Annotated in this window: 105 protein-coding genes (2 of these 105 cut by a window edge); 57 read left to right on the forward strand and 48 right to left on the reverse strand. The window is 59.4% G+C overall.

The genetic code is table 11. The features are described from left to right. From ureC to acs, 8 genes are all read left to right on the forward strand, one after another. A protein-coding gene (gene ureC / locus J0X15_RS17990) for an urease subunit alpha (RefSeq protein ID WP_206943805.1) crosses the window boundary here: on the forward strand, positions 1 to 985 show its 3' portion. Its footprint begins 761 nt before the window's first position; only the last 985 of its 1746 coding nucleotides appear in the window; its start codon lies off the left edge, out of view; it ends in the stop codon at positions 983 to 985. Between the two features lie 92 nt (positions 986 to 1077). Then, the gene (locus tag J0X15_RS17995) at positions 1078 to 1683 is read left to right on the forward strand and encodes a glutathione S-transferase family protein (protein ID WP_206943807.1); all 606 of its coding nucleotides are present in this window, start codon (positions 1078 to 1080) and stop codon (positions 1681 to 1683) included. Further along, positions 1680 to 2189, forward strand: coding sequence for an urease accessory protein UreE (locus tag J0X15_RS18000; protein WP_206943809.1), 510 nt, complete (start codon positions 1680 to 1682; stop codon positions 2187 to 2189). The genes J0X15_RS17995 and J0X15_RS18000 overlap by 4 nt, the downstream gene beginning before the upstream one ends. An 83-nt stretch (positions 2190 to 2272) precedes the next feature. Continuing rightward, positions 2273 to 2992, forward strand: coding sequence for an urease accessory protein UreF (locus tag J0X15_RS18005; protein WP_206943811.1), 720 nt, complete (start codon positions 2273 to 2275; stop codon positions 2990 to 2992). Next, positions 2989 to 3600: an urease accessory protein UreG gene (ureG, locus tag J0X15_RS18010; RefSeq protein WP_206943813.1), complete on the forward strand. Its 612-nt coding sequence runs from the start codon at positions 2989 to 2991 to the stop codon at positions 3598 to 3600. Before J0X15_RS18005 ends, ureG begins: the two co-directional genes overlap by 4 nt. A 75-nt stretch (positions 3601 to 3675) precedes the next feature. Beyond that, positions 3676 to 4074 (forward strand): DUF1761 domain-containing protein, encoded by a 399-nt coding sequence (locus tag J0X15_RS18015; RefSeq protein WP_206943815.1) that lies wholly within the window; start codon positions 3676 to 3678, stop codon positions 4072 to 4074. Between the two features lie 77 nt (positions 4075 to 4151). Continuing rightward, positions 4152 to 4520, forward strand: coding sequence for a SpoIIAA family protein (locus J0X15_RS18020; RefSeq protein ID WP_206943817.1), 369 nt, complete (start codon positions 4152 to 4154; stop codon positions 4518 to 4520). A 123-nt stretch (positions 4521 to 4643) separates the two neighbouring features. Continuing rightward, entirely contained in the window at positions 4644 to 6584 is a 1941-nt protein-coding gene (gene acs, locus J0X15_RS18025) for an acetate--CoA ligase (RefSeq protein WP_206943819.1), read from the forward strand. Between the two features lie 72 nt (positions 6585 to 6656). On the opposite strand, the gene J0X15_RS18030 is transcribed toward acs, so the two are convergent. From J0X15_RS18030 to trmD, 5 genes are all read right to left on the reverse strand, one after another. Further along, positions 6657 to 8030 carry a TadE/TadG family type IV pilus assembly protein gene (locus J0X15_RS18030; protein WP_206943821.1) on the reverse strand — a complete coding sequence of 458 codons (1374 nt, stop codon included), beginning with the start codon at positions 8028 to 8030 and terminating at the stop codon, positions 6657 to 6659. Positions 8031 to 8185: 155 nt separating this feature from the next. Continuing rightward, positions 8186 to 8743 (reverse strand): HNH endonuclease, encoded by a 558-nt coding sequence (locus tag J0X15_RS18035; RefSeq protein WP_331461953.1) that lies wholly within the window; start codon positions 8741 to 8743, stop codon positions 8186 to 8188. 359 nt (positions 8744 to 9102) lie between these two features. Beyond that, entirely contained in the window at positions 9103 to 10521 is a 1419-nt protein-coding gene (gene leuC / locus J0X15_RS18040) for a 3-isopropylmalate dehydratase large subunit (RefSeq protein ID WP_206943825.1), read from the reverse strand. Positions 10522 to 10837: 316 nt separating this feature from the next. Beyond that, entirely contained in the window at positions 10838 to 11311 is a 474-nt protein-coding gene (gene rplS, locus J0X15_RS18045; protein ID WP_209015446.1) for a 50S ribosomal protein L19, read from the reverse strand. Positions 11312 to 11557: 246 nt separating this feature from the next. Continuing rightward, a complete protein-coding gene (trmD, locus tag J0X15_RS18050; RefSeq protein WP_206943827.1) occupies positions 11558 to 12253 on the reverse strand; it encodes a tRNA (guanosine(37)-N1)-methyltransferase TrmD in 696 nt (231 codons plus the stop codon). A 150-nt stretch (positions 12254 to 12403) separates the two neighbouring features. On the opposite strand from trmD, the gene J0X15_RS18055 reads away from it, so the two are divergent. Next, on the forward strand, positions 12404 to 12910 hold the full coding sequence (locus J0X15_RS18055) for a VanZ family protein (protein WP_206943829.1): 507 nt from the start codon (positions 12404 to 12406) through the stop codon (positions 12908 to 12910). On the opposite strand, the gene rimM is transcribed toward J0X15_RS18055, so the two are convergent. Genes rimM through ffh form a run of 4 tightly spaced genes read right to left on the reverse strand, consistent with a single transcriptional unit; the run spans position 12853 to position 15790 of the window. Next, positions 12853 to 13419, reverse strand: coding sequence for a ribosome maturation factor RimM (rimM, locus tag J0X15_RS18060; RefSeq protein WP_206943832.1), 567 nt, complete (start codon positions 13417 to 13419; stop codon positions 12853 to 12855). The two genes, J0X15_RS18055 and rimM, sit on opposite strands and share 58 nt — an antisense overlap. A 56-nt stretch (positions 13420 to 13475) precedes the next feature. Further along, entirely contained in the window at positions 13476 to 13874 is a 399-nt protein-coding gene (gene rpsP, locus J0X15_RS18065) for a 30S ribosomal protein S16 (RefSeq protein WP_206943843.1), read from the reverse strand. A gap of 21 nt (positions 13875 to 13895) precedes the next feature. Then, positions 13896 to 14225 (reverse strand): chorismate mutase, encoded by a 330-nt coding sequence (locus tag J0X15_RS18070; protein WP_206943845.1) that lies wholly within the window; start codon positions 14223 to 14225, stop codon positions 13896 to 13898. Next, positions 14222 to 15790 (reverse strand): signal recognition particle protein, encoded by a 1569-nt coding sequence (ffh, locus tag J0X15_RS18075; RefSeq protein ID WP_206943847.1) that lies wholly within the window; start codon positions 15788 to 15790, stop codon positions 14222 to 14224. The genes J0X15_RS18070 and ffh overlap by 4 nt, the downstream gene beginning before the upstream one ends. A 449-nt stretch (positions 15791 to 16239) precedes the next feature. Between ffh and J0X15_RS18080 the strand changes: the two genes are divergently transcribed. Further along, positions 16240 to 17682, forward strand: coding sequence for a TrkH family potassium uptake protein (locus tag J0X15_RS18080; RefSeq protein WP_206943850.1), 1443 nt, complete (start codon positions 16240 to 16242; stop codon positions 17680 to 17682). Positions 17683 to 18725: 1043 nt separating this feature from the next. On the opposite strand, the gene J0X15_RS18085 is transcribed toward J0X15_RS18080, so the two are convergent. Then, entirely contained in the window at positions 18726 to 19403 is a 678-nt protein-coding gene (locus J0X15_RS18085) for a YggS family pyridoxal phosphate-dependent enzyme (RefSeq protein ID WP_206943852.1), read from the reverse strand. A gap of 219 nt (positions 19404 to 19622) precedes the next feature. Here J0X15_RS18085 and leuS point away from each other — a divergent pair, with 219 nt between their 5' ends. From leuS to holA, 3 genes are read left to right on the forward strand one after another with little or no spacing between them, the layout of a single operon-like run. Beyond that, positions 19623 to 22232: a leucine--tRNA ligase gene (leuS, locus tag J0X15_RS18090; protein WP_206943860.1), complete on the forward strand. Its 2610-nt coding sequence runs from the start codon at positions 19623 to 19625 to the stop codon at positions 22230 to 22232. Continuing rightward, positions 22219 to 22821, forward strand: a complete 603-nt coding sequence (locus J0X15_RS18095) for a hypothetical protein (RefSeq protein WP_206943863.1) — start codon at positions 22219 to 22221, stop codon at positions 22819 to 22821. Before leuS ends, J0X15_RS18095 begins: the two co-directional genes overlap by 14 nt. 57 nt (positions 22822 to 22878) lie before the next feature. After that, on the forward strand, positions 22879 to 23922 hold the full coding sequence (holA, locus tag J0X15_RS18100; protein ID WP_206943864.1) for a DNA polymerase III subunit delta: 1044 nt from the start codon (positions 22879 to 22881) through the stop codon (positions 23920 to 23922). 208 nt (positions 23923 to 24130) lie between these two features. On the opposite strand, the gene J0X15_RS18105 is transcribed toward holA, so the two are convergent. The 5 genes from J0X15_RS18105 to mnmE form a co-directional block, all read right to left on the reverse strand. Next, positions 24131 to 25030: a ParB/RepB/Spo0J family partition protein gene (locus J0X15_RS18105; RefSeq protein WP_206943866.1), complete on the reverse strand. Its 900-nt coding sequence runs from the start codon at positions 25028 to 25030 to the stop codon at positions 24131 to 24133. A gap of 110 nt (positions 25031 to 25140) precedes the next feature. Beyond that, a complete protein-coding gene (locus J0X15_RS18110) occupies positions 25141 to 25965 on the reverse strand; it encodes a ParA family protein (RefSeq protein ID WP_206943868.1) in 825 nt (274 codons plus the stop codon). Positions 25966 to 25981: 16 nt separating this feature from the next. Then, positions 25982 to 26638: a 16S rRNA (guanine(527)-N(7))-methyltransferase RsmG gene (gene rsmG, locus J0X15_RS18115; RefSeq protein ID WP_206943870.1), complete on the reverse strand. Its 657-nt coding sequence runs from the start codon at positions 26636 to 26638 to the stop codon at positions 25982 to 25984. Then, entirely contained in the window at positions 26638 to 28518 is a 1881-nt protein-coding gene (gene mnmG, locus J0X15_RS18120; protein ID WP_209015447.1) for a tRNA uridine-5-carboxymethylaminomethyl(34) synthesis enzyme MnmG, read from the reverse strand. The genes rsmG and mnmG overlap by 1 nt, the downstream gene beginning before the upstream one ends. Before the next feature lie 347 nt (positions 28519 to 28865). Beyond that, a complete protein-coding gene (gene mnmE / locus J0X15_RS18125) occupies positions 28866 to 30215 on the reverse strand; it encodes a tRNA uridine-5-carboxymethylaminomethyl(34) synthesis GTPase MnmE (protein ID WP_206943874.1) in 1350 nt (449 codons plus the stop codon). A gap of 131 nt (positions 30216 to 30346) precedes the next feature. Here mnmE and J0X15_RS18130 point away from each other — a divergent pair, with 131 nt between their 5' ends. Further along, a complete protein-coding gene (locus tag J0X15_RS18130) occupies positions 30347 to 32356 on the forward strand; it encodes a thioredoxin domain-containing protein (RefSeq protein WP_206943876.1) in 2010 nt (669 codons plus the stop codon). A 35-nt stretch (positions 32357 to 32391) separates the two neighbouring features. Here J0X15_RS18130 and J0X15_RS18135 read toward each other — a convergent pair whose 3' ends face one another. The 4 genes from J0X15_RS18135 to hemE all read right to left on the reverse strand — a co-directional run bounded on the left by J0X15_RS18135 (position 32392) and on the right by hemE (position 36105). After that, entirely contained in the window at positions 32392 to 32958 is a 567-nt protein-coding gene (locus J0X15_RS18135; RefSeq protein WP_206943878.1) for a GNAT family N-acetyltransferase, read from the reverse strand. Between the two features lie 132 nt (positions 32959 to 33090). After that, entirely contained in the window at positions 33091 to 34356 is a 1266-nt protein-coding gene (gene rho / locus J0X15_RS18140; protein WP_206943880.1) for a transcription termination factor Rho, read from the reverse strand. A gap of 288 nt (positions 34357 to 34644) precedes the next feature. Then, positions 34645 to 35073, reverse strand: coding sequence for a protoporphyrinogen oxidase HemJ (gene hemJ, locus J0X15_RS18145; RefSeq protein ID WP_206943882.1), 429 nt, complete (start codon positions 35071 to 35073; stop codon positions 34645 to 34647). A gap of 3 nt (positions 35074 to 35076) precedes the next feature. After that, positions 35077 to 36105: a uroporphyrinogen decarboxylase gene (hemE, locus tag J0X15_RS18150; protein ID WP_206943884.1), complete on the reverse strand. Its 1029-nt coding sequence runs from the start codon at positions 36103 to 36105 to the stop codon at positions 35077 to 35079. Positions 36106 to 36534: 429 nt separating this feature from the next. On the opposite strand from hemE, the gene J0X15_RS18155 reads away from it, so the two are divergent. From J0X15_RS18155 to dnaQ, 5 genes are all read left to right on the forward strand, one after another. Further along, positions 36535 to 37407, forward strand: coding sequence for a pyruvate, water dikinase regulatory protein (locus J0X15_RS18155; protein ID WP_206943886.1), 873 nt, complete (start codon positions 36535 to 36537; stop codon positions 37405 to 37407). Positions 37408 to 37423: 16 nt separating this feature from the next. Continuing rightward, positions 37424 to 38017, forward strand: a complete 594-nt coding sequence (locus J0X15_RS18160) for a Maf-like protein (protein ID WP_206943888.1) — start codon at positions 37424 to 37426, stop codon at positions 38015 to 38017. Continuing rightward, positions 38014 to 38859, forward strand: coding sequence for a shikimate dehydrogenase (locus J0X15_RS18165; protein ID WP_206943890.1), 846 nt, complete (start codon positions 38014 to 38016; stop codon positions 38857 to 38859). Before J0X15_RS18160 ends, J0X15_RS18165 begins: the two co-directional genes overlap by 4 nt. Beyond that, entirely contained in the window at positions 38856 to 39443 is a 588-nt protein-coding gene (gene coaE / locus J0X15_RS18170; RefSeq protein ID WP_206943892.1) for a dephospho-CoA kinase, read from the forward strand. The genes J0X15_RS18165 and coaE overlap by 4 nt, the downstream gene beginning before the upstream one ends. A gap of 126 nt (positions 39444 to 39569) precedes the next feature. Next, a complete protein-coding gene (gene dnaQ, locus J0X15_RS18175; protein WP_206943894.1) occupies positions 39570 to 40286 on the forward strand; it encodes a DNA polymerase III subunit epsilon in 717 nt (238 codons plus the stop codon). Here the strand turns inward: dnaQ and J0X15_RS18180 are convergent. Together J0X15_RS18180 and J0X15_RS18185 are read right to left on the reverse strand one after the other, a co-directional pair. Further along, positions 40283 to 41155, reverse strand: a complete 873-nt coding sequence (locus J0X15_RS18180) for an aminoglycoside phosphotransferase family protein (protein ID WP_206943896.1) — start codon at positions 41153 to 41155, stop codon at positions 40283 to 40285. The genes dnaQ and J0X15_RS18180 overlap by 4 nt on opposite strands. Then, a complete protein-coding gene (locus J0X15_RS18185; protein WP_206943899.1) occupies positions 41152 to 42138 on the reverse strand; it encodes a 2-hydroxyacid dehydrogenase in 987 nt (328 codons plus the stop codon). The genes J0X15_RS18180 and J0X15_RS18185 overlap by 4 nt, the downstream gene beginning before the upstream one ends. A 324-nt stretch (positions 42139 to 42462) precedes the next feature. Between J0X15_RS18185 and J0X15_RS18190 the strand changes: the two genes are divergently transcribed. Further along, on the forward strand, positions 42463 to 42924 hold the full coding sequence (locus J0X15_RS18190) for an SH3 domain-containing protein (RefSeq protein WP_231710489.1): 462 nt from the start codon (positions 42463 to 42465) through the stop codon (positions 42922 to 42924). A gap of 96 nt (positions 42925 to 43020) precedes the next feature. On the opposite strand, the gene fabI is transcribed toward J0X15_RS18190, so the two are convergent. The 3 genes from fabI to fabA all read right to left on the reverse strand — a co-directional run bounded on the left by fabI (position 43021) and on the right by fabA (position 45742). Then, positions 43021 to 43836, reverse strand: a complete 816-nt coding sequence (fabI, locus tag J0X15_RS18195) for an enoyl-ACP reductase FabI (protein WP_206943901.1) — start codon at positions 43834 to 43836, stop codon at positions 43021 to 43023. A gap of 15 nt (positions 43837 to 43851) precedes the next feature. Then, the gene (gene fabB / locus J0X15_RS18200) at positions 43852 to 45075 is read right to left on the reverse strand and encodes a beta-ketoacyl-ACP synthase I (RefSeq protein WP_206943903.1); all 1224 of its coding nucleotides are present in this window, start codon (positions 45073 to 45075) and stop codon (positions 43852 to 43854) included. A gap of 160 nt (positions 45076 to 45235) precedes the next feature. Next, on the reverse strand, positions 45236 to 45742 hold the full coding sequence (gene fabA, locus J0X15_RS18205) for a 3-hydroxyacyl-[acyl-carrier-protein] dehydratase FabA (protein WP_206943905.1): 507 nt from the start codon (positions 45740 to 45742) through the stop codon (positions 45236 to 45238). A gap of 439 nt (positions 45743 to 46181) precedes the next feature. Between fabA and irrA the strand changes: the two genes are divergently transcribed. Next, on the forward strand, positions 46182 to 46631 hold the full coding sequence (irrA, locus tag J0X15_RS18210; RefSeq protein ID WP_269439439.1) for an iron response transcriptional regulator IrrA: 450 nt from the start codon (positions 46182 to 46184) through the stop codon (positions 46629 to 46631). A gap of 227 nt (positions 46632 to 46858) precedes the next feature. Here the strand turns inward: irrA and nth are convergent, their stop codons facing one another. After that, complete coding sequence (gene nth, locus J0X15_RS18215; RefSeq protein WP_206943907.1) at positions 46859 to 47731, reverse strand: endonuclease III; 873 nt, start codon at positions 47729 to 47731, stop codon at positions 46859 to 46861. Positions 47732 to 47753: 22 nt separating this feature from the next. Between nth and J0X15_RS18220 the strand changes: the two genes are divergently transcribed. Beyond that, on the forward strand, positions 47754 to 48296 hold the full coding sequence (locus J0X15_RS18220; protein WP_206943909.1) for a DUF2244 domain-containing protein: 543 nt from the start codon (positions 47754 to 47756) through the stop codon (positions 48294 to 48296). Here the strand turns inward: J0X15_RS18220 and J0X15_RS18225 are convergent. Beyond that, complete coding sequence (locus J0X15_RS18225) at positions 48293 to 49477, reverse strand: MFS transporter (protein WP_206943911.1); 1185 nt, start codon at positions 49475 to 49477, stop codon at positions 48293 to 48295. The genes J0X15_RS18220 and J0X15_RS18225 overlap by 4 nt on opposite strands. Before the next feature lie 166 nt (positions 49478 to 49643). Beyond that, the gene (mutS, locus tag J0X15_RS18230; protein ID WP_206943913.1) at positions 49644 to 52361 is read right to left on the reverse strand and encodes a DNA mismatch repair protein MutS; all 2718 of its coding nucleotides are present in this window, start codon (positions 52359 to 52361) and stop codon (positions 49644 to 49646) included. Between the two features lie 129 nt (positions 52362 to 52490). Between mutS and J0X15_RS18235 the strand changes: the two genes are divergently transcribed. The 8 genes from J0X15_RS18235 to J0X15_RS18270 all read left to right on the forward strand — a co-directional run bounded on the left by J0X15_RS18235 (position 52491) and on the right by J0X15_RS18270 (position 62548). Beyond that, complete coding sequence (locus J0X15_RS18235) at positions 52491 to 54773, forward strand: NADP-dependent malic enzyme (RefSeq protein WP_206943915.1); 2283 nt, start codon at positions 52491 to 52493, stop codon at positions 54771 to 54773. Between the two features lie 350 nt (positions 54774 to 55123). Further along, complete coding sequence (locus tag J0X15_RS18240) at positions 55124 to 55786, forward strand: phosphoribosylanthranilate isomerase (RefSeq protein WP_206943917.1); 663 nt, start codon at positions 55124 to 55126, stop codon at positions 55784 to 55786. A 26-nt stretch (positions 55787 to 55812) separates the two neighbouring features. Continuing rightward, positions 55813 to 57006, forward strand: coding sequence for a tryptophan synthase subunit beta (gene trpB, locus J0X15_RS18245; RefSeq protein WP_209015463.1), 1194 nt, complete (start codon positions 55813 to 55815; stop codon positions 57004 to 57006). Positions 57007 to 57384: 378 nt separating this feature from the next. Then, on the forward strand, positions 57385 to 57609 hold the full coding sequence (locus J0X15_RS18250) for a hypothetical protein (RefSeq protein ID WP_206943920.1): 225 nt from the start codon (positions 57385 to 57387) through the stop codon (positions 57607 to 57609). A gap of 159 nt (positions 57610 to 57768) precedes the next feature. Next, on the forward strand, positions 57769 to 58602 hold the full coding sequence (gene trpA, locus J0X15_RS18255; RefSeq protein ID WP_206943928.1) for a tryptophan synthase subunit alpha: 834 nt from the start codon (positions 57769 to 57771) through the stop codon (positions 58600 to 58602). A gap of 148 nt (positions 58603 to 58750) precedes the next feature. Continuing rightward, complete coding sequence (gene accD, locus J0X15_RS18260; protein WP_206943930.1) at positions 58751 to 59677, forward strand: acetyl-CoA carboxylase, carboxyltransferase subunit beta; 927 nt, start codon at positions 58751 to 58753, stop codon at positions 59675 to 59677. A gap of 173 nt (positions 59678 to 59850) precedes the next feature. Next, positions 59851 to 61167 (forward strand): bifunctional folylpolyglutamate synthase/dihydrofolate synthase, encoded by a 1317-nt coding sequence (locus tag J0X15_RS18265; protein ID WP_209015449.1) that lies wholly within the window; start codon positions 59851 to 59853, stop codon positions 61165 to 61167. 58 nt (positions 61168 to 61225) lie between these two features. Further along, positions 61226 to 62548: a hypothetical protein gene (locus J0X15_RS18270; protein ID WP_206943932.1), complete on the forward strand. Its 1323-nt coding sequence runs from the start codon at positions 61226 to 61228 to the stop codon at positions 62546 to 62548. Here the strand turns inward: J0X15_RS18270 and J0X15_RS18275 are convergent. Both J0X15_RS18275 and J0X15_RS18280 read right to left on the reverse strand, forming a co-directional pair. Next, positions 62538 to 63443, reverse strand: a complete 906-nt coding sequence (locus J0X15_RS18275; protein WP_206943934.1) for a methylated-DNA--[protein]-cysteine S-methyltransferase — start codon at positions 63441 to 63443, stop codon at positions 62538 to 62540. The two genes, J0X15_RS18270 and J0X15_RS18275, sit on opposite strands and share 11 nt — an antisense overlap. A 96-nt stretch (positions 63444 to 63539) precedes the next feature. Beyond that, positions 63540 to 63992, reverse strand: a complete 453-nt coding sequence (locus J0X15_RS18280; protein WP_206943936.1) for an Lrp/AsnC family transcriptional regulator — start codon at positions 63990 to 63992, stop codon at positions 63540 to 63542. Between the two features lie 158 nt (positions 63993 to 64150). On the opposite strand from J0X15_RS18280, the gene rocF reads away from it, so the two are divergent. The 3 genes from rocF (at position 64151) to dgt (ending at position 68008) form a co-directional block, all read left to right on the forward strand. Next, on the forward strand, positions 64151 to 65068 hold the full coding sequence (gene rocF, locus J0X15_RS18285; protein WP_331461954.1) for an arginase: 918 nt from the start codon (positions 64151 to 64153) through the stop codon (positions 65066 to 65068). 3 nt (positions 65069 to 65071) lie between these two features. Beyond that, the gene (locus J0X15_RS18290; protein WP_206943939.1) at positions 65072 to 66166 is read left to right on the forward strand and encodes an ornithine cyclodeaminase; all 1095 of its coding nucleotides are present in this window, start codon (positions 65072 to 65074) and stop codon (positions 66164 to 66166) included. A gap of 510 nt (positions 66167 to 66676) precedes the next feature. After that, a complete protein-coding gene (gene dgt, locus J0X15_RS18295) occupies positions 66677 to 68008 on the forward strand; it encodes a dGTP triphosphohydrolase (RefSeq protein WP_206943941.1) in 1332 nt (443 codons plus the stop codon). Positions 68009 to 68707: 699 nt separating this feature from the next. Here dgt and pyrF read toward each other — a convergent pair. Next, complete coding sequence (gene pyrF, locus J0X15_RS18300) at positions 68708 to 69445, reverse strand: orotidine-5'-phosphate decarboxylase (RefSeq protein ID WP_206943944.1); 738 nt, start codon at positions 69443 to 69445, stop codon at positions 68708 to 68710. Positions 69446 to 69705: 260 nt separating this feature from the next. On the opposite strand from pyrF, the gene hisB reads away from it, so the two are divergent. The 7 genes from hisB to coaA all read left to right on the forward strand — a co-directional run bounded on the left by hisB (position 69706) and on the right by coaA (position 74553). Next, entirely contained in the window at positions 69706 to 70299 is a 594-nt protein-coding gene (gene hisB / locus J0X15_RS18305; protein WP_206943946.1) for an imidazoleglycerol-phosphate dehydratase HisB, read from the forward strand. Between the two features lie 11 nt (positions 70300 to 70310). Next, positions 70311 to 70817: a DUF2628 domain-containing protein gene (locus tag J0X15_RS18310; RefSeq protein ID WP_206943948.1), complete on the forward strand. Its 507-nt coding sequence runs from the start codon at positions 70311 to 70313 to the stop codon at positions 70815 to 70817. After that, positions 70814 to 71467: an imidazole glycerol phosphate synthase subunit HisH gene (hisH, locus tag J0X15_RS18315; RefSeq protein WP_206943950.1), complete on the forward strand. Its 654-nt coding sequence runs from the start codon at positions 70814 to 70816 to the stop codon at positions 71465 to 71467. The genes J0X15_RS18310 and hisH overlap by 4 nt, the downstream gene beginning before the upstream one ends. Positions 71468 to 71489: 22 nt before the next feature. Next, on the forward strand, positions 71490 to 72230 hold the full coding sequence (gene hisA, locus J0X15_RS18320) for a 1-(5-phosphoribosyl)-5-[(5-phosphoribosylamino)methylideneamino]imidazole-4-carboxamide isomerase (protein ID WP_206943952.1): 741 nt from the start codon (positions 71490 to 71492) through the stop codon (positions 72228 to 72230). Between the two features lie 124 nt (positions 72231 to 72354). Next, entirely contained in the window at positions 72355 to 73137 is a 783-nt protein-coding gene (gene hisF, locus J0X15_RS18325) for an imidazole glycerol phosphate synthase subunit HisF (RefSeq protein ID WP_206943954.1), read from the forward strand. A gap of 56 nt (positions 73138 to 73193) precedes the next feature. Next, positions 73194 to 73517 (forward strand): phosphoribosyl-ATP diphosphatase, encoded by a 324-nt coding sequence (locus J0X15_RS18330; protein ID WP_206943956.1) that lies wholly within the window; start codon positions 73194 to 73196, stop codon positions 73515 to 73517. A gap of 70 nt (positions 73518 to 73587) precedes the next feature. After that, complete coding sequence (coaA, locus tag J0X15_RS18335) at positions 73588 to 74553, forward strand: type I pantothenate kinase (protein WP_206943958.1); 966 nt, start codon at positions 73588 to 73590, stop codon at positions 74551 to 74553. Between the two features lie 172 nt (positions 74554 to 74725). Here the strand turns inward: coaA and J0X15_RS18340 are convergent, their stop codons facing one another. From J0X15_RS18340 to J0X15_RS18365, 6 genes are all read right to left on the reverse strand, one after another. Further along, complete coding sequence (locus J0X15_RS18340; protein WP_206943960.1) at positions 74726 to 75817, reverse strand: beta family protein; 1092 nt, start codon at positions 75815 to 75817, stop codon at positions 74726 to 74728. A 10-nt stretch (positions 75818 to 75827) separates the two neighbouring features. Continuing rightward, positions 75828 to 76394: an ImmA/IrrE family metallo-endopeptidase gene (locus tag J0X15_RS18345; protein ID WP_231710490.1), complete on the reverse strand. Its 567-nt coding sequence runs from the start codon at positions 76392 to 76394 to the stop codon at positions 75828 to 75830. Positions 76395 to 76397: 3 nt separating this feature from the next. Then, entirely contained in the window at positions 76398 to 76928 is a 531-nt protein-coding gene (locus J0X15_RS18350) for a hypothetical protein (protein ID WP_206943962.1), read from the reverse strand. Between the two features lie 108 nt (positions 76929 to 77036). Then, positions 77037 to 79016 carry a VHL beta domain-containing protein gene (locus J0X15_RS18355; protein ID WP_206943963.1) on the reverse strand — a complete coding sequence of 660 codons (1980 nt, stop codon included), beginning with the start codon at positions 79014 to 79016 and terminating at the stop codon, positions 77037 to 77039. A 117-nt stretch (positions 79017 to 79133) separates the two neighbouring features. Further along, positions 79134 to 79691 carry an ActR/PrrA/RegA family redox response regulator transcription factor gene (locus J0X15_RS18360; RefSeq protein WP_206943967.1) on the reverse strand — a complete coding sequence of 186 codons (558 nt, stop codon included), beginning with the start codon at positions 79689 to 79691 and terminating at the stop codon, positions 79134 to 79136. An 81-nt stretch (positions 79692 to 79772) separates the two neighbouring features. Then, the gene (locus tag J0X15_RS18365; protein WP_206943976.1) at positions 79773 to 81113 is read right to left on the reverse strand and encodes an ActS/PrrB/RegB family redox-sensitive histidine kinase; all 1341 of its coding nucleotides are present in this window, start codon (positions 81111 to 81113) and stop codon (positions 79773 to 79775) included. Positions 81114 to 81313: 200 nt separating this feature from the next. On the opposite strand from J0X15_RS18365, the gene secB reads away from it, so the two are divergent. Then, positions 81314 to 81802, forward strand: coding sequence for a protein-export chaperone SecB (gene secB, locus J0X15_RS18370; RefSeq protein ID WP_206943978.1), 489 nt, complete (start codon positions 81314 to 81316; stop codon positions 81800 to 81802). Between the two features lie 103 nt (positions 81803 to 81905). Here the strand turns inward: secB and J0X15_RS18375 are convergent, their stop codons facing one another. Genes J0X15_RS18375 through hrcA form a run of 3 tightly spaced genes read right to left on the reverse strand, consistent with a single transcriptional unit; the run spans position 81906 to position 84083 of the window. Next, positions 81906 to 82715, reverse strand: a complete 810-nt coding sequence (locus tag J0X15_RS18375) for a HesA/MoeB/ThiF family protein (RefSeq protein ID WP_206943980.1) — start codon at positions 82713 to 82715, stop codon at positions 81906 to 81908. A 30-nt stretch (positions 82716 to 82745) separates the two neighbouring features. After that, positions 82746 to 83027, reverse strand: coding sequence for a CPCC family cysteine-rich protein (locus tag J0X15_RS18380; protein WP_206943982.1), 282 nt, complete (start codon positions 83025 to 83027; stop codon positions 82746 to 82748). 6 nt (positions 83028 to 83033) lie between these two features. Continuing rightward, complete coding sequence (gene hrcA / locus J0X15_RS18385; protein ID WP_206943984.1) at positions 83034 to 84083, reverse strand: heat-inducible transcriptional repressor HrcA; 1050 nt, start codon at positions 84081 to 84083, stop codon at positions 83034 to 83036. A 264-nt stretch (positions 84084 to 84347) separates the two neighbouring features. Between hrcA and rph the strand changes: the two genes are divergently transcribed. The 6 genes from rph to J0X15_RS18415 all read left to right on the forward strand — a co-directional run bounded on the left by rph (position 84348) and on the right by J0X15_RS18415 (position 90370). Next, a complete protein-coding gene (gene rph, locus J0X15_RS18390; protein WP_206943986.1) occupies positions 84348 to 85061 on the forward strand; it encodes a ribonuclease PH in 714 nt (237 codons plus the stop codon). 44 nt (positions 85062 to 85105) lie between these two features. Continuing rightward, a complete protein-coding gene (gene rdgB, locus J0X15_RS18395; RefSeq protein ID WP_206943995.1) occupies positions 85106 to 85744 on the forward strand; it encodes an RdgB/HAM1 family non-canonical purine NTP pyrophosphatase in 639 nt (212 codons plus the stop codon). Beyond that, the gene (hemW, locus tag J0X15_RS18400) at positions 85744 to 86919 is read left to right on the forward strand and encodes a radical SAM family heme chaperone HemW (protein ID WP_206943997.1); all 1176 of its coding nucleotides are present in this window, start codon (positions 85744 to 85746) and stop codon (positions 86917 to 86919) included. The genes rdgB and hemW overlap by 1 nt, the downstream gene beginning before the upstream one ends. Positions 86920 to 87296: 377 nt before the next feature. Further along, positions 87297 to 88901, forward strand: a complete 1605-nt coding sequence (gene phaZ / locus J0X15_RS18405) for a polyhydroxyalkanoate depolymerase (RefSeq protein ID WP_231710499.1) — start codon at positions 87297 to 87299, stop codon at positions 88899 to 88901. A gap of 119 nt (positions 88902 to 89020) precedes the next feature. Continuing rightward, positions 89021 to 89434, forward strand: coding sequence for a DUF2852 domain-containing protein (locus J0X15_RS18410; RefSeq protein ID WP_206944001.1), 414 nt, complete (start codon positions 89021 to 89023; stop codon positions 89432 to 89434). Between the two features lie 162 nt (positions 89435 to 89596). After that, positions 89597 to 90370, forward strand: coding sequence for a M48 family metallopeptidase (locus tag J0X15_RS18415; protein ID WP_206944010.1), 774 nt, complete (start codon positions 89597 to 89599; stop codon positions 90368 to 90370). A gap of 36 nt (positions 90371 to 90406) precedes the next feature. Here the strand turns inward: J0X15_RS18415 and J0X15_RS18420 are convergent, their stop codons facing one another. After that, positions 90407 to 92587: a transglycosylase domain-containing protein gene (locus J0X15_RS18420; protein WP_206944012.1), complete on the reverse strand. Its 2181-nt coding sequence runs from the start codon at positions 92585 to 92587 to the stop codon at positions 90407 to 90409. A 162-nt stretch (positions 92588 to 92749) separates the two neighbouring features. Between J0X15_RS18420 and J0X15_RS18425 the strand changes: the two genes are divergently transcribed. Then, positions 92750 to 93058 carry a DUF1330 domain-containing protein gene (locus J0X15_RS18425; RefSeq protein WP_206944014.1) on the forward strand — a complete coding sequence of 103 codons (309 nt, stop codon included), beginning with the start codon at positions 92750 to 92752 and terminating at the stop codon, positions 93056 to 93058. A 98-nt stretch (positions 93059 to 93156) separates the two neighbouring features. On the opposite strand, the gene J0X15_RS18430 is transcribed toward J0X15_RS18425, so the two are convergent. The 3 genes from J0X15_RS18430 to J0X15_RS18440 form a co-directional block, all read right to left on the reverse strand. Beyond that, positions 93157 to 94089: a GNAT family N-acetyltransferase gene (locus J0X15_RS18430; RefSeq protein ID WP_206944016.1), complete on the reverse strand. Its 933-nt coding sequence runs from the start codon at positions 94087 to 94089 to the stop codon at positions 93157 to 93159. A 338-nt stretch (positions 94090 to 94427) separates the two neighbouring features. After that, positions 94428 to 97043, reverse strand: a complete 2616-nt coding sequence (locus J0X15_RS18435) for a response regulator (RefSeq protein ID WP_209015452.1) — start codon at positions 97041 to 97043, stop codon at positions 94428 to 94430. 234 nt (positions 97044 to 97277) lie between these two features. Then, positions 97278 to 98804: a YifB family Mg chelatase-like AAA ATPase gene (locus J0X15_RS18440; protein ID WP_206944025.1), complete on the reverse strand. Its 1527-nt coding sequence runs from the start codon at positions 98802 to 98804 to the stop codon at positions 97278 to 97280. 201 nt (positions 98805 to 99005) lie between these two features. Between J0X15_RS18440 and J0X15_RS18445 the strand changes: the two genes are divergently transcribed. Together J0X15_RS18445 and J0X15_RS18450 are read left to right on the forward strand one after the other, a co-directional pair. Beyond that, positions 99006 to 99245 (forward strand): BrnA antitoxin family protein, encoded by a 240-nt coding sequence (locus J0X15_RS18445; RefSeq protein ID WP_206944027.1) that lies wholly within the window; start codon positions 99006 to 99008, stop codon positions 99243 to 99245. A gap of 133 nt (positions 99246 to 99378) precedes the next feature. Then, positions 99379 to 99861 carry a DUF305 domain-containing protein gene (locus J0X15_RS18450; protein ID WP_209015453.1) on the forward strand — a complete coding sequence of 161 codons (483 nt, stop codon included), beginning with the start codon at positions 99379 to 99381 and terminating at the stop codon, positions 99859 to 99861. Positions 99862 to 99950: 89 nt separating this feature from the next. Here J0X15_RS18450 and polA read toward each other — a convergent pair whose 3' ends face one another. The 5 genes from polA to J0X15_RS18475 all read right to left on the reverse strand — a co-directional run bounded on the left by polA (position 99951) and on the right by J0X15_RS18475 (position 105472). After that, positions 99951 to 102950: a DNA polymerase I gene (gene polA / locus J0X15_RS18455; protein ID WP_206944029.1), complete on the reverse strand. Its 3000-nt coding sequence runs from the start codon at positions 102948 to 102950 to the stop codon at positions 99951 to 99953. Positions 102951 to 103030: 80 nt separating this feature from the next. Continuing rightward, entirely contained in the window at positions 103031 to 103345 is a 315-nt protein-coding gene (locus tag J0X15_RS18460; protein ID WP_206944031.1) for a HigA family addiction module antitoxin, read from the reverse strand. Positions 103346 to 103363: 18 nt separating this feature from the next. After that, positions 103364 to 103645 (reverse strand): type II toxin-antitoxin system RelE/ParE family toxin, encoded by a 282-nt coding sequence (locus J0X15_RS18465; protein ID WP_206944041.1) that lies wholly within the window; start codon positions 103643 to 103645, stop codon positions 103364 to 103366. A gap of 64 nt (positions 103646 to 103709) precedes the next feature. Further along, positions 103710 to 104789 carry an acyltransferase family protein gene (locus J0X15_RS18470; protein ID WP_206944043.1) on the reverse strand — a complete coding sequence of 360 codons (1080 nt, stop codon included), beginning with the start codon at positions 104787 to 104789 and terminating at the stop codon, positions 103710 to 103712. Between the two features lie 137 nt (positions 104790 to 104926). Further along, the gene (locus tag J0X15_RS18475; protein WP_206944046.1) at positions 104927 to 105472 is read right to left on the reverse strand and encodes an FxsA family protein; all 546 of its coding nucleotides are present in this window, start codon (positions 105470 to 105472) and stop codon (positions 104927 to 104929) included. Positions 105473 to 105725: 253 nt separating this feature from the next. Between J0X15_RS18475 and J0X15_RS18480 the strand changes: the two genes are divergently transcribed. The 7 genes from J0X15_RS18480 to trpS all read left to right on the forward strand — a co-directional run. Next, a complete protein-coding gene (locus tag J0X15_RS18480; RefSeq protein WP_206944049.1) occupies positions 105726 to 106454 on the forward strand; it encodes a Tim44/TimA family putative adaptor protein in 729 nt (242 codons plus the stop codon). Between the two features lie 152 nt (positions 106455 to 106606). Then, complete coding sequence (mltA, locus tag J0X15_RS18485) at positions 106607 to 107695, forward strand: murein transglycosylase A (RefSeq protein ID WP_206944051.1); 1089 nt, start codon at positions 106607 to 106609, stop codon at positions 107693 to 107695. Beyond that, complete coding sequence (locus tag J0X15_RS18490) at positions 107692 to 108315, forward strand: Smr/MutS family protein (RefSeq protein ID WP_206944053.1); 624 nt, start codon at positions 107692 to 107694, stop codon at positions 108313 to 108315. Before mltA ends, J0X15_RS18490 begins: the two co-directional genes overlap by 4 nt. A gap of 8 nt (positions 108316 to 108323) precedes the next feature. After that, the gene (locus J0X15_RS18495) at positions 108324 to 108695 is read left to right on the forward strand and encodes a helix-turn-helix domain-containing protein (RefSeq protein WP_206944055.1); all 372 of its coding nucleotides are present in this window, start codon (positions 108324 to 108326) and stop codon (positions 108693 to 108695) included. A 129-nt stretch (positions 108696 to 108824) separates the two neighbouring features. Next, positions 108825 to 111650, forward strand: coding sequence for a [protein-PII] uridylyltransferase (locus tag J0X15_RS18500; RefSeq protein WP_206944063.1), 2826 nt, complete (start codon positions 108825 to 108827; stop codon positions 111648 to 111650). A gap of 47 nt (positions 111651 to 111697) precedes the next feature. Then, positions 111698 to 113260, forward strand: coding sequence for a murein biosynthesis integral membrane protein MurJ (murJ, locus tag J0X15_RS18505; RefSeq protein WP_206944065.1), 1563 nt, complete (start codon positions 111698 to 111700; stop codon positions 113258 to 113260). A gap of 116 nt (positions 113261 to 113376) precedes the next feature. Then, on the forward strand, positions 113377 to 114121 hold the 5' portion of the coding sequence (gene trpS / locus J0X15_RS18510) for a tryptophan--tRNA ligase (protein WP_206944067.1). It continues 335 nt past the right edge of the window; the window shows 745 of its 1080 coding nt (coding positions 1-745); its start codon is at positions 113377 to 113379; the stop codon falls past the right edge of the window.

Raw genomic sequence — 114121 nt, forward strand, 5'->3', positions numbered from 1 at the left:
TCAGGTGATGATCCACACCGACACGCTGAACGAAAGCGGCTTCGTCGAAAACACCACCGCCGCCTTCAAGAACCGCACGATCCACGCCTTCCACACCGAAGGCGCCGGTGGCGGCCATGCCCCGGATATCATCAAGGTCTGCGGCGAGATGAATGTCATCCCGTCCTCGACCAACCCGACGCGGCCCTACACGGTGAACACCCTGGAAGAGCATCTCGACATGCTCATGGTCTGTCACCATCTGGATGCCTCTATCCCCGAGGATGTCGCTTTCGCCGAAAGCCGTATCCGCAAAGAAACCATCGCGGCGGAAGACATTCTGCACGACATGGGCGCCTTCTCGATCATCGCCTCCGATAGCCAGGCCATGGGGCGCGTCGGCGAAGTGATCATCCGCACCCTGCAGACCGCCCACAAGATGAAAGTGCAGCGCGGACGCCTCGACGGCGAAGCCGGCGAGAACGACAACCTGCGCGTGAAGCGCTACATGTCGAAGATCACCATCAACCCGGCGATTGCCCATGGTCTGGATGAGCACATCGGCTCCGTCGAAGTCGGCAAGCTGGCGGATCTGGTGCTGTGGTCTCCGGCCTTCTTCGGCGTCAAGCCGGACATGGTGCTGAAGCTCGGAACCATTGCAGCCGCCCCGATGGGCGACCCGAATGCCTCGATCCCGACGCCGCAGCCGGTGCATTATCGCCCGATGTTCGGATCCTTCGGCAAGGCGATGACCCAGAGCCGCGTTACCTTCGTTTCCCAGGCCGCCTACGACATCGGCGTCAAGGACAATGCCGGGCTCGACAGTCTGGTCCTGCCGGTGAAAAACACCCGTGGTGGCATCTCCAAGAAATCGATGATTCTCAACGATGCGACGCCGGAAATCGACGTTCATCCAGAGACTTACGAAGTTCGTGCCAACGGCGAACTGCTCACATGTGAGCCAGCTAAGGTTTTGCCGATGGCCCAGCGCTATTTCCTCTTCTGAGGCAGCAATCTACCATCGCGACATCCAACAGCCTTCCGGCCTTGCCGGGAGACCAACAAAGGGCCACGCAAGATGGTCCGGAGAGGGAGAGAATGTACAAGATCGTCGGAAGTCCGCGCACACGGGTGATGCGCATCATCTGGTTGCTGGAAGAACTCGGACTGCCCTATGAGCTGGAACCTGCCGCACCGCGATCGGAACGCATTCTGTCGCTCAACCCCAACGGCAAGGTGCCGGTGCTGCTCGACGGCGATGCAGTGCTGACCGATTCCGTCGCCATCTGCACCTATCTGGCCGACAAGCACGGCCAGTTCACCTTTCCGGCCGGCACGATCGAGCGCGCCAAGCAGGACAGTTTTACTCAGTTCGGCGTCGATGAACTGGAAGGCGCGCTCTGGACCTCGGCCAAGAACACCTTTGCCAATCCGGAAGGCCACCGGGTCAAGGAGGTCAAAACCGTTTGCGCCTGGGAATTTGCGCAAGGGTTGAAGGTGCTGGAAACCCGCCTTGGCGATGGCCCCTATGTAATGGGCGAGGCGTTCACCATCGCCGACATCATCATCGGGCATTGCTCGGGCTGGGCCGTGGTGACGAAGTTCGACCTGCCGTCCGAAGGCCCCCTCTACGAATATTTCAAGCGCCTGCGAGAGCGTCCGGCTTTTCAGGCGATGATGGAAAAGGTGAAGACAGCCGCATGATCCGCGTTGCGCAAATCCTCAAGACCGGCAGCTGGACAGACACACCCGCCGACACCATCACCCTGGACCGGGAAGACCGGCACCGCCGCCGCGCGGTGATGACAGGGGAAGCTGGCCTGTCGTTTCTGCTGGATGAGCCAGTCGCCGTGCATCTGCGCCACGGCGATGGGCTGCAGCTGGAAGACGGACGGGTGATCGAAGTGCGCGGCGCGGCGGAAGAGCTGGTTGAAATCAGCGCCGACAACCACGCCCATCTGGTCAAGATCGCCTGGCATCTCGGCAACCGGCATCTGCCGACCCAGCTGATGGGCGAAAGCCTGCGCATCCGCCGCGACCATGTGATCGAGGACATGGTGAAACTGCTGGGCGGCACGATGACCGAACTGCAGGCGCCTTTCGATCCGGAGGGCGGCGCCTATGGTCACGGTCAGACCCAGGGGCATGATCATGGCCATTCGCACGCACACGGGCATGATCATTCACACGGGCATTCCCATGATCATTGAGCTGGACAGGCCGATGTTTGAGGTCTTTCCCCCCTCGCTAGCCTTCCCCCCTCCGAGACGACGCCAACGCCTGGAGATCCGCCATGTCTGACAGGATCGACATGGCCACCCTTTACCGGCTGCTGGCCTTTCTCTCGCCGGCGTTTCCCATTGGCGCCTTCACCTACAGCCACGGGCTGGAACAGGTCATTGATGATGGCGGCGTGGAAAATGCGGCGGAGATGCAAGCCTGGCTGAGCGATGTTCTGCAGGTCGGGGCGGCCCGCAGCGACGGTATTCTGCTGGTGCACACACTTCGGGCGGCGCGCGACGGTGACAAGTCAGCGGCCCGGGAGCAGATTGAACTCGGACTGGCGCTGCAGCCCTCGAAAGAGCGCTATCTGGAAACCAGCGCGCAGGGGACTGCCTTCATACAAGCGATCAAGGCAGCCTGGGCCTCGGACAATTCAACACCGGCCGCCCGGATCTTCGCGGAGCTGACTGCTGGCGCAGAAGAACTGGAAACCTGGCCTTATCCAGCTGCCGTCGGGCTGGTCGCCGCCACGTGGGAAGTGCCGGAAGAAGCCATTCTGACCGGCTTTCTCCATGCCTTTGCCGCCAACATGGTCTCTGCCGCCGTCCGCGCCGTCCCGCTTGGCCAAAGCGATGGCCAGCGCATTCTGGCCAGCGTCCAGCCGCTTATCGCCGCAACCGTTCAAGACGTGCTTGCCTCGGATCTCGACGATCTCGGCACGGCAACCCTTCTGACAGACATCGCCTCCATGGCACACGAAACGAAATACTCAAGGTTGTTCCGCTCATGACATCTCCCAACGGTCCTCTTCGCGTCGGCATCGGTGGCCCTGTGGGCGCCGGCAAGACCACGCTGACGGAAAAACTCTGCAAGGCGATGCGTGATCGTTACTCGCTCGCCGTCATCACCAACGACATCTACACCGCTGAAGATGCCGAAGCGCTGATGCGCGCCCAGGCGCTGACCAGCGACCGCATTCGTGGCGTTGAAACCGGCGGATGCCCGCACACGGCCATTCGCGAGGATGCTTCGATCAACCTTGCCGCCGTCGCCGACCTCAACAAATGCTTTCCCGATCTGGAGCTGATCCTGATTGAAAGCGGCGGCGACAACCTGGCGGCGACATTCTCGCCCGAGCTGGCGGATCTGACCGTCTATGTCATCGACGTCGCCGCTGGCGAGGAAATCCCGCGAAAAGGCGGCCCCGGCATCACCCGGTCCGACATCCTGATCATCAACAAGACCGACCTGGCGCCCTATGTCGGAGCGGATCTTTCCGTCATGGAGCGCGACGCTACCCGGATGCGCAAGGGAAAGCCGTTTGTTTTCGCCAACATGCGCAAGGGCGAGGGCGTCGACACCGTTATCGATTTCATCGTCGAGAAGGGCGGGCTCTAAGGCAAGCCAAGGCGCTTTACGCTCCTCCGCCGGTCCTTTAACGTCCGTTCCTAAATTGGTGGGAGGCGACACATCATGATGTTTGACGGGATCAATCTGATCGCGGTTCTGGCAGCGGCCGTTGCCTCGTTTATTTTCGGATCCGTCTGGTACGGGGCCCTCGGCAAGCACTGGCAGAAGGCTGCTGGACTGTCGGAAACGCAGGCACGTCCGAAGCCTGCGGTCATGGCCATCACATTTGTCTGCCAGCTGCTGATGGCCTTCGTCTTTGCCGGGGTGATCCTGCATGTCGGTGGACCGAGCTTGAAAAGCGGGTTGATTTCCGCAGCCCTGATCTGGACCGGCTTCGTCCTCACCACCCAGATCGTCAATCATCGCTTTTCGGGCAAACCCTGGAGCCTCACGGCAATCGACTGCGGCCATTGGCTCGGCGTCTTGCTGGTCCAGGGTGTGGTCATCGGCAAGATCGGCTAGACCGCTGCAGCCTCTGTTTGTTGCGCTTCCCTAGGGAAACTCCCACATCAGGGGGGTCGAAACCAACGGAGGCTCACATGTTCACCATTGAAAAGCCGGCTCCAAACAGACTTGACCTGTCCCTCAGCGGCAAGCTGGAAGCTGCCGAGATGGATAAGGCGCTAGACGAGATAGAAGCGCTGTCCGCGGACATCGAAGACGGTGTGATGTTCTATGACGTGATTGATTTTCACATGCCGGCGCTTGCTGCCCTGAAAGTCGAATTTTCTCGAATGCCGAAGCTGTTCCGGATGGTTGGCAAGTTCCGCCGCTGCGCCGTCCTGTCCGACGAGGCCTGGCTCCGGTCCCTGTCGGAACTGGAATCGAAGTTTATTCCCGGCCTTGAGATAAAAGCGTTTCAACGCAACCAGCGATCTGAGGCCGAGGCTTGGCTGACCGCAGAATAAGGCCTACGAAAGTTCGAGCGCTGCCGTATGGACTGCAAACATTTGGTTCAGCATAATAATCGCAGAGGAGGAGGCACCGCCAGCACATGACGGTGTCCATAAAATTCGTTGGGAGGTCATTTAATGTCCGAAGCTGTTTTTCCCGTGCCTGCGGAGGTCGCGGCGCGTGCGCTCGTGGACGATGCAAAGTATCAGGAGATGTACGCCAAGTCCGTCAACGACCCGGAAGGCTTCTGGGGCGAACACGGAAAGCGCATCGACTGGATCAAGCCTTTCACCAAGGTGAAGAACACGTCGTATGACTATGACAACGTCTCGATCAAGTGGTTCGAAGACGGCACGTTGAATGTTTCCGCCAATTGTGTCGATCGGCATCTCGCCGAGCGCGGCGACCAGATCGCCATCATCTGGGAAGGTGATGATCCCTCCGAGCACAAGAACATCACCTACAAGGAACTGCATGGAGAAGTCTGCCGGTTCGCCAACGTCCTGAAGGAGCAGGGCGTCAAGAAAGGCGACCGCGTCACCATCTACATGCCGATGATCCCGGAAGCAGCCTACGCCATGCTGGCCTGCGCCCGCGTCGGCGCGGTGCACTCCATTGTATTCGGCGGCTTTTCGCCCGACAGCCTGGCGCAGCGTATCGAAGGCTGTTCCAGCCGCTGCGTAATCACCGCCGACGAAGGTCTGCGCGGTGGCCGCAAGGTTCCGCTGAAAGCTAATGTCGACAAGGCTTGCGAAAAAGCGCCGGTCGACAGCGTCATCATGGTCAAGCGCACCGGCGGCGATGTTGATTTCGTCGAAGGCCGCGACGTCTGGTATCATGAGGCAGCTGCCAAGGTCGCCGACACCTGCGAGCCGGAGGAAATGAACGCGGAAGATCCGCTGTTCATTCTCTACACCTCCGGCTCCACCGGACAGCCCAAGGGGGTTCTGCACACGTCCGGCGGCTATCTGACCTATGCCTCGATGACCCATCAGTACGTCTTCGACTACCACGACGGCGACGTCTACTGGTGCACGGCAGATGTGGGCTGGGTCACCGGCCACAGCTACATCGTCTATGGCCCGCTGGCCAATGGCGCCACGACGCTGATGTTTGAAGGCGTTCCGACCTACCCGAGCCCGAGCCGGTTCTGGGAAGTCTGCGACAAGCACAAGGTCAACATCTTCTACACCGCGCCGACAGCCATCCGCGCCCTGATGGGCGGCGGTGATGAGCATGTCACCAAGACCGACCGCTCGTCCCTGCGTCTGCTGGGCTCCGTTGGCGAGCCGATCAATCCGGAAGCCTGGAATTGGTACTACAACGTCGTCGGCGAGAAGCGCTGTCCCATCGTCGACACCTGGTGGCAGACGGAAACCGGCGGCATTCTGATTTCGCCGCTGCCTGGTGCAACTGATCTCAAGCCTGGCTCCGCCACCCGGCCGTTCTTCGGTGTGCAGCCGGCGATTGTCGATGCGGAAGGCAAGGTTCTGGAGGGGGCGACCGAGGGCAATCTGGTCATCACCGACAGCTGGCCGGGTCAGATGCGCACGGTCTACGGCGATCACGACCGCTTCGTGCAGACCTATTTTGCCACCTACAAGGGCTACTACTTTACCGGTGACGGCTGCCGCCGCGATGCAGATGGCTACTATTGGATCACAGGGCGGGTCGATGACGTGATCAACGTCTCCGGGCACCGCATGGGCACCGCTGAGGTCGAAAGCGCTCTGGTGGCCCATCCGAAGGTCTCTGAAGCGGCTGTCGTCGGCTATCCGCACGACATCAAGGGCCAGGGCATCTACGCCTATGTCACCCTGATGGAGGGCGAGGAGCCGACAGAAGAGCTGAAGAAGGAACTGGTGAAGCACGTCCGGGCCGAAATCGGACCGATTGCATCGCCCGACCTGATCCAGTTCGCACCGGGCCTGCCGAAGACCCGCTCCGGCAAGATCATGCGCCGCATCCTGCGCAAGATCGCCGAAGACAGTTTTGACAGCCTGGGCGACACCTCGACCCTTGCCGATCCGGCCGTTGTCGACGACCTGATCGACAACCGGCAGAACAAGGCGGGCTAAGGTTCTCCAGCGTCAGAAACACAAAAAGGCGACCCGATGGTCGCCTTTTTTAATGCACAGCTTCATGGCCGGTTATTTGGCCAGATAGATCGCCTGGATCTTCTTGGCGATGTTGCCAAAGGCATTGATCAGCTGGGAGGAGGATGTTGCCTGATAGTAGGTGGTCGACTCGTTGGTCGCACAGGCCTTCATGTTGCGGGCGCCCGGCGAATTGTTATCGCTGCCAAAATAGATTCCATAGATGGTAATTCCGGCATCCTTCATGCCTTCGCATATCCCGCGCGCCCGAACGGAAGCCTCATTGTTGAAATCATTTTCGTTCGCTGAGATCTCGCACCAGCCCGAGCACACATTCGTCCGGCAATCATCGTACCAGCCCTTGCTCCAGGACCACCGCCGGCTGCAGGACTCTGTCGTATAGTCGTAGTCGTAGAAGCGGTTGTTATCCCCATCCGTCATGATGATGGCGAACTTCAAGACGTCTTCATTTGTATAGGACTCGCCGACACTTTCTGCAGGCCAGAGATTGGAGAAATTCGGCGACAGCGAGTACCAGCCCCAGGCAGTGCCTGTCTGACCGGCCGTGTAGCCAATTGATCTCAGATCCTCGATGGCCGGGATCAGAATGTCGCGGTCAGCCGTCAGCGGCTCCATCACGGAACTCGAAGAACATCCTGTACTTGCACCGCTGAAATACGAGCCCGGACTGCCGGTATCCGCATCATAAGGCGCATCGGTATAGATCTCGTCGCCGACACGCTCCGACACGCAATTGCGCCAGCTCGATTGGCCATTTGTCACCGCGTCGGCGTATTCGCCCAGATTGACGCCCTGGCTGTAGGGCACCAGCGAGATCCGCACCTTGCTGTCATTCGGGCTGGTGCCTTCCGGAATCAAGGTGTTCACAACGCCAGCAGACGCTGTACGAAGCGTGCCCATATCTCCACCCATTGACCCGGTCACATCGACAACCAGCGCCAGTTCCACATCGAACCGCGAGTAGTTGACTTCCGTTTCCACCGCCATCGGAATGCTTTCAGGCCCGATACCGCCGATGTGAATGAAATACGAGGGCACGTCGATCTGGGAGCGTACCGTCACGACGCCGGCATCCGGATCCACGTTGAAGGTGAGATGCTCAAGCGCATCTTCCTTGTAGCTCAGGGAAGAGATATTGGCTTCGAAGGCTGCCTCCAGCGCCACCTTGATCTGCGCGTCGCTCATGAAGCTCGACGACAGCTGGCTGGCGATGTTCAAGGCCGCGACATCAAGGGCGTTCGAAAGGATCTCTCGCTCGCTGATCGCGCGACCATAATCGATCCCCGACCCGACCATGACCACAAGCGGGATCATCGCCAGCGCCAGAATGGGCATGATGGCGGCCTTGGTGTCCTTGGCCAAGGTAGACAGGCATTTTGCAAAACGGCGGAATGTGGCCGAGATCATCGTCGGAGCTCCAGAATGCATCTGGTGCTACATAACCCGCGTTTAGTTGACCAAGCGGTAAACTAGGGCAATTCTGACGATGTGTTTTCAAAGGTGATGAATCAATTGCTAATACCGGTGCGCAACCCAACGGCATCAACCAACATCACACCAGATCACGGTTCCAGTTCCGTATCCCAGTAGAGAAAATCCAGCCAGCTGTCGTGCAGATAGTTCGGCGGGAAACCCCGGCCATTGTTGTGCAGATCCTGGATCGTCGGCTGATACGGCATGTGGAATGGCCACATCTTCAGCTGCGCGCAGGACTTGTTGGCTTTTTTCAGATTACAGGGGGAGCAGGCGGTGATCACGTTTTCCCAGGTGGTAAGGCCGCCTTTGGAGCGCGGGATCAGATGATCGAAGGTCAGTTCATCGCGAGAACCGCAATATTGGCATTGGAAACGATCGCGAAGGAAGACGTTGAAGCGGGTAAAGGCAGGGTAGCGGCTGGGTTTTACAAAGGTTTTCAGACACACGACACTTGGCAGGCGAAATTCGAAGCTCGGACTTCGCGCATACGCATCATATTCGGCAACAATGTTCACCCGGTCGAGGAACACCGCCTTGATCGTGTCCTGCCAGGACCAGAGAGACAGCGGATAATAGCTCAAGGGCCTGTAATCCGCATTCAGCACCAGCGCCGGATGGGCGCCCGCCGAGACCGCAATCGTCACCTTTCGCTCCTCATGCCTGTTCGCTCTACGCACCCGGCCGCAAACCAAACCACCGGGAAGAACGTGCCGCTGCTTCAGCATTCAAACAGCAGGATCAGTCTTCATGAGACGAGAGTATTGTAGAGTGGAGGTGACACTCTTGTGAAGCCTGTTAAATTGCCTTGTCAGCAAATGGAAAACTCAAAATTTTCTTGCCGTTAACAAAGGTTAACAAGTTGATTTTCAAACCATTTCGTCTGCCGTATGCGCTGCCTGCCTGTGCATATCCGGAAAAATAAAAACGGGCGCCCGAAAGGCGCCCGCTCTGAAGCTTCAAAAACTGCCGAATCAGGCGAAATATCGCCCTCAACCAAGACCCGTCAGGCGTCGGTTTTCTGCCATTCACGGATGTCGACAAAATGGCCTGCAATCGCGGCCGCAGCCGCCATGGTCGGCGAAACAAGATGTGTCCGGCCCTTGAAACCCTGACGACCTTCGAAGTTGCGGTTCGACGTCGACGCACAGCGCTCACCCGGCTTCAACTTGTCCGGGTTCATCGCCAGGCACATGGAACAGCCCGGCTCGCGCCACTCGAAACCGGCATCCTTGAAGATCTTGTCCAGACCCTCGGCTTCCGCCTGCTCCTTCACCAGACCGGAGCCCGGCACAACCATGGCACTGACCCGCTCAGCCACCTTGCCGTTGCCGATGACGGCAGCAGCCGCGCGCAGATCCTCGATGCGTCCATTGGTGCACGACCCGATGAAAACCCGATCGATTTCAATGTCGGTGATCTTGGTGCCAGGGGTCAGACCCATGTATTCCAGCGCACGCCACTTCGACTTGCGCGTGTTTTCTTCCGCAATATCGTCCGGGTTCGGAACAACGCCCTGAACCGAAATCACATCTTCCGGGGAGGAGCCCCAGGAAACGATCGGCGGCAGATTGGCAGCGTCCAGCGTCACGACCTTGTCGAACTTGGCACCTTCGTCGGTGGTCAGGCTCTTCCAGTAGGCAACAGCCTTATCCCAGGACTCGCCCTTGGGCGCCTTGGGGCGTCCGTTGATGTATTCGAAGGTCTTCTCGTCCGGTGCGATCAGACCGGCACGTGCACCTGCCTCGATGGACATGTTGCAGATCGTCATCCGACCTTCCATCGACAGCGCGCGAATGGCTTCGCCGGCATATTCGATGACATAACCGGTGCCGCCGGCAGTGCCGATTTCACCGATGATCGCGAGAATGATGTCCTTGGCGGAGACGCCGTCGGGCAGCTGGCCATCGACCTGGACCAGCATGTTCTTGCCCTTTTTCTGGATCAGCGTCTGGGTGGCCAGAACATGTTCCACTTCGGACGTGCCGATACCATGGGCCAGCGCGCCAAACGCACCGTGGGTAGAGGTATGGCTGTCGCCACAAACAATCGTCATGCCCGGCAGGGTGAAGCCCTGTTCCGGCCCGACGATGTGCACGACGCCCTGGCGCTTGTCATAGGCGTCGTAATATTCGATGCCGAAATCCTCGGTGTTCTTTGCCAGCGCCGCGATCTGGATCACACTGTCGGGATCCGGGTTCGGCAGGCTGCGGTCGGTGGTCGGAACATTGTGGTCGACCACGGCAAGCGTGCGGCTCGGCTGGCGGACCTTGCGGCCAGTCATGCGCAGACCTTCAAAGGCCTGCGGGCTCGTCACTTCATGCACCAGATGGCGATCGATATAGAGCAGGCCGGTGCCATCCTCCTGCATGTCGACCAGATGGTCGTCCCAGATCTTGTCGTAAAGCGTCCGTGCCTTGGTCATGTTTCTCTCCTGAAACCGGGCAGTCTCGTTTGATGCGCGCCGCCAGCAGGGAGGCAATTGCCTCTCCTGCTTTTCGAGCTGCCCAATAGCTCAGCTCGCAGAATGGCTCTGCCAGCTTTCCCTTTGCCAATTTAATGCCTCATCCAGCCAATCCGGGTCAAGGATCTCAAGTTGAGCATTTATCAACTGCGCTTGAGACAAGCCACACTCAGCCTTGTTTCCGCACCCGAACAGATGAGTAAATCAGAACTCAAACGAAAAAAGGCGAGCCCAACCGGACCCGCCTTTTTCAAATTCTCTGCGAAAGCGGCAAATCTTATTGCGCAGCGCTTTCAGCGGCAGCTGCCTTTGCAGCGTCCTTTTCAGCCTGCTTTGCAGCGCGTTCAGCAGCTGCAATGGCACGGGCTTCGTCGTTGAGGCGCTTCGCACGAGTGTTCGTGGCTTCAACGATACGAGCGGACTTACCGCGACGGTCGCGCAGGTAGTACAGCTTCGCACGACGAACCTTACCGCGACGGATCACTTCGACGCCTTCCAGCATCGGGGAGAAGATCGGGAATACACGTTCCACGCCTTCGCCGTAAGAGATCTTGCGAACGGTGAAGCTTTCGTTGATACCGCCGCCGGCACGGGCGATGCAGACGCCTTCGTAAGCCTGGGTACGGGTACGGGTGCCTTCAGTCACGCGTACGTTTACGCGGACAGTGTCACCAGGAGAAAACGGTGGCAGCTTGCGCTTTGCCTCGATTTTCTCCATTTCTTCCTTGTTCAGCTGCTCAATAATGTTCATGGCGATTTTCCCTTTTTCAATTAGCGAAGCGATCAGAGCGTCCCTCTATCCCGAAGACAGTTGAGGCTGTCATCGAAGACGCAGGACGGATGAACCCGCTTCGGGCCATGGCTACATACGAAAAGCTGCGGATTTCAGCGGAACAAGGCCGACCTCTTTCGGGTCGGACGGAGCTCCATCCAACAACTTTCGCGCGTTGATACAGGAAGACCAGGCACTTGTCATGCGGTTTTTGCACGACCGGGCCTATTCAGCCGTAAAGTCATGCCACAGGTCCGGGCGCCGTTCTTTCGTCAGCTTTTCCGCTTCGCTCTGGCGCCATTCCGAAATCTTCTTGTGATTGCCCGAGGTCAGAACCTCCGGAATGCCCACACCTTCGAAGTCTGCCGGACGGGTGTAATGCGGATGCTCCAGCAAGCCGGTCTCGAAGCTTTCGGTATCCGCACTTTCCATATTGCCCATGACGCCGGGAATGAGCCGAATGATCGCATCGAGCAGGGTGATCGCACCAATTTCGCCGCCGGACAGGATGTAGTCACCAATGGAAATCTCTTCCAGAGCCCGGCCATCAATGACCCGCTGGTCAACACCTTCAAACCGACCGCAAACAATAATCGCACCCGGACCTTCGGCAAGCTCATGTGCGCGGGCCTGGGTGAGGGGCTTTCCACGCGGGCTCATCAGGATACGCGGGCGCGGATCTTCCGCCGATGCAGCGTCATCAATCGCGCTGGCGAGAATGTCCGCACGCAGCACCATGCCCGCGCCACCACCCGCCGGCGTATCATCAACCGAGCGGTGTTTGTCCGTGGCGTAATCGCGAATTTGCCGGGTTTCCAGCTGCCACAGACCCTTGTCCAGGGCACGCCCGGAAAGACTGTGTCCCAATGGTCCGGGAAACATGTCGGGATAGAGCGTCAGGATACTTGCCTTAAATGCCATTGTTCAAATTCCGTAACCCGCGACTGTGGCGTAACACCTTGTTAACCCTGATATTTTTAACCCCGAAATCCTTGGGATGGAAACACCCTTGGTAGCACCGCGTTAATCCTCCAGGTTCACCCTGAAGGGATCCGATTGGAGGATCCAGACGTGCCTAGCATACGTGTCCCAGTGCCATCTTTTATTCAGCGATATGTCGACCGGAGTTATCTGGACGTTTCGCTGATCCGACTGCTGCCGTTGACGGCCTTGATGACATTCGGGGTTCTGGCCGGTCTGGTCTTCAACACCGGCGTGGGCCATCCCTATGACAAGATCATCCACATCGGATTCTACGCACTTTTGACACTCTCGATCCATACCCTGTTTGGCTGTCGCCTGCGCTTGTCCGCAGCCGTGGCGTTTTCCATGGGTGTTGGTGGAGAGATCGTTCAGGCTTTCGTTCCGCACCATGAAGCCTCCATGGCGGACGCTTTTGCCAACGGGATCGGCGTCGCACTGGTCGTGGCCGCCATTGCCTTGCTGCGATCGGAAGAAAAACAGGCGCTCAAGGAAGCGCCTGTCGAAATCGATTATTACAGCACGATGGGCCTGGAGCCTTACCGGTCCCGGACGTCCTCGCCAGAGGCACCTTCTTCCCGCACTTCAGAGAAGTAGTTCTCCGGAAGGTCGGCCAGGATACGGTCCTCGGAGAGATTGACCTCCGGGACGAACTCCTTGGTGAAGGGAATGTAGAAGGTCTTGCCGCGGGCAGGCCGCACTTCCAGAAGGTCGCCGGCGCCGAAGTCATGGACCGCAGCGACCTTGCCCAACTGTTTTCCCGACATATCGAAAACACCCACACCGGCCAGATCCGAATAATAGAATTCGTCTTCTTCCGGCTGGGGCAGCTGGTCCCGGGTAATGAACAGCTCAAGGCCATTCAGTTCCTCAGCCTGGTTGCGCGTCGTGATCCCCTTGAACTGGGTGACCACAACGGTTTTCTGCACCCGCGCGCGAACCACCTCGAAAGACCGCTTGCCCGACCGGTCAGTCAGCACACCGTAATCCGTAAAGGAGAGGGGGTCGTCGCCAAACGGCTTGACCCGCACTTCCCCCCGAATGCCGTGGGCCGCGCCGATGCAGACCATGAGAACCTTGTTCTCTGCTTGCGTGTCCTCAGACATGCTTCGCTCCTGCATCGTTCACGTGCAACCCCACGTCATTCATCGTGTGCAACTGCTTATTCAGCAGCTGCTTCTTCGCTCGTTTCAGCGGCTGCGGCTTCTGCAGCGGCCTTGGCATCTTCTTCAGCCTGACGCTTCATTTCCAGCTTTTCCTTGGCTTTCGCGCCAAGTTCAGCCTTCTTCGGGTTGTTGCGTGCTTCACGCTTCAGCAGGCCGGCTGCGTCGAGGAAACGAGCAACACGGTCGGTCGGCTGTGCGCCGGTGCCGAGCCAGTACTGAACGCGCTCGGTGTTCAGAACAACGCGCTCTTCGGAGTCTTTCGGCAGCATCGGATTGTAGGAACCGATCTTTTCGATGAAACGGCCATCGCGCGGTGCGCGGATGTCAGCAACAACGATGCGGTAGTAAGGGCGCTTCTTGGAACCACCACGTGCGAGACGAATTTTAGTAGCCATTGTTTAGTACTCCAGGTTTGTTCAATTGCCGGCTTCAGCGGCGATGGCTTCATGGTGCCGGATAACTTCCCGAACGATGAAATTCAGGAACTTCTCGGCAAAATCAGGATCGAGCTGTGCGTCGCTGGCAAGCTGCCGCAGCCGCTCGATCTGAATCTTTTCACGCGTCGGATCTGCCGCAGGCAGATCGTTGGTCGCTTTGAGAACACCCACTTTCTGGGTGCACTTGAACCGTTCGGCGAGCATATGCACCAAAGCGGCATCAATGTTGTCGATAGACGAACGCAGTGCCTTCAGCTCTTCAACAGCTGAGGTCTGTCCAAGCTGGACTTCCGCTTCGCTCACACTCATTTCTTTTTCCCCCGTCCCATGCCCGGAAGACCGCCCAGACCGCCGGGCAGCTTCGGACCACCAAGACCCGGAAGACCCGGCATGCCGCCCATGCCGCCTGGCAATCCGCCAAGCCCGCCGGGAAGACCCTTAGGCAGCTCACCGCCGCCCGGCATCTGGCCGGACTTGGCCATCTCCTCAAGCTGCTTCGGATCAACATTCGGCATTCCGCCGCCCATCCCAAGGCCGCCCATCATCTTGCCGAGCATGCCTTTTTTCTTGCCCATCATCTTCATCATGTCCGCCATCTGGCGGTGCATTTTCAGAAGCTTGTTGACGTCGGAAACATCAACGCCGGACCCGGCGGCCACACGCTTTTTACGGCTGGCCTTCAACAGTTCCGGCTTGGCGCGTTCCTGCTTTGTCATTGACGAAATGATGGCGACCTGACGCTTGAAGACATTGTCGTCGAGATTGGCAGCATCGAGCTGCTTCTTCATCTTGCCGACACCCGGAAGCATGCCCATCATGCTGGACATGCCGCCCATCTTTTCCATTTGGCGAAGCTGCTCGGCCAGATCGTTCAGGTCGAAGTGACCCTTCTGCATCTTCTTGGCCATTTCAGCGGCTTTTTCCGCATCAATGGCTTCCGAAGCCTTTTCCACCAGAGAAACGATGTCGCCCATTCCGAGAATACGGTCGGCAATACGCTTCGGGTAGAAGTCTTCCAGCGCGTCGGATTTTTCACCCGTACCGATCAGCTTGACCGGCTTGCCGGTCACCGCCTGCATCGACAGCGCCGCACCGCCGCGTCCGTCACCGTCCATACGGGTCAGGGCGATGCCGGTGATGCCGACCCGCTCATCGAAGCTCTTGGCCAGATTGACCGCGTCCTGACCGGTCAGCGCATCGGCAACCAGCAGAATTTCATGCGGATTGGCGGCAGCCTTCACTTCGGACATTTCCACCATCAACGGCTCGTCGATGTGGATACGACCGGCGGTGTCGAGCATGACCACGTCGTAGCCACCGAGACGAGCGGCCGTCATGGCGCGCTTGGCAATCTCGACCGGGCCCTGACCTTCAACGATCGGCAGGGTATCAACGTCGTTCTGCTCACCCAGAACCTTCAGCTGCTCCTGGGCAGCCGGGCGGCGCGTATCGAGCGACGCCATCAGAACCTTGCGCTTGTCGCGCTGGGTCAGGCGGCGGGCAATCTTGCCGGTTGTGGTCGTCTTACCCGAGCCCTGCAGACCGACCATCATGATCGCCACGGGCGCAGGCGCATTCAGGTCAATACCGCCACCGAGGCCGCCAGCATCGCCGCCCAGCATCTCGACCAGTTGATCATGAACGATCTTGACGACCATCTGACCGGGCGTAACCGACTTGACCACTTCGGCGCCAACGGCCCGATTGCGTACCTTGTCCGTAAACGAGCGAACAACCGGCAGGGCAACGTCGGCCTCGATCAATGCGCGACGAATTTCGCGCAGAGCTTCGTTGACGTCGTTTTCCGACAAGGCACCACGGCCGGTGAGCTTGTCGAATATTCCGCTCAGTCGATCTGACAGGCTTTCGAACATATAAAGGTCCTTACGGTCTCAAACGGTGGGAGCTTCCTCCCGCCATATGGGGTGTTCCTTGATCAAAACCATAGCCTTGTGCTGCAGCAGAGCTGCGCGCAAAGCAGTTTGACACCCGAGGGCGCATCGCGCTGTCGGGTGTTGACCTCCGGGATCTCTTTAGACCTGTACGGGTCCCGGTCGGTTGCTCTGATTTTCAGTCACTCATATGGAGTTAGGCGCTCTAATGCCGCATATCGGGTCAAGAGTCAAGAAACTCCGGGTTTTTCTGCAGGCCGGGTTCACCCGATGTTATCGCAATCCGGAGCAAGGTATGTGTTGCGGCTTGCAAGCTGCAGCGGCCAGGACTAAGCAAAGCAAAGTTCCGGGGCGTCTGACCCCGGCAGGTTTCCTATGGCCCGACCGGAAAAACCCGTCGGCATATCCGTTCGCGGAGCAGGACAACACCCATGGATTACCGCGCAGTCGCGCTTCCGATCGGTAGATTGCTGATCCTTATATCGGCCTTCATGATCCTTCCGGCGTCCGCCGATCTGCTGGCGAACAATCCCGACTGGAAAGCCTTTCTGATATCCGCCGTCATCATCGGCTGTTTCGGCTCGCTTGCCACCGCTGCCTGGAACGGCTCCGGACTGGCCCTGCGGCGGCGGGAAACCTTCCTGTTCGTCAATATGGCATGGATTGCCTTTTGCACCGCCGGTGCCATCCCGCTTTATACAAGCGGGCTGAACCTGTCATTCACCGACGCCTTCTTTGAAAGCGTGTCCGGCCTGACCACCACCGGTTCAACCATTCTGACCCACCTCGACACCATGCCTCCCGGCATCCTGCTGTGGCGCTCACTGCTGCAATGGATCGGCGGCATCGGCATTGTCGTCGTCGGCATCTGGCTGCTTCCGGGCCTGCGCGTCGGCGGAAGCCAGCTGTTTGCCATTGAATCCTCCGAGAACACGGCCAAGCCCTATGGTCGCATCGAGCCTTTCATGCGGCGGCTGCTGACCCTCTATGCCACGCTGACGGTCACTTGCATTCTGCTCTACATCGCCTGCGGTATGAACCTGTTCCAGGCCATCAATCACGCGATGACGACGGTCTCCACCGGCGGCTATTCCACCTCCGACAGTTCGTTTGGCCAGTTTTCCGGAAATGCCGTCTATTGGGTGTCGATCGTTTTCATGCTCGGCTCTTCCGTCCCGTTCCTGTTCCTGATTCGCATGATCGAGGGCAGGGAGGGCAATGACACTTACCAGGTGTTCTGGCTGCTCGGCATCGTTGCCGCCGCCAGCCTCGTCATCTTTCTGTCCCAGCGCTGGGTCCAGCATGACAATCCGATGCATCTGTTGACGATGGCGGTCTTTCACGTTGTCTCGGTCATCACCACGACCGGCTATGCGGCAACCGATTATCTGCTCTGGGGGCCGTTCGTCATCTGCATCTTCTTTCTGCTGACATTCATCGGCGGATGCAGTGGGTCAACCTCTGGCGGCTTCAAGATCTTCCGCATCGTTCTGCTGCTGGGCTTTATTCTGGCACTGCTGCGCCGCATGGTTTTTCCGCACCGTGTTCTGACGCCACGCTATGCCAACAAACCCATCTCTCCCTCGGTAGTGGAGGGGGTTCTGGTCTTCGGCATTCTTTATGCCGGTACCTTCGCCGTGTTCGCTGTGATCTATGGCTTTTTCGGCCTGAACCTGGAAACGGCGCTGAGCGCATCGATTACCGCACTTGCCAACGTCGGACCGGGCGTCGGCGACATCATCGGCCCGTCAGGAACTTTCAAGCCCTTGCCCGATCCGGTCAAATGGCTGCTCTCCATGCAAATGATCCTCGGCCGCCTTGAAATCATCGCCGGCCTGATCCTCTTCAGCCCGGATTTCTGGCTCGACGAGTAGGCCGCCCACCGCCACCGTCTTCCCATGGCTTGACACCTCGGCACACGCCGGTTTTCCCGAGAAGCATAAAAACGGTGTGGATTGCAGGATCAAGTCCTGCAATGACGCTGAGAGTGTGGGCAAAGGCCTCTCATCCGTCATGGTAGGGCCTGTCCCTGCCATCCAGTCGGCTGAAGTTTGAGCACGAGAAGTCTGGATCCCCGGCACAAGGCCGAGGATGACCGGGGAGGAGAGACCAGCCCCAAAAGAGAGAGCCTGGAACCCAGCACCCAATCCGCCCCACCTCCGTCATCCCATGGCTTGACCATGGGATCCATGCCGATACGCTGCGACAGACTAGGGCTTCCCCGAGCAGAGAAACAACGGCGTGGATTGCAGGATCAAGTCCTGCAATGACGCTGAGAGTGTGGGCAAAGGCCTCTCATCCGTCATGGTCGGGCCTGTCCCTGCCATCCAGTCGGCTGAAGTTTGAGCACGAGAAGTCTGGATCCTCGGCACAAGGCCGAGGATGACCGCGGGAGAGAGGGAGCCCCAAAAGAGAGCGCCTGGAACCCAGCACCCAATCCGCCCCACCTCCGTCATCCCATGGCTTGACCATGGGATCCATGCCGTGACGCTGCGACAGACTACGGCTTCCCCGAGCAGAGAAACAACGGCGTGGATTGCAGGATCAGGTCCTGCAATAACGTAGTGAGTGGGGCAGAGGCCTCTCATCCGTCATGGTCGGGCCTGTCCCGACCATCCAGTCGGCTGAAGTTTGAGCACGGGAAGTCTGGATCCCCGGCACAAGGCCGAGGATGACCCGGGGAGGAGAGACCAGCCCCAAAAGAGAGCGCCTGGAACCCAGCACCCAATCCGCCCCACCTCCGTCATCCCATGGCTTGACCATGGGATCCATGCCGTGACACCTCGACAGACGACGGCTTCCCCGAGAAGCAGGCAACGGCATGGAGTGCAGGATCAGGTCCTGCAATCACGCAGGTGGGTTAGGCGGCGGAAAAATAGAAACTCCCCTGCCCTATCAGCCGAAAACCAGCAAAAAGTCAGGCGGGATAGTCGCGTGTGCCGAAGATGGCGGAGCCGACGCGAACGTGGGTGGCTCCGAGACCAACAGCAGTGTCATAGTCCGACGACATTCCCATCGACAGCTTGCTCAAACCGTGCCGATCCGCCAGCTTTTCCAGCAATGCGAAATGCGGCCCCGGCGCTTCGTCCACCGGCGGAATACACATCAGACCGACCACATTCAGACCGATCTCATCCCGGCAGTATTTGAGGAAGCTTTCAAGCTCACGTGGGCCGATGCCGGCCTTTTGCGGCTCCTCGCCCGTGTTGACCTGAATGAAGCATGGCAGCGGCCGACCCTGCTTGTCCATTTCCGCCTTCAACGCCTTGGCGATCTTCTCCCGGTCGATGGTGTGGATCACATCGAAGGTCGCGACAGCTTCCTTGGCCTTGTTGGATTGCAGCGGACCAATCAGATGCAGCTCGATACCGTCAAACTCGCTGCGCAGATCCGGCCATTTGCTCATGGCTTCCTGCACCCGGTTTTCACCAAACACCCGCTGGCCCGCTTCCAGAACCGGCCGAATATCATCCACCTCGAAGGTTTTGGATACCGCGATCAGGGTCACGCACCCCGCATCGCGCTGCGCGTCCTGCTCTGCCGCAGCTATGTCGGAGCGAACAGAGGTGAGCCGTGTAACCGCCGTTTCCGCCATGAGTATGTGTTCCTTCACCTGAGAATGTGCTGAGCCTGATTGTTGGTCCCTGAGTGGGCCAGCCGGAGAAAAAACGCAAGTGTCCTGCCCAACACAGGTAAAATGCCCTCATTTTGCTGCCATCTCTGTTGACCCGGGCCCCACTTTTGGTGACAGTCCGCCCACACCCTCAGACCTTCAGCGTTTGTTTGAAAAACGCATTTCAAGACGGCATAACGAATGGCAACGGAACGGTATAACGCGCGGGAAGTCGAAGCGCGCTGGCAGAAGACCTGGACCGACAAGGACGTGTTCCTCACGTCCAATGAAGACCCTCGCGACAAATACTACGTCCTGGAGATGTTCCCCTATCCGAGCGGGCGCATCCACATGGGTCACGTGCGCAACTACACGATGGGCGACGTCGTCGCCCGCTACAAGCGCGCCGCCGGTTTCAATGTGCTTCACCCGATGGGCTGGGACGCCTTCGGCATGCCGGCTGAAAATGCCGCCATGCAGAACAATGTTCATCCCAAGGACTGGACCTACGAGAACATCGCCAGCATGCGCGAACAGCTGAAGATCATGGGCCTTTCCCTTGATTGGAGCCGCGAGTTCGCCACCTGCGATGTGGAATATTACGCTCAGCAGCAGGCCCTGTTTCTGAAGTTCCTCGAAGCGGGTCTGGTCTACCGCAAGAACGCCAAGGTCAACTGGGATCCGGTCGATATGACCGTGCTCGCCAACGAACAGGTGATCGACGGGCGCGGCTGGCGCTCTGGCGCCCTGGTCGAGCAGCGCGAGCTGACCCAGTGGTTCTTCAAGATCTCCGATTACTCCGAAGAGCTACTGGAGGCCATCGACGGTCTGGACCGCTGGCCCGACAAGGTTCGCCTGATGCAGAAGAACTGGATCGGCAAGTCGGAAGGTCTGCGCGTCCACTTCGAGTTCACCACCCCTGCCCCGACCGGCGATGCAACGCTGGAGATCTTTACCACCCGCCCGGATACCCTGTTCGGGGCGTCCTTCATGGGACTGTCCGCCGATCACCCGATCGCGCTGAAGGTGGCGGAGACCAACCCTGAGCTGATGACCTTCATCGAGGAATGCCGCCGCATCGGCACCTCGGCCGAAGCCATTGAAACTGCCGAAAAGCGCGGCTTCGACACAGGTCTGAAGGTCAAGCATCCGCTGGATGACAGCATCGAGCTGCCGGTTTATGTCGCCAACTTCATTCTGATGGACTACGGCACCGGCGCCATCTTTGGCTGCCCGGCCCATGACCAGCGCGATCTCGACTTCGCCCGCAAATACGAGCTGCCGGTCACGGCTGTCGTGCTGCCAAAGGATGCCGACCCGGTAAGCTTCACTGTTGCCGATGAGGCCTTCACCGACGACGGCACCATCTTCAATTCCGGCTTCCTTGACGGTCTGAGTATTTCCGACGCCAAGAATGAAGTGGCGAAAAAGCTGGAAGACGCCCGGATCAATGGCAAGCCGCAGGGCGAGCGCCAGATCAACTACCGTCTGCGCGACTGGGGCATTTCCCGTCAGCGCTACTGGGGTTGTCCGATCCCGGTCATCCATTGCGATGACTGTGGCGTGGTTCCCGAAAAGCCGGAGAACCTGCCGGTCAAGCTGCCGGACGACATCAACTTCGACAAGCCAGGCAACCCGCTTGATCGCCATCCGACCTGGCGCAATGCCACCTGCCCCAAGTGCGGCAAGGATGCGCTGCGCGAAACCGATACGATGGACACCTTCGTCGACAGCTCGTGGTATTTTGCCCGCTTCACCTCACCGCGCTGTGAAAATCCGACCGAGCCGCAGGCTGCCAACGACTGGCTGCCGGTGGATCAGTATATTGGCGGTATCGAGCACGCGATCCTGCATCTGCTGTATTCACGGTTCTTCACCCGCGCGATGCAGAAAGTCGGCGCACTCGATGTGAAAGAGCCGTTCAAGGGCCTGTTCACCCAGGGCATGGTGACCCACGAGACCTACAAGTCCGAAGACGGCAAGTGGCTGAGCCCGGCGGAAATCGTCATTTCCGAGACCGACAGCGGCCGCACCGCAGTTCACGCCGAAACCGGCGCACCGGTTTCCATCGGCTCCATCGAGAAGATGTCCAAGTCGAAGAAAAACACGGTCGACCCGACAGACATCATCGAAACCTATGGCGCCGACACGGCCCGCTGGTTCGTGCTGTCCGACAGCCCGCCCGAGCGGGACGTGATCTGGACCGAAGAAGGCGTTCAGGGTGCCTGGCGGTTCGTCCAGCGCGTCTGGCGTCTGGTGCAGGAAATCGCCGACCAGACTGAAGCCAAGCCAGCGCCTGCCGAGATCTCCGATGCGGCAACGGAGCTGCGTCGCGCCACCCACAAGACCATGGCAGCCGTCACCAAGGATCTCGAAACCCTCGGCTTCAACCGCGCTGTTGCCCGGCTTTATGAGTACGTCAACCAGATCGGCAAGGCGGTTCATGATGGCCTGAGCGACGACGACATGGTGTTTGCCGTGCGCGAGGCAGCCGATTATCTGGTTCAGATGATCGCCCCGATGATGCCGCATCTGGCCGAGGAATCCTGGGTTCGACTGGGTCACACCGATCTGATTTCCGAAGCCAACTGGCCTTCTGTCGAGGAAAGCCTGCTGGTGGATGACAGCGTCATTCTGCCGATCCAGATCAACGGCAAGCGCCGGGGTGAAATCAAAGTCGCACGAGACGCTTCCAAAGAGGACGTCGAAGCAGCTACGCTGGCCCAGGATTTCGTTCAGCGCGCGCTGGAAGGCAAGCCGCCGCGCAAGGTCATCGTCGTGCCGCAGAGGATTGTGAATGTCGTTGCCTGAGGCTGCCCGGAGCGTCCGGACCAAAATTCGTAGCACGTCCCTGAGCGCGGCCCTGCGCCCTGCTCTCGGTCTTGCCACCTGTCTCCTTCTCGGAGCAGGCCTGGCGGCGTGTCAGGTTCGCCCACTCTATGGCACCGTGTCGCAGACCAGCGCCGCCACAGGGCTGGTCCAGGATCAGCTGGCAGCCATCGAGATCGACACCATCTCCGCTTCCTATGACGTCGACAAGGACGCACAGCGCGAGCTCTACAACGAGCTGAGCTTCCTGTTCGAGCGCGGCGCCGGCTCCCCGGAAAAACTTTACCGGCTAAAGATCCTTATGGATCTGAATGTTGCAGAGGTTGGCGTGGAGCAGCTGGCGGATGTGCCGGCAGCCTATACGCTGACGGTCAACACCACTTTCGTGCTGGAGAACAAACAGTCGGAAACGACGATGATGACGGGCAAATCCTTTGCCACCGCATCTTATGACTTCTCCAATCAGCGCTTCGCCAATATTCGCGCCAAGCGCGACGCCCGCCAGCGCGCCGCCCGTGTTATCGCCAATGACATTCAGGCGCGAATTGCCGGCTACTTCGCCACCAACTGACCGACCCCATAGCGCCCCGGATACGTCCGGAGCGCTGCCTTCCAAGGGACACCGACAATGACCGCCCTGAAGGCCGGCGAAATCGATCGCTTCCTCAATCAACCGCCGAAAGGCGGCGTCTGCGTTCTGATCTACGGCCCCGACACCGGGCTGGTGAATGAGCGTGCCAGCCTTCTGGTGGCCAAGGCTTCCGAGGGGGATGACGATCCGTTCAACCAGATCAAGATCGACGCCAGCGACATCGTTTCTGATCCGACTCGATTGATGGATGAAGCACTGACCATTCCGCTTTTCGGCGGTCAGCGCATTATTTGGGTCAAGGACGCCGGCGGCAAGAACCTCGCACCCGCCGTCACGCCCCTGCTCAAGCTGAATGATCTCACCGCCCTGATCGTCATCGAGGCCGGTGACCTGAAGAAGGGCGTCGGCCTACGCAAGTTGTTTGAAGCCGACCGTCAGGCCGTCGCCATCCCGTGTTATGCGGACACGGAACGCGATGTCGACCAACTGATAGATCAGGAAACCCGCGCCTCAAACCTGACCATCAGCCGCGAGGCGCGTGCGTCCCTGCATTCACTTCTCGGCGCCGACCGGATGGCCAGCCGCGGCGAGCTGAAAAAGCTCTGTCTCTATGCCCTGCAGAAAGAGCGGATCGAGACCGAGGATGTCGAAGCCATCATCGGCGACGCGTCTGCTTTCGAAACCTCAGAACTGATCGATGCGACCGCGCTCGGCAATCTGCCCGAGCTCGACCACGGCCTGGAGCGTCTCGATGCTGCCGGCAGCAATGCCTCCGTGATTGCCGGACAGGCCCTCACCCACTTCCACATGCTTCACCGCATGCGCGGCCTGACCGACAAGGGAACGTCAGCCAAGGATGTGGTGGACGGCGCCCGCCCACCGATCTTCTTCAAGCGCCGTGCCGCAATCGTGCGACAGCTTTCCCTCTGGCCGCGAGAGGACCTGGAAAAGGCCGCAGAACGGCTTGCGGAGGCGCAGAAGGTGTCTCGACTGAACGACGGGCTGGGAACTGCAGTGCTCTCCGAAACGCTGCTCACACTGGCCCGTGTGGCCCGCCTGCGCGCACAGCGTCGCCGTTAGGCAAACTCAACTGTTGGTCATGTGAAACGGACTGGTCTGCTGGACGAAAGTGCCAAACTTGTTCCCAATCCGTAACAAGCCATAACTCATTGTTATAAATAACGTAATAAAAAATCCGAGCGCATTGCGGCGCCCGGCTTTCACAGAAATTCATTCCGTTATGGAATCAATCAAGATTTTCTCAAGGGTAATGACCCCCGCTGGGTCCTCAGCCAACCTGCACCCCGAGCTTGCGGCACAATTCGTCCAGCTGCTCCAGGGAGGTGTATTTGATCTTCAGGTCGCCGCTTTCCTTACCCGGCTTATGACCGACGCTAACCTTCAGCCCAAGCGTATCCCCGAGGCGCTTTTCCAGAGCCTTTGTATCGGCATCCTTCTCCGGCTTGGTCTTGCCGGCAGCGTTCTTCGGCGACAGTGCATCGGGATCCTGTGCCAGCTTTTCTGCCTCGCGAACCGTCAGCCCACGCTCGACAATGATTTCGGCCAGAGCCGCAGGATCTTCTGCCGTGATCAGTGCCCGAGCGTGGCCAGCCGTCAGCAGACCTTCCGCCAGATAATCTTTCACCGAGTTCGGCAGCTTGAGCAGCCGCAGCGTGTTGGCCACATGACTGCGGCTCTTGCCGATCACCTTCGCCAGCTCACCCTGGCTGTATTTGAACTCTTCCGTCAGCTGATCGTAGCCCATGGCTTCTTCGATCGGGTTGAGGTCCGCCCGCTGAACGTTCTCGATAATGGCAAGCTCAAGCGCTTCCTGATCGGTCACATCCCGAATGACGATAGGCGCTTCATGCAGGCCAGCCCGCTGCGCCGCCCGCCAGCGACGCTCACCGGCGATGATTTCGAACCGGTCTTTCTGACCGGCAACGGTGCGCACCAGAATAGGCTGGATGATGCCCTTGGCTTTCAGGGACTCGCTGAGATCACCAAGATCCTTTTCCGTAAAGGTCTTGCGCGGATTTCGCGGGTTCGGCGTCAGATGCTCGATCGGCACCCTGCGAACGTCCCGTTGAATTTTTTCGGCCGCAGCAGGCTCCTGCATGGCCGAATCGCCAATCAGCGCGGCAAGACCACGCCCGAGTCGTTTGTTTTTGCTGCTATCATCCGCCATGGCGAACCTTTTTTGTTCTTGTGATCGAGCTGGGCGCGCACATGAGGGGCGCCGCAGAAACAGGAATGAGAACCCTGTGGGTCAGACCGGGTCCGAATCGTCTTGCAAGTTTACGCTGCCACCTTGCGCAAATCCCGCTCCCGCTGAATGATTTCAGAGGCAAGACGCAGATAGGCCTGGCTGCCGGCGCACTTGAGATCGTAAAGCAGTGCCGGTTTGCCGTAGGACGGTGCTTCGGAAATACGCACGTTGCGCGGAATAACCGTCTCATAGACCGCATCCCCCATGGTTTCGCGCACATCCGCAACGACCTGAGCCGAAAGGTTGTTCCGGCTGTCATACATGGTCAAGACGATGCCGTGGATGGTCAGTTCCGGGTTCAATGCATTGCGCACCTGCTCCACAGTGCTGAGAAGCTGGCTGAGACCTTCCAGGGCGAAAAACTCGCACTGCAGCGGCACAAGGATCGAGTGAGATGCGGAAAGAGCATTAATTGTCAGAAGGTTAAGCGATGGCGGACAGTCCACAAGAACATAGGTAAAGCCCAGCTCCCGATACAGCGACGACTGGGTCAATCCCTCGACAGCACTGCGCAGACGAAAAGCCCTATCAGCACTGGAGGCAATCTCCAGTTCAAGTCCAAGCAAGTCCATGGTCGACGGGGCAACCCAGAGACGCGGAACCGCCGTCTCCATAATCGCTTCATCCAGGCCGCAATCTCCAGACAAGACTTCGTAGGTCGACAGGCCGCGGTCACGCCGCTCGATACCAAGGCCGGTAGAGGCGTTGCCCTGCGGATCCAGGTCGATAACGAGAACCTTCTCGCCGATAGCAGCAAGAGCCGTTCCCAGGTTGATGGCGGTCGTGGTCTTGCCCACCCCGCCCTTCTGATTTGCAAGCGCCAGCACGCGGGGATTATCTGGAAGCATGCTCATGGAACCGCACCCCTACTTAAATCTGCCGGGAAGAAATATTTGAAAGAAGAAGCAACCGGCTCGTTGAATCTATTAGGCTGTTTCTTTCTACCAGATCGAACGTCCAACGTTGAGACGCTTCGTTAACTTCTCGTTGAAAATCTTGGCCTTTGTGGAAAACGCAAGTGGCGCCTGTGCGCCAGAACGGTTCGCTCAGGTTCAAGAGCAGATCCAGGTTGGCCAGCGCCCGTGCTGAAACAGCCTCGACTGGACCATGTTCCCATGATTTCGCAACCGACTCGATACGCCCGGGATGCACGGTTCCCTTGGCTCCAGTCTCCCGCAAAGCCGTTCGCAGGAAGGCCACCTTGCGCTGATTGCTTTCAATGAAGTGGACATGCGAATCTGGATCATCGGCTTGAAGGATAGCCGTAACGATCCCCGGAAACCCTGCGCCGCTTCCTATATCGACCCAGGTCTTCGCGTCAGGCACCGCCCACTTGGTGCCGAGGCTGTCGATCACGTGCCGTTCCCAGATATCCGGGATCGTCGAAGGAGCGATGAGATTTTGCGCCGGCTGCCACTTCAGAACCAGGTCAACGTATATTTGCAAACGCTCAATTGTTTCACGTGAAACGTCCCCATAGTTATGCACATCGTGCGAACTACCTGTGACTTGCTGTGCAAAACTCATCAGGCTGCTCCTCTCTGGGCCTGCTGCCGTTTGACGTGAGACAGCACCAACATCAACGCAGCCGGGGTAATCCCTTCAACCCGCGAAGCCTGCCCCAGGGTGGCAGGGCGAACCTTGTCAAGCTTCTGCTTGAGTTCATTCGACAGGCCCGAAAGCGCCGAAAAATCAAACCCGGCCGGAATCGCCAAAGCCTCATCCCGCCGCAGCGCTTCAATGTCCTGAGACTGTCGCTGAAGATAAACCGCATATAGCGCATCAATAGCGACCTGCTCAGCAACCTTCGGATCAACCGCACCCAGCTCACCCGGCCAGACAGTCTGAAGCTTTTCAAAGGTCATATCCGGATACGACAGCAGCTCGAAGGCTGACCGGCGGATGCCGTCCTGGTTCATCGTCAGGCCTTTTCTCTGAGCCTCCGCAGGTGTCAGGACCAACGACTTCAGCAAAACTGTCATTGCCTCAAGATCGGCAAGCTTCGTTTCGAAGGCGACTCGACGTGTCTCGCTGACGCAGCCCAGAGCAATGCCAAGGGGGGTCAGCCGCTGATCGGCGTTGTCAGCCCGCAGTGACAGACGATATTCCGCCCGCGAGGTGAACATCCGATAGGGTTCGGTAATTCCTCGGGTGATCAAATCATCAATCATCACGCCGATGTAACCCTGGCTCCGGTCCACCGTGAAGGGCTCCCGCCCCTGTGCCTTCAGCGCTGCATTCAACCCCGCCAGCAAGCCCTGAGCACCTGCTTCTTCATAGCCTGTCGTGCCGTTGATCTGTCCTGCGAGAAACAGTCCGCCCATCTTGCGGGCTTCCAATGTGGAAGAGAGTTCACGCGGATCGACATGATCATATTCAATCGCATAAGCCGGCTGGAATACCTCCACCTTCTCCAGACCCGGAATGGTCCGCAAGAAGGCAATCTGCACATCCTCCGGCAACGAGGTCGAAATGCCGTTCGGATAGATCGTGTGATCATCCAGACCTTCCGGCTCCAGAAAGATCTGATGCCCGTCGCGGTCGCCAAAGCGGACGATCTTGTCCTCAATCGACGGACAGTAGCGCGGCCCGGTTCCCTTGATCTCGCCGGAATACATCGCGGAGAGATGAATGTTGTCGCGGATGATCTGATGGGTTTCCGGCGTGGTGCGGGTGATGTGACACGGCACCTGCGGCACATCCACCTTGTCCGTCAACGTTGAAAACGGCACCGGAACGTCATCACCCGGCTGTACGGTTAGACTGTCCCAATCAATGGTCCGGCCGTCGAGGCGTGCCGGGGTGCCTGTCTTCAGACGGCCAAGCTCAAACCCGATGGTTTCCAAGGACAATGAAAGCCCCATGGCAGGAGCCTCACCGGAACGACCTGCCGGGATCTGCTTGTCGCCAATGTGGATCAGCCCGCGCAAGAAGGTGCCGGACGTCAGTACGACCGATCCCGTCGTGACCACCCGGCCATCCTTCAGCCCGACGCCGGTGATTTGCCCATCGGCAAACTCGAAACTGTCGGCCTCCGCTTCAATCACCGTCAGGTTTTCCTGAGCGCGGATTTCGGCCTGCATGGCTTCCCGGTACAGCTTGCGGTCGGCCTGAGCGCGAGGGCCCCGCACCGCCGGCCCCTTGCGCAGATTGAGCATGCGGAACTGGATCCCCGCCCTGTCGGTCACCCGACCCATCAGGCCATCAAGCGCATCGATTTCACGCACCAGATGCCCCTTGCCCAAACCGCCGATGGCCGGGTTGCACGACATCACCCCAATGGTCTCGAAGCGGTGGGTCACCAGAGCCGTGCGCGCACCAAGCCGCGCAGACGCCGCTGCCGCTTCACAGCCAGCATGTCCACCGCCGATCACCACCACATCATAAGTCAGAGACGTTCCCGTCATTCGTTGTACCGCCATCTCGAACCGGACACATAACCCCAACGCTGCCACCTTGCAGTTCAGGCTGTCCGGTTACTGAAAAGGAATTGGGGAGCCCTCGGGCTCAACCCTACAAACATCATCTGCGAGGCAGCCGCCAAAACAACACGCAAACAACTGCCTCAGTCGCCTCTCTTATAAATTCCACAAGCCCAAGGGTCAAAGAGTTTCCCCGTGCAACCCTGCAGATCTGCCATGCCGTGACAGCGGGCGAGACACGAGACCTTCACGCAAATGGCCCGTTCCATGATTCACGTGAAACACCAGCGACCGCCCCACCGGCCCCTGCAGGATGATTCACGTGAAACAGCTCACTTGCCGATGCAGAAATCCCGGAAGATCACATCAAGCAGATCTTCCACATCGATCCGCCCGGTGATCCGACCCAACGCGTCTGCGGCCTGCCTCAACTCCTCCGCCCGCAACTCTCCCGGAAGATGGGACAGCGTCACCGCCCGCCCCAGAGCATCCGAACAATCCTTGAGGAAATGCCGGTGCCGCTGTCGGGTTGCGAGCGGGGCTTCTCCGAGTGAAATCATTTCACTTGCGAATCCGGTCAACGCCTCCAACAAGGGTTGAACGCCGCCGTCCTCTTCACAAGATGTGCGGATTTCCTTGATCGTTCCGGAAGAGTCTTGTTTCGGAAGAGTCTCAAGATCTGCCTTGGTCCAGACTGTCCATACCGAAACGTCTTCCCGCATGACCGGTCCGAAAACGTCTCCGGCTTGCTCCGGGGAAGGTCCGCCCGGCTCCCGTGCCCAGAGGATAAGATCGGCAGCACGGCCACGATCCTGCGCCCGTCTGATACCTTCCCGTTCCACCCGGCCAGCCTCTTCGCGCAAGCCTGCGGTATCAACCAGAGTGACCGGATAGCCCCCGAGATCCAGATGCACTTCCAACACGTCACGGGTCGTCCCGGCTTCCTCTGTGACGATCGCCACCTCACGTCCGGCAAGCGAATTCAGCAGGCTCGACTTGCCGGCATTCGGCGGTCCCATCAGAACCACTTGAAGGCCGGAGCGCAGACGCTCCCCGCTACGGGACTTTTCCAGGTGGTCTTGAATATCGCAGGCAAGCTCACCCGCCTGCTGCCAGACCTGATCCGCAACACTGCCCGGCACATCCTCTTCATCGGCGAAATCGAACTCCGCCTCGACCATCGCCCGCATGTGAATCAGCCGTTTGCGCCAGCCTTCATAGAGCTTGCCGAGCGCCCCGCCCATCTGCCGCACAGCCTGCTTGCGCTGCGCTTCCGTCTCCGCTGCGATCACGTCAGCCAGGCCTTCGACCTCGGTCAGATCCATCCGGCCCCGGTCAAAGGCCCGACGGGTGAACTCGCCCGGCTCTGCCGGCCGGTGGCCCTCAAGCCCGGACAGGACTTCCAGCAGCCGGGCGACGACCGCACGACCACCATGACATTGCAGTTCGGCGACGTCCTCACCGGTGAAGCTCGCCGGCCCGGCAAAGAACAACACCAGCGCCTCGTCGATGACATCGCCACTCGCCGGGTCCTTCAGCTTGCGCAAACTGCTTTGCCGCGGCGCTGGCACTATGCCGATGAGAGCAGTGAGAGCCTCTCGCACATGGGGTCCTGACAGCCGGATCACGGCAACGCCGGAAGGAACCGCCCCACTCGACAAGGCAAAAATCGTATCAACCATAGAACCGGGCCACCGCTTCGGGAGTTTAAGACCTATATACTCAATCAGGCATCGGATGCCGTACCGCCGGGTATACCAGAAAACCCATCTCGTCCACGCCCTGCCCGGGCCAAAAGACAAAGACCGTGCCCATGACCGCAAACCGCCTCGCCGAAACGACCAGCCCCTATCTGCTTCAGCATAAGGATAATCCAGTCCACTGGTATCCCTGGGGGCCCGAAGCCTTGCAGGCAGCGCAGGAGCAGAACAAGCCTATCCTGCTGTCCGTCGGCTATGCGGCCTGCCACTGGTGTCACGTCATGGCACACGAAAGCTTTGAAGACCCGGACACCGCAGAGGTGATGAACCGGCTGTTCATCAACATCAAGGTGGACCGCGAGGAGCGCCCCGACATCGACCAGATCTACATGCGCGCCCTGCATGCTCTGGGCGAACAGGGGGGCTGGCCACTGACCATGTTCCTGACCGCCAAGGGTGAACCTTTCTGGGGCGGGACCTATTTTCCAAAAACCGCTCAATGGGGCAGACCCTCCTTCGTCCAGGTTCTGGAGTCCGTCTCGAACACCTACAAATCGGATCGCGACCGAATCGAGACCAACCGGTCCGGCTTGATGCAGGCGATCACACCGAAACCCTCTGAAAAGGCCGAGATGGATGTCGGCCTGATCCTGGCAGCCGGTGAAAAGATGCTCAGCCTGTTCGACCCTCAGCACGGTGGCATTCGCGGCGCGCCCAAGTTCCCCCAGGCATCGGTCATGGACTTGATCTGGCGTGTCGCCCTGCGCAGTGACAACGCAGCAGCACATCAGGCCTTCCTCCACACGCTGAAGCAAATCTCCAACGGCGGCATCTATGACCACCTGCGTGGCGGCATTGCCCGCTACTCGGTTGATCATCTCTGGCTGGCACCGCACTTTGAAAAGATGCTCTATGACAATGGTCAGTATCTCACTCAATTGGCCATCGCCTATCGCACCACGGGAGATGAGCTGTTTCGGCGCCGAATCGAGGAAACGGCCGACTGGCTGATCGAAGAGATGCAGTTGGAAGGCGGCGCCTTTGCCTCAAGCCTCGATGCAGACAGCGAAGGCGTCGAAGGCCGCTTCTATGTCTGGTCAGCCGAAGAAGTGACAGAAGTTCTCGGCAAGGAGGATGGCCTCACCTTCTCCCACGCCTATGACGTTCATCCGTCTGGAAACTGGGAAGGCGTGACCATCCTCAACCGGTTGAAGGTCGGGCTGCTTCCGACAGAAGAAGAGGACTATCTCGCCAGCCTGCGCGCAAAGCTTCTGGAACGCCGTGGAGCGCGCATCAGACCCGAGCAGGATGACAAGGTCCTCGCCGACTGGAACGCTCTGGCGATCATCGGCTTGGCCCGCGCGGGGGCTTCTGTTTCACGTGAATCATATATCGACGCGGCTGTGCGCGCTTATGACTTCATCATGCAGACCATGTGTCGCGACGACCACCTGGCCCACTCCTGGCGCGCCGGAGAGATGGTCTTCCCCGGCTTTGCATCCGACCATGCCGCCATGATGGAAGCTGCCCTCACGCTGGCAGAAATCCGGCCCGCCCAGGCATCACGCTATCTGAAGGATGCGGCCCGGCTTGGACAGGCACTCAAAGCATCCTATCACCGGGAACAAGGTGCCTACTTCATGACGGCGCAAAATGCCGAAGCTCTGATCCAGCGCCCATTCTCCATTGCTGACGAAGCAGTGCCCAATGCCAATGCCCAGGCCGCCAGCGCCTTCAGCCGACTCTATGCGATGACCGGTGATCCGGCGTACCGAGAACTGGCGGATGACATTTTCATCACCATCGCCGCAGAGGTTCCGAAAAACGTTTTTGCAACCGCCTCCCTTCTGGCGGCCTTCGACACAAGAATGCACGGGAAACTCATCGTAATCATTCGACCGAATGATACGGAGCCGAATCCTTTCAGCGTCGTTCTGGACGCTCACAATGATCCGGCCAATGCGGTTCTGATTGTCAGCCAGTCACACGACTTTCCTGCTGATCATCCAGCCCATGGAAAGACAGCCCTTGATGGAAAACCCACAGCCTACGTCTGTCGCGAGGGAACCTGCTCGGCCCCGGTGCAATCCTCAGAAGATCTTGCGGCCTTGTTGTCGAATTAACCCGAGAGGCACCACCACCTCTGGCCCGACGGTCTTCAAAGCACCGTCGGGCATTCCGCGCGGCGAAGCCGGTAAAGCACATGCGCTGACAAGGGATGTGTGTGATCAAGACCTGGCATCCGGAAATCATCGACCGCATCACAGGACATTCCACAGCGCTCCATCACCCGTCGCGAGGGCAGATTGAGTCTCGCTGTGAATGAGACAATCTCTTCAAGCGCCAGTGTTTCGAAGCCGAATCCAATCCAGGCCCGGGCTGCCTCAGTGGCGTAGCCATGTCCCCAAGCAGAATGCTTAAGCCGCCAGCCGACTTCCATGCAGGGCATAAATGGCAACGCAGGATTATAGGCAGGATTCGACAAGCCTACGAACCCGAGAAACTCACCAGTCTCCTTCAGCGCCACAGGCTGAAAGCAAACGCCGTCGCGTTTGGCCTTGTCCTCGGCACGTGCCACCAAAGCATCGCTTTCGGCCGTACTCAGGGTCATTGGAAAATACCGCATGACCTGCGGATCAGCATTCATCTCGGCGAATGGGACGAGATCGCTGGCCTGCCAGGGACGCAAGACAAGCCGCGCAGTTTCCAGGGTAATGCTGTTCATGGCTCGTCGTCCAATACGCTTCCGATTCAATCAGGTGGATTCACGTGAAACATCTCTTAATCAAAAGTAAAGGCGCGGTGATTTCCACAATCGCCGCGCCTTCATCATTCCTGTCGTGAGCCAACCCTGTAATCAGGTATTCATGCTCTCGAAGAATTCGTCGTTGGACTTTGTCTGCTTGAGCTTGTCGAGCAGGAACTCCACCGCATCCACGGTTCCCATGGGATTGAGGATACGGCGCAGCACGAAGGTCTTCTTGAGACGCTCCGGCGGAACCAGAAGCTCTTCCTTACGCGTACCGGATCGCTGAATGTCGATGGCCGGATACACGCGCTTGTCGGAGATCTTCCGGTCAAGGATGATTTCGGAGTTACCCGTTCCCTTGAACTCTTCGAAGATGACTTCGTCCATACGGCTACCGGTATCGATCAACGCGGTCGCGATGATGGTGAGCGAGCCACCCTCTTCGATGTTACGTGCCGCACCGAAGAAACGCTTCGGACGTTGCAGGGCGTTGGCATCCACACCACCGGTCAGCACCTTGCCCGAAGACGGTACGACAGTGTTGTAGGCGCGACCCAATCGCGTGATGGAATCCAGCAGGATAACCACATCGCGTCCATGCTCGGTCAGGCGCTTGGCCTTTTCGATGACCATCTCGGCAACCTGCACGTGGCGGGAAGCAGGTTCATCGAAGGTCGATGACACAACTTCACCATTCACGGTGCGCTGCATGTCCGTCACTTCTTCCGGGCGCTCATCGATCAGAAGAACGATCAGATAACATTCCGGATGATTTTTCGTGATGGACTTGGCGATGTTTTGAAGGAACATCGTCTTACCGGTCCGCGGCGGCGCAGTGATCAAGGCACGTTGGCCCTTGCCAAGCGGCGCGACCAGATCGATCAAACGGGAAGAGAGGTCCTTTTTGGTCGGGTCCTCAAGTTCCATGTTGAAGCGCTCATCGGGGTAAAGCGGCGTCAGGTTATCAAAGTGAACCTTGTGACGGGCTTTGTCCGGGTCTTCAAAATTGATGGTGTTGACCTTCAGAAGGGCAAAGTACCGTTCGCCTTCCTTGGGGCTGCGGATCTGACCTTCAACCGTATCGCCAGTTCGCAGCGAAAACCGCCGGATCTGGGATGGCGATACATAGATATCGTCCGGACCGGGAAGGTAGTTGGCATCCGGCGAGCGCAAAAAGCCGAAGCCGTCCTGGAGAACTTCAACAACGCCCTCACCGATGATATCGACATCCTGAGTAGCAAGGCTCTTCAGAATTGCGAACATAAGCTCCTGCTTGCGCATGGTGCTTGCGTTTTCGACTTCTAACTCGTCAGCAAATTGCAGGAGTTCGGTCGGGGTCTTTTCTTTGAGATCTTTAAGTTTCATTTCCCGCATCGATAGGGGTCTGATTGAAGATAAGTGTGATGATTGTTCTGGAAAGAACTTCTGAAGCTCGCAATGGTTCGCAAGTCAGAAGCGAATAGAGAAGGGTATGCTGAGATACTGCCGGGTTGGTCTGTGTCAGGACAGTTTCTGTCAGACGCCGTTGCCGGGCTTAAATGCGAAACAGAATGTGTCTCCGGCAGTCAGTGAAAGCGAACATAAGAGATTTAAATTTCATTTGCAACACGACTTTCGGCACACTGGGCAGTTTTCATGCCAGCGCGCCGAAGGTCTTCTATCTTAAAACGGTTTGCCTATGACCAAAATGACGATGAGGATCATCAGTACGGTCGGGACTTCATTAAGAATTCGATAGAATTTCGCAGACTTCTTGTTCTCATCTCGAGCGAAGCGCTTCACACATCCGCTCAGATATCCATGCAAACCGGACATCAGCAGAACCAAAGTCAGTTTTGCGTGAAACCAACCCTGGCTGAATGCTCCGATTTCAACAGCAACCCACAATCCAAAGACCCACGTTGCAATCATGGCCGGATTGATGATCGCCTTCAAAAGACGACGTTCCATCACCTTGAAGGTTTCAGATTTCTCTGAACCTGGTACTGCCTCGGCATGATAGACGAACAGCCGCGGCAGATAGAGCATGCCAGCCATCCAGGCGATCACTGCAATCACATGCAGCGATTTCACCCACTCGTAAACACCCATAAATTATCCCCCTCTTACCCGTTCAATCATCCGGGCAACGTTGTCGGGGTCCGCGTCCGGCGTCACCCCATGCCCGAGATTGAAGATTAGAGGCCCTTTGTCAAAGGTCTTGAGGATGTGGTCAACGCCTTCGTCCAGAGCTCGGCCGCCGGCAACCAGCCGCATCGGATCCAGATTGCCCTGAATGGGAACCTGTTTCTGAATATCCAGAGCAACCTCATCCGGCGCTGTCCAGTCCAGTCCGACGGCGTTGACACCCGTTTCCGCGATATAGCGTTTCAGGCGGCCACTTGAAGCTTTCGGAAAACCGATGATCTTGGCGTTAGGCCGCGCGGCCCGCACCCCTTCAACGATTGCCTTTGTCGGTTTGATCGACCAACGCTCAAATCCCGCATCATCGAGAACCCCTGCCCAGGTGTCGAAGATCTGCAGTGCATCGGCGCCCGCATCCAGCTGCCGGATAAGATATTTGATCGAAGCCTGAACCAGTTCGTCAATGAAGCGTTGAACAAGTTCAGGATCGCGATAAGCCCCCACACGGGCGGCAATCTGATCCTGGGTCGTATGACCGGCCACCGAATAGCATGCCACGGTCCAGGGAGCCCCACAGAAGCCCAGCAACGTTGTTTCATCAGGCAAGCTAGCTCGAAGACGCGAAACAGTCTCCATCACCGGTTTAAGATGATCCTCGGCACGATCCTGTTCCAGACGATCAAGAAGATCGTGAGAAAGAGGTTTCAACACCGGTCCACGACCTGTTTCAAACCAGACCGGATACCCGATGGCGTCCGGTACGACGAAGATGTCCGAGAACAGAATGCTCGCATCAAAGCCATACCGGCGGATCGGCTGGAGAGTAACCTCCGTTGCCAGGTCCGGATCGTAGCAAAACGACAGGAAGTCCTTCGATTTGGCTCTGACTTCCCGATATTCGGGAAGGTAACGTCCAGCTTGGCGCATCATCCAGACGGGGGGGGGCCAGAGCTTTTCTCCTGCCAGAACACGCATCACGGAACGGTCTTCGGATTTCATGAGGCGAGGCCCCTTTCTTAACATTCCAAATCAAATAAGATTCTTAATTTGAATCTGTTTCTTTTATTTGGGAGTGGATTGCAGGGATCAATGACCGTCCACAATCGATCACACAACAGCTCTTTCCGGGATAAAATGTCGCGTACTTATGGACAAGTTATCCTCCACAGGAGTCGATAAGTCGATAAGGCTAATAGATAGAGCAGCTTATCGGTTTGTTAAGGTCTCGTTAACAAATTGGGCAATAGTGGATCACCTGTGGGAATGATTGAGCCAATCTGTTAATCCACATGGGACCGTTATCGTTTCGGCGGGACTCGTTTAACAACCCTGTGCTGTTCATAAAAAAGGGTTAACGCGGACAACTTTTGGGTCCTGACGGAAAATGGCCGTTTCATCCCCAGTCCGCACAGGATTGGGGATAGTTAAGTGAATAAGACCCGCAGCTACTTCCATTTGCATCTGGTATCTGACTCGACCGGTGAAACCCTCATGACCGTGGCCCGTGCGGCGACGGTTCAATATGAGAATGTGCAGGAGATCGAGCACGTCTATCCCCTTGTCAGAACACACAAGCAGCTGGACCGTGTCCTGTCGGATATCGAGGCGGCGCCGGGGATTGTGCTCTACACGCTCGTTGATCGTGAAATCTGCGAACGGCTTGAGCGGACCTGCCGCGAGCTCGGCGTTCCCTATGTAAATATTCTCGATCCGGTCTTTGCGGTGTTCCAGAGCTATCTGAATGTCACGAAAACCCACCGGGTTGGCGGTCAGCATGAGCTTGATGCGGAATATTTCCAGCGGATCGAAGCGCTGAACTACACAATGATGCATGACGATGGTCAGATCGGTGAAGATCTGACCTCGGCTGATATCGTTCTGGTCGGTGTGTCACGTACCTCCAAGACCCCGACCTGCATCTACCTGGCGAACCGTGGAATTAAGGCGGCTAATGTGCCGCTTATTCCGGACCTGCCCATTCCCCGCCAATTGAACAATCTGAAGGGCCCGCTGGTCGTTGGATTGATCGCCTCGGCGGAACGGATCCAGCAGATCCGCCAGAACCGCGTGCTGTCGCTCAATTCGGAGACCTACAACGACACCTATGTGAACCGGCAGGAAATCGCCCGCGAAATCACCATGTCCCGGAGGCTTTGCGCGGATCGCGGCTGGCCGCTGATCGATGTGACGCGGCGTTCCATCGAGGAAACCGCGGCAGAGATCATGGCATTGTACAGAGATCATAAGGTGTTGAGCGGTTCGGATGGACTTGATGACTCCGACACCGAAACAACCGAGTAAACGTAAGGGAGAACTCATGACTTTGGTTTTGGCCAGTGGCAGTCGGATCCGTGGTGATCTGATGCGCAACGCCGGGTTGGACTTTGAAGTCTGCCCTTCCGATGTTGATGAGCGCGCTGTCGAAGCACCGCTTCTGAAAAGTGGCGCGACGCCTGAAGATCTGGCTCTGATCCTCGCAGAAGCCAAGGCAAATGATGTCAGCGAACGCCGCGCCGGCGATCTGGTGATCGGTGCCGATCAGGTCCTGGCGTTCAATGAACAGCGCTTCACCAAACCGGACGATATGGAGGCGGCTCGACGCCAACTTCTAAGCTTGTCCGGCAAAACCCATGAGTTGATTTCATCCGTGGTTATTTCGCGCGACGGTGCCGCAATCTGGCGGCATTCCTCAATTGCCCGGCTCACCATGCGGGATCTGTCTCCTGCCTTCATCGGCCACTATCTGGCGAATGCGGGCGACGATATTCTGTGCAGCGTTGGCGGGTATCAGCTCGAAAGCCTTGGCGTTCAACTCTTCAAGCGCATCGATGGCGACTATTTTACAATTCTCGGACTGCCCATGCTGCCACTGCTTGACCAGCTCCGTGCGCTTCAGGTGATTGAATCATGAGTGAAATCCGTCGTGCAGCGATCACCGGCTGGCCCGTCGTCCATTCCCGTTCGCCGTTGGTTCACGGCTATTGGTTGAAAAAACACGGGCTTGAAGGGGAATATGGCCGACAGGCTGTCGAACCGGAAGGTGCCTTGGACTTCTACAAAGACTTCGCCAACTCCGGTCTGATTGGTGGGAATGTTACCATTCCGCACAAGGAAACCGCCGCCCAAGCCTGTGATCATCTGGATGAAGCAGCCCAGGCCATGGGAGCAGTCAACACGCTGTGGGTCGATGAAAAGGGTGCCCTGAACGGGGCCAACACCGATTGGATCGGCTTTCTGAGCAACCTCGACCAATATGCTCCAGGCTGGGATAAAGCCGTGGAAACTGCCCTTGTTCTGGGGGCCGGAGGAGCAGCGCGCGCCGTCATCTACTCGCTTTTGAAGCGGGGTATTAAAACCGTGCATATCTTTAACCGGACCATCTCTAATGCGCAAAAACTTGCCGATGAATTCGGTACTGGAACGATTGCCCATTCTCTGGATGAGCTTGGGGAGAAGCTGGGGACAGCCGATCTGCTGGTCAACACCACATCGCTGGGTATGACGGGGAAGCCACCGTTGGAAATCGATCTGGAAAATCTGCCGAAGTCGGCAATCGTCACGGATGCGATTTATGTGCCGTTGAAAACCGAGCTGCTGAAGCAGGCAGAGGCGCGAGGCAACCGGATCGTCGACGGGCTTGGTATGTTGCTGCATCAGGCCGTGCCCGGCTTTGAGCGCTGGTTCGGTGTTCGTCCACAAGTCGACGAGGCGCTGCGCCAGGTCATTCTCGATGATCTGGAGGCCAATGGATGATCCGTATCGGTCTGACCGGATCCATCGGAATGGGAAAATCCACCACGGCTGACATGTTCGCCCGGCGCGGCGTTCCCGTGCATGACGCTGACCGCACGGTTCATCAGCTTTATGCCGGTCCGGCCGTTCCAATGATCGAGGCAGCCTTTCCCGGCAGTACCCGCGATGGCAGTGTCGATCGGGGGCTGCTGGGGGAAATGGTTGTTGGCAACAAGCCTGCCCTCGCCCGGCTGGAAGAAATCGTGCATCCGCTTGTGCGCGACGCGGAAGAGGCCTTCCTGGCTGAGGCCGAGCGGCACGGGCGCCGTGCTGTGCTTCTGGACATCCCGCTGCTGTTTGAAACCGGTGGCCGCAATCGTGTGGATCTCTGCGTTGTCGTGACAGCCTCTGCGGACATTCAGAAGAAGCGGGTTCTGGCTCGGTCAGGCATGAGCCTCGAGCGGTTCGAGGCGCTCCGCGCCAAACAGATGCCGGATGCGGAAAAGCGTCTTCGTGCTCACTTTCTTATCGACACGGGCCTGGGTCTTGAACTGGCTGAGCGCCAGGTGGAAGCCTGTCTGCGGGCAATTGCCCCGATGTCATGATGATGACCGGGCCAAACAAGGGCTCAGCTCACGCTTCAGGCAAAGGCACAGGGGAAAGACACTTCATGCCTCTTGTTCTGACTTTCGATCCCTGCACAGTGGGGCAAGAGCCAAGGATGACGACCCATGAGAGAAATTTCCTTCGATACGGAAACCACCGGACTTAATCCGCGCACCGGTGACCGGCTGGTTGAGATCGGCGGCGTCGAGCTGATCAATCACGTTCCGACGGGCAATTTTTATCACGTCTATATCAATCCGGAACGCGACATGCCGGAAGGCGCGTTCAAGGTTCACGGGCTGTCAGCGGAATTTCTCTCCGACAAGCCGAAATTTGCGGAAGTTGCCAAGGAATTCGTCGATTTTGTCGGTGACGGGACCCTGGTCATTCACAACGCTGCCTTTGATATGGGCTTCATCAACATGGAATTGGGAAAGATCGGCATGCCACCGATCCCGAATTCTCAGGTTGTTGATACGCTGGAACTGGCCCGTCGCAAGTTTCCCTCCGGTCCGAACTCGCTCGATGCGCTTTGTTCCCGCTTCGGGATCGACAATTCTCGCCGCGTGAAGCACGGGGCGTTGCTCGATGCGGAAATTCTGGCGGAAGTCTATCTTGAGCTGAAGGGCGGCAAACAGCGGGCCTTGATCCTGTCTCCGGATGAGGAGGAAGACAATTCCTCAACCGATCTGAGCGACGAACCGGGTAAGCTGGGTCCGTTCAATGCCCGTCAGCGGCCATCTCCCTTGCAGAGACCCGATATTGTTGCCGAATACGCGGCGCATCAGGCTTTCATTGCAAAAATGTCCGACGATGCGCTTTGGAAGAAATACCGCAGCTAGCCCTCCAGCAGCCAGCGCACCGTTCTGCGGTGCCGGGCACCATAGGAGCTGTCGAAGCTCCAGGCCATGGTCTGGGCGATTGTCCACGACACGGCCCTCTCCTCACAGACATTCAGCAATTGGCACAGGCGCCGCACGCGTCCAAAAAGATCCTGCCGTGTTTCGCCAAATTCGAAACTGCGGATCAAAGGTGCCAGGCCAAACGCTCTTTCGCCGGCTAAAGGTTTGGGATCAATTGCCAGCCATGGCTGCCGGATGCTGGAGAGAATATTATGCCCGTGCAAATCCTGATGCAGTAAAATGCTTTCTTCAGAAGAGGTTAGAAGACTGTCCAGCTTTTGAAGCGCAGCTCTGATCAGAAGCGCTTCATCTTCCGTTGCTGTGGCTTCTGCAACCTTCAGCGCTGTGCGCCAGCCCTGTGCCTCGTATTGCAGCGATGTGAAAGGCGCTGTGGCCGGCTTCCAGAGACTGTTCAGCAGTTCCGCTGCCACGACCATCGGATCGGCCAGCTCCGCGTCCGCAAGGAACTTGCCGGGCTCACAGCGCTCCAGCAGCAGGGCGTGGCGCTCAGCGTCATGATCCAGCAGTTGGATGGCACCATCGCCATTCCACAGGGCCAGCGCATCGGCCTCATGCCTGCACTCAGGGTGGGGAAATTGCAGTTTGAGAACGGCTGGCAGCCCATGCTGTCGAACCGGAACCACATGGGACACGCTCCCGCCGCCGAAGGTCGCGCCATCGATCTCAAGAGACCATCGCGCCAGCATCACCTGCAAAAGACCTGGCAAATGCCGGAGCCATTCCGCCCCACCAGGTTGATGTTTCAGGTGGGACAGATCGGCAGCGGGGATCAGGGCCGTCGAGGTCACAGCATGGAGGGCAGGACGCGATCCGGCGGACGGTGGCCGTCCATGAAGGTCTTGATATTGATGATGACCTTCTCGCCCATTTCGATGCGTCCCTCGATGGTGGCCGAGCCCATGTGCGGCAGAAGCACGACATTTTCCAGCTGGGCCAGCTTCGGATTGACCGCCGGTTCATGCTCGAACACATCCAGACCTGCACCGGCCAGCTCATTGTTTTCCAGCAGACGGATCAGGGCGTTCTCGTCAATCACTTCGCCACGCGCGGTGTTGACGATATAGGCGTCCTTCTTGAGCAGCTTCAGACGCCGCGCAGACAGAAGATGGAAAGTGCCGGGTGTGTGCGGACAATGCACGGACACCACATCCATGCGGGCCAGCATCTGGTCGAGACTTTCCCAGTAGGTGGCCTCCAAGGCCTCTTCCACGTCGGTCGGTACGCGGCGGCGGTTGTGATAATGGATCGACATGCCGAACGCTTTGGCGCGGCGCGCCACGGCCTGTCCGATGCGGCCCATGCCGATGATACCGAGGCGCTTGCCCCAGATCCGGTGGCCAAGCATCCAGGTCGGCGACCAGCCGGACCACTCGTTGTTTGCAAGGGCCTGAATGCCGGCAGACAGGCGCCGGGGCACAGCCAGCATCAGCGCCATGGTCATGTCGGCGGTGTCTTCCGTCAGCACACCGGGCGTATTGGTGACGTTGATGCCCCGGTTGTTGGCAGTGAGCACATCAATGTTGTCGACGCCATTGCCGAAGTTGGCGATCAGCTTGAGATTGGGACCAGCCTGGGACAGCACGGCGCCGTCGATCCGGTCCGTCACGGTCGGAACCACCACGTCAGCGGTACGCATGGCTTCAACCAGTTCCGCCTGGGTGTAGGGGCGGTCACTCTCGTTGAGACGCGTTTCGAACAATTCCCGCATGCGGGTTTCAACCACTTCGGGCAGTTTGCGTGTCACAACAACGACCGGCTTCTTTTTTCCCATCTTCTAAGCCCTTGCCTTTATTGATCTGTCATTAACCACACTGGTTGCACCATACCGAACATGCGAAGATCTCGCGGGTCCCGTATTTTTCCTTAACCAGATGGCGGGGAAGACACAAGGGCTGCCATACGCCTCCGGCTTTGACAGCCTAGCACCAATGCTGGCCTTTCCGTCTGGTTTTCGCTAGAGGTTTTTGCAGGATCTCGCCCATGAAAAACAATTGGACAAGCGAATAATATGGCTTTCATCACGACTCGTCTAAAACCCGGCCTCTGCCTATTGGTTTTTGCCTTTATGCTCGGTGCAGGTTTTGTTGGCGAGACCATGCAGGCCCACGCACAGAGCGCCACCACCGGCGCCAGCGGTTTGCCGATCCCTCGATTTGTGTCGCTGAAATCCGATCGTGTGAACGTCAGAAAAGGGCCCTCGCGCGACCATGATGTCGTCTGGACCTATATTCACGCCGGTCTTCCTGTTGAAATCATTCAGGAATTTGAAAACTGGCGGCACATCCGTGATTGGCAGGGTCAAAAGGGCTGGGTGTTTCATTCCCTGCTCTCCAGCCGCAGAACGGCACTCGTCACCCCTTGGGACGAGAGCTTGAAGACACCGGTTCGGGCCAAGGCAAACTCCAGCGCGCCAATCGTTGCTGAGTTGGAAACGAATGTTCTGGCCAGCATCAACGCATGCGAAGATGGCTGGTGCCGGGTCCATGGCGACGCATTTGACGGCTGGGTTGATCAGACAAGGCTGTTCGGGGTTTATCCGGACGAAACGCTCGACTGATCCGGCTCTCTAGGCTTTTCGTCTAAGACCGAGTTTGGCATTAAAAAAGGCGGCCTCATGGGCCGCCTTTTTCATGACTTCAGGTCCGTCAGCAGATTATTCGACGGCCGCTTCTTCCTGAACCTTCAATTCGTCCAGGCGCGGCATGGACATGATGTTGTAGCCGCTGTCAACGAAATGCACTTCACCGGTGACGCCACCTGACAGGTTGGACAGGAGATACAGGCCTGTTCCACCGATTTCCTCAAGAGACACGGTGCGGCACAGTGGCGCGTTGCGCTTCTGGTAGTTGTACATCAGGCGGGCATCGGACACGCCGGAGCCTGCAAGCGTGCGAACCGGGCCGGCCGAGATGGCGTTGACGCGGATATTCTGGCTGCCGTAGTCGACGGCCAGATAGCGCACGGACGATTCAAGCGCTGCCTTGGCGACACCCATGACATTGTAGTTCGGCATGACCTTGGTCGAGCCGCCATAGGTGAGCGTGATGATCGATCCGCCGTCCGGCATGATCGCAGCAGCGCGCTTGGTGATTTCCGTGAAGGAAAAGCACGAAATAACCATGGTGCGGGTGAAGTTGTCCCGCGATGTGTCGGCATATTTTCCGCGCAGTTCGGTCTTGTCGGAGAACCCGATGGCATGCACCAGAAAGTCGATGCTGCCCCATTCTTTCTTCAAGGTGTCAAACACCGCATCGACGCTGTCGATGTCTTCTACATCGCACGGCAGAAGCAGGTTTGAACCGACGCTCTCGGCAAGCGGCTTGGTTCGACGTCCGAAGGCTTCACCCTGATAGGTGAAGGCCAGTTCGGCGCCGTGATCGGCCAGGGTCTTCGCGATGCCCCAGGCAATGGAGTGGTTGTTGGCCACACCCATGATAAGGCCGCGTTTTCCTTTCATGATACCGGTCATGACAGTTTGGTCTCCTTAGCCGTGGAATTTGGACAGAGCCAGGGAGGCATTGGTGCCGCCGAAGCCGAAGCTGTTGGAAAGAACCGTGTCGAGGCCGGCGTTGTCGCGGCGCTCGGTGACGATCTCTTCCGGCTTCAGAGCCGGATCCAGCTCGGTGATGTTGGCGGATGCCGTGATGAAATCATTCTGCAGCATCAGCAGGCAATAGATGGCTTCCTGCACACCCGTGGCGCCCAGGCTGTGACCGGTCAGCGACTTGGTCGAAGAGATTGGCGGCTGGTTTTCACCAAACACCCGACGCGCTGCTTCAACTTCACCGATGTCGCCGACTGGCGTCGATGTGCCATGGGCGTTGATGTAGTCGACCTTGCGGTCCCCCAGTGTGGAGATCGCCAGACGCATGCAGCGCTCGCCGCCCTCACCGGACGGAGCAACCATGTCATAGCCGTCGGAATTGGCAGCATAGCCAGTGACTTCGGCGTAGATCTTGGCGCCGCGAGCCTTCGCATGCTCCAGCTCTTCCAGCACCACGACGCCGCCACCGCCGGCGATGACGAACCCGTCTCGGGTCGCGTCATAGGCGCGGGCCGCTGTCTGCGGTGTGTCGTTGTACTTGGAGGACATGGCGCCCATGGCATCGAACAGACAGGACAGGGTCCAGTCGAGTTCCTCGCCGCCACCGGCAAACATCACGTCCTGCTTGCCGAACTGGATCTGCTCGGTTGCAGCGCCAATGCAATGCGCCGACGTCGAGCAGGCCGAAGTTATGGAATAGTTGATGCCCTTGATCTTGAAGGGCGTCGCCAGACAAGCCGAATTGGTCGAGCTCATGCCACGCGTGACCATGAACGGTCCCATACGCTTCGGAGCACCCTTTTCGATAACGATCTTGTGGGCCTGGAACAGGTTCTTGGTAGACGGACCACCAGAGCCCATGATCAGGCCCGTGCGTTCATTGGAGATGTCTTTGTCTTCCAGACCGCTGTCTTCGATTGCCTGCTGCATGGCGACATAGTTGTAAGCCGCGCCATCGCCCATGAAGCGAAGCTGACGCTTGTCGACCAGCTCGGTCAGGTCAACATTCGGCATGCCATGAATCTGACTGCGGAAGCCGTGCTCGGCATATTCCGGCGCAAAGCTGATGCCGGACTTGCCTTCGCGCAGGCTCGTCAGGACTTCTTGTCCGTTCGCGCCAATGGAAGACACGATCCCAAAACCGGTGATAACAACCCGCCGCATAGCGGTCTCCTATTCTGATCGAAGCCGCTCGTAAAACCAATCAACCCGAAGGTTTGCGGCTCCCATAAACCTGCCCCGCGCCTTTTGTTAAAAAAGCGCGGGACGCGTACTCTCTTCAGACTAACTATTCCGGAGAGGCAAAGGCCCTCCGCGCCAGCATTTAAGTGTTGGCAAGGCCGACGCGCAGGTCGGTTGCCTTGTAGATCTGTTCGCCATCGGCCTTCAGCCAGCCGTTGGCAATACCAAGAACCAGACGGCCCTTCATGATGCGCTTGAAGTCGATACCATATTCGACCTTCTTCACGTCAGGCGTGACCATGCCCTTGAACTTCACTTCGCCGGTGGAGAGCGCCATGCCCTTGCCAGGCAGGCCAAGCCAGCCGAGGTAGAAGCCGGTCAGCTGCCACATCGCGTCCAGACCCAGACAGCCCGGCATGACCGGATTGCCCTGAAAGTGACACGGGAAGAACCAGAGGTCGGGATTGATATCGAACTCAGCGCGGGCATAGCCCTTGTCGAACTCGCCGCCGGTTTCCGAAATATCGGTGATCCGGTCGAACATGAGCATCGGCGGCAATGGCAGCTGGGCATTGCCCTGTCCAAAAAGCTCGCCGCGTGCGCAGGCAAGAAGGTCGTCGTATTCGTAGCTGGAGGCCCGTTCGGTCATGTACGATCCGTTGTCTTGAATTCCGTTGTCCGAGCGAGATGCCGGACCGGGAACATTGGTCTTCTTTCACGTTTGGGCTTTCCTAACATAGGCAAACCGCCTCTGGAAGGTCACGATAGGGTAATGTTGGGTGTTTCAGAACGCCTTTTGAAGGGATGCCGAGAAAAATTCCCGCATCTGCCGACTATCCTCCAACCCCGAAGTTCACGAAAAACTTGCATCTTAGGCACAAGAAATGGCAGATATAGATAGAAATGCAGCCGCGACCCCATGGGGAGTGCGGGAAATGCTATGTTAATGGACGCTCGATAGTCTTGCAGAAAGTGCTGCAAAGACCATCATGAACGAGCGGCCTGCCGGCTTGAGGAAGCGCTGAAGGGCGCTCATCAGGAGACCGGCGCGACCTTTGGGCCGCCACGAGTTGGGCACGAGTTTGGGAATGACCGAGAATATGCCGATGCATGAACACGATCATACGCATGAGACACCGCGCGATGTAACGGACCTGTTGCGCGACGCCGGTTTGCGCCCGACCCGTCAGCGCGTCTCTCTTGCCGAGATCCTCTATTCACAGGGCGATCGGCATATTTCTGCCGAGCTGTTGCACGAAGAAGCTGTCGACGCAAAAGTTCCGGTATCGCTGGCCACGGTCTACAACACCTTGCACCAGTTCACGGAAGCAGGCCTGCTGCGTGAAGTCGCGATTGACGGCAACAAGACCTACTTCGACACCAATGTCTCCGATCACCATCACTTCTTCATCGAGGGAGAAAACGAGGTGGTTGATATTCCCGGCGAAAAAGTCGGCATTGGCCTTGTTCCGGAAGCCCCGGAAGGCATGGAAATCGTTCGCGTTGACGTCATCGTCCGCGTTCGTCCCAAAAGCTGACCTTTTAGCCGCGGCGTCGCGTCATTCCACTAACGCGTGCCCTGCGGCTGACGTCTATTCCAAAAATTCAATCTGATTTTCGGTTCCGGGGAAGAGCATTCTCCGGCTCCAGCTGAAGCCGAGCTTGTCGAGAAGCTGCAAAGATCTGCCTGTCGCTTATGAAACGCAGGTCGTCCGGCTGGTTCATAAGCGAAAGCGTAGACGCCCGGCCTTCGGCGGAAGCTGCATCAGAGGTCGGCTCGGGTTTTGCCTTCAGCCACCCAACCGGCGACGCGCTCGGCGATTTCCGGTATGGCATCAAGCTCTTCGCGCTCAAGGCTGCGGCATAGATCGTAGATGACACAGCGTTTGCATTCCGGCTTGCGCGCCTTGCAGATGTAGCGGCCATGCAGGATCAGCCAGTGATGGGCATGCAGGCTGTATTCCGTCGGGATCGCCCGTTCCATGGCCTTTTCCACCTCCAACGGTGTCTTGCCGGGGGCAATGCCGATGCGATTACCGAGCCGAAACAAATGGGTGTCGACGGCAATGGTCGGTTGGCCGAAGAAGATATTCAGCACCACGTTGGCTGTCTTGCGGCCGACGCCGGGTAGCTTTTCAAGCTCCTCACGCACCGGGGGCACCTCTCCGCCATGGTCGCGGATGAGCATTTCCGACATGAGGATGACGTTCTTCGCCTTGGTCTTATAGAGCCCGATGGTGCGCACATGTTCGCGCACGGCATCCTCGCCCAGTGCCACCATCTTTTGCGGTGTATCGGCCAGCAGAAACAGCTTTTTCGTTGCCCGATTGACACCAACGTCTGTTGCTTGGGCCGAGAGCAGAACCGCGACCAGCAGCGTGTAGGCATTGGTGTAGTCCAGCTCGCCTTCCGGCACCGGATTATCGGCATGGAAGCGCTGGAAGATCTGATGGCTTTCGAGCCGCGAATAGCGTGACCGCTTCAAAACCTTGCCGGGATTGTCGACCGAGGGCGCCTTGCGCTTCGGTTTCGCCGGCTTCTTGGCAGCAGATTTCCGAGCGGGTTTTGCCGCCGGTTTCGTTGCGGTGGATGCAGCGGGCGAAACTTCAGTCGGCGAGGTGGGCTTTTCGTCTGTCATGAGTCCTCTATAATCAAACCTCATGCAGGACGACAATCCGAAAGCCGATCAAACGGCGAAAGTTTCAGTGCCAACAGCCGATCAGCCGGAGAAGCCCTTCTTCTCTGCGGTGCTGACGCCCTATCGCTCGCTGGGGCCCCATGGGTTTCTGACCCTGATGATTTGCCTCGGAGTGATCAGTTTTATCGCCGGACTGGTGTTTCTTTCCATCGGTGCCTGGCCGGTCTTCGGCTTTTTCGGGCTCGACGTGTTGCTGGTCTGGGCGGCATTCAAGCTCAACTATGCATCCGCCCATGCCTATGAGGAGATCGAGATTTCTGCCTCCGAGATCGTCATCCGCAAGGTCGGTCCGGGAAAGCGCAACACCGAACTGCGGTTCAATCCGGTCTGGGTGCGCCTGTCTGTCACCCGACTGAAGGATGAAGGTGTCACGAAGATCGCCCTGATCTCCCGAGGCGATACCGTGGAAGTCGGCAATTTTCTCAATCCGGATGATCGCACCAGTTTTGCCGGTGCTCTCGGCAATGCGCTGCATTCTGCCAAGTCGGGCGGTTTTCACGTTTAGACCTTTGCGACCTCACTCGGACGCAGACGCATCGTGGCGAGCAGCAGAAGCAGCGCTGTTGCCGAAGCTCCGGCTGCGCAATACAGCACTGTCTGGAAGCTGCTGGCACTGGCGATGAAGCCCATGGAAATGCCGCCGATCATGCCACCAAAGAAAAGCGTGTTCATGTAGGTGGCAGTGGCTCGACCGGGGCGATCTGCGGCAAAGCTCTGAACGAAGGTGATCGAGAGGCCGGCGAATAGCCCATAGTAGATGCCTTCCAGCACCGAAATAGCTAGGGCGTGCCAGACAGCGGTCACCTGGGAGAACAGCAGCATGGCCGCAATCCCCAGCACAGCGGCAAGCAGCAGCAGTGGTCGGGTCCCGAAGCGTAGCGCCATCTGGGATGAGGCAAAGATAACAAACACCTCGACAAGACATTTGACCGACAGGGACAGTCCCGGCGTGAATCCGGGCAGGTTTGTTTCCTGTATGAAAAACAAGGGCATGGAGGAAACGAACAGCGAATTCGTGACGACGAACCCGAGGCAGCTCAGGGCTGCCAGCAATAGCTTCCAGTTGATTGGATCTTCATGCCGAGATCTACGCGCACGCACCGGCCCGTGGAAGTCGGGCGGGATTAGCCGGTGCCAGAGGATCATATAGACCAGGCCGATGCCGAACGAGCAGAGGAAGGTCGTGGTGAAGCCGAATTGCGCCACCAGCGCATAGGCCATGGCGGGCCCGATCATCCAGCCCAGCGACACGGCAATCCGCAACCGTGAATTCATCACGGCGACATTCAGCCCCTCGGTGGTCGCATAAAGCCGTCCGAAGGTGAAAATGATGCCGCTGCCCATGTTGGCAAGGCTCATCAGCGGCGCAATACACAGCAGCAACAGCCACAGCCGGTCGATCTGGGTCAGTAGGAGGGTGGCCAACAGATAGGACGACAGGGACAGCAGCAACAGGTTGCGCACACGCGCCCCGTGATCAAGCTTCTCTCCCGCCCAGCGATTCGTCAGCAACGACAGCGGCGCCACGGTCGCGACGTAGAAACCGGCCTGCCAGGGCGGCACGCCGAGACCCTCAACGATAAAGAAGCTCATCAGCGGAATAAGCGAAGATGTACAGAGGCTGTTGATCAGCACGAGCGCGAATATCGCCGTGCCCTGTCGTGGCAAGCCATAAAAGAAAGTCATTTTTGTCCCGAAAGGCAGAACGCAAAACAGGCAGGGTCTATGAAGGTAGGTTCGAAATCTTTCTGCAGTATGACATCACATGGCGGAGGACTTTGGCGGCCTGCCGGCCTTTCTCAGATCTGCCAACGGGAGCCGGTCAACAGGGCGTTGCCAACCCCGGCAGTCGTCATATCCGACGAATGGACTTCAGCCGATAGAGCGCTTCAAGTGCTTCCTTGGGCGTCATGTCGTCGGGGTCGATGCCGCTCAGGGCCTCGTGCAGCGGATCCGGTTCGGCCGAGGCATGTGCGGAGACAACGGGAGCAGGGGCCAGGGCGGCAAACAGCGGCAACTCGTCGATCAGAGTTTCGGCCTTGTTGCCCCGGTCCTGTTCTTCCAGTTGGCTCAGAACGGTTTTCGCCCGCTCTACGACGCTTTGCGGCAGGCCGGCCAGTTTCGCCACCTGAATGCCGTAGGACCGGTCGGCGGCGCCCGGCACGATCTCATGCAGGAAGACGACGTCGCCATTCCACTCTTTGACCTGAACCGTCGCATTCGACAGCCGGTCGAGTTTCTGGGCCAGCGCTGTCAGCTCGTGATAATGGGTGGCAAACAGCGAGCGGCATTTGTTGACTTCATGCAGATGTTCGATGGTCGCCCAGGCAATCGAAAGCCCGTCGAAAGTCGCTGTTCCACGGCCGATTTCATCGAGGATCACCAGCGATCGGTCGCCGGCCTGATTGAGAATGGCGGCGGTCTCCACCATTTCCACCATGAAGGTCGAGCGGCCGCGCGCCAGATCATCCGCCGCCCCGACGCGGGAGAACAACCGGTCGACGACGCCGATATGAGCGGCGGCGGCCGGCACGAACCCGCCCATCTGGGCGAGCACGGCAATCAGTGCATTCTGCCGCAGGAAGGTCGACTTACCGGCCATGTTCGGACCGGTGATCAGCCAGATGTTGCCCTGCGGTTCTTCTTCGTCCGGCCCCAGATTGGCGTTGTTGGCAACAAAGCTGTCCCCGCCGGTCTTGCGCAAGGCAGCTTCCACCACCGGGTGACGACCTGCCGTGATCTCGAAGGCATGACTGGTGTCGACCAATGGGCGCACATAGCTTTCTTCCTGCGCCAGCTTTGCCAGAGCGGCGGAGACGTCGAGGACGGCAAGCCCATGCGCTGCGGCCTTGATGCGATCACCGACATTGATGATGGCGGCACACAGGCGCTCGAAGACCTCCATCTCGATGGCCATCGAGCGCTCGCCGGCACTGGCGATCTTCGATTCCAGCTCTGCCAGCTCAGTCGTGGTGAAGCGCATCGCACCGGCCATCGACTGGCGATGGATGAAGCGGCCTGGATCGCCTTGCAGTTTCTCCGACTGGGCGGTCGGCGTTTCGATAAACCAGCCGAGCACGTTGTTGTGCTTGATCTTCAGCGCGCGGATGCCGAGTTCTTCTGCATAGTCAGCCTGCAAACGGGCGATGACCTTGCGGCTTTCATCGCGCAGTGCCCGCAGCTCATCCAGGTTCTCGTCGTACCCGGCCGCCACGAAATTTCCGTCGCGCTTCAGCAGCGGCGGCTCTTCCTTGACGGCGCGACGCAGCTCTTCCGCCAGGTCGTGCGGCGCCTGTTGCAGATGTGCGCTGGCGCTCGCGATCTCGGCAGGCACCTCGCCGCTGACATGGCTCAGACGGGCGAGGAAATCCTGGGCTGCCAGCAGTGCTTCGGCGATTGAAAGAATATCGCGGGGGCCGCCCCGTTGCAGGGCCAGTCGCGACAGGGCGCGCGCCATGTCGGGAGCACCCTTCAGGGTCTGGCGCAGCCCCTCGCGCAAGATCTCGTTGTCGAGGAAGAAGTCGACGGCATCGTGCCGCCGGGATATTTCAACCGGATCCACCAGCGGTCCGGCTAGGCGACTGGCAAGCAGACGCGAGCCGGCACCGGTGACCGTGCGATCGATGATCGACAGCAGGCTGCCCTGCTTTTCGCCGCCGAGGGTGCGGGTAAGTTCGAGATTGGCGCGGGTCGCCGGGTCGATGAGCATCCGCCCTGCCCCGCTCTCCCGGCTGGGTGGATCCAGCGGTGGCCGCTCGCCAAGCTGGGTCTTTTCCACATAGGCCAGAATGCCGGCAGCCGCCGAAAGTTCAGCGCGCGAAAAGCTGCCGAAGCCGTCGAGGGTTTTCACCTTGAAATAATGTGCCAGCCGATCCGAGGCCGTCGTGCTGTCGAAAAAGGCGCGAGGAACCGGCGAAAGCGCTGCCCCGGAGTGTTCCGCGTGCGCGCGCAAATCGGTTTCCTGCAGCAGCATGTCGGGCAGGATCAGTTCGCATGGGTCGATCTGGGCAAGGTCGGCAGCCAGGCGCTGATCATCGGTTTCCGAAACATGGAAGGCCCCCGTCGACATGTCGATCCAGGCGAGCCCGAAAATGCTGTCGCCGGCAAGCGAGCCGCCTTTCAGCCGCGTCAGGGCGCAGAGGTAGTTGTTGGACGAGGAATCCAGCAGCCGCTCTTCGGTCAGGGTGCCTGGCGTGACCAGGCGGACGACATCCCGGCGGACAACGGATTTCCCACCGCGTTTCTTGGCTTCTGCCGGATCTTCCAACTGCTCGCAAACCGCAACCCGATGGCCGGTGGCGATCAGTTTTTGCAAATAGTCGTCGGCTGCATGCACCGGCACACCGCACATCGGAATGTCTTCGCCCAGGTGTTTGCCGCGTTTTGTCAGAGTGATTCCGAGTGCCCGCGCGGCGATTTCCGCATCCTCGAAGAAGAGCTCATAGAAATCTCCCATCCGGTAAAACAGCAGGCTGTCCGGATTGGCGGTCTTGATCTCGATGAACTGGGTCATCATCGGTGTGACTTTGGCGTCCACCGGCTGAGTTTTGGGTGTGTGTGGGTCCGACATGAGGCGAAACTAGCAAACCCGTTTCCTGCTTTCACAATTGCTATGCCATTCCAGGCCTTGAGTGGGCAATTTTCAGGGGATAAGGTCTCAGCCCCCGTGAGGGAAAGCAGGTAGAGGAAACGCGCTAAAATGTCCGCCAAGTCAAAGTCGCCGAAGACGACCATAAGCTTCACCGATCAGGAAGCCCTGAACTTCCACCAGGAAGGCCGCCCGGGTAAGCTTGAGATCACTCCGACGAAACCCATGGCGACCCAGCGCGATCTTTCGCTGGCCTATTCGCCGGGCGTGGCGGTGCCGGTTCTTGCCATTGCCGAAGACCCGAGCAAGGCGTTCGATTACACCACCCGTGGCAATATGGTCGCTGTCATTTCCAATGGCACCGCCATTCTCGGCCTTGGCAACCTTGGCGCACTGGCCTCCAAACCGGTGATGGAAGGCAAGGCGGTCCTGTTCAAGCGTTTCGCCGACGTCGATTCGATCGATCTGGAAGTGGATACCCAGGACGTCGAGGAATTCATCAGCGCTGTGCGCTACCTCGGCCCATCCTTTGGCGGCATCAACCTGGAAGACATCAAGGCTCCCGACTGCTTCATCATCGAGCAGCGCCTGCGCGAGCTGATGGACATTCCGGTCTTCCATGACGATCAGCACGGAACCGCCATCATCGCCGCCGCTGGTATCATCAACGCCCTGCACATGACAGGTCGCGACATGGCGACCGCCAAAGTCGTTTGCAACGGCGCCGGCGCGGCAGGCATCGCCTGCATCGAGCTGGTCAAGGCAATGGGTATTCCACACAACAACGTCACCCTGTGTGACACCAAGGGCGTCATCTACAAGGGCCGCACCGAGGGCATGAACCAGTGGAAATCCGCCCACGCCATCGAGACCGACGACCGCTCGCTTTATGACGCACTGAAGGGCGCTGACGTTTTCCTTGGCGTTTCCGTCAAGGGCGCGCTGACCCACGACATGCTGCGGGCAATGGCGCCGAACCCTATCATTTTCGCCATGGCCAATCCGGATCCGGAAATCACTCCGGAAGAAGCCGCCGAAGTGCGGGACGATGCCATCGTCGCCACCGGTCGTTCCGATTATCCCAATCAGGTCAACAACGTCCTCGGCTTCCCTTACATCTTCCGTGGCGCCCTGGATGTGCAGGCAACAACCATCAACGACGAGATGAAGGTCGCTTGCGCCAAGGCTCTGGCGGAACTGGCTCGGGAGGAAGTGCCGGATGAGGTCGCCGCCGCCTATCGCGGCAATCGGCCGAAGTTCGGGCCGGAATACATCATTCCGGTGCCCTTCGATCCGCGCCTGATGTCGACCATTCCGCCGGCCGTCGCCCAGGCGGCGATGGACAGCGGCGTGGCGCGCAAGCCTATCGTCGACATGGACGCCTACAAGCAACAACTGTCGGCCCGCCGTGATCCGGTCGCCGGCACTCTGCAGCGCATCTTCTCCAAGGTGCGCCAGATGCCGAAGCGCGTTGTCTTTGCCGAGGGCGAGGAGGAGCCAGTCATCCGCGCTGCCGCCAGCTTCGTCAGCCAGGGTCTGGGTGAGGCGATCCTGATCGGCCGCGAAGACGAGATCCAGAAAGTCGCACAGCATGCAGGCGTCGATATCAGCCGCGCCGGGATAACCATCCAGAACGCGCGCCTGTCCAACCGCAACAGCGATTATGCCCAGTATCTCTACGGCCGCCTGCAGCGCAAAGGCTACCTGCTGCGGGACTGCCAGCGCATGGTCAACAACGACCGCAACTACTGGGGTGCGATCATGGTTGCCCGCGGCGATGCGGATGCGATGGTTACAGGCGTGACGCGAAACTATTCTGTTGCGCTCGACACGGTACGCTCCTGCATCGACACCAAGCCAGGCCACCGGGTTATCGGCGTCTCGCTGGCGCTTGCCCGTGGCCGGACCGTTCTGATTGCCGATACGGCGGTCATCGACATGCCGACATCGGAAGAACTGGCGGATATCGCCGAGGAAGCAGCCCATGTCGCCCGCAAGCTCGGTTACGAGCCGCGCGTCGCCATGCTGGCCTATTCGACCTTCGGCCATCCGAAGGGCGAGCGCTCGGAGAAAGTTCAGGAAGCCGTGCGCATTCTGGACCGTCGCCGCGTCGATTTCGAATACGACGGTGAAATGGCAGCCGACGTGGCGCTCAATATGGACAAGATGGGCGCCTATCCGTTCTGCCGTCTGTCCGGTCCGGCCAATGTGCTGGTCATGCCGGCGTTCCACTCCGCCTCCATCTCGACAAAGATGCTGCAGGAACTGGGTGGCTCCACCGTCATCGGCCCGCTTCTGGTCGGCCTCGACAAGCCGGTGCAGATCGTTCCACTGGGCGCCAAGGACAGCGACATCGTCAACATGGCCGCCATCGCTGCTTACAATGTGACGTAAGGCCGGGTTGTTCTTTTCAAACTGTGTGGCTCACCGATCCCGGCTCGCACTTCGTTTGGCCGGGATGACGAGAAATAGACCTCTTTCGTCATCCCGGACGAAGCATAGCGAAGATGCGGGATCGGTGAGCCGCGACACTTGCAGTTCAGAAAATCCGGCGGCATCTCGGGTTGCCGATTTGAAATAGATATCAGAACGGGAAGATCCCCACCCCACGAGGGGGAGGGGTTGATCACTTTCACCTCACACTCCCCGGAGACTTTGGCCAAAGCCGAATTTGGCAAAGTGGGATGGATTGACTAAGTAGCGTGGATAGCCAAGGTTACTCGGCCTCAGAATTGAAAGACGTCATGACCGATCTTCTCATCAAAATTTGCGGGATCTCGACGGAAGAGACCATGCAGGCCACCCTCGATCTCGGGGTGGATATGGTCGGGCTGGTGTTTTTTCCGAAAAGCCCGCGCCATGTGTCTCTGACGCAGGCCTGCAAGCTGGCCGACATGGCGCGTGGCAAGGCGAAGGTTGTGGCGTTGACGGTCAACATGGATCTCGACAGCCTGTCGCGGATCAATGAGCTGGTGGCCCCGGACATTTTCCAGTTTCACGGCAATGAGACTCCGGAAGCCTGCGCGGCTGCCAAAGTCATGTACAACAAGCAGGTGATGAAGGCCGTGGCGATTTCAGACAGGTCCGATCTGGAAGAAGCGCTCTACTATTCCATCGTCGCCGACAGACTTCTGTTCGATGCCAAACCGCCGAAAGGGTCCGACCTTCCCGGTGGCAATGGCGTCACCTTTGATTGGGATCTTCTCAAAGACCTTGACCTTGCAAAGCCCTTCATGCTTTCCGGGGGGCTGGATGCGTCGAATGTGGCGCAGGCCATCACCCGATCCGGCGCGACAGCGGTGGATGTCTCCTCCGGCGTGGAGCGGGAAAAGGGCGTAAAGGACATCGAGAAGATCCGCGCGTTCGTGGCGGCCGCCCGAAGCGTTTCACCAGTGGCAGGGGAGTAATTCAGTTGACCACCTTGGCAAACTCCATGCGGTCCGGTCCCGATGACCGTGGCCATTTCGGGATTTTCGGCGGGCGCTATGTCGCCGAAACCCTCATGCCGCTGATCCTCGATCTGGAACAGGCATATAAAGACGCGAAAGCTGATCCGGCCTTTGCTGCAGAGATCACGTCACTGAACAAGCATTATACCGGACGGCCCTCGCCGCTGTATTTTGCCGAGCGGCTGACGGAGCATCTGGGCGGCGCCAAGATCTACTTCAAGCGCGACGAGCTGAACCACACCGGCTCGCACAAGATCAACAACTGCTTGGGTCAGATCCTCCTGGCCATGCGTATGGGCAAGACCCGCATCATCGCCGAGACTGGCGCTGGGCAGCACGGCGTGGCAACCGCCACCGTTTGTGCCCGTTTCGGCCTGCCTTGCGTTGTCTACATGGGCGCCACCGATGTGGAGCGTCAGAAGCCGAACGTCTTCCGCATGAAGCTGCTGGGCGCTGAAATCGCTCCGGTGACCGCCGGTGCCGGCACCTTGAAAGATGCCATGAACGAGGCATTGCGCGATTGGGTAACCAACGTCGACGACACCTATTATCTGATCGGCACCGCGGCTGGACCGCATCCGTATCCTGAGATTGTTCGCGATCTTCAGTCGGTGATCGGGCAGGAGACACGCGAACAGATGATGGAGGCCGAAGGCCGCCTTCCTGACGTTCTGGTGGCCGCTGTCGGCGGCGGTTCTAACGCCATCGGCCTGTTCCACCCGTTCCTGGACGATGAAGGCGTGCAGATCATCGGCGTGGAAGCCGGGGGCCATGGCCTCGAAGGCCAGGAGCATTGCGCCTCGATCACCGCCGGAAAGCCGGGGGTTCTGCATGGCAACCGGACCTATCTGTTGCAGGATGACGACGGCCAGATTTTCGAAGGTCATTCGATCTCCGCCGGTCTTGACTATCCGGGCATTGGCCCTGAGCATTCCTGGCTGAAGGACACAGGCCGGGTAGACTATGTTCCGATCATGGACACGGAGGCGCTCGAGGCTTTTCAGCTGCTGACCAGGATCGAGGGCATCATTCCGGCACTTGAGCCGGCCCATGCACTGGCCCATGTGGTCAAGTTGGCGCCGACCCTGGACAAGGACAAGATCATCGTCATGAACCTCTGTGGGCGTGGGGACAAGGATGTCTTTGCCGTGGGCGAGATGCTCGGCTTTGATCTCTGATTGATCGCCTCTGCCGGTCCCTGAGAGGCACATGGCTCAAACACAACAAGGCGCTGCCCATCGGGCGGCGCTTTTTTCATTTCTGCGTTTATCGCGGTATTTGTATCGATTTAAACTCGATTGTTTCACGTAAAACAGGTCGAAAATCACCTTTGGCTGTCAGATAAGCCGATCCGACATGGCAGCCCTGCGCTCACTGCATTGCAGTGCACTGTTATAAATTTCAATAAGTTAGAGCTATTCCGTTTCTGCATTGCTGCTGCGCAACATCAACTGTTGCGGCATGAACGAGCAGGGCTATTATTTGGTCAGAAGTTAATCACGGCGCCGCCCCGAGGGGCCTGCTGCCGATCCCTGAAGACCGAAAGGAACAGTCTCATGGCTCTTACATATGCCGCTTCCCCGCTCGATGGCCTCTCTCACGCCTGGGCCTCTTTCTCCAAGAGCTGCGCAGTATTTTTTGAAGAAGTTGGTCGTGCCCGTGCAGCCCGCGCCCTCTACGCCGAATTCTCCACCATGAGCGATGATGAACTCGATGCCCATGGCCTGAAGCGTTGCGACGTTTCCCAGACCGTTTATGCCAAGGTCTACGACCTGCGCTAAGCCGACCTTTCAATCCGCTCCAAAACCTGTGCGTCGGCCACAAGGTCAAAAATGGCGCACCGGGCGGATTGACAGGGGGAGGCCCTGCCCCCTACATCCTTCAGACGTGCAAAATGCCAGTTCCCACGGCATTTTATGGATGATCAGGGTAGGTGTTGGATGACCGAAACGCGTATCGACCGCCGCTTCAAGGCATGTGCGGAACAAGGCCGGCCGGCGCTGGTGACTTTTATCACCGCAGGCGACCCGGACCTGGAAACCTCCGCCAAGATCCTGCAGGCCATGCCGGCAGCAGGGGCCGACTTGATCGAGCTCGGTATGCCGTTCTCCGATCCGATGGCGGAAGGTGTGCCGATCCAGCTCGCGACCCAGCGGGCTCTGGCTGCGGGCCAGACCATGGACAAGACCCTGAACATGGTTCGGGAGTTCCGCAAGCATGATGACGACACGCCGATCATTCTCATGGGCTATTACAATCCCATCTACGTCCGCGATCCATTGGTTTTCGTCAAGGAAGCCAAGGAAGCCGGCGTTGATGGTCTGATCATCGTGGACATTCCGCCGGAAGCTGATGATGAACTGTGCATTCCTGCCATGGAAGCCGGTTTGAACTTCATCCGTCTGGCGACGCCGACCACCGATGACAAGCGTCTTCCGGCGGTCCTCGCCAACACCTCCGGTTTTGTCTACTATGTCTCTGTCACCGGCATCACCGGGTCTGCCAACATGAATGCCACCAACGTGGCCGCGTCGGTCAACCGCATCAAGGGTCATACGGATCTGCCGGTTGCCGTCGGCTTTGGCATCAAGACGGCAGACGACGCAGAAAACGTCGGCAAGAATGCAGACGGGGTTGTAGTCGGATCTGTGCTGGTCAGCGCGATCAAGGACAGCCTGGATGCCAATGGCGCCGCCACTGAAAAGACAGTTTCTGCCGTTACCGACCTGATTACCTCACTGGCAGAAGGCACGGCACGGGCACGCAAGAGCTAAAATAAAGACTAAACCAAAAGCGGCTTCTCTCTTGTCGAATAGCCGCTTTCGGTTGTCATCACCGTCGCGAAAGGATAGAGAGGAGCCCACTCGGCCGGGTCCTCCTTATCCGGTATAGTGCAGAATATAGTAAGAACGGACGCGTCTCGTGAACTGGATCAACTCCCTCGTTCGGCCAAAAATCCGCGATCTTCTGAAGAAGCGCGAGGTCCCGGAAAACCTTTGGATCAAATGCCCGGAAACGGGTGAGATGGTGTTCCATCGCGATCTGGAGGCCAACCATTGGGTCGTGCCGAATTCCGGTCACCACATGCGCATGCCGGCGCGCAAGCGGCTGGATACATTCTTTGACGGTGGTGTCTATGAGAACATCAAGACACCGGAAGTCGTGGCCGATCCGCTGAAATTCCGTGACAGCAAGCGCTATGTCGACCGGATCAAGGAGTATCGCTCCAAGACCGGCGAAGAAGATGCTGTGCACGTTGCCAAGGGCAAGGTCAATGGCGCGGACTTTACCGCAGCCGTTCAGGACTTCGCCTTCATGGGTGGCTCGCTTGGTATGGCTGCCGGCGAAGCAATCCTCAAGGGTATGGAAACCGCCGTTGCCAATCGGACCCCCTTCGTCATGTTCACAGCATCTGGCGGTGCGCGCATGCAGGAAGGTATCCTGTCGCTGATGCAGATGCCGCGCACCACGGTCGGTGTGCAGATGCTGCGCGAGGAAGGTCTTCCCTACATTGTGGTGCTGACGAACCCGACCACGGGTGGCGTTTCCGCGTCCTATGCGATGCTCGGGGATGTTCACATCGCTGAGCCGGGCGCTCAGATCGGCTTTGCCGGTCGCCGGGTTGTCGAGCAGACCATTCGCGAAAAGCTGCCGGACGATTTCCAGAGCGCCGAATATCTGCTTGAGCACGGCATGGTCGACATGGTCGTCAACCGGCTTGAGATGAAAGAAACGATTTCGCGCATTTGCGGCATCCTGATGAAACAGGAGCGAGCTTCTGCCGCTGAAGCGGCGACTGCCGTGGAAGTGGCTGTAGAGCCGGACGCAGGCGACAAAGCAACCGCTTGAACCAAGTTTGAGCTGGATAAATTGAATGGCCTCGTTAAAAACGGGGTCGTTCTCGGGCAAGCGCAAGCCTATACTTGTCTCCGGGAGAAGGTACAGGTTGCGTTGGGAGCCAGTCGGCAGACAGCTGACGGTTTGCCCAGTGGAGGGCAGGGACCTTGATCCGCGAGGACGCCTTGGATCAGATTACCGCTATTCTCGACCGCCTGCTGGCGTTGCACCCCAAGGAGATAGATCTCTCGCTTGGCAGGATGGAACGATTGCTTGCGGCTTTGGGCTATCCGGAAAAGCGCCTGCCGCCGGTGATTCATGTCGCCGGGACCAACGGCAAGGGCTCCGTGACCGGCACCATGCGGGCCATTCTGGAAGCCGGTGGCAAAAGCTGTCACGTTTACACCTCACCGCATCTTGTCTCGTTCAACGAGCGCATCCGTCTGGGCAGCACTGGCCAGTTTGTCGATGACGCCAGGTTGTTCGAGGCGCTTTTGCGCTGCGAGGAAGTCAACGCCGGACAGGAAATCACCTTCTTCGAAGTCACAACGGCTGCTGCCCTTCTGCTGTTTGCCGAAGAGCCGGCCGACGTGCTGCTTTTGGAAGTCGGACTGGGCGGACGTCTGGACGCCACCAACGTGATCGACAAGCCCTGGGCGACGGTCATCACGCCGGTTTCCATGGATCATGAAAAATTTCTCGGCACACGTCTGGCGGAAATTGCGGCGGAAAAGGCCGGGATCATCAAGCCCGGCTGTCCGGTGGTGATGGCGCCACAGGAGCCAGAGGCCGAAGAAGTGATCATTCGCGCTGCAGCGCGAGTGGGCGCTCCGGTTGCGATTTTCGGACAGGACTTTACCGCCTATCAGGACAATGGCCGTCTGGCCTACCAGGATGAGGAGGGCTTGCACGACCTCCCGCTGAGCAACCTGATCGGCAACCACCAGGTCATCAACGCCGGGGTGGCGATTGCCGCTTTGAAGGCCGCTGACCTGTGGCCCGGCGATGTCGCTGCCGAAATGGGCCTGCGCCGCATCAACTGGCCCGGACGCCTGCAGCCGCTCACCCAGGGGCCTCTGGTGGATCGGTGTCCCGAAGGGGCGGAGATCTGGCTGGACGGTGGCCACAATCCCGGTGCCGGCGTGACGATTTCAACCTTCATGGGAGAGCAGGAAGAGCGGACGCCCCGCCCCCTGTACATGATCTCTGCCATGTTGACGACGAAGGACCCCGTCGGATTTTTCCGGCCGTTTGCCGGGCTCGTGCGTCATGTTGCCTGTGTTCCGATCACTTCGTCGACCACGGCGCGGGATCCGTTTGAACTGGCGGACCATGCCCGCACTGCCGGTCTGGAGGCGACGCCGTTTGAGCGTCTGGAAGATGCGATTGCCGATGTCGTTGCCTGTGCCCAGAAAGACGGCGAGGCGCCCCGCATTCTGATCTGCGGATCTCTGTACCTCGTTGGCGAAGTTTTGGCGGCAAATGGCATGGCGCCGCAATAACGCCCAAGATTATGACGACACTCGCCTATTCAACTGTGCGTCGAAACTGGAGGAATGGGTGCTGGGTCTGAAATCGTTTTTCCGAGATCACCGTCGACCCGCTGGCCGAGGTATTGCCCCGAGAGCCCATAGGACTGGGCATCTGGCCTCAGCGCTGGGGCTTGTCCTGTCCCTGCTGGCCACACTGCCCGCTGCTGCTATCACCGACACGTTCGAGACCGCGCCGGAGCGCGATCCTGCAGATGCACTGCAAGTGCCGCTGAAGGGGCCGGGCTATGAACTTCTTCCCCCTGCCCGTCCCGAACAGGGCTTTCGGGTCTACACTTTGCAGGAAGAAAGCGGGGTTGTGACACTAAAGGGTGACGGCCTGGCTCTGCAGCGGCTGAAGGAAATCAGCGTGCTGGAGGGCCTGCGGCAGGCCCAGACGACGGAAAGCTTCATGGCTGGGGTCAAGCAGGCCGCGGGAAAGCCGGTTGATTTTGTTCAGAACACGGTGGCCAACCCGATCGGCACGGCCAAGGATACCGCCGCCGGCGTCGGCAAGGTTCTGAGCCGCATTTCAGATGGCGTGGAGAAGGCCGTGACAGGTGAGATCACCTCTGCCGGTGACCTGGCGCGCACCTTGACCGGACAGGCGGAAGCCCGCCGTGAGCTTGCCTTCAAGCTCGGCGTCGATCCTTACACCACTTACGCGCCGCTGGCCGAGGCGCTCGACAATGAGGCGACCGTCTCCACCGCCGGAAGCCTGGGGATCAGTGCGGTTCTGGCACTTGTGCCCGGTGGCCTTGCCATGCGGGCAGTCGGCGCGACGGAAGACCTACGCGAGATGGTTCTGGAAGAAAGCCGCGAGGAGTTGATGAGCCGGACACGCCAGGCGCTCATCTCGCAGGGGATCGCGGCAGAAACCACGGATCGCCTGCTTCAGAATCCGCATTACACGCCGACGGAACTGGCAGTGATCGCTTATCACCTGAAGGATATGGGTGCTTTGAAGAACAAGTCGGTGCTGGTGGCTCAGGCAGCCGATGCCGAGGAGCGCGGCCTGGCCTATGCAGAGCTGCGCCGCATCGTGCTGCTTCTGAATTATCACCGTACAGTCAGCCCGCTCAGCAACATGCGGCTGGTGTCAGGTCTTCCGGTGGCCCTGTCGGCGAATGGTCATGCTTTGCTGGCCCTGCCCTATGACACGGTCGCCTGGACGTCGGAAATGGCCAGTCGGCTTATTACGATTCAGGCCAAGCTGGAAAACGATCCGTTTCCGCCAACCTTGGTGCAGCTGATGATGCCGGGCGACATGACGGATTTGGCGGCCGAGCGCCTGACCTCTTTCGGCTGGGATCTCACGGCAACCCTGCCGATGCCGGACAGCGTCATTCACTGAGACTGCGGCCGAATTCCCATCCCAGGATGGCGCGTTTGCGCGTCAGGCCCCAGTGGTAACCGCAAAGCGATCCGCTTTTGCCCAGGACTCGATGGCAGGGCACGACGAAAGAGATCGGATTGCGTCCGACCGCCGTGCCGACAGCACGGGAGGCCTTGGGATTGCCGAGCCTTTCGGCGATATTCGAATAAGTCGTCGCCTTGCCCATCGGGATAGACAGCAGCGTTTCCCAGACTTTCAGCTCGAAATTCGAGCCGATGAACACCAGCCGCAATGGGGTGTCCTCCTGCCAGGCCTGCGGATCAAACACCCGCGCCGCAAAGGGCGCCGTCGCCTCATGGCTTTCGACATAGTGTGCCGCCGGCCACCTCCGGGTCATGTCGGCCAATGCGGCTTCCCGCTCATTTTCCTCGCAAAACGCCAGCCCGGCCAGCCCCTTGTCGGTGATCATCAGAAGCGCGATGCCGAAAGGTGATGGGTGGTAGCCATAGGAGATGGTCAATCCCTTGCCGCGCTCGCGGTAGGCGCCGGGCGTCATTGCCTCATGGGTGACGAAGAGGTCATGCAGCCGACTGGAGCCGGACAACCCCACCTCATAGCTGGTGTCGAGCACAGTGGCGGCATCTTCCAGCAGGGACTTGGCGTGGTCCAGCGTCAAGGCCTGCAGAAACTGCTTCGGTGTGAGACCGGCCCAGCGCGAAAACACCCGTTGCAGCTGGATTGGCTGCAGGCCGGAATCGCTGGCGAGTTCTTCGAGGCTGGGTTGATTGCGCCAGTCGTGGGTTAGCCGTTCCAGCGTCCGCCGCACCACATCATAGTCGGCGGAGCTCTCACCGGTGATCGCGGCAGGGGCGGCATTCTGCAACAGGGCTGCGGGAGATAGCGATTGTGTCATGTCACGGCTCATGGATTTCTGGTCTCGTCTTGAGCAAGCCTAGGGCACAAGTATGCGGCGCGGCGACCCGATTTGCGAGCCGTCGGGGTCAAGTCTCTAGGCCCGCTCTGGCGGAACCGACTTGACAGAGCCTTTGCGCGTGGTCAGCAGCAGGTTGGTTTCCGTGTTGGCAATGCCATCGATCAGCCTGATCCGGTTGAGCACTTCGTCGAAGGCGGCCAGATCGCGTGTGGCAATGTCGAGAACCAGATCCCACTTGCCGTTTGTCGAGTGAATGGCGCGCACTTCCGTCATCGCCGAGAGGATCTTGACCACGGGGTCAGCATTGCGCCCGGCAATCGCCATCAAGGTGACCGCGCGGATCGGCAGATCGCGGCCGTCATCGCGCAAGACGACAGTATAGCCCAGGATCTCGCCACGGTCTTCGAGCCGGGAAATCCGCGCTCGCAGGGTCGCTCGTGCGACCTTCAGCTCGTCGGCCAGATCAGAAACGGATCGTCGCGCATCTGACCGAAGTGCTGAGATGATCTGCAGGTCAAGTGTGTCCATATTATCCAGTTTGATAGATTGATCTTATCATTATGGTAAAATCATCTTCCCAATTGCGCAAGTCTGACGATTTACACCGCCGCACCTCCTTGCGATGATTTGGTCGAAGTTTCGCAACAGGAAAACCGGAAGGCCAGACAGTGACAGCTCAGGAAATCATCTTGGTAGGTGTACCGCTGGAAGAAGGCGCACCGACGCGCGGCTGTTGCATGGGCCCGGATGCCTATCGGACCGCGGGTCTTCGGCAGGAGCTTGAGGCCTTTGGCCACTCGGTGCGCGATCTCGGCAATCTTCGCAAGGAGGAGGTCGAACCCCTCACCTGCGGTAATCCGGCGGTCAAGAACCTGGAGGCGATGGCTGGCTGGACCCGTTCCATCTCCAAGTGCTCATCCAAGCTGGGACGCGATCCGGTGTTCCCGATCTTCATGGGCGGCGATCACGCTCTCGCGGCTGGAAGTGTCGCTGGACTAGCAGAAGCCGCAGCCGAGAGCGGGCGGCCGTTGTTCGTGCTCTGGCTTGATGCGCATCCCGACTTCAACACTCTGGAAAGCACCGAGAGTGGCAACCTCCATGGTACGCCCCTCGCCTTTCTCTGCGGGCTCCCCGGCTTTGATAGCTATCTCGGAGAGCCGGTGAGGCATCCTCTGGCACCGGAGCATGTCGAGGTTCTGGGCGTGCGCTCCATCGACGCGAAGGAGCGCCAGCTTCTGGTGAAAGCGGGAGCCGGTGTCAGCGACATGCGCCGCATCGACGAGGAAGGCATCGGTGCACCGCTGCGCCAGTTCCTCGACCGGGTGAAACGCCACAACGGCCTGCTGCATGTCAGCCTGGATGTCGATTTCCTCGACCCGGGGATTGCGCCCGCCGTCGGCACCACGGTGCCAGGCGGTGCAACCTTCCGCGAGGCCCATCTGGTAATGGAGATGCTGCACGACAGCGGTCTCGTTTCCTCCCTCGATCTGGTGGAACTCAATCCTTTTCTTGATGACCGTGGTCGCACGGCCCGTCTGATGGTTGATCTGGTGGCCTCGTTGTTTGGCCGCCGCGTGTTTGACCGCCCAACCCGGAGCTTTTGACCGATGAGCACGCCCTACGATCTGACTGCCAACAAGCCCGCCCCGTCGAACCTGGCCTATGTGCCGTTCGTCAGCGTCGACAACATGATGCGTATCATCGCAGAAAAGGGTGTTGAGACGATCATCGAAGGCATCGCCGGCTATATCGAGGCAGATTTCAAACGCTGGGACGAATTCGACAAGAAGCCGCGCATTCCGGCCCATGCCCCGGAAGGCGTCATTGAGCTGATGCCGACCAGTGACGGCAAGACCTTCGGCTTCAAATACGTCAACGGCCATCCGGGTAACACCCGCTCCGGTCGTCAGACGGTGACCGGCTTTGGCGTGCTCGCCGATCTGGTCAACGGTTATCCGGTGCTGTTCACTGAAATGACCATCCTGACGGCCTTGCGCACCGCAGCGACCTCGGCGCTCGTCGCCAGGTATCTGGCGCCCAAAAATGCGCGCACCATGGCGATCATCGGTAATGGCGCGCAATCCGACTTCCAGTGCCTTGGCTTCAAGCAGCTGGTGGGCATCACGGACATCCGCGCCTATGACATTGATGCGGCTGCCAGTCAGCGTCTGAAACGCAATCTGGCTGGCTCCGGGCTGAATGTGACGGTGTGCAGCTCGCCGGAAGAGGCTATCGAAGGGGCGGATATCGTCACCACGGTCACCGCCGACAAGAAGAGCGCGACGATCCTGACCGACAACATGATCGGCAGCGGAGTCCATATCAACGCGGTCGGTGGCGATTGTCCCGGCAAGACCGAGCTGCACAAGGACATCCTGTTGCGCTCCGACATCTTCGTCGAGCTGCCCGAGCAGACCCGCATTGAGGGCGAGATCCAGCAACTGGCGCCGGATCACAAGGTTACTGAACTGTGGCAGGTAATGCGCGGTGAGGTTCCCGGCCGCACGTCGGAAAGCCAGATCACCCTCTTTGACAGCGTCGGTTTCGCCATCGAGGATTTCGCCGCATTGTGCTACCTGCGCGAAATCCTCAAGACCACGGCTCATTTCGAGAAGCTGGATCTTCTGGCTGACCCGGACGACCCCCGCGATCTCTACGGGATGGTTCTGCGCGCCACCGTCGGCCAAACCAACGCGGCCTGAGGCATTTTGGGCTCCCCCCGTCATCCCCCTGCGCCATCTCATGGCTCGACCCCTTCTGTTTGGGGGGAATCCATGCCGTTACATCTCGGCATGCGAGAGCTTTCCCGAGACGTACGGCAACGGCATGGATTGCAGGATCAAGTCCTGCAATGACGGTGGGGGATGGAGACGACAACCTTCCTTATCGTCATCTCGGGCGAGGGCAACGTCTGAAGATCCGGGATCGGTGAGCCGAGGCCTGGATGATGGTCCGTGGCCCCCCGGCCCCGGATCGCGCTGGCGCTTTTCCGGGGTGACGATGGTGGGGACTTCTGTGTTGCTAGTCCCAGCAGGCGCAAACCTCTCATCCGTCATGGTCGGGCTTGTCCCGACCATCCAGTCACTCGAAGCCTGGATCCTCGGCACGGGGCCGAGGGTGACGATGGTAGGGGATTGTCCCTTTCCCCTCGCCTCCTGCAGGATCAGCCGCTACAACACTCGGCGACTGAAACAAAGCCACGGGAGCGCGCCTTGGACTGGGCCCAATTGCTGGATGGACGCCGACTTCAGGATCTCAACTACGAAGAGCAGCCGAACCGACCGTCCTATTTGCAGGACGCGGATCGGATCACCTTTTCCGCGCCCTTCCGCCGACTGGCCAACAAGACCCAGGTGCATCCGCTTTATGAAAACGATCACCTGCACCACCGGCTGATTCATTCCATCGAGACCAGTAGCGTTGGGCGGTCCCTCGGGGTTGAAGTCGGCGAGTGGCTGGAGCGGGCAGGCAAGATGCCCGAGGGCGATCGCCACCGGATTTCCGGCATCGTCTCTGCCGCCTGCCTGGCCCACGACATCGGCAATCCACCGTTCGGCCATTCCGGCGAGGCCGCCATCGGCCAGTGGTTCGAGGACAAATTTGCTAAAAATGCGCCGCTTTTTGCCGATCTCGATCTGGCGCACCAGGCCGAGTTCAATGAGTTCGAAGGCAACGCCCAGGGCTTCCGCATCCTCACCCGGCTGGAGATGCGCCGCAATCAGGGCGGCATGCGGCTGTCGCGCGGGGTGCTTGGCGCCTTCACCAAATATCCAGTGACGGCCGATGTGAAGAATCGCCTGTCAGAGCCCTATTGCGGCCTGAAAAAATTCGGTGTCTTCGCCAGCGACCTGCCGCAGTTTGAGGAGGTTGCCCAGGCCACCGGCCTGCCGATGGTTGAACATGGCCAAGGCACCTGGTGGCGCCGCCATCCGTTGGTGTTCCTGGTCGAGGCCGCCGACGACATTTGCTACAATATTCTCGACATGGAAGACGCCTACACCTCCGGCGATCTGTCGTTTGATGCCGTGTTCGACCTGTTGGCGCCATTGTCGGAACTGGAATCCGGTGCAAAGTCGCGTCGTCTGCCGGAAGAGGCCATCTCCTATGCCCGTGCCCTGGGTGTCGGCAAGGCCATTCGCGCCAGTGTCGAAGCGTTCGAGACGCATTATGAGGCGATTATGGACGGCACGTTTTCCGAGGCCTTGATTGAAGTTTCCTCAAAGGCGGACGAGTTCAACGCCATCAAGAAAGTCGCTCGCGAGCGGCTGTTTACCTCAAAGCGCAAGACCGAGCTGGAGGTGATGGGCCGCAACGTCGTCCACCGGGTGCTGGATGGCATTTCGGATGTCTTCGAGGCGTTGCACCGGGCTGATTGGCAGGAAAATCAGCTCTCCTCCTATCACCGCCAGCTGGTGAAAGCCGCTGGTCTGGATCTGCGCGACGTGACCGACAGCTACACGGCGCTCCATTCCTTAGCCGACTATGTATCCGGCATGACCGACCGTTACGCGGTCAAGATCGCCAAAATGCTGAACGGCGGCTGATTGTCAGAGCCTTCCTTTTGTCATCCCGGACGAAGGCAACGCCTGAAGATCCGGGATCGGTGAGCCGAGGTGTTGTGGTTGGTCCGTGGCCCCCCCGCCCCGGATCGCGCTGACGCTTGTCCGGGGTGACGATGGTGGGGGTGTTTGCAGCTGGGCGAAGCAGGCGCGTGGGGCGCAATCCTCCCGACCATCCAGTCACTCGAAGTCTGGATCGTCGGTACGGGGCCGAGGGCGACTGTGGAGAGGGGGTTGTTTCAACTGACCTCCTATCCGCCCGTCATCTCATGGCCCGACCACTTCTATTCGGGGAAAACCCAATTCGATACGCCACGGGAGGCGAAAGTTTTTCCCGAGACGTACGGCAACGGCATGGATTGCAGGATCAAGTCCTGCAATGACGGCTTGGGCATGTTGACGACAACCTTCACTCCGTCATCCCGGACGAGGGCAACGCCTGAAGATCCGGGATCGGTGAGCCAAGGTGTTGTGGTTGGCCCGTGGCTCCCCGGCCCCGGATCGCGCTGGCGCTTGGCCGGGGTGACGATGGTGGAGGCGTGTTGCTGGGTTCTGCAGGCGCGTGGGGCGCAACCCTCTCGGTCGTCATGGTCGGGCCTGACCCGACCATCCAGCACCTCGAAGTCTGGATCCTCGGCACGGGGCCGAGGATGACGAAAAGCAGCGCCGGGCCACCCACCGCGCTTAGAGGGCGGCTTCGATCTCCGCGACAATCTGCTGGGCTGTCGCCCGTGGATCGGCCGCCTGATTGAGCGGGCGTCCGACCACCAGGTAATCCGATCCGGCGCGGATCGCGTCGCCCGGGGTCATGACGCGCTTTTGGTCGCCGGCCGCATGGCCTGAGGGCCGGATGCCGGGTGTGACAGTGACCAGCTCGTCGCCCAGAATGGACTTCAGCGAGCCAACTTCAGTGGCAGCGCACACGATCCCGCCCATGCCGGCGGCCCTTGCATCGGCCGCACGGGCGGAGACCACGTCGGCAATCGGCCCCTTGTAACCCGCATCGGTCAGGTCTGCCTCGTCCATCGAGGTCAGAACAGTGACGCCGAGCAGGCAGAGATCGCGGTTGCACTCTTCGCGCAGGGCCTGCACCGCTGCCCGCATGGTCTTTGGATAGGCGTGAACGGTCATGAAGGTGACGCCCATCTTGGCGACATTCTTGACCGCCCGCAAAATCGTATTGTCGATGTCGTGCAACTTCACATCGAGGAAGATTTTGTGTCCGCTGGCCGCCAGATCGCGCGCCAGCTCCAGCCCACCGGCGAACTGCAGTTCCATACCGATCTTGTAGACGCCGATATCGCCTTCCGTCGCGTTTACCAGAGCTTCGGCCTGTTGCGCGGTTGGCACATCCAGGCCCATAATCAGGCGATTGCGGGCAGAGGTCGGGGCGAAGCGGTTCAGGGTAGCAGCGGTGGACATCGGGCCTCTCTTTTGCACGCCTGTGAAGCGTTTGCGCGTGTGGGCGCCGAAGCGCAGAAATCTGGCGCCGGGCGGGGTCTTTCAGGAGTTCGGAATTGGGGTTTTCATACCATCGAGAAGCGCCTCAATCCAGCTTGAATTCGCTGGCTTGAGCCAAACTCAAACAAGACAACGGCTTATAAGTGTTTCAATGCCATCATTCGCCTGCTAAAACGGCGCCGTTTCGTCGGGCACCTCCGGCAGCCAAGGAAGGATGAGAGATGCGCACAGCGAAGATCTCGCGCGACACCAAGGAAACCCGCATTTCCGCTGAGATCAATCTGGATGGCACGGGCGCTTATGATGTAGCGACCGGGGTCGGCTTTTTCGATCATATGCTGGAACAGCTGGCGCGACATTCGCTGATCGACATCACCGTGCGCGCTGAAGGCGACACTCACATCGATTTCCACCATACCGTGGAAGACACTGGCATTGCCATCGGACAGGCCATCCGCGAGGCGCTGGGCGACATGGCCGGCATAACCCGCTATGGTGACACGCATCTTGCCATGGACGAGGCCCTGACCCGCTGCGCGCTGGACGTCTCCGGCCGTCCGTTCCTGGTCTGGGACGTGACGTTCGACCGCGACAAGGTGGGGGATTTCGATACGGAGCTGTTTGAGGAGTTCTTCCGCGCGTTCGCCATGAACGCCGGCATCACGCTGCATATCGCCAATATCTACGGGTCTAACAATCACCACATCGCCGAGACCTGTTTCAAGGCTGTGGCGCGGACTCTGCGCAAGGCAGTTGAAATCGATCCGCGTCAGGCAGATCGTCTTCCGACGACCAAAGGCAAGCTTGGCGGCTAAGGACGACAGACATGACCAGTTTCTATGTAATGGGACCGGCGGATCTGCAGGATCCGGTGTCCAGCCCGCGTGAAGCGGACCGGCTCGTGTTCATCCCCGAAAAATTCTCCTGGGGGGCATTCGTGCTCTCCATTCTGTGGCTGATCTGGCACCGCATGTGGTTGGTGTTGCTGGGGTTCCTGACCGTCTCCATCGCCGTTCAGGGGGCCGCAAACTTCGCGGGCGGTCCTGCGCCGTTTTTCGCCGGCTGGGCGGTTGCCTTTTTGCTGGCGCTGGAGGCCAACGGATTGCGCCGCTGGACCCTGCAGCAGGCCGATTGGCGTACGCTGGGTCTGGTCACTGCAGCTGATGAAACCGAGGCCGAATTGCGCTATTTTGCCAAGTTGCAGGCACAAGCCGACGGACGGGTGGAAAAGGACCATCCGCCAGCACCGATTGAGCGCCGCTCCAGCATCATTCCGCGCGTCGGCACCGAGCGTGTTGCCGGTCTGACCCTCAGCCCGGAGGCAGGCCGATGAGCGTTGCAATCGTTGATTACGGAGCCGGCAATCTGCATTCGGCGGCAAAGGCTTTCGAGCGCGCCGCCCGCGATCATGCCAAGACGCCGGATGTGTTTGTCACCAGTGATGCGGACCGGGTGGCCAAGGCCGACCGTATCGTCCTGCCGGGCGTTGGCGCCTATGCGGACTGCAAGCGCGGGCTGGCTGCGGTCGACGGCATGATCGAGGTGCTGAACGAGCAGGTTGGCAAGAACGCCAAGCCATTCCTCGGCATTTGCGTCGGCATGCAGCTGATGGCCAGCCGTGGACTTGAATTCGAGACCATCGAAGGCCTCGACTGGATCGCCGGTGATGTCACTGCGATGGTGCCGAGCGAGCCGGAGCTGAAGATCCCGCATATGGGCTGGAACACCATCCAGGTGCGCGACAGCGGGCACGCAGTGCTGAAGGGCCTTGCGACCGGCGACGACGGTCTTCACGCCTATTTCGTCCATTCCTACCACTTCGCCACGGCGCGTGAGCAGGACCGGCTGGCGACCTTCGACTATGCCGGAACCTTCACGGCCATCGTGGCCAAGGACAACATGATCGGAACCCAGTTCCACCCGGAAAAGAGCCAGCGGCTCGGTCTCGGCCTGATTTCGAATTTCCTGGACTGGGCGCCTTGAGGCGCCTCAAAGTGAGCGACAGATGATCCTCTTTCCCGCAATCGACCTGAAGGATGGTCAATGTGTGCGCCTCAAGCTGGGCGACATGGACCAGGCCACGGTCTTCAACGATAACCCCGGCGCTCAGGCGAAAGCCTTTGAGGACCAGGGGTTTGAATGGCTGCATGTGGTCGATCTCAACGGCGCCTTTGCCGGTGAAAGCGTCAATGGCGAAGCGGTCGACAGCATCCTGGCGTCGACCGGAAATCCCGTGCAGCTCGGCGGCGGCATCCGCACCCTGAAGCATATTGAAGCCTGGCTGGAAAAGGGCATTTCCCGCGTCATTCTCGGCACCGTTGCCGTCCGGGATCCGGAGCTGGTCAAACAGGCCTGCAAGGCATTTCCCGGCAAGGTAGCCGTCGGTATCGACGCCAAGGGCGGTTATGTCGCCGTTGAAGGCTGGGCGGAAACCTCAGAACTGACCGCCGTTGACCTGGCAAGACAGTTCGAAGATGCCGGTGTGGCTGCCATCATCTACACCGACATTGACCGCGATGGCATCCTGAAGGGCCTGAACATTCCTTCAACACTGGAACTGGGCCGCGCCGTCTCCATTCCGGTGATCGCCTCTGGTGGTCTTGCCTCCATCGACGATATTCACCGCCTTCTGGAGCCGGATTGCGACATTCTGGAAGGTGCGATTTCTGGCCGCGCGCTTTATGATGGCCGTCTCGACCCGAAAGAAGCCATGGACCTGATCCGGGCCAAGCGGAGTGCTTCATGACCCTGAAAGCCCGTGTGATCCCCTGCCTTGGCGTTAAAGACGGACTGCCCGTCCACCCGCAGCGGCTTTGCCGTGAGGCTGGACAAACACAGGGTTTCGGCGCGACCCCGGTGGGAGCAATCGAATGCTGAAAGCCCGCGTGATCCCCTGCCTTGACGTCAAAGACGGACGCGTCGTCAAAGGCGTGAACTTTGTCGATCTGGTCGATGCCGGCGATCCGGTGGAGGCTGCCAAGGCCTATGATGCCGCTGGCGCCGACGAATTGTGTTTCCTCGACATCACCGCCAGTCACGAAGGCCGCGACACGATTTATGACGTCGTCAGCCGGACGGCAGAAGCCTGCTTCATGCCGGTGACGGTCGGCGGCGGCGTGCGGGCGGTGGAAGATATCCGCAAGCTGCTGATTGCCGGCGCCGATAAGGTTTCGATCAACACGGCCGCCGTCAAGAACCCGGATTTCATCCGCGAGGCAGCCGAGAAATTCGGGTCCCAGTGCATTGTCGTGTCGATTGACGCTAAGCAAGTCAATGCGCCGGGGGATCCGGACAAGTTCGAGATCTTTACCCACGGCGGGCGCACCCCAACGGGCATCGACGCGGTCGAGTTTGCGAAAAAGGCCGTGGCGCTGGGCGCCGGCGAGCTGCTGGTGACCTCGATGGACCGGGATGGGACCAAGTCCGGCTACAACATCGCCCTCACCCGGGCGATTGCCGATGCGGTTCCGGTGCCCGTCATTGCCTCAGGCGGTGTCGGCAATCTGACCCATATGGTGGAAGGCATCCGCGACGGCCACGCGACAGCGGTTCTTGCAGCCTCGATCTTTCACTTTGGCGAATATACCATTCACGAAGCCAAGGCTCACATGCAGGATGCGGGCATCGCCATGCGTATGGACGACACGATCTGACTGGTTCGGACACCTCTTCGAACGGGCGCGCCTGCGCCGCTACGGAAGCTAGACCAATGACCCATTTTACTCTGTCTGATCTGGACGCCATTATCGCTCAGCGTGCGGAAAGTCAGGACGAAATGTCCTACACCCGCAAGCTGATGGGCAAGGGCGTCGCCAAATGCGCACAGAAGCTGGGCGAAGAAGCGGTGGAGGCAGCCATCGCAGCGGTGCAACACGACAAGCCCGATTTGACGGGTGAAGCTGCAGATGTGCTTTATCACCTTCTCGTGCTACTCAAAGCGTCTGACGTGCCACTCGACGACGTCATGGCGGAACTTGAGCGGCGAACTGCCCAGACGGGCCTTGAGGAAAAGGCGTCGCGTCCTCAGGAATAGGACCAGCGCCGGATGGCCTTTGGGCTGATTGCCACTTTGGCCCGAGACCACTTTGGGACGACAAGAGACGATGGATCAGGCTGTGACCCTGAAACCGGAAATGGACCTCTCACCGTATCGGGTGTTTACCGAGCGGGAGTGGGCCCGCCTGCGCAAGAGCACCCCGATGACCCTGGCCTCGCAAGAGGTCGAAGAGCTGCGTGGTCTGAACGATCCGATGTCGATGGGCCAGGTGGAGAAGATCTACCTGCCGCTGTCGCGGCTTCTGGCCTATTACGCCGAAGCGACAGTCGGCCTGCATCAGGCGTCGCAGAATTTCCTTGGCATCAAGGACGGCAAGACCCCGTTCATCATCGGTGTTGCCGGTTCCGTTGCGGTGGGAAAATCGACCACCTCTCGCCTTCTGAAGGCACTATTGGCCCGCTGGCCGGCCAGTCCCAAGGTTGATCTGGTGACGACGGATGGTTTTCTCTATCCGAATGCGGTGCTGGAATCCCAGGGGATCATGCACCGCAAGGGTTTTCCGGAAAGCTTTGACCGGGCCAAGCTGCTGAAATTCCTGTCTGATATCAAGGCCGGTCGCCGCAACGTCCGGGCCCCGATCTATTCCCACTTTTACTACGACAACATGCCCGGCCATTCGGTCACCGTCGACAAGCCGGATATCCTGATTGTCGAGGGGCTGAACGTGCTGCAGACCCGCGAGCTGCCCAAGGATGGCCGCGCGGTGCCGTTTGTCTCTGATTTCTTTGATTTTTCAATCTATATCGATGCGACGGAAGAGCAGCTGTTGAGCTGGTATGTCGACCGCTTCATGCGTCTGCGTGAGACGGCCTTCCGCGATCCGGGCTCGTATTTCCATAAATACTCGCGGATCGATGATCGCGAAGCGCTGGAAACCGCCAACCGGATCTGGAACGAGATCAACCTGGTGAACCTTCGGGAAAATATCCTGCCGACGCGCCCACGCGCCGATCTGATCCTGACCAAGAACGACGCTCACCGGATCGCCAAGGTCGCCCTGCGCCGGATTTGATATCACTTGAACCGATCAAAGAAAAAGCCCCGCCGAAAGGCGAGGCTTGATGTCGTTTGTAGCGTGTAAGCACGGATAGTAAACGATTAAAAGTCCTGTCTGCCATTTTCAGCCTTGAGAAGGCGTTTGTTGGACTTTCCGATGTGTCGTTGAAGTGCATTTGAATTATTTACTAAAACGCGTCATCACTCCATTCTTCATCGAGAGCGTCTGGCGGTGGGAGGTGCCCGTAGTAGGCCTGCCGGTGTAAGTGGATGTTGATACGAGCCGAATACATCTTAGGCATTGTGTCTATTGCAAAGGCTTGGCCGGCTGCGGTTGCCTCTATGAGTTGCTCGCCCCAAATGCCGAGATTTCCGGCCCATTGGGGACTGCTCGTAATTCTCTGCGCGGCTTCTTGAAAAGAAATTGGATCGGCTTTGTTCCGAGCAATGACCCAAGAGCGATCAGTGGGATAGTCAATCCGATACTTTGGTTGGCTTGAATGGCCGTAGCTTCTCGGCCTAGTCGTGCCCCAGTCGCCGTAGATTATCTTCGGATGGTTCGTGGCCTGTTGCACCTGAGCAAGCAGATTCCGGTTCGTAAAGTTGCAAACATCAGTTCCGTCAAAGACAGTGAAGTCTTTTGGAAATGAAGTGCATGAAATAGCAATCGGCACTTCAAGCGGTATCGTGGAGAAAAAGTTGTTTGTGTATCCAATCGCGAGTGCCGCCATTTGTAATGGATCCGGCACCCATCCAAATTCGAACACCACGGCGTAGTCATTCGCACCTTCTGCAGCAAGCTCCACCACTAAGGCGGGCATCCATTGTGGTATGCCCGAACCGATGCCCTCTGCAAGGTTCATCCGCAGACAAAAAGTACGGTCGTTCTCTCTAGCCCAGTTAATCTGTTCGCGCGCACTTTCAATTGTGCGCTCTGCCATTAGTAGACATGGGTTGGCTTTTGGGTATTCGAGAAGGAGCTGCCACCATGCATCAAGGTCAGCTGGTTTCTCAGCGAGCCGTGCCCAAAGCTCCTTCGCCTCGTTTGGCTTGTCATTCATCCGGTAGTAGGTGTCTACGTCGATGAAGTAAGGTCGGGATGGGTAGGCTTCTTCAAATTTGTCCAGCGCACGGGTCAACGGTGTGGTTGAAAGCCAAGGGGCCAATAGGACGAGGGGCGTCAATCTGTCTTTCGTGCTGCCAGGAAGTTCTTTTAACCCACTCAGCTCAGCGGGGCGGACGCCTAGCGTGACCAAATATTCCTGAACATCCATTGCCATTCCCGCTTCCTCAGGTCATCTGCAACTTGATTTCCATCGCCGTAGTGGAAACTCCAAAGCGACGGGCAAGATCTTCAATGACTTCACTGGTCGCAGGCCCGGAATACTCCTCTGCTGCTGCAGTCAGCTCGGCAGAGGGGATCACTAGGTCCGAGGCGAGTCTGTTGGCCTCATACTCTATGTTCTCGGGTTGCCCCGAACGCAGCAACACGTTCTCAGACCAGCCACCATCGGCAATGATCCGTTCTTTGTGCAGCAGAAAGTGAGCCAGTTCATGCGCTAGCGTGAAGCGTTGACGGTATTTTGCCTCGTGGCGATTGATGCGGATAACAAACTCGCCATCTTCTTGGCCAATTTGGCCTGAGGTGCCTCGTGGAAGAGTAGAGAGCAAAACTTTTACTCCCAACCGCTTGGCGATCGCTCCTAGTTTGACTGGGTGTTCCGAAAGATATTCGTCAAGAGCCTTTCGTGTCTCGGGGGGGAGGTTTCTGTACTCCCGAGAAGGTTGTTTGACCTCCCAGGCGTTTGACGATGCCACGAGTTGCGTGTTCCCTTTCATGACTTTTTCATCCTGCATTTATCATTCTTGATCGCCGCCCTCGACTACATCCTCAGGATCCATCACAGGGCCGCCAGAATAAAGCCTTTCCATGATCCTTCCCACGGCTGCATCAAGGGCGCCTGTTCGGGCGAGTGCGGTCAAAATTTCTTCGCGATGTTCGTTATCTGCAAGCGCGACTTTAATCGCAACTGGCAATATGTCTCTGACTTTCCTATCAACTTTGGGGTCGAGATCATTCGTCATTGTTTCATTGATTTTTTCTGCTGCTGCGGCCTTCGCATCTCTGGCGGCCTCGTCCTTGATCTCACGCAGGGTTTTCAGTGCCACCAAACCAATAACCAATGCACCTACTGTTACTGCGAGACCAATAGCACCAAGGAAAATTGTCGCAACAGTAAGTAATAAGTCCACATAGTCAGCGCGTGACGGATCAAGGTGGGTGGTTTGTCCCTGACTAGACATTCCCCATCCGAACCAGAATATAATAGCCCCTACGGCGGAAAACCCACCAACAATTGCGCCAAGTAAAGTTGCTCCGATTTTTCCCATTTCTCAAAGCCACGCTTATGAAAAAACTCAAAACCCATCAGAATTAGAACGTTTGAAGAATAACATAAAGCCAGCGTCAAATGCGGATTTAAAGGTAGTTTTACATTTTCACCTGAGCGAACAGAAGACGTCCCTTTGACCGGGGCGTGACCAGGTGGTGTTTCCCGGCTGGCCCTGGAACAGGAAGCCCTCACGGCCATAGGCAAAGCTGGAGGCTGCGCCAAGACGGGGAAGGGTCACTTGCTGAGCCCCCATCTGGGCAATGGTCACCTGCGACTGGTCCGGCGAGAAGGTCACCCGCAAGTCGACGCCGGCATCACACAGATAGTCGGCGACGCGTACATTGGCGAAACCGGCGTTGCTGTTGCCGTTGCCAAAGCCCGAGGATGAGCCAAGCGGACGCGGCCCGCCGATGTCTGCCGGTGGAAGCGGACCGGCAGGGCCCCCATCAAAGCCGGGTGCAGGTGGTGGCGCGCCAAAGCCGTTGTTATTCTGATTGAACGGTTGGGTCTGTGGCTGTTCGAAACGCTGACCGCCAGTGATCGAGACTTCCCGATAAGGCGAGCGCGAGACGAAGATTCCAAGGCACGGACCATTGGTTTCCCGCACCAGCCAGGCGTGGGTCACAAAGGTTGGCTGGTTCAGCATCTGTCCCGGCTCCAGCGTAGCAAAATGCCGGGTGTTGCCGTCATAGCCGATCCAGTTGACGTCGACAGGCCGGGTACTGTTGTTCTGGAAGACGATCTGGCCATTGCGTTCGCCCTGCAGGGACCGAACGCGTCCGGCCTCCGAACAAGAGAGATCAGCGGCAGTGCGCCCAGGACCCGACCCGCCTGGCTGTCCAGGAAAACCGGATGGCTCTGTCCCAAATCCGTTGGCGGGATCCTCACCAACAATGCGCTGAGGCTCTGAACAGGTGGCCACGAACAGCCGCACCGGGGTGGCGCTGCCCTTCAGTGATACCGAATAGGCCGGTGTGCCCTGGATTTGCACTTTCAGCTGGGATTCAGAGATCAGCGACTGCCACAACGGGTCCGTCAACGGCAGGGTAACCTGCGGAAAGGACTGGCCGTACTGGTTGTTGCTGCTGGAGCCGACGGCCGTGTAGGTCATCGAGAACGCACCGGCGGAAAGCGAAACCGGCTCGGTTACGCCCTCAGAAGTGCTGGGGGAGGTCTGGGCAAAGACGATGGTCGCCTGGCCGCTCTGGGTCAGACAGGCCGCGCGGAAGTCGATATCGTCGGTTTGCGAAACCCCATGGGTCAGATAGCTGCGGTCGCCCGGCTGGCTGCCCGGATCGGATTCCCAGACCCGGTTTTCCGCCTGTCCGACCGTGACCGCATCGCCTGAAGCGGGTGATTTTGTCGAGCCGTCCTGTTTGGGGCGGTGCCGGTTGAGACTTTCCCCGACAATTGTATTCAAGTCCTGACTGGACTTGGCGCTCTCCGGCGTATTGTCGATCGGTGTGTCGACTTTTTCCAGTGGCTTGAGAAGCGTACCGCCGTCGCCTTTGGTTTTCTTCTCCGTCAGCTGATCACGCGTCGCAGGCGCCTGGCCCATTGCAGGCCCGGATTCGTCTGCCGTCGCCGGGTCCTGGTCGCGGGGTGGCTGGGGCCGTGTTGCAGATTGAGCTGGTGTGCTGGACGGGTCGGACTTGCGGGTTTCGGCCGCAGGCGTTGCTTGCTTGGTTGGCGACGGGACGGCTCCCTCGGAGCCGCCGATGACACGGGCGCCGGCAGGTTTGCCGTCGCTGCCGACGTCCACCAACAGCGTGTCGCCGGAGCAAAGATCGGCAGAGCGGTTGAGAACACGGCTGTTTTCCAGTGTCACCTGCAGCTCGACAGAGCACGGTGGCAGGCTGTCGGCACTGCCCAGTGTATCAATCACCACTCCTGCGTCGTCGCGGCTGATGATGGGCCGATAGCGCCCATCTATGGTGACGGAGCGAATGCCCGGTTTGACGGGTTTGACCTGAATCCTCAACGTTTCCGGTGGGGTTTGAGCCTGAGCAGCCGTGGCCAGCAGTAAAACAGCGGATGCAGCTGCAGAGAACAATAGGCGTGATGCGCGGTTATTTCGCGGCCGCATGGAGACCTCCGGCAAGATCGGAACAACAAACAGGGATTTGGCTGTTACTTAGGCAAATCGGCGGCAATAGGGCAAGCTGTCTTGGGAAACACCCTCGGACGCCCTTCGGTTCCGGTGTTATCGCGGCGCGCGCTTCGCAAGAATGCGCTGCAGTGTTCGCCGGTGCATGTTCAGGCGGCGTGCGGTTTCCGAAACGTTGCGGTCACACAGCTCATAGACGCGCTGAATATGTTCCCAGCGCACCCGATCGGCGGACATCGGATTTTCCGGCGGCGGCGCCTTGTCTTCCGGCTGGCGGGCCAGGGCTGCGACGATATCGTCCGGGTCCGCAGGCTTGGCGAGATAATCGACGGCACCCATTTTCACCGCGGTCACGGCCGTGGCGATATTGCCGTAGCCGGTCAGGATGATCGCACGGGAATCCGGTCGCTGCTGGTGGATGACTTCAATGACGTCGAGACCGTTGCCGTCTTCCAGCCGCATGTCGACGATGGCAAAGGCGGGAGCCTGAATGCGCACCTTTGCGGTGGCTTCGCCCAATCCGTCGGCGGTTTCAACGGTGAAGCCGCGCTTTTCCATGGCACGCGCCAAGCGCTGCTGGAATGCCTTGTCATCATCGACAATCAGCAGGGATTTGTCAGTGTAGTCGTCCAAGAGCGGCGGTACATCCGTCATCGATGTCTTCCTGTTATTCCTGACTTACGCTCAATCCAGCGGTTCGGTTTACTCAGAAAGGGTTTAGGGCAGGTTTACCCTTTAGGACAGCTTATGGCCGGAAATCCAGGAGGCGTCCACTCGTTCCTTGGTCTCGATTGTCGCACGCGGCCATGTCACACGAATTGAGGCGCCGGTCTCCGGTGGCGGGCGATTTTCGATGGCGATTTTCGCGCCTGTGCGCTCCAGCAGGGTTTTGGCAATGAAAAACCCCAGGCCCAATCCGCCACCGGTTTCGCTGCGCCCTGCCCGGCCACGGGCGGTGACATAGGGGTCGCCGATCTTGGTAAGCAGGTCCTGGCTGAAACCCGGACCATCGTCGCGGATCGTCACGGTGACGGATTTGTTGTCCCACAGGGCACCGACTTCTGCTTTGCTGTCGGCAAAGTCGACGGCGTTCTCCACCAGATTTCCCAGACCGTAGCGAATGGCGGCATTGCGGGAGCCGACCGGCTCTGGACCCTCCCCGGACAAAGAGGTTTCCAGCGCGACGCCGAACCCCCGGTGCGGATCGATGACTTCTTCCAGCAGTTGCGACATCGACATGCGCTGGAAGGTCGTGTCTTCGTCGCTCGACAAGGAATTGAGCCGGCGCAGGATTTCACGGCAGCGCTCGGACTGCTGCCGAATGAGCAGAATGTCTTCCTTGCGCGGGTCGTCATCCTCGAACTCGTCGCTCAGTTCCTTTGCCGCCAGCAAAATGGTGGCCAACGGTGTGCCCAGTTCGTGTGCCGCCGCCGTGGCCAGTCCATCCAGAGCGCTCAGATGCTGTTCTTTCTGCAGAACCAGCTCGGTCGCCGCCAGCGCATCGGCCAGGTTTCGCGCCTCATTCGCCACCTTGAAGGCATAGGTCGCCATGAAACCCAGCGTCAGCACCAGAGCGACCCAGACCCCGACCGAATAGACCGGCGGGCGTGCAAAGGCCGTATCGCCGGGCCATGGCAGGGGCATATGCAGGACGGCCAGCAAACTGGCGGCAACGGTCGCCAGTGTTCCCAGCACGATCGTGTAGCGGGCAGACAGCGCTGTCGCCGACACCATCACCGGCGCCATCAGCAGGAAGGCAAAGGGATTGCCCAAACCACCGGTCAGAAACAGCAGGCCACTCATCTGGGCAATGTCATAGCCCAGCTGCAGCGCAGCGGATCGTTCCGAAATGCGCACTGCAGCGGGCGAGCGGATTTTCAGGAAGACGTTCAGCCAGGCAGACAGGGCAACCAGAGAAAAGGCAAGGCCTACCGGCGTCGGATAGCCCAGGCCGATGCTGACAACGAGCAGCGCGGCGGTTTGGCCGGCAACAGCCAGCCAGCGCAGCCGAACCAGTGTGTCGAGCCGGAGGCGTTGCGAGGGCCCGGCAACCCGAAAGGCGGTATTTTCAAGCATAACACCGTTTTGGTCGCCTTTTGCGCGGGTGACAAGAGGTTCTTTACCGACCCTTTGCTTGTCCGCTCTTGTCCCGACGGGCTGCAAATGCTAGCCGTCTTGCACGGATGGTGGGGAAGCACTGCGGGCCCTCCACCAGGAAGGTTCGGCCGGAGCGGTCGGACTTGCCTTCGAAAACCGCAAAACGGAATGAGTTGAAGATGACCGATACCAATGACGCCGGCGCGCAGCCGCAGGCAGAAAACGCGCCCGCTGCGCCGGGTATGAACATCCTGGGACAGTACATCAAGGATCTGTCCTTCGAAAATCCGAATGCGCCGCGCTCCCTGCAGCAGGGTGAGCAGCCGAAGCTTGACATCAACGTCAATGTAAACGCACAGCCGGTTGGCGAAGATCAGTTCGAAGTGGTCATTACGCTTTCTGCGAAAGCCGAGCGCCCGGACATGGTGATGTTCAACGTGGAGCTGGTTTATGCCGGCCTTTTCCGCATCACCAACGTGCCGCAGGAGCATATGCATCCTTTCGTGATGATCGAATGCCCGCGCATGCTGTTCCCCTTCGCCCGCAACATTCTGGCCGAAGCAAGCCGCAACGGTGGTTTCCCGCCGCTGCTGCTGGATCCGATCGATTTCGCCCAGCTCTACCGCCAGAACATGGCGCAGCAGGCCAGCCAGGCAAAGCCGAACTAAGGCTTAGCGTCTGGACGAAATGCAAAAAAGGCCGTGGCTTTCGCCGCGGCCTTTTTTCATGGAATATCGGCAAAGCAGCTTGCCGGCCTGCGTGTGAGCGGCCTTATAGCAGCTCCAGCATCTCGACCCAGGTTTTCGGCGCATCGCCGCTGAGCGGGTTCTTTGCCGACCACTTGTATTTGACCGTCTCCATCCGAAACGCCCGCGCATCAAACAGGATCAGCCGCCCCACCAGACTGTCGCCGGTTCCGGTTAGCTCCTTGATGACTTCCATCGCCTGCATGGCGCCGATGATCCCGGTCAGCGCACCGAGCACCCCTGCCTGCTCACAGGTCGGCAGAGCATCATCCGCCGGTCGGTTCGGGAACAGGCAGCGATAGGTCGGGTTCCGGGTGTCGTCGTCTCGGGTTTCATAGGGCTTCAGGGTCGTCAGCGACCCGTCGAACTGCCCGACAGCTGCGGTCACCAGCGGTTTTCCGGCGAAGAAGCAGGCGTCGGACGTCAAATAGCGTGTTGTGAAATTGTCCGAGCCGTCGACCACCAGGTCATAGGCGGAGACCAGTTGCATGGCGTTGTGGCCTGCAAGACGCGAAGGGTGCGGGACCACATCCACATTCGGATTGAGCCTGGCGATGGCCTCTGCCGCGCTGGCGACCTTCGGCTCGCCCAGATGTTCCGTGTCGTGAATGACCTGGCGCTGCAGGTTGGACAGGGACACCGTATCGTCATCGACGATCCCCAGCGTGCCAATGCCGGCGGCTGCCAGATACTGCAGCACCGGCGCGCCAAGTCCACCGGCCCCGATGACCAGCACCTTGGCCTGTTTCAGCTTTTGCTGGCCCGGGCCGCCGATTTCCCGCATCACGATGTGGCGGGCATAGCGTTCCAGTTCGGCAGGAGTGAGCGTCATCATGAGGGATGGGGCTTTCTTCAGGGCAGGGGTCTAGTGTTGCGCTTCCGGCTGCGGCACTTCCTCGGGCAATGGATCGCGGACGTGTTCCTTGACGTTCTCATCACAAGCACCAAACGCCTTGTAGTTTTCCCGCGCGGTCTTGAGGTTGACGTCGTTGGCGCCTTCCGCCAGCGTTTCATCCTTGCGCTGGTCCGGGTCGTTTTCCCAGAAGCAGACCAGGCAGATGTCCCAGTCAGCGGCCATGCCGTCCGTTCCGAGTGTCAGGTTGCCGCAACACGGACAGGCGATGGCCTGTGGCGTTTCCGAATTCATGTGTTCTTATCCTAATATGCGGCTTACCAGTCGAGCCGTGTAGTCGACCATGGGGATGACGCGCGCATAGTTCAACCGGGTTGGACCGATTACCCCAAGAACCCCGACGATGCGCTGCTCCCGGTCGCGATAGGGTGAGACGACCAGTGACGAGCCGGAGAGCGAGAACAGATTGTTCTCCGAGCCGATGAAGATGCGAACGCCGTCGCCTTTTTCCGCCAGGCCAAGCAGCTGGATCAGCTCCTGCTTGTTTTCAAGGTCGTCGAACAGCAGCCGGATCCGCTCCAGATCTTCGGCCGCGCCCATGTCGGTGATCAGATTGGAGCGTCCGCGCACGATCAGCGTGCCGGGTTCGTCGGCGGTGGATTGGCTCCACACCGCAAGTCCGGCGTCGATGATCTTTTGCGACAACTGGTCAAGAGCCGCCTGATTGTCGGTTTTCAGCTGCTCCAGTTCCTTGCGGACCTGACCCAGGGTGCGGCCCTGCAAGCGGCTGTTGAGATAGTTTCCCGCCTCGATCAGCGCAGAAGCGGGAAGCCCTTCAGGCAGGCCGATCACCCGATTTTCCACGGATCCATCTTCGCCGACGAGAACAACCAGCGCCTTCAGCGGTTCGATACGGATGAACTCGATGTGCTTCAGCCGCATGTCGGACTTATGGGTCAGCACCACTCCGGCGCCGCTGGACAGGCCCGACAGCATCTGGCTGGCTTCCGTCAGCACCTGGGCAGCCGAATTGGTCTGTTGCGAGGCCCGCACCTGCACATCGATCTGCCGGCGTTCGTCTTGCGTCAGATCGCCGACTTCCAGCAGCGCATCAATGAAGAAGCGCAAGCCGATCTGCGTCGGCAGACGCCCGGCACTGGCGTGGGGCGAATGCAGCAGCCCCAGATGCTCCAGGTCCGACATGACATTGCGCACCGATGCCGGCGACAACGACATGTTGAGGGCGCGCGCCACATTGCGCGAGCCCACCGGCTCACCGGTATCGAGATAGGTTTCGACTATGGATCGAAAGATCTCCCGTGACCGCTTGTCCAGATCGCTCAGGCTCAACTGGTCATTCTCCCTTGTTGTCCGGGGATTGTCCCGCACAAGAACCGTGATGTGAAGGCCGCTTCTGGCCGGATGGACTGGCAGTCTGCACGGGCTCACTTGTCATGGCTAGATATAGGCGCAAAACCGGGGCAGCGTGCAAGCAGCCTTTGCGTTGTGCACGTTGAAGGTCTACAAGGCGCCCCAACACTGTTTCTGACAGTCCAGAGATTTCCTGCAATTCCGGCGCGCTTGCAAGTGCTGCCGGCCCCTGAGGAGGCTGTGATGCGCCCTTCCAAACGCGCTGCAGACGAGCTGCGCCCCGTGACCCTCGAGCGCGCTGTTTCCAAACACGCCGAAGGCTCCTGTCTGGTGAAATTCGGCGACACGCATGTGCTGTGCACCGCCAGCCTGGAAGAGCGTGTCCCGCCGTGGTTACGTGGCCAGCAGCGTGGATGGGTGACCGCAGAATATGGCATGTTGCCGCGCTCCACCGGCGGCCGTATGCGCCGTGAGGCCAGCACCGGCAAACAGTCCGGCCGCACCCAGGAAATTCAGCGACTGATTGGTCGCTCGTTGCGCGCTATCGTTGATCTGGAAGCGCTTGGCGAAGTGCAGATCACCGTCGATTGCGATGTCATTCAGGCCGATGGCGGCACGCGTACCGCTGCCATCACCGGCGCCTGGATTGCCCTGCGCGACTGCATCGACTGGATGCGGGCTCGTGACATGGTGAAAAAGGATCCGCTGAAGGATCACATCGCGGCGATTTCCTGTGGCATCTACAACGGCGCTCCGGTGCTGGATCTGGATTACGCCGAGGACAGCACGGCAGAAACCGACGCCAATTTCGTGATGACCGGCTCCGGCGGCATCGTCGAGATCCAGGGCACCGCAGAAGGCGCACCTTTCTCCGAAGAAGAGTTCGCCCAATTGATGGGACTGGCAAAGACCGGCATCGGCCGACTGATCGATCTGCAGAAAATGGCTATTCTCTGAGCTGCTTTGCCGCTGGAGACCGAGTTGAGGGACAGGGAACGACAATGACCGCCAGAACGCTGGAACCGGGCCGCCTTGTGGTGGCAAGTCACAACAAGGGCAAGATCCGCGAGATCAATGATCTTCTGGCCCCTTACGGGTTTGATGTGGTTTCCGCCGGTGAGCTTGGCCTGCCCGAGCCGGAAGAAACCGGCACGACCTTTGAGGCCAATGCCGAACTGAAGGCGGTGGCTGCGGCGACGGCCTCTGGCCTGCCCTCGCTTGCTGACGACAGCGGCTTCTGCGTTGCGGCGCTGAATGGCGACCCCGGCATTTATTCTGCGCGCTGGGCCGGGCCTGACAAAGATTTCGCCATGGCCATGCGCACCATCGAGGAAAAACTTCAAACAGCCGGCGCCACCACCCCGGAGCAGCGCGCGGGTTCGTTCGTCTGTGTGCTTTGCCTGGCCTGGCCGGACGGTCATGTGGAGTATTTCCGCGGTGACGTCGAGGGTGAAGTGATCTGGCCCCCGCGTGGCACGGCCGGGTTCGGTTACGATCCGGTCTTCCGTCCCGAAGGTCACGAACGGACCTTTGGCGAAATGACATCTGATGAAAAACATGGCTGGTCGAAGACCGAGCAGGCGCTGTCGCACCGTGCGCGGGCTTTCCAGCTCTTCTCGAAGGCTTGTCTGGAGGGCTGATGACGCAGGAAATTGGGCATAATTCCGCAATTCCCGGCGGGTTCGGCATTTATTTGCATTGGCCGTTTTGCGCTGCCAAATGCCCTTACTGCGACTTCAACTCCCATGTGCGGCACCAGCCGGTGGATCAGGAGCGGTTTGCCGCTGCCTTTGAGCGCGAGTTGGCGCATTTCGCTGAGCTGACGGGCGGGCGCACCGTCAATTCGATCTTTCTGGGCGGTGGAACACCCTCACTGATGGATCCACGTACTGTCGAACGGCTGATGAACGCGATTTCGCGGCACTGGTCGCTGGACAGCAATGTCGAGGTCTCGATGGAGGCCAATCCGTCCAGCGTCGAGGCCGAGCGTTTCCGTGGCTATCGCGCAGCGGGCGTCAACCGGGTATCGCTTGGCGTTCAGTCCCTGCATGACCGGGATTTGCGTTTGCTGGGGCGTCTGCATGACGTGGACACGGCGCTGAAGGCCATCGAGACAGCACGCGAAACCTTTCCGCGCCTGTCGTTCGATCTGATCTATGCCCGCCCCGACCAGACGCCGGAAGCCTGGTCTGCCGAGCTGGAGCGGGCCATCTCGCTCGCAGCCGACCATTTGTCGCTGTATCAGCTGACGATTGAGGAAGGCACGCCGTTTTACAATCTTCACAAGGCCGGCAAGCTGAAGGTTCCCGATCCGGATCTGGGGGCGGAACTCTATGAATTGACCCAGGATGTGACGGCAGCGCACGGGCTTCCGGCCTATGAGGTTTCAAACCATGCCCGGCCGGGTGCGGAATGCCGGCACAATCTGGTGTACTGGCGCTACGGCGATTACGTCGGTGTTGGTCCAGGCGCTCATGGCCGTCTGACTGTCGGCGTCAACAAGGTGGCCACCGCGATTGAGCGGCATCCGGAAAGCTGGCTGGAGGCGGTTGAAGCCCATGGTCACGGTATGGTGGAGAACACGGGTTTGACCTGTGAAGAGCAGGGCGACGAGTACCTTCTCATGGGCCTGAGGCTGGTCGAAGGTATCGATCTCAACCGCTACCGCATGCTTTCCACCCGCGAAGTGGATGAGAACAAGATCGACGATCTGATCAGTCACGGCATGGTCGAGCGGCTCGACGCGACGCATGTGCGTGCAACGCGGGAGGGCTTTTCGGTCCTCGATGCGGTGGTAGCTGATTTGGCTGCATAAGCAATGACTTGTTGGATATTGTCATTATTTGCAGGGCAAACCCTGCTTGTTTGCGCACGTCCATGGTATTTTTGACGATAATCGCTTCTGCACGTTGGCACCGTCTTGGTATTTTGCAGTATTGCGCGGGCTTCCTCTGAGGGCTATGCTTGTTGCGATGCAAAAAACGTCAGACCCCGGATTTGCTACGGCTGCCGGGTGCGGCAAACCGGCCGCTTGAGACCGCCCTCTTTCGGGGACCGTGAAACGATGGCCACATTGTTTCGCGACGCATTCCCAGTCACGGTGGTCGATCCAGGCCGGGTCAAGGAGACCTGCGCGTGCTCTATTATCAGTTTTACGAGCTAAACCATGCTTTCGTCGGCCCGATGCGGGCCATGGCGGATATGACCAAGCTCTGCTTCCAGAACCCGCTCAATCCCTTCACTCACACCGAAGTCGGGCGGTCTGTCGCGGCCGGTTGTGAAGTGCTGGAGCGAATGACACGACGCTATGGCAAGCCGGAATTCGGACTGAAGGACACGCTGGTCGGTGGATCACGGGTACCTGTGACCGAACGTGTGGTCTGGTCGCGCCCGTTCTGCGATCTGCTGCACTTCGAGCGCGGCACGACGAGCCGCAGCAAGGACCCAAAGGTTCTGGTGGTTGCGCCTATTTCCGGCCACTACGCCACGCTGCTGCGCGGCACGGTGGAAGCGCTTCTGCCCCGCGCCGATGTCTACATCACCGATTGGATCGACGCCCGCATGGTTCCGGTGCAGGATGGCAAGTTCGATCTCGATGACTACATCGATTACATCATCTCCATGCTGCACTTTCTCGGCCCGGACACGCACATCGTTGGCGTATGCCAGCCATCTGTGCCGGTGCTGGCGGCGGTGGCGGTGATGGAAGGCCGTGAAGACCCTTATGTTCCGGCCTCGATGACTCTGATGGGGGGGCCGATTGACACCCGCATCGCGCCGACGGCAGTGAACGAACTTGCCGTCGACAAGGGCATCGACTGGTTCCGCAACAATGTCATCATGAAGGTGCCCTTCCCGCATCCGGGCGTGATGCGCGATGTGTATCCTGGTTTCTTGCAGCTGACCGGTTTCATGAGCATGAACCTGGATCGGCACATGACGGCGCACAAGGACTTCTTCCAGCAACTGGTGGAAGGCGATGGCGACAGCGCCGACAAGCACCGCGACTTCTATGACGAATATCTCGCAGTGATGGATCTGACGGCGGAATTCTATCTGCAGACCGTCGAGTCGGTCTTCATCGACCACTCCCTGCCGAACGGCACCATGATGCATGGCGACACGCTGGTGGATTGCAGCAAGATCCGTCGCACTGCGCTTTTGACCGTCGAAGGCGAGAAGGACGACATCACCGGTCGTGGCCAAACCAGAGCAGCTCATGCGCTGTGCTCCAATCTGGATGACGACATGAAGGCGCATTACGAGCAACCCAATGTTGGCCACTACGGCGTCTTCAACGGGTCTCGCTGGCGTGCTGAAATCTGCCCGCGGGTGATGGATTTCATCCAGTCGCATCGCCAGGATGGCTCCTCACGGCCTGCTGCAAAGCCTTCGGTTGAAGCTGCGGACAAGACGAAAGCTGTTGCTGAACCGGCCGTCAGCGATGCGAAGGCGGTCGAGCCTGCCCAAGCGGCTGAAAAGACGCCGGACAAGGCATCTGCGCAAGCAGAGAAAACAGTGGCCCCTGCGGTCAAGGCAACCACCGATAGCGAGCCTCTGGAAAAGATCCTTCTGGCGAGCCCGCAAGGGGTTGCCGACGATTTGAAGGCAATCAGCGGTGTTGGGCCAAAGCTGGAATCGGCTTTGAACGGCGCGGGCATCTTCCACTATTGGCAGATCGCCGGACTGACCGAAACCCAGATCGAAGCACTTGATACGAAACTCGATTTCCGCGGCCGTATTGCCCGCGACGGGTGGATTGATCAGGCGCGAAAACTATCGGAAATGGTTGCCTGAAGTTACGCTCAGACGATGGACCCGGAATTACTGGGAACTTAAAATCGGTAAAGACGTTCTTGCAAGTCTGTCGTCGCGTCACCATCTGAAACTTGTTGATGTTTGTGATGGATGGAGCGATGACAACTGCAACGAGTGCAATCAAACCGGCATGGACGCCGCTGACAACTGGCCTGATGATTTTGGGCTTTGTGGCGTTCTGGCCTCTCGGCCTTGCCATGCTGGCCTATATCCTCTGGGGTGACCGTTTCCAGGACATGGCACGTGATGCCAAGAGCCAGTGGAACAGAAGCCCGATGAAAGGATGCATGAACCAGATGAACGGTAATGGCTATGCCCGCACCGGCAATGTGGCGTTCGACGACTACCGCGAGCGTGAGCTGAAGCGGCTGGAAGAAGAACGCGCCAAGCTGGAAACCATGCGCAACGAGTTCGACGAGTTCCTGCGGGAGCTGCGCCGGACCAAGGACCAGGGTGAGTTTGACCGTTTCATGGCCGATCGAGGACATGGACCGACCACACCTTCGGCCTGACAGGCCTTCCGATCTGACCCAGCTTGAGAGTTGAGTTGGAGATCGGGCAGGACGGAGAGCGGCGCTTGCGAAAGCGCCGCTTTCGTCGTTTTGAAGGACAGGCTAGACTGTCCGTCTTACGTGATTTGCGCCCTGCGCCTGAAGTCGGATCTCAAGAAAACCATGCTGCTGCGCGGCCGCCGCAAACTCCTGCCCCCCCATATCGAGATTTCGACCGAAAGCGGGCCTTTGCGCATTCGCTTGAGGCCGGATCCCCGCGCCAAGCGTTATCTCTTGCGTTTGCCGGCGGATGCCTCCGGCCCGGTCATGACAGTGCCGAAAAACGCTGACCTGAAGCGGGCCGAGCGGTTTGCCCTGGCGCATGTCGACTGGCTGCTGGAGCGCATGGACCAGCGCCCTGACCCGGTGGCGATGGCGCCCGGCGACATCATCCCACTGCGTGGTGAGGATCATCTGATCTGCCCGACAGGCAAGCTGCGAGGCCTGGTGCGTCAGGTGGCCTGCAGTGACCCGGATCGCCTGGGCGTGCCTGATGCGTCTGGCGCTGCCCTGCCGGAGTTGCATGTGCCGGGTGAAGCTGAGCATGTGCCACGCAAGCTGACGACCTGGCTCAAGGCTCAGGCACGCAAGGATCTGGAACAGGCGGTCAGTTTTCACGCGCAGCGTCTGGGCAAACCCTATGCGGCGATTTCCGTGCGCGACACCCGCAGCCGCTGGGGCTCCTGCGCTTCCAACGGTCGGCTGTCATTCTCCTGGCGTCTGATCCTGGCGCCACCGGAAATCCTTGATTACGTCGCCGCCCACGAGGTGGCGCATCTCGCCGAGATGAACCACTCCGACCGTTTTTGGGCGGTCTGCGAAGAGCTGGCTCCACACACCAGAACTGCCCGCAAGTGGCTGAAAGACAATGGTGTTCGGCTGCATGGTTACGGCTGAGGTCGCAGATAGCGGGTCAGCAGTCAAAGACAGGACTCAGCCACCGAACAGGGATTTCAGAAGATCCAGCGGACCACGGCGCATTGGCTCGGGGAGCAAGGGTTTGCTGCCGGTTCCGACGTTGCTCGGTGGGCTTGGCGGTCTCGCCTGGCGTGCACCGGTCATCATGCCCTGAGGAACCCCAGGCAGATCAGCCACGGCGAAATCCGTGTGATCCTCGTCCATGACCGTTTTCCAGATAGTGGCCGGCAGTGAGCCGCCGGTGGCCTTCTTGGTGGGAGAATTGTTGTCATTGCCCAGCCAGACGGCGGTGGTCAGGTGGCCGGTGTAACCGATGAACCAGCCATCGCGGAAATCCTGGCTGGTGCCGGTCTTGCCACCGGCTGGCCGATGGTTTTGCAGCATGGCTTTCTTGCCCGTTCCGGTCACCAGGGTCTGCGCCATCATCAGATTCATTTCCGATAGATGCTGACGCGAGATCACCCGCCCCAGGCCGCCGCCCTTGCGGGAATAGAGCAACTTTCCATCCATCGTCGTGATGCGCCGTACGACATGCGGAATGACGCCGTATCCGCCATTTGAAAACGGCACATAGGCGGAGGCGATTTCCAGCGGCGAGACTTCCGAGGTTCCCAGAGCGATCGACAGGTTGTTGGACATCTGCGAGGTGATGCCGAGTTTCTTGGCGGTGCGCGCCACGGCCTTTGGTCCAACTTCATTGGCCAGCTGTGCGGCCACCGTGTTCAGCGACATCGACAGGGCCTGCGTCAGCGTGACGGCACCATAATAATTTTTGCTGTAATTTTGTGGCGACCAGCCGTTGAAGTTGACCGGACGGTCTTCGCGCACCGTGTCCGGTGTCATGCCGCTTTCCAGCGCCGCCAGATAGACAAAGGGCTTGAATGAGGAGCCCGGCTGCCGTTGCGCGTTGACGGCCCGGTTGAACTGGCTTTTGCCGTAATCCAGCCCGCCGACCAGCGCTTTGACTGCTCCCGCGGTGTCGAGGGTGACGATTGCCCCCTGCCCGACACGGTATTTTTCGCCGTTCTCGGTGATGGCCTCACGCAAGGCGCGCTCTGCATTGTGTTGCATGGTCATGTCGATGGTGGTGTCGACCACGATATCGGTGGTGATCGATCCGACATAATGCGGCAGCACATCCATCACCCAGTCGGCGACATAATTCTCGCTTGCCGTGGTGTGGCGTCGCACAACCTTGGCCGGAAAGGCGATGGCGTTCTTGGCCTCATCGTCGGTGATGTAGCCTTCTTCGTTCATTGCCGCGAGCACGACCTGGGCGCGTTCCTCGGCCAGATCCGGATTGCGCGCGGGAGAATAGCGCGATGGCGCCTTCAGGAGGCCGGCCAGCGTCGCGGCTTCGGCAACACTGATCGACCGGGCCGACTTGCTGAAGTAACGCCGGGAGGCCGCATCGACGCCATAGGCGCCTGCCCCCAGATAAACCCGGTTCAGGTACATCTCCAGGATCTCGTCCTTGGAGAAATTCGCCTCCAGCCAGAAGGACATGACCAGTTCCTGGATCTTCCGCTTGATCGTTCGGTCTTGCTCCAGAAACAGGTTCTTGGCCAGCTGCTGTGTCAGGGTTGAGCCACCCTGAACCACGCCGCCGCGTGTGAGGTTGGTGACCAGAGCACGCGCCAGACCGATGGGATCGACGCCGAAATGATAGCGAAAGCGTCGGTCCTCGATGGCAATCACTGCATTGGCCAGATAGGGCGGCAGCTGTTCCAGCCGCACGGCCTCACCCCCGGTATCCCCGCGGTTGGCGATCAGACCGCCGGTGGCCGAGATGATCTTGACGTTGGGTGGGCGTTGCGGAACTTGCCACTCGGAGGTGGGAGGCAGATAGGCGGCGTAATAGACGACGATTCCGGCGGCGACGATCCCGCCCCACAGACCCAGCACCAGCCCCCAATAGATCAGACGGCGTATCCCGCGCAGCAGAAAGCCGCCTTGCCCGGATGACTTCCGTGAGCGTTTGGTCTTGCGGCGTCCATTGCGGTTGCCACCGTTGCCGGACCCTGAGGATGAGCCTCGGCCACCTTTGCGGCTGGTAGATTTGGTGGCGGTCTTGCGTGTTTTGGGTTTGTTTGGCGCTGCCGTCCGGTCGCGTGGCTCCACCCGCAGGCCAAGGGCCTGCGTTGCTCCGTCAAAATGCGGCTCAACACGAGATCGAGCGGTTTTCCTGCGCGCCATGCGGTTTTCTGACCCGTCCCTACCCCGGAAAATGCGACTTCTTTGATGACAATAGAGTGAGGCAATTTAAGGGGGCGTTAAGCCTTTGGGCTCGTCTCGACCCTTGTGGAAATTGCGTGGTCTGCGCTACCAATTGATCAGACACCACAGAGGGAAGACAAAATGCCCAAAGCCTATTGGATCGCCCGCATGGATGTGCGGGATCCGGACGAATACGCCAAATATGTTGCCGGAACGAAAGCGGCTTTTGCCAAGTACAAAGCGCATTTTCTGGTGCGTGGTGGAGAGTTCGAGAGCCTTGAGGGCCAAGAGCGCACCCGCAATGTGGTCATCGAGTTCCCGGACCGCGAAACCGCTCTGGCTTGCTACAACTCGCCCGAGTATCAGGCAGCCAAGGCATTCCGCGCGGCGGCCTCCGCTGGCGAACTGCTGATCGTCGATGGCTATGACGGGCCGCAGCCTGGCGAATAGGCCCAGCGTGTGCAAAAACGTTCAAGGGGCCGCTGTCGGCCCCTTGCTTGTTTCTGGCGTTGCGTTCTGGTGCATTGCGCAAGCGTAAAAGCAGGAAATTAGCTGGCAAAACGGCTAGCGTCGGCGCCGTAATAATTCACATAGCGGGCGTTCAGCTCGCTCACCGGCATGATGATCATCACATCGGTGGTGCCGAACTGGTGGTCAATGACCGCACCCTCGCCAATATAGGCGCCAAGGCGCAGGTAGCCTTTTACCAGCGGCGGCAACTGCCGAAGCGCAGCCTTCTGATCGAGCAGTTCTGCCGGCACCCGGTTCATCTCCACATGGCGCTCGGGCAGCGCGGAAACCCGCCAGTCTTCCGGCGCGCGTGCATGGTGATGCAGGAAGGAAAGCGGCTCGGCCAGCAGATCCGGATTGGTGTTTTCAAACGAAGCACAGCCGATCATCACGTCGATCTTGTGGGCCAGCACATAGGCCCAGATACCTTGCCACAGCAGCTCGACAGTCTTCTTGCTGCGGTAGGGCTTGAGCACGCACGAGCGGCCAAGTTCCAGAAAACGCTTGCCCGGATTGGCGTCCACCAGGCTCTGCACATCATATTCGCTGGCAGAATAGAACCCGCCATGGGCACCGGCCACATCCTGACGCAGCAGCCGATAGGTGCCGACGATTGTCGGCTTCAGGCGGCCCAGCTTGTTCCGCTTCATCTTGGCGTGGTCGATTACCAGCAGATGGTCGCAAATGGAGTCGAAAGGATCGGAGTCGCGCTGGGAGGTCAGGGTTTGGGCGTCGGCAATGGCCGACATTTCCTCGTAGAAAACTTCATAGCGCAGGCGCTGGGCTTTTTTCACTTCACCGGCGCTGCGGGCCAGCCGAACTTCCAGCGATCCGACGCGGCCAAGCGTGCTGCGGGTTTTGGCCAGAGCTTCCGCATCATGCAGCAGCGTGGGCGCAGGCAGGCCGAACCGGCTCAGGGGCAGGCCGGCAGCTGGTGAGAATTTCTGAACCAGTTTCTTGGGTGACAGCATGACGGATCGTTTGAAAGGAGCAGGTTTGTGATCTGATTTTAACATGGATTTGCTCATCCCGCCCGTTGGCTTTCAGTCTATCGGTACTGTTAGCACATTGTTTCACGACCGCCCGTTTTTTTGCCGCATCTCATCCTGACCCGGCAAAGGGCTTTCCACATGCCGTATCTCACATGTTTCCAACAAAGCGATGACAGTCATGCAGTCGGACTCGCGCCAGCTCGCTCAGACGCGGGTCACGGCCTGGGCGAGGCGTTCTCTTAGCCGACGATCTGAATATCAGATGGGGCGCGCTGATCCGCGAACAAGGGGAGGATCGGAAACCTCTGTCGGGCGCCTTATGAGCCGGTCAGACCCGTGGTGCCTTTGGGGAGGCTGTTCAGGGCTGTCTCGATGGCTTCGACGGTCAGCGGCTTGGTCAGATAGCCTGCGGCTCCGGCGTTCGCCGCCTTCTGCTTGGCATCCTCCATCACATCGGCGGTCACCATGAACACAGGCGTTGAGGTCGCTCCACTGGCTGCCTCGACCTCGCGGATACGGCGAATAGCCGCAATGCCGTCAAGTCCCGGCATGTGGAGATCCATCAGGATCGCATCGAATTGCGCGCTTGAAGCAGCCTCTACCGCCTGTTCTCCATCGGGCACCAGCGTCGCCTCATGTCCCAGTTTGCGCAACAGCGCGTCGGTCAGCAGCCGGTTGATGTCATTGTCCTCGGCGACAAGCAGTTTCATCGGCCGGGACGGGGCAAAGCTGATGCGGCTCTGGGTGAGCAGGCTGCGCGGCTCGCTGAAGTCGACCCAACATTGATCATCGACATCGTTCGCCATCAGGCCTTCAACAACGCTGACAAGGCTTTCCATCCGCACCGGACGGATCAGATAGGCGGAGTATCCGGCCTCACGCAGTCGATCCAGGCGGTCGCGCTCGGAGGGGGACACCAGAACCACGGCGCGGGCCTGACAACCGCACAGCCGTGCCGTGGCCAGCCAGCCGGCGCTGTCGGACAAGGTGGAATTGTCGGCTATGACCAGGTCGGCATCGACAAGCATGTTGTCGAGCGCCGGATCTCCGGGGGAAAACACCTTGGCCCGGGCGCCCTGGGAGGTCAGGCGCTCTGCCAGCAATGGCATTTCCACCGGACCAGAGCCGATCAGCACGATTGTTTTGCCGGCAAAGGTGGAGGTGGCGTCGGTGGCGATCATCTCTTCGGGGACAGGCAGGCAGACGCGGAAGAGGGCGCCTCCTTCAGGGGCGGATTCCGCACTGATGCTGCCGTGCATCAGCTCTGTCAGTCTGCGGGCTATCGCCAGACCCAGGCCGGTGCCGCCGAACTTGCGCGCCCGTCCACGGTCGAGCTGTTCGAATTCCTCGAACAGGCGATCGGCATCGCCCTGCTGGAAGCCAATGCCCGTGTCGCGCACTTCGATCGTCAGCAGCGATCCGCCGTCTTCAGCCGGTGCCCCGTGAACCTGAATGGAGACGCCGCCATGCTCGGTGAATTTTACGCCGTTTCCGGCAAGGTTGAACAGGATCTGCCGCACACGTGTCGAATCCAGTGTGACGGTTTCCGGCAGACCGGGCGCGATGAAACTGCCCAGTTCAAGCCCCTTGCCATGGGCCTTGGGGGCCAGCAGTTCCACCACATTGGCAATGATGGAGGTCAGACGGGTGGGGTTGGCCTCGATGTGAAGTTTGCCGGCTTCGACCTTGGAGAAATCCAGAACCTCGTCAATCAGCAGCAGCAGTGTTTCGCCGGAGGTTTCCAGCGCTTCGATATAGGCGCCCTGTTCCTTGGTCAGCCGGGTATCGCGCAACAGGGTGGCCATGCCGAGAATGCCGTTGAGCGGCGTGCGGATTTCGTGGCTGACGGTGGCCAGAAAGCGGGATTTCGCCTCGTTGGAGCTTTCCGCCGAGTGCCGGGCAGCCAGCAGTTCATCCTCCATCTCGCGTCGGTCAGTGACATCGCGCAGCACGGTCTGGACCAGCGGTTGGTCGGTCGTCGTGTCGCGCACATGGATGTCCATGCGGGAGAACCAGCGCGCGCCAAACCGCGTCTTCAACTCCACATCCCCGAAGGCAATCGGCCTGTCGGAAAAGGCAGAGGAGCCGCCTTCCGGGCCGCTCGATGCCATCTCGTTGGTGGTGGGGGAGGCCACAGCGGCCGACATCGCGCCGGCTTTTGCGGCTGTGCCTGTGGGGTGCGTGGCAAGTTCGTTCAAGGACAGAATGCAGCCGGTCAGCACCCGGTCGCGTGGACCGAAGGCAACGTCGGCTGCGGCATTCGCATAGACCACGGTGTTGTCATCGTCACGGCGCAGAACGATGTCGCCCAGCGTGGACAGAATGCTGGCCTGGCGCTCGTCGCTTTCGCGCAGCTCCCAGGCGGTGTCTTCCAGTTCTTCGCAGCGAGCGAGCAGACGGCGCAGCTTCTCATCCTTCATGGCGAGGGCCTGACGGTCGCGCTTGCGATCATCAACCATCATCCGCCAGACGCAAAGCGCACCGGAAAAGAACACCAGGGCCAGCCCGGCATAGCGGGTCTGCGGGTTGCTGACGAGGGTCAGGCCACCGAGCGCTCCGATGAGAATGCCGACGAGGGCCAGCAGCAGCAAGGCGGGCGGCGGTTCATGGGTGGTGATATCGGGGTTTTGCGAGCCCATGGCAGCCGTATTGGTGGCACCAGCGCCGATGGCATCTGCACTGAAAGGCACGTCTTCAGGTGCAGGCTTGTCCGTCGCTGCCGGACCGTCTGAAACGGTACCGGAGGCTGCCGTTTCAGAGGTGCCATCTCCAGACGCATGCCCAGGCGTTTGCCCAGTGCGATCACTGCTGGCAGTCTGGTGCTCCACGCCCGGACCGATCTCCGTAGAGAACTCTGCCTCTTCCGCACGGAGGTCCGAGCGGTTCGGTTGGTCTGGGGGGGTGGAGGTCGTATGGCCGGATGTTGGATGCATGCCCAAAGTCAGATACTCGCGAACTCTGTCTGATTGAATCCGACTATGCGACGTAACCTTTGAGAAACCGTTTCACTCAACCGCCTCAACGCTAGGCAGATCTGACAGGGTTTCCCGCCATAGGGCGAGAAAAAGCCTTCAGGCCGAATGATTTATTGCCTTATCCACCCCGTTTGACCTTCGCCGGCAAGGGTGCACAAAACCTGAGTGCCTGTGCTGCTCGAGCCTTTTGCTTCACGCGGCTTGGGGGATCATCTCGTGGCCGCGATAGCTCAAGGCTTCGGCCAGATGGATCTTGCGCAGGCTTTCTTCGCCGTCCAGATCGGCCAGCGTCCGCGCCAGTTTCAACACCCGGTGATAGCCTCGGGCGCTCAGGCGAAAATGCTCGGCAGCTTCTTCCAGCAATTTTTTGCCAGCCGCATCCGGGCTGGCCACCTGCTCCAGCAAGGCGGCGGGAACCCGGGCATTGGTCATGCGATCCAGCCCCAGCGCCAGATAGCGCTCCTGTTGCAGCTCTCGCGCCAAGGCGACCCTGGCGGCCACATCAGCCGATTTCTCACTGGAGGCGGGGCGGATCAGATCGCTGGCCATCACCGCCGGAACGTCGATCCTCAGATCGATGCGGTCGAGAAATGGGCCGGAAAGCCGGGCCTGATAGTCGCTGGCGCAGCGCGCCCCCTTGGCGCAGCGGTGGCCCGGCTCGCCGGCATAGCCGCAGCGACAGGGGTTCATGGCCGCCACCAGCTGAAAGCGGGCCGGGTAGGAGACACGATTGTTGGCCCGGGCAATCACCGCTTCACCGGCTTCCAGCGGCTGACGGAGGCTGTCGAGCACTTGCGGTTGAAACTCCGGCAGTTCATCGAGAAACAACACGCCGTGGTGGGCCAGGGAAACCTCACCGGGCTTTACCTTCAGCCCGCCGCCGATCAGAGCGGCCATGGAAGCCGAATGATGCGGGGCGCGGAACGGTCTCCGGTCGGTCAGCTTGCCCTCGGCCAGTTCGCCGGCCATCGAGGCGATCATCGAAACCTCCAGCAGTTCCTTAGGCGTCAAGGGAGGAAGCAACGATGGCAGGCGGCTGGCAAGCATCGACTTTCCGGCGCCGGGTGGCCCGCAGAAGAGAAGATTGTGTCCGCCGGCTGCCGCCACTTCCAGCGCCCGTTTCGCCGTCTCCTGACCACGCACATCTTGCAGATCGGCAAGAGCGGTGATTGGTGCGGACAGCCGAGCCTGTGGCCGTGAGAGAACTTGTGTTCCGGCGAAATGATTGACTAGTTGCAACAGGCTGTCAGGGGCGAGAACCGACATGTCTGCGTCGGCCCAGGCGGCTTCCGCACCACAGGGGCCTGGGCAGATCAGGCCTTTTCCCAGTCCATTGGCTCCCATGGCCGCGGGCAGAACCCCTGTAACCGGGGCCAAGCGGCCATCCAGCCCGAGTTCGCCGACCACAGCATAAGAGGCGAGAAGATCACCTGGAATGGCGCCAATGGCGGCCATGATCCCCAAGGCGATTGGCAGGTCGTAATGCGACCCCTCCTTCGGCAGATCGGCGGGTGCCAGATTGACGGTCACCCGCTTGGCGGGTAGAGCAAGGCCGCAGGCCTGAAGGGCGGAGCGGACCCGCTCACGGCTTTCGCCCACTGCCTTGTCCGGCAGGCCAACAATGGTGAAACCGACCATCCCGGCACCGATTTGCACCTGCACATCCACGGGCAGAGCCTGAATGCCCTGAAAAGCCAACGTCGTTACACGAGAAACCATCGGACGCTCCCTTATATCGCGAAAATTACGTTAGGGCATCTGTGGGTTGAAAACAAGAACGAATACGGAACAAAAATTCAGAAAACGGCTTGAGGCCTGCACCGACTGTGTGAAACGCCGCTGGACCGGAAGGAAAAAAACCAGCGTGGCCGCAATCCGTTTATACTTGCAGCCTTATCCTCTTGAAATTGGACCCAAAACATGGCCTATCCGCCCCGCCGTCACACCAGCGCCATCGACACGGCTGAAGCGCTTTTCAAAAAAGCCACGACCAAGCCGATTGACGTCGCATCTCGGATGCAAAAGCCGGTCATTCCTGTCGGTAAGGAAAGTGTGTCGCTGCGTCTCGACAATGAGGTCCTGGCCCATTTTCAGGACGAAGGCCCCGGCTGGCAGGACCGCATCAACGCTGCACTCAGAAAGGCCGCCGGGTTAGAGTAATCCCTGCGTCGCACCTGAGCCTGTTGCGCAAGGGCCTGCAAGAACGAACAAGACGCCCATGGGAACATATCCGGAGTGTCGGCGTTGCTGTCAGAAGTGCCTGACCCCAACCCGATGTCCCCGGAGGTAAGCTATGCACGGCTCGTACACTCGCTTTTTCGCAATGATCGCCACGTCGACAGCGGTCATGCTCGGCCTCATGTATCTGAACACCTATGCGCCCGATCACGTCTTCTTCAGCGAGACGAGGTTGTACATGTCGCTGTACATGGGGGCGGCAATGATGGTGGTGATGCTCGCCTTCATGTTGCACATGTACCGGAATCGTACTGCCAACATTGCGATCTTTGCAGCTGCCGTGGTGATTTTCTCCGGCGCGCTCTATTTGGTCCGCTCGCAGGAAACCATTCAGGATGCTGCCTGGATGAAGGCAATGATCCCGCACCACTCGATCGCAATCCTTACCAGCCGCCGCGCGGAACTTTCCGATCCACGCGTTCGCGACCTTGCCGAGCGGATTATCGAGGCCCAGGTCAAGGAAATCGCAGAGATGAAGGCACTGATCGCAGATCTTGAAGGCGAGACGAGTGAACGCCAAACAGTCTCCGCCAATTAAGTGTTCTCAGCGCCCTCTTGATGGCTTCGCTCGCAGGACATACGGCCTACGACCGATAATCCCCTTGAGACCCCAAGGCATGTCAGGCGTTAGTGCGCCTCGTCCCAATTGTCGGCGGCGCGGGCGTCGACCTGCAGCGGAACGGAGAGCTGCAGCACCGGCTCGCAGGCCTTTTCCATCACCTCGCGCACCAGGCAGATCGTCGCCTCGACCTGGGCTTCCGGCACTTCGAAGATCAGTTCATCATGCACCTGCAGCAGCATTTGCGCGTCGAGCTTGGAGTGAGTCAGCCGGTCTTCCATCCGCACCATCGCCCGGCGCAGGATATCGGCGGCTGAACCCTGGATCGGAGCATTGATGGCTGCGCGCTCATAAAACGCCCGCATGCTCGGGTTCTTCGTGTTGACATCGGGATAATGTGCCTTGCGGCCAAAGATCGTCGTCACATAGCCATTCGCATGCACTTCCTTTTTCACCGCCTCCATGTAGTCCTTGATGCCGGGGAAGCGGCTGAAATAGGTCTTGATGTAATCGGAGGCCTCGCCCCGGCCAATGCCCAGCTGAGCGGCCAGCCCAAAGGCGGAAATGCCGTAAATGATGCCGAAGTTGATGGCTTTCGCCCGACGGCGCACCATCGGATCCATATCCTCGATCGGCACGCCGAACATTTCGCTCGCCGTCATGGCGTGAATGTCGAGCCCCTCCTCAAACGCCGATTTGAGCTGCGGAATATCGGCCATATGCGCCAGCACGCGCAGTTCGATCTGGCTGTAGTCGGCCGAGATCAGCTTATGACCGGTGGCTGCGACAAAGGCCTTGCGGATTTTCCGCCCGGCTTCCGTGCGCACCGGAATGTTCTGCAGGTTCGGCTCCGACGAGGACAGGCGTCCGGTGGTGGTCGCCGCCAGCGCATAGGAGGTGTGAACACGTTTGGTCTCCGGGTGAATATACCCCGGAAGGGCGTCGGAATAGGTCGACTTCAGCTTGGACAACTGACGCCAGGAGACGATGCGCGACGGCAGCTCATGGCCTTCCGCCGCCAGGTCTTCCAGCACGCTGGCAGAGGTCGACCAGGCGCCGGTCTTGGTCTTCTTGCCGCCTGGAAGTCCCATCTTGCCGAAGAGAATGTCGCCAAGTTGTTTCGGCGAGCCGATGTTGAAGCTTTCTCCGGCCAGTTCGCGGATTTCGTCTTCCAGTGCGGCCATACCTTGGGCGAAATCGCCCGAGAGCCGCGACAGCATCTGCCGGTCGACGGAAATGCCGCGCTTTTCCATGCGGGCCAGCACCGGCGCCATCGGGCGTTCAAGGGTCTCATAGACCGTTGCCATGCGCTCGGAGGCCAGACGCGGCTTCAGCACCTGCCACAGGCGCAGGGTGACGTCGGCATCTTCCGCCGCATAGGCGGTAGCCTTGTCAATCGGCACCTTGTCGAAGGTGATCATCGACTTGCCGGAGCCGCAGATGTCCTTGAACGGGATCGGCTTGTGGCCAAGCCAGCGTTCAGACAGTTCGTCCATGCCGTTGCCACCGACACCGGCGTCCAGCGCATAGGAGAGCAGCATGGTGTCATCAAACGGTGCGATGTTGACGCCATAACGGGTCATCACCAGCCAGTCGTACTTCAGGTTTTGGGCAATCTTCAGAACCGCCCGGTCTTCCAGCATCGGTTTCAGGGCATCAAGCGCTTCCTGCAGGGGAATCTGACCGGCAACAAGGCCACCGCCTCCCAGCAGATCGCCTTCGCCGTCGACATGGCCCAACGGCACATAGCAGGCCCGACCCGGCGCGGTCGCCAGCGACAGACCGACCAGCTCCGCCTGCATGGCGTCCAGCGAGGTGGTTTCCGTGTCAAACGCCACATAACCGACCTCATAGGCCTCTGCGACCCATTCCTTCAGCCGGTCGAGCGCGGTGACGGTCTCATAGGCACTGCTGTCGATCACACTGTTGCGGGCCGCTTCCGTGCGCGCATTGGCCACCGTCGCCGGCAGCATCAGGTCGCCATCGGCAACCGACAGGGTCTCACTGGAGCTGGTCTGGGCAGCGGCCGGACGGTTGGAAGGGGCATTCTCCGAAAGCCGACCCTTGTGGTCGGGCACGTCCCAGCCGGGTACCTGAAAGTCATCCGGTTCGATGTTGCCGGCTTCCGCGCCTGTCGCCTCGGCCACGCGCTTGGTCAGGGTGGTGAATCCCATTGCCTTGAGGAAGCCGACGGCCTTCGGGCCATCAATATCGGTGACTGACAGATCGCCGACGGGAATTTCCACCGGAACGTCCTGCTTCAGCATGACAAGCTGTTTGGAAACCCGGGCCTGTTCGGCGAATTCGATGAGGTTTTCCCGGCGCTTGTTTTGCTTGATTTCCGTGGCGCGCGACAGGAGGGTTTCCAGATCGCCGAATTCGTTGATCAGCAGGGCAGCGGTTTTCAGGCCGATGCCGGGCACGCCGGGCACATTGTCGACGCTGTCTCCCGCCAGCGACTGCACCTCGACCACCTTGTCGGGACCAACGCCGAATTTTTCAAAGACGTCCGGCTCCTCGAAGGTCTTGCCCTTCATGGTGTCGATCATCTTCACCTTTGGGCCGATCAGCTGCATCAGGTCCTTGTCGCCCGATGCAATGGTCACCCGCGCCCCAAGGGCGGCGGCCTGCACGGCGTAGGTGGCGATCAGGTCATCGGCCTCAAAGCCTTCCTGCTCGATGCAATGGACGGAAAAGGCGCGGGTGGCCTGTCGGATCAGCCCGAACTGCGGCACCAGATCCTCCGGCGGATCCGGCCGATGCGCCTTGTATTCCGGGTAGATATCAGAGCGGAATGTTTTTGAAGAGTGGTCGAAGATCACCGCGAAATGGGTCGGCTCATCGCCTTCTTCTGGCGAAAGCCCTTCCTGCAGAAGCTTCCACAGCATGTTGCAGAAGCCGGAAACGGCGCCAATCGGCAGGCCGTCGGGCTTGCGCGTCAAAGGCGGCAGCGCGTGGTAGGCGCGGAAAATGAAGGTGGAGCCGTCGACCAGGATCAGGTGGTCGTCGGGCGTCAGCGGGGTGCCAAGCGGGGCAGCGGTGTTTTCTGTCGACATGGCGCGGATCATGCCCCGCTGGAACGCCGCTGGAAAGACTTAATCCGACACTGTCCGCAAGGAAGTCGCCTGTGGTGGCAGGAGATGGACCGTCAGCTGATGGAGGCGGGCTCGATCTCCACCAGTCGCTGGACAGAATCGAGCGCTGCCTTGGTCCGGGGTGAATTCTCGGCGCTCTGCAGATCGTAGTTGATTTGCATGTTGAGCCAGTACTGCGGGGTCGTGTCGAACGCTTTGGCCAAATGCAGGGCCGTGTCGGCGGTGAGGCTGGTTTCCTGTTTGATCAAACGTTGAATGCGTTGGCGATCCAAGCCAAGGGCCTTGGCCAGCTTGCCAGCACTCAGACCAAGAGGCTCCAGATAGAGCTCCTTCAGGATTTCTCCGGGATGAAAGGCAGGAACTGTCATGTGAGCTGCTCCAGATCTTCAGTGATAGTCGCAGATCTCCACCTGATCCGGCCCTGTTGCCGTCCAGATAAAGCAGATGCGCCATTGCATGTTGATCGATACGGACCATTGTCCGTCGCGATCCCTGTCTAATGAATGTAGTCTGTTTCCCGGAGGAAATCGCAAATCTCTCAGATCGGTTGCGGCGTCCATAGCAGCGAGAAGCAGACGTGCTTTGCGCTCGAGGTTTGCCAGAAAGTGACGTGGTTGGCCGCCTCTGGCAAAGGCTTCTGTCACACGGTTTCGATATCCCTGGATCATGCGATGATATGTATCATACTGTGATACAGTCCAAACGTCAAATGACGGTGTTTTCTTACCCAGTTCAGACCGGCTGTGGCTTTGCTTTGGGTGCCAGGCGTGCCCAGTTGGGGCGTTCGAACAAGAACGTGCCCCAGCCGGACCAGTCGATCAGAGCCTTCAGCACCAGCGGGCTGAGGATCGCCGTCAGCGTGACCAGCAGGGAGGTTGTGCCGATGTCGAAGAGACCGAGTTTCAGCAAGATGGTGCGCGCGACCCCCATGGGAAAGAAGAACGCCAGATAGATCACCAGCGAGTTCTTGCCGAAGAACCTAAGAAAGCCGCCAATTGGCAGGGTGGTGGCAAGGCTTGCCACGGAAGCGACGGCCAGGGCGCCAAGACCCCCGAGCACCAGCGCGATCCCCGGTGTGCCCTCCAGGCCATAGACGACCAGCCCCCCGTTGATCAGCCCCCAGCCGACGAGGGCGGCCAGCACGACTGCGCCATTCGAGCGCGCCCATTCAGCGACTGCAAACACCCGCTCGGCGAAGGCATAGCCGGCGACGAAGAAAACGAAGCGTGAAGCGAATTCATCGATCAGAACCGACCCGGTGTGAATCGGCGCCAGATGCAGCAGGGCCGCAATCGCCAGCACGGGAATCGTGGGGATGTTCCATCCGCGCGCCAGTTTCACGACGATGGCGAACAGCGGCAACAGATAGATGAACCAGAGCGTGCCGAAGGGTTCGATGAACGCTGTGAGGTAGAGCATCACCACGCCTCCCCATCCGACATCAGCGGCAAAGATCGGCGCCTTGACGATGAACTGCAGGGTCAGCCAAAGCACATAGAAATAGGCGAAATGCAGCAGCTTTCGATCGAGGAAGTCAGCCCAGTCGCGCTTGAGGGCACGCGCCAGAAACAGCCCGGAGATAAGGAAGAAGGCAGGAATGCGGAACGGCTGGCAGAAGGCCACGATGCCATGCATCCAGCCTTCGGCTCCAACGGCCTTCTCCACGCCCAACACGGAATGCATCATCACCACCAGACAGATGCTGATGCCCTTGGCGATATCGACCCAACTGACCCGCGACGCGCCTGCCGTAGTGCCGGATGACGTCTCTGCGCCGATTGGAGGCTGCTTTTTCTGTTGAGCGGTCTGCATGAGATGATCCGTTTTGTAAAACCGGACCGCACACTACGGGGTTTACCGTAGCGGAGAGTTAAGATCAGACCGAGACCTGCAAGAAAAGACAGGGGCAGACTTCACAAGGGTGTGAGGTCCATCGTTCCTTGCCTGATTCATGAACCTGGCTTGTCGTCTTTCCAGGGGCTCAGGCGGGCTGGTCCGTTGCCCGCGTCAGGGCCGGAGTTTCGGTCGGGATCGTTCTTGCGTTTCCAATCCTCCTCATCCAGATCGACAACCGGTTCGCCACCGGGGCCTGTGCGCGATGGACCATCTGGACCGGACCGTTGTTCGGTGGTTGTGACGACAACATTAGCGCGTGAAATCAACATGTTGGCGAGGAAGTCGCGGAACGGCGGAATGAACAGGGCCAGACCGACAGCATCACTGGCGAAGCCCGGGATCAGCAGAAAAATGCTGGCGATAACCATCAGGGCGCCATGAATCATGTCGCGTCCGGGCACCCGGCCGGCGTTCATTTCCGACTGGATACGCATGACAAGGGAGACGCCCTGGGTCCGCAGCATCAGCAGCCCGGCCATGGCAGTCACGACGGTCAGCAAAATGGTCGGCAGAACACCGATGGCGCTGCCCACCTGAATGAACACCATAATTTCAATCAACGGCAGACCGATGATGACGGCAAGAATAAGAAAGCCCACAGGGTCCTCGAGTTTCGTGTGTTGTTTCAGCTAACCTAGTAACTTCAACGGGGAATTTCGAGTGTTTCCGGTCCGGTTTTAGTCATAAGATGAAAACTTCCCTTGCTCCGGGGGCTGGATGCTGGTTCAAGGACACTTACATATCAAGGTAGACAGCGAGCTGGAATGTTAGCCGGGGCCATGGCCCAACGGACATTTCAGACAGGTTATTTAGGCATGGATAGGCTCCGGAACTGTGAGCCAACGGGATGAGATGAGCGAGATCTTCGACGTTTACACAATCATCTTTCTGATTTTGGCGGTGTTTATCATTTTCCGCCTGCGGTCGGTTCTTGGCAAACGCACCGGTAATGAGCGCCCGCCGTTCGACCCCTATACCAAGCCGGAAAACACCCAGTCTTCCCGGCCGGATCAGACACAGGACGCAGATGGCGGCAACGTCATTCCGCTGCCGGGTCAGAGCCCTGTTGAAGGATCTCAGGGCAAAGGCGAAGGTGCCGTGATCGAGAAGATCGCGCCCGCCGGCACAGCCTTGAACGACGCGCTGCGCAAGATTCTCTCTGCTGACTCCAGCTTCGAGCCGGGCCCGTTCATTCAGGGGGCGACCGGCGCCTATGAAATGATTGTCACGGCTTTCGCCGACGGCGACCGCAAAACCCTGAAGGAGCTTCTGTCCAAGGAAGTGAACGAAGGCTTTGTGACTGCGATCGATGAGCGCGAAAAGCGTGGCGAAACCATCGAGAGCTCATTTGTCGGCATCGACAAGGCGGAAATCGTCGAGGCTGAGCTCAAGGGCTCCGTCGCTCAGGTGACCGTCCGGATCCATAGCCAGCTGATCTCCGCCACCAAGGACAGCGAAGGTCACATCATCGATGGCGACCCGACCAAGGTTTCCGATGTGGTCGATCTATGGACCTTTGCCCGCGACACCAATTCGCGGGATCCCAACTGGCGTCTGGTCGCAACCGAATCCGCGGAATGATCCTGCGGCTTCAGGCCAGCGCATGCCGTGTGGTTTTCGGGCTCGCCTTTCTTGTGGCGGGCCCTTGTTTTGTCGGTCAGCCGAGTATCGCCGCTGCACAGGAGGCGCCGGGGGCTGCTTTGACCTCGACCGGAAAAGGGACGCGCCCGACCATGACTTCCTTCGCAGATCTGCCTGATTGGGCACGCGAAGATCATGTCGCCGCCCTCTCTGCGTTCCTGCGGATCTGCCGCCAACCCGAAATCCTCACCCGTCCCGGTCCGCATCGCATGGCATCGGCGCAGGCAAATGCCCTGTGCCATGATGCGCTGAGCGCCGCCGAGGCGAGGGAGCCGCAGTCCGCCAGGCGCTTTTTCGAAACCCGTTTCACGCCTGTGACGGTCAGTTCCACAGCCTTCCTGACCGGCTATTTCGAGCCTGAGTTTGCAGCCTCTCGCCAAAAGACGCAGCGTTATTCCAGTGCGTTGCTGCGCCTTCCGGCGGGCTTCACCAAGGTGTCTGCCGCCAACCGCCCGTCCAGCTGGTCGCATGCTCTGCCCTATGGGCGCCGCAGTGGTGGCAAGCTTCTGCCCTTGCCGGATCGCGGAGCGGTGATGGATGGCGCCTTCGACGGTGAGGGGCTGGAGCTGGCGTATCTCGACCCGGTCGACGCGTTTTTTGTTCACGTTCAGGGCTCCGCACGGTTGCGTCTGGAAAACGGTGAGGTGATGCGGGTCGGCTTTGCGGGCAAGACAGGCCACGATTACACATCGATTGCGCGCCAACTTGTTCTGGCAGGGGAGGGCACTCCGGAGGACTTCACCATGTCCGGCCTGCGCCAATGGCTGGCGGACCACCCGAAGCGCATTGACGGTCTCTTGCGCCAGAACCGTTCTTATATTTTCTTCCGTGAGATCGAAGCCCTGAGCCCGGATCAAGGTCCGATAGGGGCGCTGGGCCTGCCGCTGGTGCCCGGTCGCAGTCTGGCCGTCGATCCGGCGCATATCTCCTATGGTCTGCCTTTGTATCTTGTCGGTGAAATCCCCGGCGAAAAAGGCCGCCCAACCCGGATCAGCCGCATTGTCATTGCCGATGATACGGGATCGGCGATCAAGGGTGCCGCGCGCGGTGATCTGTTTGTCGGATCCGGTGACGCCGCAGGGCAGCAGGCCGGAGATCTGCACCATCCGGTTTCGATGACGGTTCTGCTCCCCAACGGGCTTGCCTCTTCCGCCCCTGAGATGGGGGCACGAGGCCAGTGAGTGAAAAGCAGCGGCGCACGAAAAAGCAGCTGACCGACGAAGATCGGGTTCTGTGGAGCAAGGTGGCGAAAACGCTGACCCCGCTGGAGCCTCAAAAAGCCAAGGTTGTCCGGCCCGACGACATCACCTTTGCCGAGCTGATGGATGATGGCCGTCGGGAAGACGCTTCCCAGGCGTCGGGCAAGACCGCGTCAAAGCCGACCCCTCCGACGGCAACGGCGATGCGTGCGCCAAAGCCGCCGCCCGGCCCGCCGCCACTGCATCCGCTGGAGCATAAGGTCCGCAAGAAGGTGGCGCGTGGCCTCAAGCCCATCGATGCGCGCATTGACTTGCATGGCTTGCGCCAGGACGAGGCGCACACCCGGCTGCGCGGCTTTCTGCACGACGCCCAGGGCAGAGGTCACAAACTTGTGCTAGTGATTACAGGCAAGGGCGGCACGGGCTCGCGCACCGGGTCATGGAGCGGTATCCATGGCGAGGAGCGGGGCGTGTTGCGCCGCGTGGTGCCGCAGTGGCTGGCGTTGCCGGACATGCGGACGCTGGTGATCGGCTATGAAGAGGCAAATATCAGCCACGGTGGTTCGGGTGCGCTCTATGTGCGCATTCGCAGGCGAAGGTAAGGACAGACGTGACCCCGTTGGGAGCAAAAATCCGCGAATTGCGGAACAAGCGCGGCGTGTCGCTGAAGGACATGGCAGAAGAGCTTTCCGTCTCCAGTGCCTATCTCTCCGCTCTGGAGCATGGCAAGCGTGGCAAGCCCACCTGGTTCATGGTCCAGCGGATCATCACCTATTTCAATGTGATCTGGGATGAGGCGGAAGAAATTCAGCGCCTGGCTGAACTCTCGGATCCGAAAGTGACGATCGATACATCCGGCATGGCGCCGCAGGCAACCGAGCTGGCCAACCGTCTTGCAGGGGCCATTGGTGGTCTGTCGACGGAATCCCTCGCTCACCTGCTGCATCAGGTTCGGACAGCTGCCGCAAAGGATCGGGTCTAGGGACTTGAGATCTCGAACGGTTCTTTACCGCCCATTATATTGCAACCTCTATGAAGAGGATGAATTCAGCGTCTGGCCTTCGTCATTTGCTGCAACATTGTCTTCGATTAGCGCGACGATCAAGAGTTCATGAAGATTCCCAAGGAAGACCTCACCGGCATCATCGACAGCACTGCTTTGCAGCAGAAGCTTCAGGCCATCGCGGAAAAGAATGGCGGCGACGGATCCTCTCCGAAAGCGCGGACCCAGGTTCTGAAGCTGTTGAAGCAAGCGATGGCTGACGGGCGCGCCGTTGTCGAGAAACGTCTCGGGGAGGATGGCGGTGGGCTGAAATGCGCCCGGCGCATGTCCCATCTGCAGGATGAATTGATCCGTCTGACTTTCGATTTCGCGCTGGCTCATGTGTACCGGGTAGAGATCCGCTCCGCAGCGGAACGGTTGATGGTCGCCGCAGTCGGGGGGTATGGCCGGGGCACTCTGGCGCCCGGTTCCGACGTCGATCTGCTGTTCGTTCTGCCCTACAAGCAGACCCCCTGGGGTGAGCAGGTGGTGGAATACATCCTCTACATGCTCTGGGATCTGGGGCTGAAGGTCGGTCACGCGACGCGCAACATCGACGAATGCGTCCGTCTCTCACGCTCCGACATGACCATCCGCACGGCCATTCTGGAGGCTCGCCGGATTTGCGGCGACAAGCCTTTGTTCAACGAGCTGCTGGAGCGTTTCAACGCGGAAGTGGTCGAAGGCACAAGCTCCGACTTCATCGAGGCAAAATTGGCCGAGCGCGACACCCGTCACCGCAGACAGGGTGTGTCGCGCTATCTGGTCGAGCCGAACATCAAGGAAGGCAAAGGCGGTCTGCGCGATCTGAACACCCTGTTCTGGATCGCCAAGTACCACTATCAGGTGCGTGAGCAGTCCGGCCTGGTGCGCAAGGGCGTTCTGTCGCGGTCCGAGTATAACCTCTTTGTTAAATGCGAGGATTTCCTCTGGGCAGTGCGCTGCCACCTGCATTTCCTCACCGGCAGACCGGAAGAGCGCCTGTCGTTCGACGTTCAGCGTGAGATCGCCATCCGTTTGGGCTACACCCAGCACCCGGGCATGAAGGATGTCGAGCGCTTCATGAAGCATTACTTCCTGGTGGCCAAGGATGTCGGGGATCTGACCCGCATCTTCTGCGCCGCACTGGAAGACCAGCACGTCAAGGAGCCGCTTGGCCAGCACATCGGCCATCAGATTGGCGGTTTTGTACGCCGTCTGCGCGGAGGCCGTCCGTTGAATGCGGCCCGTCCGGTTGAAGGTCATCCGGCGTTCGAGGTGGAAAACAACCGGCTGAACGCAATCTCGGACACCGTTTTCAAGGACGACCCGGTCAACCTGATCCGGATCTTCCAGATCGCCGACAAGAATGGCTGCAACCTGCATCCCGAGCTGACACGGCTGATCCGCCGGTCGCTGAAGCTGGTTGACAGCGGTGTGCGCCGGGATCCGGAAGCCAATCGGTTGTTCGTAGCCATTCTGACATCGCGCAATACACCGGAAAAGACCTTGCGCAAGATGAATGAAACCGGCGTTCTCGGCCGTTTCGTGCCCGATTTCGGCAAGGTCGTGGCGATGATGCAGTTCAACATGTACCACCACTTCACCGTCGATGAGCATCTGATCCGCTCCATCGGGGTTCTGCATGAAATCGAGCGCGGTGACAGCGGCGAAGATCACCCGTTGTCGACCGACATGATCAAGACACTGCAGAACCGCAAGGTGCTGTTCGTGGCGATGTTCCTGCATGACATTGCCAAGGGGCGCCCGGAAGACCATTCCATTGCCGGCGCCCGGATAGCACGCAAACTGTGCCCGCGTTTCGGCCTGACGGCGGCGGAAACGGAGACCGTCTCCTGGCTGATCGAGCATCACCTCGACATGAGCACCGTCGCCCAGTCGCGTGATCTTTCCGACCGAAAGACGATCAACGACTTTGCCCAGGTGGTGCAGTCGATGGAGCGGCTGAAACTGCTGCTGATCCTGACGGTTGCGGACATTCGCGCCGTTGGCCCCGGTGTTTTCAATGGTTGGAAAGGGCAGCTTTTGCGCACGCTCTACTATGAGTGCGAGTTGCATCTGACCGGCGGCCACACCCGCATCTCCCACAGCCAGACCGTCGAGCACGCCAAACAGTCCCTGCTTGAAAATCTCAAGGATTGGCCGGAAGCGGAGCGGGAAAGCTATCTCAACCGCCACTACAAGGCCTATTGGCTGCGCACCGATCCGGAGCGTCTTCTGGCCCATGCCGAGTTGTTCCGCAAGACCGATGCCACCGGCGAACAGCTGTCGTTCCAGGTCACGCCGCATGCGTTTGAAGGGGTGACCGAGGTCACCGTTCTGGCGCCGGATCACCCACGCCTCCTGTCGGCGATTGCCGGGGCCTGTTATGTCACTGGCGCCAACATCGTGGATGCGCAGATCGACACGACCACGGACGGCTTTGCCCTCGATACGATTTTTGTCAGCCGCGAACTGCCCGATGATGCGGACGAACACCGGCGAGGCGAACGCATTGCCGATCTGATCCGCAAGGCTTTGTCGGGGGAGGTGCCATTGCCGGCGCAGACCCAGCGCAAGAACACGCTCAAGAGTCGGGTGAAAGCATTCAAGGTCGAGGCCGACGTGCTGGTCAACAATTCCTGGTCGGACGAATACACGGTGCTGGAAGTCTCCGGTCTCGATCGTGCCGGCCTGCTGTATGACCTCACCCGCTGCATTTCCACGTTGAACCTCAATATCGGCTCGGCGCATATTTCGACCTTCGGTGAGCGCGTGGTCGATGTGTTTTACGTGACCGATCTGACCGGACAAAAGATTGCCAACATCGGGCGGCAAGAGATCATGCGCGAACGGCTGGCGGAAGCGGTGGACGGCAAGCTGGATCTCAGCGCGTCAGCTTCGGTCAGCCGCTAGATTAGGCCCATTTCAAGCCGCATCGCGGTCCTCGGGAACTTGTAGACATGAACCTCCTTCGCAGCTTCGCCACCGTCGGCGGCGCCACCATGGCGAGCCGTCTTCTGGGGTTCGTGCGCGACACCCTGCTGGCCGCCGCTGTCGGCACCGGCCCGGTGGCCGATGCGTTTGTCGTTGCTTTTCGGCTTCCCAATCTGTTCCGGCGGCTGTTTGCAGAAGGCGCGTTCAACTCCGCCTTCATTCCGCTGTTTGGTCGCGCGGTGGAGGAAGAAGGCGACGAGAAAGCCCGTCAGATTGCAGGTGAAATCGGCTCGGGCCTCATTTCCAGCCTTTTGGTAATCACCGCTCTGGCGCAGATTTTCATGCCGGCGGTCGTCTGGGCTCTGGCACCGGGGTTTGTCGACGACCCGGAGAAGTTTGATCTGACGGTGCTGATGTCGCGCATCGCCTTCCCCTACCTGATCTTCATGTCGGCGCTGGCTTTTTTGGGTGGCATCCTGAACACCTATGAGCGTTTTGCCGCTGCAGCCCTTGCGCCGGTGATGCTGAACATCGTCATGAGCGTTGTTCTGGCCGTCGTGCTTTTCGTCGGCGTTCCGGCCTCGGTCAACCTCGGTATTATCCTCACTGTCGGTGTCAGCGTCGCCGGATTGCTACAGCTTGTTGTCGTGCTGATCGACCTGCGCCGTGCCGGGATTTCCGTTCCCATCCTGCGGCCTCGCATGACCCCGGCGGTGAAAAAGCTGCTGGTGTTGGGTGTGCCTGGCGTGATCGCCGGCGGCGTCACCCAGATCAACGTCGCGGTTGGTCAGGTGATTGCCTCGATGCAGGATGGCGCCAACGCGCTGCTGTACTACGCCGACCGGCTGTATCAGCTGCCGCTGGGTGTCATCGGCATTGCCATCGGCGTGGTGCTGTTGCCCAGCCTGACGCGTCAGCTGCGCTCCGGGCAGACCGACCATTATCAGCGCAGCCTCAACAACGCGCTGGAGTTTTCGCTTGCCCTGACCCTGCCGGCGTCTGTCGCCCTGGCTGTCGTGCCGCATGAGATCGTCGGCGTGCTGTTTCAGCGTGGTGCCTTCGATCAGGCGGCGACCAATGGCACTTCGGCTGCGCTTGCCGCTTATGCCTTCGGCCTCCCGGCCTTCGTCCTCAACAAGGTGTTTTCGCCCGGTTACTTCGCCCGGGAGGACACCCGAACGCCGATGATCTTCGCCACCATCGGCATGGTGGTGAATGTGGCTGTGTCTCTGGCGCTGTTTTCCAGCCTGCAGCACGTCGGCATTGCGCTTGCGACCACGATTGCCGGATGGGTCAACACCGGGCTTCTCATCTTCACCCTCTGGCATCGCGGGCATTTCCAGCCGGACCTGCGCATTCTGCGAAAAGTTTTCTTCCTGCTGGTCTGCAGCCTGCTGATGGGCGTCGCCCTGCATTTTGCCGCCGGATGGCTTGCCCCGTTGTTTGCGGATGGGGCATTGCCGGTGCGGCTTGGCGGTCTGGCCCTCCTGGTGGGAACCGGTCTGGTGATCTATGCCGTGTTGGTTCAAGCAACCGGTGGCAGCGATCTGATTGCACACGCCAAGGCGTTGAGACGCCGCAAGATCTGAGCTCTGATCGTTTGCGTTTCTCTTGCGTTCCAAGGGTCGGGTGACGTAAGACCGGCCCGCACCATGAATTCCACCAAGCGCCCTTCCAACCGGCCGCTTGCAGACAGGACCAGACAATGACGGCGTTTCAAAATCGCGTCTTTTCCGGCGTTCAGCCGACGGGCAATCTTCATCTTGGCAATTATCTGGGCGCAGTGTCCCGCTGGGTTCCGCTTCAGGACCAGATGGAAACCATCTTCTGTGTCGTTGACCTTCATGCGATCACCGCAGGCTTTCCTGAGTCCGGTGTGCTGCGGGACGCAACCCGTGAAGTGACAGCAGCCTATATCGCAGCTGGCATCGATGCCAAAAAGTCGATCATCTTCAACCAGTCCCAGGTGCGTGAGCATGCGGAACTGGCATGGATCTTCAACTGTGTGGCGCGCATGGGCTGGCTCAACCGCATGACCCAGTTCAAGGAAAAGGCCGGCAAGAACCGCGAAAACGCTTCCGCGGGTCTGTTTGCCTATCCGAACCTGATGGCTGCCGACATTCTGGCCTATCGTGCCACCCATGTGCCGGTCGGTGACGACCAGAAGCAGCATCTGGAGCTGACCCGCGACATCGCCGCCAAGTTCAACAACGACTTTGGCGCCAGCATCAAGGATCTGGGCCTGGGTGTTCCCAACCCGACGCCGTCGCCGGAAGTGCCGGAGCAGGTCTACTTCCCGCTGACCGAGCCGATGATCGCCGGGCCCGCCACCCGCATCATGTCGCTGCGCGACGGCACCAAGAAGATGTCGAAGTCCGATCCGTCCGACCTGTCGCGCATCAACCTGCGCGACGATGCGGAGGCGATTGCCAAGAAGATCAAGAAGGCCA

The organism is Roseibium limicola (genome assembly GCF_017313085.1).
Lineage (GTDB): Bacteria > Pseudomonadota > Alphaproteobacteria > Rhizobiales > Stappiaceae > Roseibium > Roseibium limicola.

What these genes read in the sequence shown, in the direction of transcription:
- J0X15_RS17995 (WP_206943807.1), top strand. Translation starts at nt 1,078, where the DNA reads ATGTACAAGATCGTCGGAAGTCCGCGCACACGGGTGATGCGCATCATC.
- J0X15_RS18000 (WP_206943809.1), top strand. Translation starts at nt 1,680, where the DNA reads ATGATCCGCGTTGCGCAAATCCTCAAGACCGGCAGCTGGACAGACACA.
- J0X15_RS18005 (WP_206943811.1), top strand. Translation starts at nt 2,273, where the DNA reads ATGTCTGACAGGATCGACATGGCCACCCTTTACCGGCTGCTGGCCTTT.
- ureG (WP_206943813.1), top strand. Translation starts at nt 2,989, where the DNA reads ATGACATCTCCCAACGGTCCTCTTCGCGTCGGCATCGGTGGCCCTGTG.
- J0X15_RS18015 (WP_206943815.1), top strand. Translation starts at nt 3,676, where the DNA reads ATGATGTTTGACGGGATCAATCTGATCGCGGTTCTGGCAGCGGCCGTT.
- J0X15_RS18020 (WP_206943817.1), top strand. Translation starts at nt 4,152, where the DNA reads ATGTTCACCATTGAAAAGCCGGCTCCAAACAGACTTGACCTGTCCCTC.
- acs (WP_206943819.1), top strand. Translation starts at nt 4,644, where the DNA reads ATGTCCGAAGCTGTTTTTCCCGTGCCTGCGGAGGTCGCGGCGCGTGCG.
- J0X15_RS18030 (WP_206943821.1), bottom strand. Translation starts at nt 8,030, where the DNA reads ATGATCTCGGCCACATTCCGCCGTTTTGCAAAATGCCTGTCTACCTTG.
- leuC (WP_206943825.1), bottom strand. Translation starts at nt 10,521, where the DNA reads ATGACCAAGGCACGGACGCTTTACGACAAGATCTGGGACGACCATCTG.
- rplS (WP_209015446.1), bottom strand. Translation starts at nt 11,311, where the DNA reads ATGAACATTATTGAGCAGCTGAACAAGGAAGAAATGGAGAAAATCGAG.
- trmD (WP_206943827.1), bottom strand. Translation starts at nt 12,253, where the DNA reads ATGGCATTTAAGGCAAGTATCCTGACGCTCTATCCCGACATGTTTCCC.
- rimM (WP_206943832.1), bottom strand. Translation starts at nt 13,419, where the DNA reads ATGTCTGAGGACACGCAAGCAGAGAACAAGGTTCTCATGGTCTGCATC.
- rpsP (WP_206943843.1), bottom strand. Translation starts at nt 13,874, where the DNA reads ATGGCTACTAAAATTCGTCTCGCACGTGGTGGTTCCAAGAAGCGCCCT.
- J0X15_RS18070 (WP_206943845.1), bottom strand. Translation starts at nt 14,225, where the DNA reads ATGAGTGTGAGCGAAGCGGAAGTCCAGCTTGGACAGACCTCAGCTGTT.
- ffh (WP_206943847.1), bottom strand. Translation starts at nt 15,790, where the DNA reads ATGTTCGAAAGCCTGTCAGATCGACTGAGCGGAATATTCGACAAGCTC.
- J0X15_RS18080 (WP_206943850.1), top strand. Translation starts at nt 16,240, where the DNA reads ATGGATTACCGCGCAGTCGCGCTTCCGATCGGTAGATTGCTGATCCTT.
- J0X15_RS18085 (WP_206943852.1), bottom strand. Translation starts at nt 19,403, where the DNA reads ATGGCGGAAACGGCGGTTACACGGCTCACCTCTGTTCGCTCCGACATA.
- leuS (WP_206943860.1), top strand. Translation starts at nt 19,623, where the DNA reads ATGGCAACGGAACGGTATAACGCGCGGGAAGTCGAAGCGCGCTGGCAG.
- J0X15_RS18095 (WP_206943863.1), top strand. Translation starts at nt 22,219, where the DNA reads ATGTCGTTGCCTGAGGCTGCCCGGAGCGTCCGGACCAAAATTCGTAGC.
- holA (WP_206943864.1), top strand. Translation starts at nt 22,879, where the DNA reads ATGACCGCCCTGAAGGCCGGCGAAATCGATCGCTTCCTCAATCAACCG.
- J0X15_RS18105 (WP_206943866.1), bottom strand. Translation starts at nt 25,030, where the DNA reads ATGGCGGATGATAGCAGCAAAAACAAACGACTCGGGCGTGGTCTTGCC.
- J0X15_RS18110 (WP_206943868.1), bottom strand. Translation starts at nt 25,965, where the DNA reads ATGAGCATGCTTCCAGATAATCCCCGCGTGCTGGCGCTTGCAAATCAG.
- rsmG (WP_206943870.1), bottom strand. Translation starts at nt 26,638, where the DNA reads ATGAGTTTTGCACAGCAAGTCACAGGTAGTTCGCACGATGTGCATAAC.
- mnmG (WP_209015447.1), bottom strand. Translation starts at nt 28,518, where the DNA reads ATGACGGGAACGTCTCTGACTTATGATGTGGTGGTGATCGGCGGTGGA.
- mnmE (WP_206943874.1), bottom strand. Translation starts at nt 30,215, where the DNA reads ATGGTTGATACGATTTTTGCCTTGTCGAGTGGGGCGGTTCCTTCCGGC.
- J0X15_RS18130 (WP_206943876.1), top strand. Translation starts at nt 30,347, where the DNA reads ATGACCGCAAACCGCCTCGCCGAAACGACCAGCCCCTATCTGCTTCAG.
- J0X15_RS18135 (WP_206943878.1), bottom strand. Translation starts at nt 32,958, where the DNA reads ATGAACAGCATTACCCTGGAAACTGCGCGGCTTGTCTTGCGTCCCTGG.
- rho (WP_206943880.1), bottom strand. Translation starts at nt 34,356, where the DNA reads ATGCGGGAAATGAAACTTAAAGATCTCAAAGAAAAGACCCCGACCGAA.
- hemJ (WP_206943882.1), bottom strand. Translation starts at nt 35,073, where the DNA reads ATGGGTGTTTACGAGTGGGTGAAATCGCTGCATGTGATTGCAGTGATC.
- hemE (WP_206943884.1), bottom strand. Translation starts at nt 36,105, where the DNA reads ATGAAATCCGAAGACCGTTCCGTGATGCGTGTTCTGGCAGGAGAAAAG.
- J0X15_RS18160 (WP_206943888.1), top strand. Translation starts at nt 37,424, where the DNA reads ATGACTTTGGTTTTGGCCAGTGGCAGTCGGATCCGTGGTGATCTGATG.
- J0X15_RS18165 (WP_206943890.1), top strand. Translation starts at nt 38,014, where the DNA reads ATGAGTGAAATCCGTCGTGCAGCGATCACCGGCTGGCCCGTCGTCCAT.
- coaE (WP_206943892.1), top strand. Translation starts at nt 38,856, where the DNA reads ATGATCCGTATCGGTCTGACCGGATCCATCGGAATGGGAAAATCCACC.
- dnaQ (WP_206943894.1), top strand. Translation starts at nt 39,570, where the DNA reads ATGAGAGAAATTTCCTTCGATACGGAAACCACCGGACTTAATCCGCGC.
- J0X15_RS18185 (WP_206943899.1), bottom strand. Translation starts at nt 42,138, where the DNA reads ATGGGAAAAAAGAAGCCGGTCGTTGTTGTGACACGCAAACTGCCCGAA.
- J0X15_RS18190 (WP_231710489.1), top strand. Translation starts at nt 42,463, where the DNA reads ATGCAGGCCCACGCACAGAGCGCCACCACCGGCGCCAGCGGTTTGCCG.
- fabI (WP_206943901.1), bottom strand. Translation starts at nt 43,836, where the DNA reads ATGACCGGTATCATGAAAGGAAAACGCGGCCTTATCATGGGTGTGGCC.
- fabB (WP_206943903.1), bottom strand. Translation starts at nt 45,075, where the DNA reads ATGCGGCGGGTTGTTATCACCGGTTTTGGGATCGTGTCTTCCATTGGC.
- fabA (WP_206943905.1), bottom strand. Translation starts at nt 45,742, where the DNA reads ATGACCGAACGGGCCTCCAGCTACGAATACGACGACCTTCTTGCCTGC.
- irrA (WP_269439439.1), top strand. Translation starts at nt 46,182, where the DNA reads ATGACCGAGAATATGCCGATGCATGAACACGATCATACGCATGAGACA.
- nth (WP_206943907.1), bottom strand. Translation starts at nt 47,731, where the DNA reads ATGACAGACGAAAAGCCCACCTCGCCGACTGAAGTTTCGCCCGCTGCA.
- J0X15_RS18220 (WP_206943909.1), top strand. Translation starts at nt 47,754, where the DNA reads ATGCAGGACGACAATCCGAAAGCCGATCAAACGGCGAAAGTTTCAGTG.
- J0X15_RS18225 (WP_206943911.1), bottom strand. Translation starts at nt 49,477, where the DNA reads ATGACTTTCTTTTATGGCTTGCCACGACAGGGCACGGCGATATTCGCG.
- mutS (WP_206943913.1), bottom strand. Translation starts at nt 52,361, where the DNA reads ATGTCGGACCCACACACACCCAAAACTCAGCCGGTGGACGCCAAAGTC.
- J0X15_RS18235 (WP_206943915.1), top strand. Translation starts at nt 52,491, where the DNA reads ATGTCCGCCAAGTCAAAGTCGCCGAAGACGACCATAAGCTTCACCGAT.
- J0X15_RS18240 (WP_206943917.1), top strand. Translation starts at nt 55,124, where the DNA reads ATGACCGATCTTCTCATCAAAATTTGCGGGATCTCGACGGAAGAGACC.
- trpB (WP_209015463.1), top strand. Translation starts at nt 55,813, where the DNA reads ATGCGGTCCGGTCCCGATGACCGTGGCCATTTCGGGATTTTCGGCGGG.
- J0X15_RS18250 (WP_206943920.1), top strand. Translation starts at nt 57,385, where the DNA reads ATGGCTCTTACATATGCCGCTTCCCCGCTCGATGGCCTCTCTCACGCC.
- trpA (WP_206943928.1), top strand. Translation starts at nt 57,769, where the DNA reads ATGACCGAAACGCGTATCGACCGCCGCTTCAAGGCATGTGCGGAACAA.
- J0X15_RS18275 (WP_206943934.1), bottom strand. Translation starts at nt 63,443, where the DNA reads ATGACACAATCGCTATCTCCCGCAGCCCTGTTGCAGAATGCCGCCCCT.
- J0X15_RS18280 (WP_206943936.1), bottom strand. Translation starts at nt 63,992, where the DNA reads ATGGACACACTTGACCTGCAGATCATCTCAGCACTTCGGTCAGATGCG.
- J0X15_RS18290 (WP_206943939.1), top strand. Translation starts at nt 65,072, where the DNA reads ATGAGCACGCCCTACGATCTGACTGCCAACAAGCCCGCCCCGTCGAAC.
- pyrF (WP_206943944.1), bottom strand. Translation starts at nt 69,445, where the DNA reads ATGTCCACCGCTGCTACCCTGAACCGCTTCGCCCCGACCTCTGCCCGC.
- hisB (WP_206943946.1), top strand. Translation starts at nt 69,706, where the DNA reads ATGCGCACAGCGAAGATCTCGCGCGACACCAAGGAAACCCGCATTTCC.
- J0X15_RS18310 (WP_206943948.1), top strand. Translation starts at nt 70,311, where the DNA reads ATGACCAGTTTCTATGTAATGGGACCGGCGGATCTGCAGGATCCGGTG.
- hisH (WP_206943950.1), top strand. Translation starts at nt 70,814, where the DNA reads ATGAGCGTTGCAATCGTTGATTACGGAGCCGGCAATCTGCATTCGGCG.
- hisA (WP_206943952.1), top strand. Translation starts at nt 71,490, where the DNA reads ATGATCCTCTTTCCCGCAATCGACCTGAAGGATGGTCAATGTGTGCGC.
- hisF (WP_206943954.1), top strand. Translation starts at nt 72,355, where the DNA reads ATGCTGAAAGCCCGCGTGATCCCCTGCCTTGACGTCAAAGACGGACGC.
- J0X15_RS18330 (WP_206943956.1), top strand. Translation starts at nt 73,194, where the DNA reads ATGACCCATTTTACTCTGTCTGATCTGGACGCCATTATCGCTCAGCGT.
- coaA (WP_206943958.1), top strand. Translation starts at nt 73,588, where the DNA reads ATGGATCAGGCTGTGACCCTGAAACCGGAAATGGACCTCTCACCGTAT.
- J0X15_RS18340 (WP_206943960.1), bottom strand. Translation starts at nt 75,817, where the DNA reads ATGGCAATGGATGTTCAGGAATATTTGGTCACGCTAGGCGTCCGCCCC.
- J0X15_RS18345 (WP_231710490.1), bottom strand. Translation starts at nt 76,394, where the DNA reads ATGCAGGATGAAAAAGTCATGAAAGGGAACACGCAACTCGTGGCATCG.
- J0X15_RS18350 (WP_206943962.1), bottom strand. Translation starts at nt 76,928, where the DNA reads ATGGGAAAAATCGGAGCAACTTTACTTGGCGCAATTGTTGGTGGGTTT.
- J0X15_RS18355 (WP_206943963.1), bottom strand. Translation starts at nt 79,016, where the DNA reads ATGCGGCCGCGAAATAACCGCGCATCACGCCTATTGTTCTCTGCAGCT.
- J0X15_RS18360 (WP_206943967.1), bottom strand. Translation starts at nt 79,691, where the DNA reads ATGACGGATGTACCGCCGCTCTTGGACGACTACACTGACAAATCCCTG.
- J0X15_RS18365 (WP_206943976.1), bottom strand. Translation starts at nt 81,113, where the DNA reads ATGCTTGAAAATACCGCCTTTCGGGTTGCCGGGCCCTCGCAACGCCTC.
- secB (WP_206943978.1), top strand. Translation starts at nt 81,314, where the DNA reads ATGACCGATACCAATGACGCCGGCGCGCAGCCGCAGGCAGAAAACGCG.
- J0X15_RS18375 (WP_206943980.1), bottom strand. Translation starts at nt 82,715, where the DNA reads ATGATGACGCTCACTCCTGCCGAACTGGAACGCTATGCCCGCCACATC.
- J0X15_RS18380 (WP_206943982.1), bottom strand. Translation starts at nt 83,027, where the DNA reads ATGAATTCGGAAACGCCACAGGCCATCGCCTGTCCGTGTTGCGGCAAC.
- rph (WP_206943986.1), top strand. Translation starts at nt 84,348, where the DNA reads ATGCGCCCTTCCAAACGCGCTGCAGACGAGCTGCGCCCCGTGACCCTC.
- rdgB (WP_206943995.1), top strand. Translation starts at nt 85,106, where the DNA reads ATGACCGCCAGAACGCTGGAACCGGGCCGCCTTGTGGTGGCAAGTCAC.
- hemW (WP_206943997.1), top strand. Translation starts at nt 85,744, where the DNA reads ATGACGCAGGAAATTGGGCATAATTCCGCAATTCCCGGCGGGTTCGGC.
- phaZ (WP_231710499.1), top strand. Translation starts at nt 87,297, where the DNA reads ATGGCGGATATGACCAAGCTCTGCTTCCAGAACCCGCTCAATCCCTTC.
- J0X15_RS18410 (WP_206944001.1), top strand. Translation starts at nt 89,021, where the DNA reads ATGACAACTGCAACGAGTGCAATCAAACCGGCATGGACGCCGCTGACA.
- J0X15_RS18415 (WP_206944010.1), top strand. Translation starts at nt 89,597, where the DNA reads ATGCTGCTGCGCGGCCGCCGCAAACTCCTGCCCCCCCATATCGAGATT.
- J0X15_RS18420 (WP_206944012.1), bottom strand. Translation starts at nt 92,587, where the DNA reads ATGGCGCGCAGGAAAACCGCTCGATCTCGTGTTGAGCCGCATTTTGAC.
- J0X15_RS18425 (WP_206944014.1), top strand. Translation starts at nt 92,750, where the DNA reads ATGCCCAAAGCCTATTGGATCGCCCGCATGGATGTGCGGGATCCGGAC.
- J0X15_RS18430 (WP_206944016.1), bottom strand. Translation starts at nt 94,089, where the DNA reads ATGCTGTCACCCAAGAAACTGGTTCAGAAATTCTCACCAGCTGCCGGC.
- J0X15_RS18435 (WP_209015452.1), bottom strand. Translation starts at nt 97,043, where the DNA reads ATGCATCCAACATCCGGCCATACGACCTCCACCCCCCCAGACCAACCG.
- J0X15_RS18440 (WP_206944025.1), bottom strand. Translation starts at nt 98,804, where the DNA reads ATGGTTTCTCGTGTAACGACGTTGGCTTTTCAGGGCATTCAGGCTCTG.
- J0X15_RS18445 (WP_206944027.1), top strand. Translation starts at nt 99,006, where the DNA reads ATGGCCTATCCGCCCCGCCGTCACACCAGCGCCATCGACACGGCTGAA.
- J0X15_RS18450 (WP_209015453.1), top strand. Translation starts at nt 99,379, where the DNA reads ATGCACGGCTCGTACACTCGCTTTTTCGCAATGATCGCCACGTCGACA.
- polA (WP_206944029.1), bottom strand. Translation starts at nt 102,950, where the DNA reads ATGATCCGCGCCATGTCGACAGAAAACACCGCTGCCCCGCTTGGCACC.
- J0X15_RS18460 (WP_206944031.1), bottom strand. Translation starts at nt 103,345, where the DNA reads ATGACAGTTCCTGCCTTTCATCCCGGAGAAATCCTGAAGGAGCTCTAT.
- J0X15_RS18465 (WP_206944041.1), bottom strand. Translation starts at nt 103,645, where the DNA reads ATGATCCAGGGATATCGAAACCGTGTGACAGAAGCCTTTGCCAGAGGC.
- J0X15_RS18470 (WP_206944043.1), bottom strand. Translation starts at nt 104,789, where the DNA reads ATGCAGACCGCTCAACAGAAAAAGCAGCCTCCAATCGGCGCAGAGACG.
- J0X15_RS18480 (WP_206944049.1), top strand. Translation starts at nt 105,726, where the DNA reads ATGAGCGAGATCTTCGACGTTTACACAATCATCTTTCTGATTTTGGCG.
- mltA (WP_206944051.1), top strand. Translation starts at nt 106,607, where the DNA reads ATGACTTCCTTCGCAGATCTGCCTGATTGGGCACGCGAAGATCATGTC.
- J0X15_RS18500 (WP_206944063.1), top strand. Translation starts at nt 108,825, where the DNA reads ATGAAGATTCCCAAGGAAGACCTCACCGGCATCATCGACAGCACTGCT.
- murJ (WP_206944065.1), top strand. Translation starts at nt 111,698, where the DNA reads ATGAACCTCCTTCGCAGCTTCGCCACCGTCGGCGGCGCCACCATGGCG.